At 73.1% G+C, this 99,180-nt stretch carries 96 protein-coding genes, 6 pseudogenes and 1 riboswitch; of the genes and pseudogenes, 58 read left to right on the top strand and 44 right to left on the bottom strand.

The window, feature by feature from the left end:
- The first annotated feature begins 200 nt into the window (after positions 1-200).
- From ACRWNP_RS21250 to ACRWNP_RS21240, 3 genes are all read left to right on the top strand, one after another.
- Positions 201-521, top strand: coding sequence for a DMT family transporter (locus ACRWNP_RS21250; protein WP_431963653.1), 321 nt, complete (start codon positions 201-203; stop codon positions 519-521).
- Positions 521-1,075 (top strand): TetR/AcrR family transcriptional regulator, encoded by a 555-nt coding sequence (locus ACRWNP_RS21245; RefSeq protein WP_431963651.1) that lies wholly within the window; start codon positions 521-523, stop codon positions 1,073-1,075. The genes ACRWNP_RS21250 and ACRWNP_RS21245 overlap by 1 nt, the downstream gene beginning before the upstream one ends.
- A 105-nt stretch (positions 1,076-1,180) precedes the next feature.
- A complete protein-coding gene (locus ACRWNP_RS21240; RefSeq protein ID WP_431963649.1) occupies positions 1,181-2,392 on the top strand; it encodes an MFS transporter in 1,212 nt (403 codons plus the stop codon).
- On the opposite strand, the gene ACRWNP_RS21235 is transcribed toward ACRWNP_RS21240, so the two are convergent.
- The gene (locus tag ACRWNP_RS21235) at positions 2,370-3,257 is read right to left on the bottom strand and encodes a winged helix-turn-helix transcriptional regulator (RefSeq protein WP_431963647.1); all 888 of its coding nucleotides are present in this window, start codon (positions 3,255-3,257) and stop codon (positions 2,370-2,372) included. The two genes, ACRWNP_RS21240 and ACRWNP_RS21235, sit on opposite strands and share 23 nt — an antisense overlap.
- 68 nt (positions 3,258-3,325) lie before the next feature.
- Between ACRWNP_RS21235 and ACRWNP_RS21230 the strand changes: the two genes are divergently transcribed.
- Together ACRWNP_RS21230 and dapD are read left to right on the top strand one after the other, a co-directional pair.
- Positions 3,326-4,579, top strand: a complete 1,254-nt coding sequence (locus ACRWNP_RS21230) for an MFS transporter (protein ID WP_431963645.1) — start codon at positions 3,326-3,328, stop codon at positions 4,577-4,579.
- Positions 4,580-4,589: 10 nt separating this feature from the next.
- The gene (gene dapD, locus ACRWNP_RS21225) at positions 4,590-5,582 is read left to right on the top strand and encodes a 2,3,4,5-tetrahydropyridine-2,6-dicarboxylate N-succinyltransferase (protein ID WP_431963643.1); all 993 of its coding nucleotides are present in this window, start codon (positions 4,590-4,592) and stop codon (positions 5,580-5,582) included.
- A 416-nt stretch (positions 5,583-5,998) separates the two neighbouring features.
- Here the strand turns inward: dapD and ACRWNP_RS21220 are convergent, their stop codons facing one another.
- Both ACRWNP_RS21220 and ACRWNP_RS21215 read right to left on the bottom strand, forming a co-directional pair.
- The gene (locus ACRWNP_RS21220) at positions 5,999-6,502 is read right to left on the bottom strand and encodes a GNAT family N-acetyltransferase (protein ID WP_431963641.1); all 504 of its coding nucleotides are present in this window, start codon (positions 6,500-6,502) and stop codon (positions 5,999-6,001) included.
- Between the two features lie 319 nt (positions 6,503-6,821).
- Entirely contained in the window at positions 6,822-8,549 is a 1,728-nt protein-coding gene (locus ACRWNP_RS21215) for a dolichyl-phosphate-mannose--protein mannosyltransferase (protein ID WP_431963639.1), read from the bottom strand.
- A 43-nt stretch (positions 8,550-8,592) separates the two neighbouring features.
- Here ACRWNP_RS21215 and ACRWNP_RS21210 point away from each other — a divergent pair, with 43 nt between their 5' ends.
- A complete protein-coding gene (locus ACRWNP_RS21210; protein ID WP_431963637.1) occupies positions 8,593-9,453 on the top strand; it encodes an alpha/beta fold hydrolase in 861 nt (286 codons plus the stop codon).
- Positions 9,454-9,476: 23 nt separating this feature from the next.
- On the opposite strand, the gene ACRWNP_RS21205 is transcribed toward ACRWNP_RS21210, so the two are convergent.
- Positions 9,477-10,064, bottom strand: coding sequence for a suppressor of fused domain protein (locus tag ACRWNP_RS21205; protein ID WP_431963635.1), 588 nt, complete (start codon positions 10,062-10,064; stop codon positions 9,477-9,479).
- Positions 10,065-10,407: 343 nt separating this feature from the next.
- Between ACRWNP_RS21205 and ACRWNP_RS21200 the strand changes: the two genes are divergently transcribed.
- Complete coding sequence (locus ACRWNP_RS21200; protein WP_431963633.1) at positions 10,408-11,937, top strand: hypothetical protein; 1,530 nt, start codon at positions 10,408-10,410, stop codon at positions 11,935-11,937.
- Positions 11,938-12,090: 153 nt separating this feature from the next.
- A complete protein-coding gene (locus ACRWNP_RS21195; protein WP_431963631.1) occupies positions 12,091-13,557 on the top strand; it encodes an alkaline phosphatase PhoX in 1,467 nt (488 codons plus the stop codon).
- Positions 13,558-13,625: 68 nt separating this feature from the next.
- Here ACRWNP_RS21195 and ACRWNP_RS21190 read toward each other — a convergent pair whose 3' ends face one another.
- Positions 13,626-14,837, bottom strand: a complete 1,212-nt coding sequence (locus ACRWNP_RS21190; protein WP_431963664.1) for a TerD family protein — start codon at positions 14,835-14,837, stop codon at positions 13,626-13,628.
- A 65-nt stretch (positions 14,838-14,902) separates the two neighbouring features.
- On the opposite strand from ACRWNP_RS21190, the gene ACRWNP_RS21185 reads away from it, so the two are divergent.
- The gene (locus ACRWNP_RS21185; protein ID WP_431963629.1) at positions 14,903-15,634 is read left to right on the top strand and encodes an SDR family NAD(P)-dependent oxidoreductase; all 732 of its coding nucleotides are present in this window, start codon (positions 14,903-14,905) and stop codon (positions 15,632-15,634) included.
- A gap of 12 nt (positions 15,635-15,646) precedes the next feature.
- Here the strand turns inward: ACRWNP_RS21185 and ACRWNP_RS21180 are convergent, their stop codons facing one another.
- A complete protein-coding gene (locus ACRWNP_RS21180) occupies positions 15,647-16,456 on the bottom strand; it encodes an NAD-dependent epimerase/dehydratase family protein (RefSeq protein WP_431963627.1) in 810 nt (269 codons plus the stop codon).
- Between the two features lie 209 nt (positions 16,457-16,665).
- On the opposite strand from ACRWNP_RS21180, the gene ACRWNP_RS21175 reads away from it, so the two are divergent.
- The 4 genes from ACRWNP_RS21175 (at position 16,666) to araD (ending at position 21,708) form a co-directional block, all read left to right on the top strand.
- A complete protein-coding gene (locus ACRWNP_RS21175) occupies positions 16,666-17,646 on the top strand; it encodes a 5-dehydro-4-deoxyglucarate dehydratase (protein WP_431963626.1) in 981 nt (326 codons plus the stop codon).
- Positions 17,643-18,818 carry a hypothetical protein gene (locus ACRWNP_RS21170; RefSeq protein ID WP_431963624.1) on the top strand — a complete coding sequence of 392 codons (1,176 nt, stop codon included), beginning with the start codon at positions 17,643-17,645 and terminating at the stop codon, positions 18,816-18,818. The genes ACRWNP_RS21175 and ACRWNP_RS21170 overlap by 4 nt, the downstream gene beginning before the upstream one ends.
- A 227-nt stretch (positions 18,819-19,045) precedes the next feature.
- A complete protein-coding gene (locus ACRWNP_RS21165) occupies positions 19,046-19,948 on the top strand; it encodes a dihydrodipicolinate synthase family protein (protein ID WP_431963622.1) in 903 nt (300 codons plus the stop codon).
- Positions 19,949-19,983: 35 nt separating this feature from the next.
- Positions 19,984-21,708 carry an L-arabinonate dehydratase gene (araD, locus tag ACRWNP_RS21160; RefSeq protein ID WP_431963620.1) on the top strand — a complete coding sequence of 575 codons (1,725 nt, stop codon included), beginning with the start codon at positions 19,984-19,986 and terminating at the stop codon, positions 21,706-21,708.
- 389 nt (positions 21,709-22,097) lie between these two features.
- On the opposite strand, the gene ACRWNP_RS21155 is transcribed toward araD, so the two are convergent.
- Positions 22,098-23,009 (bottom strand): AraC family transcriptional regulator, encoded by a 912-nt coding sequence (locus ACRWNP_RS21155; protein WP_431963619.1) that lies wholly within the window; start codon positions 23,007-23,009, stop codon positions 22,098-22,100.
- A 123-nt stretch (positions 23,010-23,132) separates the two neighbouring features.
- Between ACRWNP_RS21155 and ACRWNP_RS21150 the strand changes: the two genes are divergently transcribed.
- Both ACRWNP_RS21150 and ACRWNP_RS21145 read left to right on the top strand, forming a co-directional pair.
- Positions 23,133-24,098, top strand: a complete 966-nt coding sequence (locus ACRWNP_RS21150; protein ID WP_431963618.1) for an SDR family NAD(P)-dependent oxidoreductase — start codon at positions 23,133-23,135, stop codon at positions 24,096-24,098.
- A 99-nt stretch (positions 24,099-24,197) separates the two neighbouring features.
- Positions 24,198-24,755, top strand: coding sequence for a carboxymuconolactone decarboxylase family protein (locus ACRWNP_RS21145; protein ID WP_431963617.1), 558 nt, complete (start codon positions 24,198-24,200; stop codon positions 24,753-24,755).
- A 16-nt stretch (positions 24,756-24,771) separates the two neighbouring features.
- On the opposite strand, the gene ACRWNP_RS21140 is transcribed toward ACRWNP_RS21145, so the two are convergent.
- The 3 genes and pseudogenes from ACRWNP_RS21140 to ACRWNP_RS21130 all read right to left on the bottom strand — a co-directional run bounded on the left by ACRWNP_RS21140 (position 24,772) and on the right by ACRWNP_RS21130 (position 26,447).
- Positions 24,772-25,173, bottom strand: a complete 402-nt coding sequence (locus tag ACRWNP_RS21140; RefSeq protein WP_431963615.1) for a hypothetical protein — start codon at positions 25,171-25,173, stop codon at positions 24,772-24,774.
- A gap of 95 nt (positions 25,174-25,268) precedes the next feature.
- Positions 25,269-25,469 (bottom strand): annotated as a pseudogene (locus ACRWNP_RS21135) (substrate-binding domain-containing protein); the annotation flags it as partial.
- Between the two features lie 210 nt (positions 25,470-25,679).
- Positions 25,680-26,447, bottom strand: a complete 768-nt coding sequence (locus ACRWNP_RS21130) for an IclR family transcriptional regulator (protein WP_431963613.1) — start codon at positions 26,445-26,447, stop codon at positions 25,680-25,682.
- Between the two features lie 112 nt (positions 26,448-26,559).
- Between ACRWNP_RS21130 and ACRWNP_RS21125 the strand changes: the two genes are divergently transcribed.
- Positions 26,560-28,095, top strand: a complete 1,536-nt coding sequence (locus ACRWNP_RS21125) for an aldehyde dehydrogenase (NADP(+)) (protein WP_431963611.1) — start codon at positions 26,560-26,562, stop codon at positions 28,093-28,095.
- Between the two features lie 299 nt (positions 28,096-28,394).
- On the opposite strand, the pseudogene ACRWNP_RS21120 reads toward ACRWNP_RS21125, so the two are convergent.
- A pseudogene (locus ACRWNP_RS21120) lies at positions 28,395-28,799 on the bottom strand (alanine--glyoxylate aminotransferase family protein); the annotation flags it as partial.
- An 80-nt stretch (positions 28,800-28,879) separates the two neighbouring features.
- Here ACRWNP_RS21120 and ACRWNP_RS21115 point away from each other — a divergent pair.
- The 4 genes from ACRWNP_RS21115 (at position 28,880) to ACRWNP_RS21100 (ending at position 33,121) form a co-directional block, all read left to right on the top strand.
- Positions 28,880-29,980: an amidohydrolase family protein gene (locus ACRWNP_RS21115; RefSeq protein WP_431963609.1), complete on the top strand. Its 1,101-nt coding sequence runs from the start codon at positions 28,880-28,882 to the stop codon at positions 29,978-29,980.
- A gap of 168 nt (positions 29,981-30,148) precedes the next feature.
- A complete protein-coding gene (locus tag ACRWNP_RS21110; protein ID WP_431963607.1) occupies positions 30,149-31,267 on the top strand; it encodes a Hint domain-containing protein in 1,119 nt (372 codons plus the stop codon).
- A 213-nt stretch (positions 31,268-31,480) separates the two neighbouring features.
- Positions 31,481-32,521, top strand: a complete 1,041-nt coding sequence (locus ACRWNP_RS21105) for an SCO1860 family LAETG-anchored protein (protein WP_431963605.1) — start codon at positions 31,481-31,483, stop codon at positions 32,519-32,521.
- A gap of 120 nt (positions 32,522-32,641) precedes the next feature.
- Positions 32,642-33,121: a hypothetical protein gene (locus ACRWNP_RS21100; RefSeq protein ID WP_431963603.1), complete on the top strand. Its 480-nt coding sequence runs from the start codon at positions 32,642-32,644 to the stop codon at positions 33,119-33,121.
- Positions 33,122-33,362: 241 nt separating this feature from the next.
- On the opposite strand, the gene cobC is transcribed toward ACRWNP_RS21100, so the two are convergent.
- The 11 genes and pseudogenes from cobC to ACRWNP_RS21045 all read right to left on the bottom strand — a co-directional run bounded on the left by cobC (position 33,363) and on the right by ACRWNP_RS21045 (position 45,368).
- On the bottom strand, positions 33,363-34,388 hold the full coding sequence (gene cobC, locus ACRWNP_RS21095; protein ID WP_431963662.1) for an Rv2231c family pyridoxal phosphate-dependent protein CobC: 1,026 nt from the start codon (positions 34,386-34,388) through the stop codon (positions 33,363-33,365).
- 108 nt (positions 34,389-34,496) lie between these two features.
- Positions 34,497-34,730, bottom strand: a pseudogene (locus ACRWNP_RS21090) (CbiX/SirB N-terminal domain-containing protein); the annotation flags it as partial.
- Between the two features lie 89 nt (positions 34,731-34,819).
- Positions 34,820-35,272 carry a cobalamin biosynthesis protein gene (locus ACRWNP_RS21085; protein ID WP_431963601.1) on the bottom strand — a complete coding sequence of 151 codons (453 nt, stop codon included), beginning with the start codon at positions 35,270-35,272 and terminating at the stop codon, positions 34,820-34,822.
- A gap of 8 nt (positions 35,273-35,280) precedes the next feature.
- Positions 35,281-36,654 (bottom strand): cobyrinate a,c-diamide synthase, encoded by a 1,374-nt coding sequence (locus ACRWNP_RS21080; RefSeq protein ID WP_431963599.1) that lies wholly within the window; start codon positions 36,652-36,654, stop codon positions 35,281-35,283.
- A complete protein-coding gene (cobO, locus tag ACRWNP_RS21075; RefSeq protein ID WP_431963597.1) occupies positions 36,648-37,244 on the bottom strand; it encodes a cob(I)yrinic acid a,c-diamide adenosyltransferase in 597 nt (198 codons plus the stop codon). The genes ACRWNP_RS21080 and cobO overlap by 7 nt, the downstream gene beginning before the upstream one ends.
- Positions 37,244-39,250, bottom strand: a complete 2,007-nt coding sequence (locus tag ACRWNP_RS21070) for a putative cobaltochelatase (protein WP_431963595.1) — start codon at positions 39,248-39,250, stop codon at positions 37,244-37,246. The genes cobO and ACRWNP_RS21070 overlap by 1 nt, the downstream gene beginning before the upstream one ends.
- Positions 39,251-39,323: 73 nt before the next feature.
- Positions 39,324-40,835, bottom strand: a complete 1,512-nt coding sequence (locus ACRWNP_RS21065) for a cobyric acid synthase (protein WP_431963593.1) — start codon at positions 40,833-40,835, stop codon at positions 39,324-39,326.
- The gene (locus ACRWNP_RS21060; protein ID WP_431963591.1) at positions 40,832-41,824 is read right to left on the bottom strand and encodes a cobalamin biosynthesis protein; all 993 of its coding nucleotides are present in this window, start codon (positions 41,822-41,824) and stop codon (positions 40,832-40,834) included. Before ACRWNP_RS21060 ends, ACRWNP_RS21065 begins: the two co-directional genes overlap by 4 nt.
- 54 nt (positions 41,825-41,878) lie before the next feature.
- A riboswitch (cobalamin riboswitch) is annotated at positions 41,879-42,005 on the bottom strand.
- A 154-nt stretch (positions 42,006-42,159) separates the two neighbouring features.
- Positions 42,160-42,396 carry a hypothetical protein gene (locus ACRWNP_RS21055; RefSeq protein WP_431963589.1) on the bottom strand — a complete coding sequence of 79 codons (237 nt, stop codon included), beginning with the start codon at positions 42,394-42,396 and terminating at the stop codon, positions 42,160-42,162.
- Between the two features lie 37 nt (positions 42,397-42,433).
- On the bottom strand, positions 42,434-43,660 hold the full coding sequence (locus ACRWNP_RS21050) for an inorganic phosphate transporter (RefSeq protein ID WP_431963587.1): 1,227 nt from the start codon (positions 43,658-43,660) through the stop codon (positions 42,434-42,436).
- Positions 43,661-43,976: 316 nt separating this feature from the next.
- Positions 43,977-45,368: an NAD(P)/FAD-dependent oxidoreductase gene (locus ACRWNP_RS21045; RefSeq protein ID WP_431963585.1), complete on the bottom strand. Its 1,392-nt coding sequence runs from the start codon at positions 45,366-45,368 to the stop codon at positions 43,977-43,979.
- A gap of 117 nt (positions 45,369-45,485) precedes the next feature.
- Between ACRWNP_RS21045 and ACRWNP_RS21040 the strand changes: the two are divergent.
- From ACRWNP_RS21040 to ACRWNP_RS21030, 3 genes and pseudogenes are all read left to right on the top strand, one after another.
- Positions 45,486-46,136 (top strand): annotated as a pseudogene (locus ACRWNP_RS21040) (class II aldolase/adducin family protein); the annotation flags it as partial.
- 239 nt (positions 46,137-46,375) lie between these two features.
- Positions 46,376-47,488, top strand: a complete 1,113-nt coding sequence (locus ACRWNP_RS21035; protein WP_431963583.1) for an alpha/beta hydrolase family protein — start codon at positions 46,376-46,378, stop codon at positions 47,486-47,488.
- A 125-nt stretch (positions 47,489-47,613) separates the two neighbouring features.
- The gene (locus ACRWNP_RS21030; RefSeq protein WP_431963582.1) at positions 47,614-48,996 is read left to right on the top strand and encodes a hypothetical protein; all 1,383 of its coding nucleotides are present in this window, start codon (positions 47,614-47,616) and stop codon (positions 48,994-48,996) included.
- A gap of 15 nt (positions 48,997-49,011) precedes the next feature.
- On the opposite strand, the gene ACRWNP_RS21025 is transcribed toward ACRWNP_RS21030, so the two are convergent.
- Together ACRWNP_RS21025 and ypfJ are read right to left on the bottom strand one after the other, a co-directional pair.
- Positions 49,012-49,422 carry a VOC family protein gene (locus ACRWNP_RS21025; protein WP_431963580.1) on the bottom strand — a complete coding sequence of 137 codons (411 nt, stop codon included), beginning with the start codon at positions 49,420-49,422 and terminating at the stop codon, positions 49,012-49,014.
- Positions 49,423-49,525: 103 nt separating this feature from the next.
- The gene (gene ypfJ / locus ACRWNP_RS21020; protein WP_431963578.1) at positions 49,526-50,428 is read right to left on the bottom strand and encodes a KPN_02809 family neutral zinc metallopeptidase; all 903 of its coding nucleotides are present in this window, start codon (positions 50,426-50,428) and stop codon (positions 49,526-49,528) included.
- Positions 50,429-50,655: 227 nt separating this feature from the next.
- On the opposite strand from ypfJ, the gene ACRWNP_RS21015 reads away from it, so the two are divergent.
- From ACRWNP_RS21015 to ACRWNP_RS21005, 3 genes are all read left to right on the top strand, one after another.
- Positions 50,656-52,254: an ABC-F family ATP-binding cassette domain-containing protein gene (locus ACRWNP_RS21015; protein WP_431963576.1), complete on the top strand. Its 1,599-nt coding sequence runs from the start codon at positions 50,656-50,658 to the stop codon at positions 52,252-52,254.
- Positions 52,255-52,630: 376 nt separating this feature from the next.
- Complete coding sequence (locus ACRWNP_RS21010; protein WP_018560612.1) at positions 52,631-52,852, top strand: helix-turn-helix domain-containing protein; 222 nt, start codon at positions 52,631-52,633, stop codon at positions 52,850-52,852.
- A gap of 118 nt (positions 52,853-52,970) precedes the next feature.
- Positions 52,971-53,762 (top strand): enoyl-CoA hydratase/isomerase family protein, encoded by a 792-nt coding sequence (locus ACRWNP_RS21005; protein WP_431963574.1) that lies wholly within the window; start codon positions 52,971-52,973, stop codon positions 53,760-53,762.
- A gap of 32 nt (positions 53,763-53,794) precedes the next feature.
- Here ACRWNP_RS21005 and ACRWNP_RS21000 read toward each other — a convergent pair whose 3' ends face one another.
- Complete coding sequence (locus ACRWNP_RS21000) at positions 53,795-54,499, bottom strand: hypothetical protein (RefSeq protein WP_431963572.1); 705 nt, start codon at positions 54,497-54,499, stop codon at positions 53,795-53,797.
- A gap of 154 nt (positions 54,500-54,653) precedes the next feature.
- On the opposite strand from ACRWNP_RS21000, the gene ACRWNP_RS20995 reads away from it, so the two are divergent.
- From ACRWNP_RS20995 to amaP, 5 genes are all read left to right on the top strand, one after another.
- Positions 54,654-55,145, top strand: a complete 492-nt coding sequence (locus tag ACRWNP_RS20995; protein WP_431963570.1) for an Asp23/Gls24 family envelope stress response protein — start codon at positions 54,654-54,656, stop codon at positions 55,143-55,145.
- 31 nt (positions 55,146-55,176) lie between these two features.
- Positions 55,177-55,359, top strand: coding sequence for a hypothetical protein (locus ACRWNP_RS20990; protein ID WP_018560608.1), 183 nt, complete (start codon positions 55,177-55,179; stop codon positions 55,357-55,359).
- 63 nt (positions 55,360-55,422) lie between these two features.
- On the top strand, positions 55,423-55,758 hold the full coding sequence (locus ACRWNP_RS20985) for an Asp23/Gls24 family envelope stress response protein (RefSeq protein ID WP_431963568.1): 336 nt from the start codon (positions 55,423-55,425) through the stop codon (positions 55,756-55,758).
- A complete protein-coding gene (locus ACRWNP_RS20980) occupies positions 55,755-56,369 on the top strand; it encodes a DUF6286 domain-containing protein (RefSeq protein WP_431963566.1) in 615 nt (204 codons plus the stop codon). The genes ACRWNP_RS20985 and ACRWNP_RS20980 overlap by 4 nt, the downstream gene beginning before the upstream one ends.
- Positions 56,370-56,375: 6 nt before the next feature.
- Positions 56,376-56,945, top strand: coding sequence for an alkaline shock response membrane anchor protein AmaP (gene amaP / locus ACRWNP_RS20975; RefSeq protein ID WP_431963564.1), 570 nt, complete (start codon positions 56,376-56,378; stop codon positions 56,943-56,945).
- A gap of 4 nt (positions 56,946-56,949) precedes the next feature.
- On the opposite strand, the pseudogene ACRWNP_RS20970 reads toward amaP, so the two are convergent.
- The 5 genes and pseudogenes from ACRWNP_RS20970 to ACRWNP_RS20950 all read right to left on the bottom strand — a co-directional run.
- Positions 56,950-57,159 (bottom strand): annotated as a pseudogene (locus ACRWNP_RS20970) (SDR family NAD(P)-dependent oxidoreductase); the annotation flags it as partial.
- A 4-nt stretch (positions 57,160-57,163) separates the two neighbouring features.
- Positions 57,164-58,957, bottom strand: a complete 1,794-nt coding sequence (locus tag ACRWNP_RS20965) for a glycoside hydrolase family 15 protein (RefSeq protein WP_431963562.1) — start codon at positions 58,955-58,957, stop codon at positions 57,164-57,166.
- Positions 58,958-59,015: 58 nt separating this feature from the next.
- Positions 59,016-59,843, bottom strand: a complete 828-nt coding sequence (locus tag ACRWNP_RS20960) for an SURF1 family cytochrome oxidase biogenesis protein (RefSeq protein ID WP_431963560.1) — start codon at positions 59,841-59,843, stop codon at positions 59,016-59,018.
- Positions 59,844-59,916: 73 nt separating this feature from the next.
- The gene (locus ACRWNP_RS20955) at positions 59,917-60,171 is read right to left on the bottom strand and encodes a hypothetical protein (protein WP_431963558.1); all 255 of its coding nucleotides are present in this window, start codon (positions 60,169-60,171) and stop codon (positions 59,917-59,919) included.
- A gap of 80 nt (positions 60,172-60,251) precedes the next feature.
- Entirely contained in the window at positions 60,252-61,238 is a 987-nt protein-coding gene (locus tag ACRWNP_RS20950; RefSeq protein WP_431963556.1) for a DEDDh family exonuclease, read from the bottom strand.
- 277 nt (positions 61,239-61,515) lie between these two features.
- Between ACRWNP_RS20950 and ACRWNP_RS20945 the strand changes: the two genes are divergently transcribed.
- From ACRWNP_RS20945 to ACRWNP_RS20935, 3 genes are read left to right on the top strand one after another with little or no spacing between them, the layout of a single operon-like run.
- Positions 61,516-62,364, top strand: a complete 849-nt coding sequence (locus ACRWNP_RS20945) for a sterol desaturase family protein (RefSeq protein ID WP_431963554.1) — start codon at positions 61,516-61,518, stop codon at positions 62,362-62,364.
- Positions 62,361-63,044, top strand: a complete 684-nt coding sequence (locus ACRWNP_RS20940; protein ID WP_431963552.1) for a lysoplasmalogenase — start codon at positions 62,361-62,363, stop codon at positions 63,042-63,044. Before ACRWNP_RS20945 ends, ACRWNP_RS20940 begins: the two co-directional genes overlap by 4 nt.
- A complete protein-coding gene (locus tag ACRWNP_RS20935) occupies positions 63,029-64,072 on the top strand; it encodes a zinc-dependent alcohol dehydrogenase family protein (RefSeq protein WP_431963551.1) in 1,044 nt (347 codons plus the stop codon). Before ACRWNP_RS20940 ends, ACRWNP_RS20935 begins: the two co-directional genes overlap by 16 nt.
- Before the next feature lie 84 nt (positions 64,073-64,156).
- Here ACRWNP_RS20935 and ACRWNP_RS20930 read toward each other — a convergent pair whose 3' ends face one another.
- Positions 64,157-65,689, bottom strand: a complete 1,533-nt coding sequence (locus tag ACRWNP_RS20930; RefSeq protein ID WP_431963549.1) for a S8 family peptidase — start codon at positions 65,687-65,689, stop codon at positions 64,157-64,159.
- Positions 65,690-65,992: 303 nt separating this feature from the next.
- Here ACRWNP_RS20930 and ACRWNP_RS20925 point away from each other — a divergent pair, with 303 nt between their 5' ends.
- The 3 genes from ACRWNP_RS20925 (at position 65,993) to moaA (ending at position 69,108) form a co-directional block, all read left to right on the top strand.
- The gene (locus ACRWNP_RS20925) at positions 65,993-66,391 is read left to right on the top strand and encodes a DUF485 domain-containing protein (protein WP_431963547.1); all 399 of its coding nucleotides are present in this window, start codon (positions 65,993-65,995) and stop codon (positions 66,389-66,391) included.
- Positions 66,388-68,025: a solute symporter family protein gene (locus tag ACRWNP_RS20920; RefSeq protein ID WP_431963545.1), complete on the top strand. Its 1,638-nt coding sequence runs from the start codon at positions 66,388-66,390 to the stop codon at positions 68,023-68,025. The genes ACRWNP_RS20925 and ACRWNP_RS20920 overlap by 4 nt, the downstream gene beginning before the upstream one ends.
- 93 nt (positions 68,026-68,118) lie before the next feature.
- Positions 68,119-69,108 carry a GTP 3',8-cyclase MoaA gene (gene moaA, locus ACRWNP_RS20915; RefSeq protein ID WP_431963543.1) on the top strand — a complete coding sequence of 330 codons (990 nt, stop codon included), beginning with the start codon at positions 68,119-68,121 and terminating at the stop codon, positions 69,106-69,108.
- On the opposite strand, the gene ACRWNP_RS20910 is transcribed toward moaA, so the two are convergent.
- Together ACRWNP_RS20910 and ACRWNP_RS20905 are read right to left on the bottom strand one after the other, a co-directional pair.
- Positions 69,091-69,315 (bottom strand): hypothetical protein, encoded by a 225-nt coding sequence (locus ACRWNP_RS20910; protein ID WP_431963541.1) that lies wholly within the window; start codon positions 69,313-69,315, stop codon positions 69,091-69,093. The genes moaA and ACRWNP_RS20910 overlap by 18 nt on opposite strands.
- A gap of 180 nt (positions 69,316-69,495) precedes the next feature.
- Positions 69,496-69,858 carry a DUF3099 domain-containing protein gene (locus tag ACRWNP_RS20905; protein WP_431963539.1) on the bottom strand — a complete coding sequence of 121 codons (363 nt, stop codon included), beginning with the start codon at positions 69,856-69,858 and terminating at the stop codon, positions 69,496-69,498.
- Between the two features lie 178 nt (positions 69,859-70,036).
- Between ACRWNP_RS20905 and ACRWNP_RS20900 the strand changes: the two genes are divergently transcribed.
- Positions 70,037-70,315, top strand: a complete 279-nt coding sequence (locus ACRWNP_RS20900; RefSeq protein ID WP_431963537.1) for a GlsB/YeaQ/YmgE family stress response membrane protein — start codon at positions 70,037-70,039, stop codon at positions 70,313-70,315.
- A 14-nt stretch (positions 70,316-70,329) separates the two neighbouring features.
- Here the strand turns inward: ACRWNP_RS20900 and ACRWNP_RS20895 are convergent, their stop codons facing one another.
- Genes ACRWNP_RS20895 through ACRWNP_RS20885 form a run of 3 tightly spaced genes read right to left on the bottom strand, consistent with a single transcriptional unit; the run spans position 70,330 to position 73,813 of the window.
- The gene (locus ACRWNP_RS20895) at positions 70,330-70,881 is read right to left on the bottom strand and encodes an RNA 2'-phosphotransferase (protein WP_431963535.1); all 552 of its coding nucleotides are present in this window, start codon (positions 70,879-70,881) and stop codon (positions 70,330-70,332) included.
- 20 nt (positions 70,882-70,901) lie between these two features.
- Positions 70,902-72,293 carry a metallopeptidase TldD-related protein gene (locus ACRWNP_RS20890; RefSeq protein WP_431963533.1) on the bottom strand — a complete coding sequence of 464 codons (1,392 nt, stop codon included), beginning with the start codon at positions 72,291-72,293 and terminating at the stop codon, positions 70,902-70,904.
- Entirely contained in the window at positions 72,290-73,813 is a 1,524-nt protein-coding gene (locus tag ACRWNP_RS20885) for a TldD/PmbA family protein (RefSeq protein WP_431963531.1), read from the bottom strand. Before ACRWNP_RS20885 ends, ACRWNP_RS20890 begins: the two co-directional genes overlap by 4 nt.
- 194 nt (positions 73,814-74,007) lie before the next feature.
- Between ACRWNP_RS20885 and fabG the strand changes: the two genes are divergently transcribed.
- From fabG to ACRWNP_RS20870, 3 genes are all read left to right on the top strand, one after another.
- Positions 74,008-74,712 carry a 3-oxoacyl-[acyl-carrier-protein] reductase gene (gene fabG / locus ACRWNP_RS20880; protein ID WP_431963529.1) on the top strand — a complete coding sequence of 235 codons (705 nt, stop codon included), beginning with the start codon at positions 74,008-74,010 and terminating at the stop codon, positions 74,710-74,712.
- Between the two features lie 5 nt (positions 74,713-74,717).
- Positions 74,718-75,485: an enoyl-ACP reductase FabI gene (gene fabI, locus ACRWNP_RS20875; protein WP_431963527.1), complete on the top strand. Its 768-nt coding sequence runs from the start codon at positions 74,718-74,720 to the stop codon at positions 75,483-75,485.
- A 392-nt stretch (positions 75,486-75,877) separates the two neighbouring features.
- Entirely contained in the window at positions 75,878-76,201 is a 324-nt protein-coding gene (locus ACRWNP_RS20870; protein ID WP_431963525.1) for a hypothetical protein, read from the top strand.
- Here ACRWNP_RS20870 and ACRWNP_RS20865 read toward each other — a convergent pair.
- Positions 76,182-76,862 carry a FadR/GntR family transcriptional regulator gene (locus ACRWNP_RS20865; protein ID WP_431963524.1) on the bottom strand — a complete coding sequence of 227 codons (681 nt, stop codon included), beginning with the start codon at positions 76,860-76,862 and terminating at the stop codon, positions 76,182-76,184. The genes ACRWNP_RS20870 and ACRWNP_RS20865 overlap by 20 nt on opposite strands.
- A gap of 43 nt (positions 76,863-76,905) precedes the next feature.
- Here ACRWNP_RS20865 and ACRWNP_RS20860 point away from each other — a divergent pair, with 43 nt between their 5' ends.
- The 4 genes from ACRWNP_RS20860 to ACRWNP_RS20845 all read left to right on the top strand — a co-directional run bounded on the left by ACRWNP_RS20860 (position 76,906) and on the right by ACRWNP_RS20845 (position 79,357).
- The gene (locus ACRWNP_RS20860) at positions 76,906-78,183 is read left to right on the top strand and encodes a CynX/NimT family MFS transporter (RefSeq protein WP_431963522.1); all 1,278 of its coding nucleotides are present in this window, start codon (positions 76,906-76,908) and stop codon (positions 78,181-78,183) included.
- A 46-nt stretch (positions 78,184-78,229) separates the two neighbouring features.
- Complete coding sequence (locus ACRWNP_RS20855) at positions 78,230-78,352, top strand: SGM_5486 family transporter-associated protein (RefSeq protein ID WP_431963520.1); 123 nt, start codon at positions 78,230-78,232, stop codon at positions 78,350-78,352.
- Positions 78,353-78,526: 174 nt separating this feature from the next.
- Positions 78,527-78,763, top strand: coding sequence for a hypothetical protein (locus tag ACRWNP_RS20850; protein ID WP_431963660.1), 237 nt, complete (start codon positions 78,527-78,529; stop codon positions 78,761-78,763).
- Between the two features lie 72 nt (positions 78,764-78,835).
- Positions 78,836-79,357, top strand: a complete 522-nt coding sequence (locus tag ACRWNP_RS20845; RefSeq protein ID WP_431963518.1) for a SixA phosphatase family protein — start codon at positions 78,836-78,838, stop codon at positions 79,355-79,357.
- Between the two features lie 124 nt (positions 79,358-79,481).
- Here ACRWNP_RS20845 and serB read toward each other — a convergent pair whose 3' ends face one another.
- A complete protein-coding gene (serB, locus tag ACRWNP_RS20840) occupies positions 79,482-80,723 on the bottom strand; it encodes a phosphoserine phosphatase SerB (protein WP_431963516.1) in 1,242 nt (413 codons plus the stop codon).
- Positions 80,724-80,793: 70 nt separating this feature from the next.
- On the bottom strand, positions 80,794-82,530 hold the full coding sequence (locus tag ACRWNP_RS20835; RefSeq protein WP_431963514.1) for a streptophobe family protein: 1,737 nt from the start codon (positions 82,528-82,530) through the stop codon (positions 80,794-80,796).
- 180 nt (positions 82,531-82,710) lie between these two features.
- Here ACRWNP_RS20835 and ACRWNP_RS20830 point away from each other — a divergent pair, with 180 nt between their 5' ends.
- Complete coding sequence (locus tag ACRWNP_RS20830; protein ID WP_431963512.1) at positions 82,711-85,311, top strand: FHA domain-containing protein; 2,601 nt, start codon at positions 82,711-82,713, stop codon at positions 85,309-85,311.
- An 81-nt stretch (positions 85,312-85,392) separates the two neighbouring features.
- On the opposite strand, the gene ACRWNP_RS20825 is transcribed toward ACRWNP_RS20830, so the two are convergent.
- A complete protein-coding gene (locus tag ACRWNP_RS20825; RefSeq protein WP_431963510.1) occupies positions 85,393-86,136 on the bottom strand; it encodes a transglycosylase SLT domain-containing protein in 744 nt (247 codons plus the stop codon).
- Between the two features lie 621 nt (positions 86,137-86,757).
- On the opposite strand from ACRWNP_RS20825, the gene ACRWNP_RS20820 reads away from it, so the two are divergent.
- From ACRWNP_RS20820 to ACRWNP_RS20805, 4 genes are all read left to right on the top strand, one after another.
- Complete coding sequence (locus ACRWNP_RS20820) at positions 86,758-87,912, top strand: GAF domain-containing sensor histidine kinase (protein WP_431963508.1); 1,155 nt, start codon at positions 86,758-86,760, stop codon at positions 87,910-87,912.
- A complete protein-coding gene (locus ACRWNP_RS20815) occupies positions 87,905-88,549 on the top strand; it encodes a response regulator (protein WP_431963506.1) in 645 nt (214 codons plus the stop codon). Before ACRWNP_RS20820 ends, ACRWNP_RS20815 begins: the two co-directional genes overlap by 8 nt.
- A gap of 258 nt (positions 88,550-88,807) precedes the next feature.
- A complete protein-coding gene (locus tag ACRWNP_RS20810; RefSeq protein WP_361795778.1) occupies positions 88,808-89,056 on the top strand; it encodes a chaplin in 249 nt (82 codons plus the stop codon).
- Between the two features lie 246 nt (positions 89,057-89,302).
- Positions 89,303-89,542, top strand: a complete 240-nt coding sequence (locus tag ACRWNP_RS20805; RefSeq protein ID WP_431963504.1) for a chaplin — start codon at positions 89,303-89,305, stop codon at positions 89,540-89,542.
- A 66-nt stretch (positions 89,543-89,608) separates the two neighbouring features.
- On the opposite strand, the gene ACRWNP_RS20800 is transcribed toward ACRWNP_RS20805, so the two are convergent.
- Positions 89,609-90,406 carry a hypothetical protein gene (locus tag ACRWNP_RS20800; RefSeq protein WP_431963503.1) on the bottom strand — a complete coding sequence of 266 codons (798 nt, stop codon included), beginning with the start codon at positions 90,404-90,406 and terminating at the stop codon, positions 89,609-89,611.
- A 113-nt stretch (positions 90,407-90,519) separates the two neighbouring features.
- On the opposite strand from ACRWNP_RS20800, the gene ACRWNP_RS20795 reads away from it, so the two are divergent.
- The 4 genes from ACRWNP_RS20795 (at position 90,520) to ACRWNP_RS20780 (ending at position 93,784) form a co-directional block, all read left to right on the top strand.
- Complete coding sequence (locus ACRWNP_RS20795) at positions 90,520-91,311, top strand: ABC transporter ATP-binding protein (RefSeq protein WP_431963501.1); 792 nt, start codon at positions 90,520-90,522, stop codon at positions 91,309-91,311.
- A 124-nt stretch (positions 91,312-91,435) separates the two neighbouring features.
- Complete coding sequence (locus ACRWNP_RS20790; protein WP_431963657.1) at positions 91,436-91,846, top strand: NfeD family protein; 411 nt, start codon at positions 91,436-91,438, stop codon at positions 91,844-91,846.
- 126 nt (positions 91,847-91,972) lie between these two features.
- Positions 91,973-92,914 (top strand): SPFH domain-containing protein, encoded by a 942-nt coding sequence (locus ACRWNP_RS20785; protein ID WP_431963499.1) that lies wholly within the window; start codon positions 91,973-91,975, stop codon positions 92,912-92,914.
- 102 nt (positions 92,915-93,016) lie between these two features.
- Positions 93,017-93,784, top strand: a complete 768-nt coding sequence (locus tag ACRWNP_RS20780; RefSeq protein WP_431963497.1) for a sulfite exporter TauE/SafE family protein — start codon at positions 93,017-93,019, stop codon at positions 93,782-93,784.
- Between the two features lie 27 nt (positions 93,785-93,811).
- On the opposite strand, the gene ACRWNP_RS20775 is transcribed toward ACRWNP_RS20780, so the two are convergent.
- From ACRWNP_RS20775 to ACRWNP_RS20765, 3 genes are all read right to left on the bottom strand, one after another.
- Entirely contained in the window at positions 93,812-94,315 is a 504-nt protein-coding gene (locus ACRWNP_RS20775) for an HNH endonuclease (RefSeq protein WP_431963495.1), read from the bottom strand.
- A gap of 409 nt (positions 94,316-94,724) precedes the next feature.
- On the bottom strand, positions 94,725-95,258 hold the full coding sequence (locus ACRWNP_RS20770; RefSeq protein WP_431963493.1) for a YbhB/YbcL family Raf kinase inhibitor-like protein: 534 nt from the start codon (positions 95,256-95,258) through the stop codon (positions 94,725-94,727).
- A gap of 46 nt (positions 95,259-95,304) precedes the next feature.
- On the bottom strand, positions 95,305-96,087 hold the full coding sequence (locus ACRWNP_RS20765; protein ID WP_431963491.1) for a sporulation protein: 783 nt from the start codon (positions 96,085-96,087) through the stop codon (positions 95,305-95,307).
- 84 nt (positions 96,088-96,171) lie between these two features.
- Here ACRWNP_RS20765 and ACRWNP_RS20760 point away from each other — a divergent pair.
- From ACRWNP_RS20760 to tyrS, 4 genes and pseudogenes are all read left to right on the top strand, one after another.
- Positions 96,172-96,423 (top strand): annotated as a pseudogene (locus tag ACRWNP_RS20760) (DNA-3-methyladenine glycosylase); the annotation flags it as partial.
- A 20-nt stretch (positions 96,424-96,443) separates the two neighbouring features.
- Positions 96,444-97,055: a DNA-3-methyladenine glycosylase gene (locus ACRWNP_RS20755; protein WP_431963489.1), complete on the top strand. Its 612-nt coding sequence runs from the start codon at positions 96,444-96,446 to the stop codon at positions 97,053-97,055.
- A gap of 134 nt (positions 97,056-97,189) precedes the next feature.
- Positions 97,190-97,636, top strand: coding sequence for a DNA-3-methyladenine glycosylase (locus ACRWNP_RS20750; RefSeq protein WP_431963655.1), 447 nt, complete (start codon positions 97,190-97,192; stop codon positions 97,634-97,636).
- Positions 97,633-98,898, top strand: a complete 1,266-nt coding sequence (tyrS, locus tag ACRWNP_RS20745; RefSeq protein ID WP_431963487.1) for a tyrosine--tRNA ligase — start codon at positions 97,633-97,635, stop codon at positions 98,896-98,898. Before ACRWNP_RS20750 ends, tyrS begins: the two co-directional genes overlap by 4 nt.
- The last annotated feature ends 282 nt before the right edge of the window (positions 98,899-99,180 follow it).

Below are 99,180 nucleotides of genomic sequence, written 5' to 3'. Positions count from 1 at the left end.
GAGGTCGCCGTGGCCGACGAGGAGTTGACGGACACCCCGGCCCCGGGGCACTGGGTGGACGGGGAGTTCTTCCTGACCGGTTCGCTGGGCCTGACCCCGGTCGCGGTGCCCGACGCCGCCCGGAAGCGGTGGTGGCCGCGCCGGTCGTGAGGGAGCCGTCATGCGTACGGGCGTACACATCGATGTGTACGCTTGTACGCATGGCATACGCATTGCTGGGCGGGGCGATCCTCGCCGAAGTGCTCGGTACGACGTCCATGAAGTACAGCGACGGCTTCACCAGGCTGTGGCCCTCCCTCGGTACCACCGCCGGCTACCTGATCGCCTTCGCGCTGCTCGCGCAGACGCTCAAGTCGATGTCGGTGGGCACCGCCTACGCGATATGGGCCGGAGTCGGCACGGCCGCGATCGCCGCCATCGGCATGGTGTTCCTCGGCGAGGCCGCCACCGCCGCCAAACTGACGGGGATCGCCCTGGTCATCGCCGGGGTGGTCGTCCTCAACCTCGGCGGCGCCCACTGATGGCCCGCCGGTACGACCCCGAGCGGCGGCAGCGCATCATCGACGCCGCGATCCGCGTGGTCGGCGAGCGCGGCATCGCCGGGCTCGGTCACCGGGCGGTGGCCGCGGCAGCCGACGTCCCGCTCGGCTCGACGACGTACCACTTCGCCACCCTCGACGACCTGCTGGTGGCGGCCCTGCGGCAGTGCAACGAGGCCTTCTTCCGTGAGGTCGGGGAGCGCGCCCTGCTCGGCTCGCCGGGCGCCGACCTGGCCGCGGAACTGGCCCGGTTCGTCGAGGAGACGGTCTCCCGGGACCGCCCCCGTGCGCAGCTGGAGTACGAGCTCTATCTCGCCGCGCTCCGCCGCGAGGCCGTACGCCCGGTCGCCGCGGAGTGGGTGGACCACATGGCCGCCCTCCTGGCCCGGTGGACCGACCCGGTCACCGCCCGCGCGCTCGCCGCCCTCACCGACGGGATGTGCCTGCAGGCCCTGCTGACCGGCCGCGACATCGACCGGGAAGAGGCCCGCGAGGTCTTCGCGCGGATCATCGGCAAACCCGGACGAGACTGCTGACCTATACCGGCCGCGACCTGATCCGGCATCCTCACGCGCCGCATTCGCGCCTTCACGTGATCGATTCTTGTAGAGCGTCGATCGGAGGGCAGTATGAAACAGGCGATGAAGGACATACCGAGGGTGGTGTGGCTCCTTGCCACCGGCATGTTCTTCGTGGCGGCGGTGAGCTTCACCTTCGTCTACCTCTTCGTCTACCTGACCGGACCCCGTGGGCTCAGCACCTCCCAGGCAGGGCTCGTCGCAGGTGTGGGCGGCATCGGCATGGTCGCCGGCAATTTCACCGGCGGCTGGTTCGGTGACCGCTTCGGACACCGCCGCACCCTCATCACGGGCATGGTCGTGTCCGGTCTCGGCCTCGCGGCCCTGCCGGTGACGCCGACCGCCGCCCTCGCGGTGGTCTTCCCGGTCGCCCAGTACGCCACCGGCGTCACCCGGGCCTCCAACTCGGCACTCATCGCCTTCTCCGTACCCGAGGGCTCCCGCCGCCAGGGTTTCGCCCTGCTGCGCTTCATGGCGAACCTCGGTGTCACCGTCGGCCCGCCGCTCGGCGCGCTGATCGCCACCACGGTCTCGTACGACTGGCTGTTCGTCGCCGACGGCCTCGGCATGCTCTTCTTCGGCGTCTACGCGCATTTCATCCTGCCGGCGAACGGCAACCACCGGCCCAAGGGCGACGCCGCGCCGGACGCGCCCGGTCTGTGGACCGCGCTGCGCGCCCGGCCCGCCGTCCTGGTGCTGCTCGCCGCGATCCTGGTCGCCGACACCATCTACCGCCAGCAGTACTCCACCCTGCCCGTGTACCTGAAGGACCACGGCATCGGCACCGGCGTCTACGGAGCCCTGATCGCCATCAACGGCGCACTGGTCATCCTCCTGGAACTCCCGGTCACCGTCGCCCTGCGCCGGCGCGCCCCGCTGCCGATCATCGGGCTCGGCGTGATCCTGGTCGGGCTCGGCTTCGCCGCGCTGACCACCGGCCGCTGGTACGTCGCGACCGCCGTGGTGATGATGATCCTGCTGACCGTGGGCGACATCCTCTACAAGTCGCCGTCCACCGCGTACGTCGCCGACAGTGCCCCCGACCACCTCCAGGGCCGTTTCCAGAGCATGTACGCCGGCGCCTCCATCAGCGGCGTGGTGCTGGCCGCCCCGCTCGGCGGCGTGCTCTACGAGACCGCTCCGGGCGTGCTGTGGCCGCTGTGCGCGGTCCTCGGCGTCGTCGCCGGCGCGGCCGTGCTCGGTGCCCGGCGGCTGCCGGGCGTACGGGACGCGGCGGCCGAACCGGACGCGGTCAGGGCCGCGACACAGTCCTGACGGCATCGAGGGCCTCCGCCACGCTCGCCGTGATGTCCGTGACCGGGTAGAGCACCCGCCGGACCACCCGGTCCGCGCCGACCACCAGGGTCAGCCGCTTCAGGCGCACCGCTCCGCCCGCGCGGAAGGTCGGCAGCCGCAGTGCCGCGGACAGGGCCAGCTCCGCGTCCGACAGCAGCGGGAAGCGCAACCGCTCCCGCTCGGCGAACTCCGCCTGCTCGTCCGGGCGCTGGCCGCTCACCCCGTGCACGGCCGCGCCCGCCGCGGTGAACTCCGCCAGCCGGTCGCGGTAGGTGCAGGACTCCAGCGTGCAGCCTGCCGCGCCCGGGATGTCGCCCCAGCCCGGGGGATAGGACGCGGGCCGCGCGTAGGCGCCGGGGAAGCAGTAGAGGACCGTGAACGGGCGGTCCGCGGCCACCGGGTCGCGGAGTTCGCCGCCGGGTCCGGCGGGGAGCAGCAGCGGGGGCACGCGGGTCCCCGTCAGCGCGTGCACGCGCCCGGCCTCCCGTGAGCCGTCCGCCGCGGTGCCGGTGGTCGTGCCGTCGCCCAGGACCCACTGGTCACCCCAGTCCTGAAGGGCGATCAGCACCGGCAGCAGCGCCCGGCCGCGCGGGGTGAGCCGGTACGCGTACCGGACCGGGCGGTCCTGGTAGGGCTCGCGGGTCAGCACGTCCGCGTCGACCAGCAGGCGCAGCCGTTCGGCCAGCACCTTGCGGGACACGCCGAGTTCGCGCTGCAGGTCGTCGAAGCGTTCCACGCCGCGGGCGGTGTCCCGCACGATCAGCAGCGTCCACCAGTCGCCGACCACGTCGAGGGACTGGGCGATGGAGCAGTTCGCGTCACCGAGGTCTGTGCGGCGGGCCATACCGCTATCCTGCCAGCCGAGGGTGAGTTTCCAAAAGGAACTCACTGGCGGGAGAAGGGGGTAAGGGCATGCGCGAGGTGCCCAGGGTCGTCTGGTTGCTGGCCGCGGGGGTCTTCATGAACGCGGTCGTGAGCTTCACGTTCGTCTACCTCTTCGTCTGGCTGACCGCGGTGCGCGGTCTGCCCGTCCCGGAGGCCGGGCTGATCGCCGGGACGGGCGGAGTGGGCCTGGTCGCCGGCAACTTCACCGGCGGCTGGTTCGGCGATCACCTCGGACACCGCCGTGTCCTGCTCGCCGGGTCCGCCGTCTCCGGCGCCGGACTCGTCCTGCTGCCCGCCCTGCCCACCGTCGCGCTGCTGCCCGTCCTGCTGCTCGCGCAGTACGCGGCCGGCACCGTGCGGGCCGCCAACTCCGCGCTCGTCGCCGTCTCCGTGCCCGAGGGCGCGCGCCGCCAGGGCTTCGCCGTGCTGCGCTTCGCCTCCAACGCGGGCTTCACCGTGGGGCCGCCGCTCGGCGCCCTCCTGGCCACCCGCACCTCGTACACCTGGCTCTTCGTCGCCGACGGCGTCGGCACGCTGCTCTTCGCGGGCTACGCCGCCCGCGCGCTGCCCGCCCAGGGCGTCCGCCGGACGCGTGCCCTCCGCCCCGCCCGCGCCGACGGGTTGTGGGCGGCACTGCGCGCCAGGCCCTCCGTCGTGGTGCTGCTGGCGACGATTTTTGTCACCGACACCGTCTACCGGCAGCAGTACTCCACCCTGCCCGTCTGGCTCGCCGGCCACGGCATCGGCACCGGCGCGTACGGCTGGCTGATCGCCGTCAACGGCGGCGTCATCCTCTGCCTGGAGATCCCGGCCACGGTCGCCCTGCGCCGGCGCCCGCCGCTGCCGATCATCGGCACCGGGCTCGTCCTCGTCGGCGCCGGCTACGCGGCACTGGCCGGCGGCGCGCACATCGCCACGGCGGTGACGATGATGCTGCTCCTCACCGCGGGGGAGATCCTCTACAAGACCACCGCCACCGCCTACGTGGCCGACAGCGCCCCGGACCACCTGCAGGGCCGCTTCCAGTCCCTGTACGCGGGGGCCTCCGTCAGCGGCACCGTCCTCGCCCCGCCCCTCGGCGGCGCCCTGTACGACACCGCGCCGGGCGCCCTGTGGCCGGTCTGCGCGGTCCTGGCCGCGCTCAGCGGGGCGGTGCTGCTGGCGGCCGCCGCGAGGTGGCGGGGCGGCGCGGGGGAGGAGGCCGGCGAGGGCGTGGTGGGCCAGGCGCGGCGACGTTCCGGATGGCGGGCCGGTTGGGCAAGTGCGGGACGCAGCGACTAGCGTTCGACACATGACTGAAACGACCGCCACCTCTCGCGCCACCGGTGCCGTTGCCGCAGGCCTCGCCACGATCGCCGGCGACGGCACCGTCCTCGACACATGGTTCCCCGCGCCCGAGCTCGTGGCGGCGCCCGGCCCCGCCGGGACCGAACGGCTCACCGCCGGCCAGGCCGCCGAGTTGCTGGGCGACGCCGCCCCCAAGGCACTCGGGCCGGACCCGCGCCGCGGCGTCGAGGTCGTCGCCGTACGCACCGTCATCGCCTCGACCGACGACAAGCCGCTCGACGCCCACGACGCCTACCTGCGCCTGCACCTGCTGAGCCACCGCCTGGTGAAGCCCAACGGCCAGAACCTGGACGGCATCTTCGGCCTCCTGGCCAACGTCGCCTGGACCTCCCTCGGCCCCGTCCCCGCCGGCGACATCGAGCGCGTCCGCCTCGCCGCCCGCGCCGAGGGCCTGCACCTGTCGGTCTACGGCGTCGACAAGTTCCCGCGCATGACGGACTACGTCGTCCCCGCCGGCGTCCGCATCGCCGACGCCGACCGCGTCCGCCTCGGCGCCCACCTCGCCTCCGGCACGACCGTGATGCACGAGGGCTTCTGCAACTTCAACGCCGGCACGCTGGGCACCTCCATGGTCGAGGGCCGCATCAGCCAGGGCGTCATCGTCGGCGACGGCTCCGACATCGGCGGTGGCGCCTCGATCATGGGCACCCTCTCCGGCGGCGGCAAAGCCATCGTCTCCATCGGCGAGCGCTGCCTGCTCGGCGCCGAGGCCGGCATCGGCATCTCCCTGGGTGACGACTGCGTCGTCGAGGCCGGCCTCTACGTCACGGCGGGGACCCGGGTCTCCCTCCCCGACGAGACCATCGTCAAGGCCAAGGAGCTCTCCGGCGCCGACAACCTCCTCTTCCGCCGCAACTCCATCACCGGCGCGGTCGAGGTCATTCAGCGCACGGGCTCGTGGGGCGGGCTGAACGAGATCCTCCACAGCCACAACTGACCTGCGGGCGGCTGTGAGGCCGGCTACGTGACGAGCGTCCTTCCGTGACCGATGGAGGCACGGGAGGGCGTCCGGCCATCGGCCCTCGTCCGGGCCGGAGCTCATGTCGTGTGCGCCGACGCCGAGTTCGGCACCGACGGCGGCGTGGAAGTCCCTGACCTCGCGGTCCAGGTGCCGGCCGAGGCGGTTCGGGTTGTCCGGAACCCCGGCACGCTTTCCGGGTCGCGTATCGTCGAAGTGGCGCACCACCATGAGCACCGCTCCGCCGCCTTCAGCAGCCAGGCGGCGGCGAGTTCGGCTGTGCGGCCGGTGTGGGGCCGCAGCCTGTCGACAACGCGGGAGCAGCTTGCCGCGCCGCCCGCCGAGTCATCTCGGATCATGACGGGCCATCGGCACGGCGCCTCCTGGGCCCGGGCCTACGAGGACCTCTCGGGTGACGGGGGCGGGGCGTCGGTGGCGGGGAGGGGGAGGCGCAGGACGATCTCGCCGTCGTCGATCTCGCCGGTCGGCTCGAAGCCGAACTTACGGTAGAAGGGCCACGGCTCGCCGTCGCCGGGTTCGTAGCTGGTCAGCAGCTCGGTGGCGCCGTCCGCGCGGACCAGGTCGACGATCTGCGTGAGCACCTCTCGGCCGATGCCGTGCCCCTGGTGCCGCTTGTCGATCAGGAGGCGCCAGATGAAGTGCCGCCCCTGGTAGGGGCCGGACGGCGGTTTCCACGACAGCATCACGAAGCCGACCGGCTCGTCGCCGCGGTACACCGCGCGGTACCAGGGGTTGGCGTCCGGCGTCTTCGCCGCCTGCTTCAGCGACAGGGACACGGATGCGACGAACTGCTTCTGCTTGTGCCGGACGCGGAGGGCACGGACGGCCTTTCGGTTGTCGTCGGTGATCTCCCGGAGGTGCACGCCTGCGGACGTCATGCCACACCCTTTCCCACCTGGCACGTCGGACGTCCTCGCAGGGTATGCGGGCCGGGCGCGCCGGGGCGGGACTGGCGCGCCGGGCGCGGGCCCCGCCGGTGGACCGCGTCCTCGCCGGACCGGCTCGCGGGCGGTCCCGCCCTGCCGGTTCGTGCGGCGCGGGCACGACGTACGCCGTGTGGCCGCCCTCGAAGGGCGCCGGCCGTACCGGCCACGGCTGCCGGTGGCGACGAGGCGGGCCTCCATCGCGTGGAACCGGCAGCAGATGGGCGAGCCGGAAGACGGACGACGTGCTCGGGGATGTGCGGGGCGGTCCCGCTCAGATCCATGTGTTCAGCCACATCCGGGCGTGCCAGTCGTCGTAGGGGATCGTCCGCCCGGTGTAGATCGGGAAGAAGTAGATGAAGTTCCAGACGATCAGGAGGACGAGGACGCCCGCGGCCACCGCCCCGTAGGTGCGGCGGCGTTCGGCCGCGCCGGGACGGCCGAGGAGCGCGCCGAGCGCCATGGCCAGGGCGAGGCAGAGGTAGGGGAGGAAGACGACGGCGTAGAAGGAGAAGATGGTGCGGTTCTGGTAGTGGAACCACGGCAGGTAGCCCGCGGCGACCGCGCACAGGACGGCGCCGGCGCGCCAGTCTCGGCGCAGCGCCCAGCGGTACAGCAGGTAGGCGAGGGCGAAGCAGGCCGTCCACCACAGCAGGGGCGTGCCGAGGGCGAGGATCTCCCGCGAGCAGTTGGCCGTGCCGCAGCCGTCCTGCCCCGGCTTGGGGGACTCGTAGAAGAAGGACACGGGGCGGCCGAGGACCAGCCAGCTCCACGGGTTGGACTGGTACGGGTGCGGGTCCTCCAGGCCGACGTTGAACTGGTAGACCCCGTACTCGTAGTGCCACAGGCTGCGCAGCGGCGCCGGGATCCACGACCAGGTGCCGCCGCGGCCGTCGGCCCAGTGCCGGCCGTAGCCGTCGTCGGTGAGGAACCAGCCGGTCCAGGTCATCAGGTACGTCGCCACGGCGACCGGGACGAGGGAGAGGAAGGACCAGCCGAGGTCGCGGCGAAGCACCGCGCGGTAGGGGTGGCGGGCCCCGGCCAGGCGGCGGGCGCCGACGTCCCAGAGCAGGGTCAGGAGCACGAAGAACGCGAGGTAGTACAGGCCGTTCCACTTGACGGCGGAGGCGAGGCCCAGGAGCGCGCCGGCCGCGAGCCGCCAGGGCCGCGGGCCGGTGCCCGCGCGGGCGGCGGTGACCGCCTCGGGACCGGCGAAGCCGTCGCCGCCCACCGGGAGGGCCGCCGCGAGCCGCGCCCGCGCACGGTCACGATCGATCAGCAGGCAGCCGAACGCCGCGAGCACGAAGAACATCACGACCACGTCCAGGAGGGCGACGCGGCTCATCACGAAGTGCAGCCCGTCCACCGCCATCAGCCCGCCGGCCAGGCACCCCAGTGCCGTGGAGCGGAACAGGCGACGGCCGATGCGGCACAGCATCAGCACCGAAAGCGTGCCGAGCACGGCGGCCATGAAGCGCCAGCCGAACGGGTTCAGGCCGAACATCCACTCGCCGAGGGCGATCACCCACTTGCCCATCGGCGGGTGCGCCATGAAGTGCCCGGTCTCCGAAAGGGGGATGGCCTGGGGGTCCCCCAGGATCTGCGGGTCGGAGACCTTGCTGTCGGGCCAGCCGCCCTCGTAGCCGAGCCGGAGCAGGGACCAGGCGTCCTTGGCGTAGAACGTCTCGTCGAAGACGATGGCACGCGGGCTGCCGAGGCTCACGAAGCGCAGTACGCCGGCGAGGACGGCGACCAGGACGGGGCCGAGCCAGCCCATGGCCCGTGCGGCGCGGCGCGCCCGCCCCGGTGACAGGCCCAGGGCCCGCCATATCCGGGTGCCGGGTTCGGGGAAGGCCGGGACCAGCCGCTCGCGGGTGTCGGTCCGGGGGCGTGGGCTGTGGCCGAACCGGCTCAGTCGCAGCGGCCAGTCGGCGGCGGTTGCCGCCCGGGAGTCGCCGGCGTCGTCGTCGGTGCGGTCCGGCGTAGCGGTGTCCGTCGTCACCCGGACATCCTAGGGACGTTGTCGGATCGTCATACTGGCCCCTGTGCTCGAGGAGATCCTGGTTCCGGTCTCACGCGACCCGGCGGTGCGGTTGTTCGTCGCACAGGCCGGCCGGCCGTCCGGGGCGCCGCTGCTGGTGGTGCACGGCGGGCCCGACTGGGACCACACGCATCTGCGGCGGCCCCTGGACCGTCTCGCCGGGCACCGCCGGATCGTCCTGCCGGACCTGCGCGGCTGCGGTCGCTCCACCCGCGGGCTCGCCGACGGCCACTACACGCCGGACGCGGCCACCGCCGACCTCGTGCGGCTGCTGGACACGCTGGGGATCGGGCGGACGGACGTGCTCGGCTTCTCGTACGGAGGGCTGATCGCGCAGCGCCTCGCCATGGCCGCGCCCGGGCGCGTGCGGCGACTGGTGATCGCGTCGAGCAGCGTGCTGCCGGTGCCGCCGGACGCCTTCGACGGCTGGCGGGAACGCGACGAACGGCTGGCGGCGGAGGCCGAGGTGTGGTCCGACCCCTCGCTGTCCGGACCGGCCCTCACCCGGGCGGCCGCCCTGGCCTCCGCGCCGGCGAACGTGTGGCGCGCGGACGCCCTGCCCGGTTACCTCGACGTCCTGCGCGGCGTCCGCTTCACCGCCGAATGGCTGCGCCCCTTCGAGGCCGGGACGCTGCCGGGGCCGCGCCGCCCCGGTGACCCCGAGCGGCTCGCGGCGCTCGGTCTCCCCGTACTGCTGCTGCACGGACGGCAGGACATGACCTTCCCGGCCGGCCTGATCGGACCCACGCTGCGGCTTCTTCCGTCCGCGCGGGCCGCGATCATCGAGGAGGCCGGGCACATGGCCCACATCGACCGGCCCGACGCCTGGCTGGAGGCACTGGAGGACTTCCTCCGGGAGGACTGAGGCGGCCGGCTGAGCGACGCGCCTCAGGCGACCGGCGCCCGGTGCAGGTCCAGCGGAAGGATCCCCGCGTCGTCGAAGCGCTGCTCCAGTGCCTCGGTGCCGTGTTCGCGGCGGAAGGCGATCTCGGACGCGGTCACCGGCAGCAGCCACAGCAGACGGGCGTGGCCGCCCGGCAGGTGGCACACCTCCAGGCCGGGACCGTGGAGGTACGGGAGGCTGACCAGGATGTGGTCGCAGGCCGAACCGGGGACCCAGGGTTCCCCGACCGGCAGGCTGTGGCCCAGGTCGAGCAGACGGGGCCGCGGACCGCAGTGGTAGTGGGCGGTCATGGCGATCAGGTCGGCGAAGCGCGGGTCGGGGACCGGGGCGGTCAGGATGAACTCGAGGCCGTGGCCGTCGTGGTTGGCCCGCGACCAGCAACCGGCCGTGACATAGGTCCAGTGGTCGCCGCGCGGCCCCGGGCCCACCTCGACGACCCGCAGGCCGGGGACCGTGCCGCGCCGCCCGTCCCCCAGGTCGTACGGGGCCGTTCCCACCGGGTGGCCTGCGAAGAACCGCCGTATGTGCCGGTCGAGCGCCTCGTGCGCCGGGTCCGCCTCGCTCGTGGTCATGGCGGGGATCATGTCAGGCGCCCCTACGCCGCCGGCCTCGGGGGCGTGCGGGGGCCGGCCGTACGCCCGGTCGTGCACCGGTGCTTCCGTGCGGCGCGCGCCGCCGGGCGTGCGCACCGGTGCCCGGCACCGGAGGTGGGGCGGAAGTGACCCCGCTGACGGGTGGAACCGCCGCACACGTTCCCCGGGCTTGTCCACGCGCGCCAACGCCGACATCCCACGCGTCCGTTGCCGTAACGGCGGGTGACGGAAAGCCGAAGCGCGCCCGCCGGGCGCCCACACGTCTAGGCTGGTGCTGCGCCTTCGGGCGCCCCCCGGACACCGCTGCATTGGAGACCCCGCCATGGCCGCTGACCGCCTCGACCTGCCGCCGGTGAGGCTGCTGCCCGAGGAGGAGCTGGCGCGGCTCGCAGTCGCCGTACCGCTCCTCGACCGCGCGGTACGGCTGGCACGCTGGTGCGCGCCGCACGTGACCGTGGACGCGATGGGGGAGCTGACCGCCGAGGACGTCCCGCGCGCCGTCCGCGAGCTGGGCCTGGAGGGGGAAGCGGACGGCCCGGCGGAGGCGACGCAGGCCTGGGGCGTGGCCGTGGACGCCGGCCTCGTCGACCTGGAGATCGAGGACACCGCGGACGAGGACGCGGAGCCCGGCGCCGGGAGCGTGGCCCTGGACGAGCCCGCGGGGCGAGCCGTGCCCGGCGAGGCACTGCGGCGGCTGGAGGCGGGCGAGCCCCGCGAGGTGCTGGAGCTGTGGCTCGCCGCACTGGACACGGCGCTGGCCGAGGCCGCGACCCCCGACCTCGAAGGCCTGATGGAGGAGCTGGGGCCGGACGGCGAGATCGACCTGAACACCCTGGACTGGGACCCGGAGGAGGAAGGCGAGTTCCTCGACGGCGCGCTCGCCAACCTCTACCTCTTCACCGTCATGGAGGACTCCGGCGGCGACACCAAGGACGCCGTGCCGCTGCCGGTCCTGGCCGCCTCCCTCGTCGTCCCCGAGGACGTGGAGGAGCCGAGCGACGCCCTGCTGGAGGACGTCACCGAGGTGATGGTGCGCCTCGATGAGCACTTCCGGCTGCTCACGACCACCGGGCTGCTGGAGTACCAGCCGCTGGACGAGGCCCTGATCGAGGAGGCCGAGTCCGAGGACGCCGGCCCCGCCGAGGGCGCGGCGGTCCTCCCGGAGGAGATCGGGCCCGAGGAGGTCTCCCGTTACGGCCTGGTACGGCTGACCCCGCTCGGTGTGTACGGCGTGCGGTCCCGGATGATCGACGCCGGCCTGCACGCCCCGGCCGCCGGCGAGCTGGCCGGGGAGCCCGCCGCCGCCCTCCTGGAGGCGCTGTTCCGGTACCCGGACCAGATCGCCCGCCGGGAGGCCGACGCGTGGCTCGGCAACCGCAAGCCGTACGACGCGGCCCGCGAGCTGCTGGAAGCCGCGCGCGGCGAGGACCGCAACGCGCCCGGCCGCCGGCTGGTGGCCCAGCAGACGCTCAGCCTGCTCGGCGACGAGGCCGAGCCGGCCCTGCGCGAGGTCCTGGCCGACCGCCAGCTCGGCGGACTGGCCCGGGTCTGGCTGACGGAACGCGAGGCGGTGGACGTTCCCGCGCCCGACGAGGACATGATCTTCTGGCTCACCGTCGACACCATCGCTGCCCAGCTCGACGCCGACGACGACCCCGAGTTGCTGCGCGAGCTGGTCACCGACCTCGTCGCCCGGCACGACGGCTTCTTCAGCGCGGCCTGGCGGGTGGACCACCCGGCCACCGCCGACGTCCTGGAGGCCATGGGCCGCATCCACCCCGACAAGCGACTGGCCAAGGAGGCGCGCAAGGCCGCGTTCAAGGCCCGTTCGGCGGGACCCTCGGCGCCTTGAACCGCCCGCGGGGACGCGGAACGGGCCGGGGAGGAGGCCCGAACGCCTCAGGGAATGGGCGGCGGAACATCCCGCTCCGTTCAACTCCCGTTCGCCGTGGGGCGGGAGCGTGACTGCGGAAGAGCAGTGACCTTGTGGCCTCAGGAGCAAACGATGCCTCTCACCCGCAGAGACTTCGCCAAGCGCACGGCGATCACCGGCGCCGGAGTCGCGCTGGCCGGAACCGTCGACGTCCTCGCGACCGCGCCGGGCGCCCTAGCCGCCGAGGCCCCGGCCACCGCCGCGGAGGCCGGGGCGTCCCGGCACCACGGCCGGCTGGGCTACGGCGAGCTGATCCCGGACCCCAAGGGCATCCTCGCGCTGCCCAAGGGCTTCTCGTACCGCGTCATCACCCGGACCGGCGTCACCAAGCTGGAGTCCGGCGAGTCGACCCCCTCCAACCACGACGGCACGGCCACCTTCGAGGGCCTGCGCGGTGCCACGCTGATCGCCAACAACCACGAGCTGGCCGGCGCCCGTGCCGACTGGCCGCACCCGGTCCCGCTGACCGAGGGCCTGGTCTACGACTCCGGCGCGGCCGGCGGCGTGACCATCGTGGAGGTCGCCAAGCACGGCGGCCACGTCGTGGAGTGGGTCGGCGTGGCCGGCACCGCCACCAACTGCGCGGGCGGCCGTACCCCCTGGGGCACCTGGCTGACCTGCGAGGAGACCGAGGACAAGGCCGGCAAGAACGGCTTCCTCAAGGACCACGGCTACGTCTTCGAGGTCGACCCGTACGACCGCAGGGCCAACCGGGACCCCAAGCCGATCAAGGCCCTGGGCCGCTACGCGCACGAGGCGGTCGTGGTCGACCCCAAGCGCGGCCACCTCTTCCTGACCGAGGACGCCTCCAACCCCAACGGCCTGTTCTTCCGCTGGACCCCGCCGGCCGGCTTCCACCACGGCCGCGGCAAGCTGCGCGCGCTGTCCGACGACGCGGGTGTGCTGCAGGCCTTCAAGTGCTTCGACTCCGGCGGCGGGTTCGTCGACGACCTGTCCCGCGCCACGAAGATCGGCACGGTCTACGGTGTGGACTGGGTGGACGTCCCGGACCGCGACGCCAAGGCCGTCTCCGTCCGCAAGCAGTTCGCGGCCGGCGGGGTCACGCGGGCCCGCAAGCTGGAGGGCATGTGGTGGGCTGACGGCGGCGTCTACATCGTCTCCTCCTACGCCCGGGAGGAGAGCCCGGGCGCGGCCCACGACGGCGCCGTGTGGTTCTACGACCCCAAGCGCCGCACCCTGACCCTCAAGGTCCTCCTGGGCGTCAACCCCGACCCGTCCGCCGACGGCGCCTTCGACGGCCCGGACAACATCACCGTGTCGCCCTACGGCGGTCTGGTCATCGCCGAGGACGGCGAGGGCGTGCAGCACCTGTTCGGCGCGCTCGGCGACGGCCGCACCTACCCGATCGCCCGCAACGAGCTGAACATCGGCACCGCGGAGGAGCCGGAGTACAGCGAGTTCACCGGTGTGACCTTCTCGCCCGACGGCCAGACGCTGTTCGCCAACATCCAGGACCCGGGCATCATGCTGGCCATCACCGGCCCGTGGCGCCGCCAGGGCCACGGCGGCGCCTGCTGAGGCCCGACCGCGTCACCGGCGCCCGGTGGTCCGTGCCCCGCACGGACCACCGGGCGCGAGCGCGTCGCTCAGAGCGCCTGCGCGGCGGGCTTGACCATGCCCTTCACGGTGCGGGAGTCGACGAAGTCGCCCATCGCCGTCATCTCCCACTCGCCGGAGAACTGGCGGATGAACTTCGCCATCATCACGCCCGTGCGGGGCTCGGCGCCGGTGAGGTCGAAGCGCACCAGCTCCTCGCCCGTCGTGCCGTCCATCAGGCGGCAGTATGCCTTGGCGACCTGGTTGAACTTCTGGCCGGAGAAGGAGTTCACCGTGAAGACCAGCCCGGTGACCTCCGGCGGCAGCCCGCCGAGGTGGACGGTGATGACCTCGTCGTCGCCCGCGCCCTCGCCGGTGAGATTGTCGCCGGAGTGCTGGATCGCGCCGTTCAGGATGGTGAGCCGGCCGAAGTAGCAGGACTCGATGTGGTTGCGCTGCGGTCCGTACGCGATGACCGAGGCGTCCAGGTCGATGTCCTTGCCGCGGTAGGCGGGTTCCCAGCCGAGGCCCATGCGGACCGAGGTCATGAGCGGCTTGCCGCCCTTGACCAGGGAGACCGTCTGGTTCTTCTGGAGGTTGACCCGGCCCTTGTCCAAGTTGATCTTTCCGGTGCCGACCGGCGGGGCGGGCGGGGCCGGGGGCGCGGGGGGAGGGGCCATGGCGGCGGCCGGCGGAGCGGGCGGCGGGGGAGCCACGGGCGGTGCCTGGGGCGGTGCCTGGGGCGGTGCCTGCGGCGCGGCGGCCGCGGGCTCGTCGACGGACACCCCGAAGTCGGTGGCGATGCCCGCCAGCCCGTTCGCGTACCCCTGGCCGACGGCGCGGGCCTTCCAGGCGCCGGAGCGGCGGTAGATCTCGACCACGACGAGCGCGGTCTCGCTGCTCAGGGCGGGCGGGGTGAAGGTCGCCAGGACGGTGCCGCTGTCGGCGTCCCGCACCGTCGCCGTCGGCTCGGTGCCCGCGAAGGTCGCCCCGGGCGCGTCGGGACTCGCCGTCACGACGATCTTCTCGATGTCGGCGGGTACGGCTACGGTGTCCACCGTGATCGCGTCGGGGGAGCTGCCGCCACCGGACCGGTAGGTGACACCGGGCCCCGCGGGCTGGTTGTAGAAGACGAAGTCGTCGTCGGAGCGGACCTTGCCGTTGGCGGCGATCAGGAGGCCCGACACATCCAGCCGCACGGGCGCGGATACCTCCACTGTCACGCGCGCCGCGGAGAGCGGGATGTTCGAGCCGGGTGTCATTGCGGTCATGTTCCGCTTAACGATCGTTCCGGGTTTACGGTTCCATTACCGATTGGGGTTTTCAGGTGTCACGCATCGTGGTCGTCAGCGGTGGCGGTACGGGGATCGGCCTGGCTGTCGCGGAGGCCTTCGTCCGCGACGGGGACCGGGTCGTGCTGGTCGGACGGCGGGCGGACGTCCTGGACGAGGCGGTTGCCCGGCTGGGTTCCGGATCCGCCCTGGCGGTCCCGGCGGACCTGACCGACGAGAGGGAGGCGGCCGGGGTCCGTGAGCTGGTGGCCGAGCGCTTCGGTCGGGTGGACGTGCTGGTCAACAGCGCGGGCGGGAACGTCGCGCTCGGCGCCGGCGAACCGTCGCTCACCGAGCTGTGGACGGGCAACTTCCGGTCCAACGTGCTGACCGCCGTGCTGCTCACCGAGGCGCTGCGCGATCTGCTGGCCGACGGCGGCCGGGTGCTGCTGCTCAGCTCCATCGCCGCCGTGCGCGGCGGCGGGTCCGGCTCGTACGGCGCCGCCAAGGCGGCCCTGCACCCGTACGCCTACGACCTGGCGGCCGACCTGGGCGCGCGCGGGATCACGGTCAACGTCATCGCGCCCGGCTTCATCGACGACACCGAGTTCTTCGGCGGGCGCATGACGCGGGAGCGGCGCGCGTTCCTCGTCGGCCAGACCCTGAACGGCCGGGTCGGCGTCCCCGAGGACGTGGCCTCGCTCGCGCACTGGCTCGCCTCCCCGGCTGCCGCGCACATCACGGCGCAGATCCACCAGGTGAACGGCGGCGCCGAGCGCGGCCGCTGAGGGCCGCCCAGGTCAGCGGGGCCAGATGGGCGGGTGCGTGGTGAAGTGGCCGCCGAGGTGGGCGTGGTCCGGGTTCGCGGGGTCGAGTTCGCCCTGCTCGGCGATGAGCTTCCCGGCGAAGGGCTCGGAGTCGTCCTGCGGCTCGTAGCCCAGCGCCCGCGCGGAGGACAGGTCCCACCACAGGCGGGTGTTGGCCGAGCTGCCGTAGACGACGGTGTGCCCGACGCGCTCGGCGGTGAGGGCGGCGTGGAAGAGCCGGGCGCCGTCCCCGGGGCTCATCCAGACCGAGAGCATGCGCACCGACGTCGGTTCCCGGAAGCAGGAGCCGATGCGGACCGAGACCGTCTCCAGGCCGTGCAGGTCCCAGTAGAGCTGGGCGAGGTCCTCGCCGAAGCACTTGGACAGGCCGTAGAAGGTGTCGGGGCGGCGAGGGGTGTCGATCGGGATGAGCGGGTCGTCCCCGACCGGGCGCGGGGTGAAGCCGACGGCGTGGTTGCTGGAGGCGAAGACGATCCGCGGCACGCCCTCCTCGCGGGCGGCCTCGTAGAGGTGGTACGTGCCCTCGATGTTGGCGCGCAGGATCTTGTCGAAGGGGGCTTCCAGGGAGATGCCCGCCAGGTGGATGATCGCGTCGACCCCGCGCACGGCATCGCGCAGGGCGGCGCGGTCCGCCAGGTCCGCGGTGATCGCGTCGGGCGCGCCCTCGACGGGCAGCATGTCGAGGAGGCGCAGCTGGTAGCCGTATCCCGGCAGTAGCTCGCGCATCAGGGTGCCCAGGCCGCCTGCGGCGCCGGTGAGCAGGACGGTGCGGGGAGCGGGCATGCGCGGGTCTCCTCGAGTCGAGGTCCACGTTCATGGACGTAATTCATATGCGTGGACACGCTAAAGAGCGCTTGCCGAAGCGTCAAGACTCCACCACCTGCGGCTGTCTTCCTTGACCCTTCCTCCTGTGCTGCCTTAGCGTGAACGCGTTCATGAATATAGACATCGATCAGATGCGCGCACAGACGCCAGTCTCCAGGGAGAACCCGATGACCGATGCCGCCTCACTCTCCGCGCGCCTCGACGGCCTGCTGTTCTTCCCCGTGACGCCCTTCGGCCCGGACGGCGCCGTTGACCTGGAGGTCTTCCGCGCGCACGTGCGCCGCGGGATCGAGGCCGGGGCGGGGGCGGTCTTCGCGTGCTGCGGCACCGGTGAGTTCCACGCGCTGACGCCCGAGGAGTTCCGCGCCTGCGTCGCCGCGGCCGTCGAGGAGTCCGCGGGCCGGGTCCCGGTCGTCGCCGGCGCCGGCTACGGCACCGCCCTGGCCCTGCAGTTCGCGCGCCTGGCCGAGGAGGCGGGCGCCGACGGACTGCTCGCCATGCCGCCCTACCTGGTTGTCGCCGACCAGGCCGGACTGCTGCGGCACTACGCGGAACTCGCCGCGGGCACCTCGCTCGACGTCATCGTCTACCAGCGCGACAACGCCGTCCTCACCCCGGCGACCGTCGCCGAGCTCGCCCGCATCCCCCGCATCATCGGCCTCAAGGACGGCGTCGGCGACCTCGACCTGATGCAGCGCATCATCAGTGCCGTCCGCAGCACCGTCCCCGGCCGCGACTTCCGCTACTTCAACGGTCTTCCCACCGCCGAGCTCACCGGCCTCGCCTACCGCGGCATCGGCGTCACCCTCTACTCCTCCGCCGTCTTCTGCTTCGCGCCCGAGATCGCCCTCGCCTTCCACCGCGCCCTGACCGGCGGCGACGACGCCACCGTGAACGCCCTCCTCGACGGCTTCTACCGGCCCCTGGTGGAACTGCGCCAGCAGGGCCGTGGCTACGCCGTTTCCCTGGTCAAGGCCGGCGCCCGGCTGCGCGGGCTCGACGTCGGCGAGGTGCGCCCGCCGCTGTCCGAGCCCTCGCCCGCGCACATCAAGGAACTCGCCGAACTCATCGACCGCGGACTCGCCCTGCTCGGCGAGGACCGACGTACGGTGGCCCGCGTCACCCCCCATCCGCAGGAGTCGCGTTGAGAGCCTCCACCTTCGTCTACCCGTGGGACGTCATAGGCGACCCGGCGGCGGCGGACCGCATCGCCGGCCTCGGCGTCCACCAGGTCACCCTCGCCTCCGCCTACCACTCCACGCGGGCGCTGACTCCCCGCCACCCCGGGCACCGCGTCGTCACCGCCCGGCACGCCGCCGTGCTCTACCCGCCGGACGAGGGGCGCTGGGCGGGGCGCGTCCTGAGGCCGTACACCCAGGACTGGGCGGGCGCGGAGGACGCCTACGCCGAGGCCGCCGGGGCCCTGCGGGGGGCCGGACTGGACGTGCACTCCTGGGTCGTGCTCGCCCACAACTCCCGTCTCGGGGACGAACACCCCCGGGTGAGCGTGCGCAACGCCTACGGCGACCGCTACACGTGGGCGCCGTGCATCGCCCGGCCCGAGGTGCGCGAGTACCTGGTCACACTGGCGGCGGAGGCCGCGGTGCGGCCGGGGACGGGCACGGGGGGCACGGAACTGGAGTCGTGCGGCTGGTACGGCCTCGCGCACCTGCACGCGCACGACAAGACGGGCGGCGTGCCGCTGCCCGGGGCGGCGCAGTACCTGATGTCCCTGTGCTTCTGCTCCGCGTGCGAGGCGGGGTACGCCGGGCTGGGCGCGGACCCGGTGGAAGTGCGGGCGGCCGTGCGCGGCGCCCTCGCGCCGGTGTGGGCGGGGGAGTGGACCCCCGGGTCCGACGAGTGGGCCGACGTCGAGAAGCTGCTCGGGGCGGAACTCGCGGGGCTCACGATGGCGTGGCGGGGTTCCGTCGCGCGGGACGTGCAGCGGGCGGCGGTCGAGGCGGTACGGGCCGTAGCGGCACCGGGGTTCCAGGTGCTGCTGCACGCGGATCCGCACGCGCATCGCTGCGGGGCCAACGTCGGCGTCGACCCGGGGTACGTCCTGGGCCACGCGGACGGGCTCGTGCTCCCCGGGGCGGACCTGGTGGCGGCCTGCGTGCCGCACGCCCGGGCGGGGACCGTGCTGGCGGCCAACTTCCCCGTGGTCGCGGGGATGGGGGGCAGCCCCGGCACGCTGGCCGCGGACGCGGCCCGGGCGGTGGCGGCCGGGGCGACGGAGCTGCGGCTCTACCATGCGGGGCTCGCGTCCGCGGGGGACCTGGCGGCGGTGCGGTCGTTTTTGGCGGGGGCAGGGGGCTGAGGCTCGCGCTTCGTGCGCCGGGCGTGGGGCCGCGGCCCGGTTGTCGTGCGCGGGTCGTCTGCGCCTGCGGCGGGCAGTCCCGCCCGTCCGCTCGGAAGACTTCCGGCGCCTGCGCGCCGCCGGCGTCGAGCCGGGCGCCCGCCCCGGGCCGTCTCTTCGGTCCGTCCGCTCCGTGGCCACCATGTCCCCACCGGACCCCGCAGGAAACCGAGTTGAAGGGCTACCGAATGTCATTCGAAGAGCAGTCGTCGGCGCTCGCCGATGTCGTGGCGATCCCGGTGACCCCGTTCGACGCCGACGGGGGCGTGGAGCGCGCCGCGTACCGGTCGCTGCTGCGCAGGCTGTTCGACAGCGGGGTGCGAACGGTCACGCCGAACGGCAACACCGGGGAGTTCTACGCCCTCGACCCGGCCGAGCGGCGGCTGGTCGTCGAGCTGACGATGGCGGAGGCGGATCCGCACACCCAGGTCGTGGTGGGTGTCGGCCACGACGTGCCGACGGCGGTGGCCGCGGCGCGGCACGCGCGCGACGCCGGGGCGCAGATGGTGATGGTGCACCAGCCGGTCCACCCGTACATGTCGCCGGAGGGCTGGGTGGACTACCACCGCGCCATCGCGGAGGCCGTCCCCGGGACCGGGGTCGTTCCGTACGTCCGCAACCCGGTGCTGGGCGGTGAGCCGATCGCGCGCCTCGGCGAGCTGTGCCCGAACGTCATCGGGGTCAAGTACGCGGTGCCAGACGCCGCCCGCTTCGCGGCCGTGGCGCGGGACGCGGGACTGGACCGCTTCACCTGGGTCGCGGGCCTCGCCGAGCTATACGCCCCCGCCTACTGGGCGATGGGCGCGACCGGCTTCACCTCGGGCCTGGTCAACGTCGCGCCCCGGGTGTCCCTGGAGATGCTGCGGGCGCTGCGCGACGGCGACTACGCGGCGGCGACGAAGGTGTGGGAACGGATCAGGGAGTTCGAGGACCTGCGGGCGGAGCAGGGTTCCGCCGGCAATGTGTCGGTGGTGAAGGAGGCGCTGGCGGTGCTGGGACTGTGCCGCCGCGAGGTGCGCCCGCCCAGCCGCCCGCTGACCGGGGACCGGCGCGAGCGGGTGGCCGCTCTGCTCGCCGGCTGGGGCCTGTGAGCCCGCCGGATCGCGGGAGGGGACGGAGGGCCGCCATGAAGAAGCCGGAAGAGCTCCGCAGCCACCAGTGGTACGGGACCGACGGCCTGCGCTCGTTCAGCCATCGGGCCCGCACCCGGCAGCTCGGCTACCTGCCCGAGGAGCACCTGGGCAAGCCGGTGATCGCGGTCCTCAACACCTGGAGCGACATCAACCCCTGCCACGTCCACCTCCGCGACCGGGCCCAGGCGGTCAAGCGCGGGGTGTGGCAGGCGGGCGGCTTCCCCCTGGAGTTCCCCGTCGCGACGCTGTCGGAGACGTACCAGAAGCCGACGCCCATGCTCTACCGCAACCTGCTCGCGATGGAGACCGAGGAGCTGCTGCGCTCCTACCCCGTGGACGGGGCGGTCCTGATGGGTGGCTGCGACAAGTCCACGCCCGCGCTGCTCATGGGGGCAGCGAGCGCCGACCTGCCGGCGGTGTTCGTGCCGGCCGGGCCCATGCTGCCCGGGCACTGGCGCACCGAGGTGCTCGGCTCCGGCACCGACATGTGGAAGTACTGGGACGACAAGCGGGCCGGCCTGATCGGCGACTGCGAGATGGCGGAACTGGAGAGCGGGCTGGCCCGTTCGCCCGGCCACTGCATGACCATGGGCACCGCCTCCACGCTGACCGCCGCGGCGGAGGCGCTGGGGATGACCGTGCCGGGCGCGTCGTCGATCCCCGCCGTCGACTCCGGGCACGACCGCATGGCGGCGGCCTCCGGGAGGCGGATCGTCGACCTCGTGCGCGAGGACCTGCGCCCGTCGGCGATCCTGACCCGCGAGGCGTACGAGGACGCGGTGGCCACGGTGCTCGCCCTCGGCGGTTCGACCAACGCCGTGATCCACCTCATCGCGATGGCGGGGCGCAGCGGCGTCCCGCTGACGCTGGACGACTTCGACCGCATCGCCCGCACGGTGCCGGTGCTGGCGAACCTCCGGCCGGGCGGCCGTCACCTGATGGAGGACTTCCACTTCGCGGGCGGCCTCCCCGGGTTCCTGACCCGGCTGCGGGACGCCGGTGTCCTCCACCTCGACCGGCCCACCGTCGGGCACCCGACCCTGCGCGAGCAACTGACCGGGGCCCTCGTCCACGACGACGACGTGATCCGCCCGCTGGACGCACCGCTCGCGGCGGAGGGCGGCGTCGCGGTCCTGCGCGGCAACCTCTGCCCGGACGGTGCGGTCATCAAGCACATCGCGGCCGAGCCGCGCCTGCTCGAGCACACCGGCCCGGCCGTGGTGTTCGACGACTACCGGACCCTGCAGCGCACGATCAACGACCTGGGCCTCGGCATCACCGAGGACAGCGTCCTGGTGCTGCGCGGCTCGGGCCCGCTCGGCGGCCCCGGCATGCCCGAGTACGGGATGCTGCCGCTGCCCGACCACCTTCTGAGGAAGGGGGTGCGGGACATGGTGCGGATCTCCGACGCCCGGATGAGCGGCACGAGTTACGGCGCGTGCGTGCTGCACGTGGCGCCGGAGTCGCACGTGGGCGGACCGCTCGCGCTCGTCCGCACCGGGGATCTGATCACCCTGGACGTCCAGGCGCGCACCCTGCGCCTGGAGGTCGACGACGCGGAACTGGAACGCCGGCGCGCGCGATGGCAGGCACCGCCGCCCCGCTACGGACGCGGCTACGGCGCGCTGTACCAGGACCAGATCACCCAGGCCGACACCGGCTGCGACTTCCGCTTCCTGGCCCGGCCCGGAGAAGTGCCGGAGCCCTACGCGGGCTGACGCCCTGCCGCGCACCACCCCGCACCGGCCGGTGAACGCCGTTGCGCCCGGTGGCGGCCCGCACCACTCGGCGAGCGTTTCCCCGTACCCGTAGGACGTCGCGTAGGACGTCGACCGCGCCACCCTCATCAAGAAGTGAAAGGGCACGGCCTCACCGACGACGGCAACCTCGTCGACGGCCGCCCCGTCGACCTGCTCGCCGTGCAATCAGCCCGGGCCCCGGTGAGCGGCTCGGCGACAACGCGGGACGGATCCCGGCCCTGCGCACACGGGGCGACCAGGAAGGCTCTGACGGCGCGCCGCCCGCCGCCCCCCCGCCCGCCGCGTCGGCCGACCGTTTCCGGCCGGCGAATGCCGTATCCTCCGGTCCTCCGGTCCTCCGGCCGCCGTCAGGCCGCCGGGCCGCCGCGGTACGCACGGGGAGAGCTTCCCGTCACCTCCTTGAAAGCCGTGCTGAGCGCACTCTCCGAGCCGTAGCCCACCGCGCGGGCGATGACGGCGAGGGTCTCGGTGCCCTTGCGCAGGCGCTGCGAGGCGAGTTCGATGCGCCACCGCCTGAGGTAGTCGAGCGGCGGGCAGCCCACGGTCCGCTTGAACCGCGCGGCGAGCGTGGAGCGGGACACTCCGCTGGTCCGGGCGAGTTCGGCCACCGTCCAGCCGTGCGCCGGCGCGCCGTGCAGCGCGGCCAGTGCCTGCGCCACGACGGGGTCGGCCAGGCCGGCCGGCCAGCCCGACGCGCCCTGCGACTCGCGCGCGAGGTGCAGGCGCAGCACGTGGACCAGCATGACGACGGCCAGGTGCTCCGCCACGAGCGTGGCGGCCACGGGCCGTTGCAGCAGTTCCTGCCCGATCTGTTCCAGTGCCCACCGCACCGTCTCCGCGTGCGCGGTCCCCGCGGGCACGTGGATCACCGGCGGCAACGCGTCGAGCAGCAGGGCCCGCGCGCGGTCGCCGAAGGAGAAGCGGCCGCCGACGAGCAGGACGTCGTCCCCCCGGCCGACCCGGGCGAAACCGCCTTCCGCCGCGGCGAACACCGGCTCCGCGTCGACCGGTACCACGCCGGGAGCGCTGCGCAGCACGAACGGGCGGGCCTGGGTGAGCAGGAAGCAGTCGCCCGGGGCCAGCTCCACCGGCCGGTCCGTCCCCTCGACCTCCAGGAGGCACCCGCCGCGCCGGACCGCGTTGAACTTCACCCCGGACGGCGCCCCGAAGCGCACGGCCCACTCGCCGCCCGCCATGAGGCCCGTCGACACATGGGCCCTGGTCTCCAGCAGGGCCAGCACGTCCTCGAGCGGATCCACACGTGCCTCCCGGGTCGGTCTGGACGATGAGTGAAGTTTTCCGGAGTTTTCATTATGGAGAATACGCGACCTCCTTCATAGCCTGGTGCGAGTACCAGCCGTTCCCCTCCCGAGTAGGTCCCCGTGCCCGACCAGCCCCTTCTGCAGACCCCCTTCTCCTCCCACGCCACGGCCTCCGAGGTCATCACCGGTGTCGACCTGACCGGCCGCCGCGCCCTCGTCACCGGCGGTGCCTCCGGCATCGGGCTCGAAACGGTCCGGGCCCTGGCATCGGCCGGCGCGGACGTCACCGTCGCCACGCGCGACCCCGCCGCCGCGGCACCCGCCCTCCGCGCGTTCGCCGCCACGGCCCCGGCGGGCTCGGTCGACGTACGGGCCCTCGACCTGGCCGACCTCGCGTCCGTCGCCCGTTTCGCGCGTACTTGGAGCGGCCCGCTCGACATCCTCGTCGCCAACGCCGGGATCATGGCCCTCCCCACTCGCCAGGTCACCGGCCAGGGGTGGGAGTTGCAGCTCGCCACCAACCACCTCGGGCACTTCGCCCTCGCCACGGCACTCCACCCCGAGCTGCGGGCGGCCGGTTCGGCACGCCTGGTGGTCGTCAGCTCCGGAGCCCACAGGAACGCCGCGTTCGACTTCGACGACCCCCACTTCGAGCAGCGTCCCTACGACCCCTGGACGGCGTACGCGCAGTCCAAGACCGCCGACGTCCTGCTCGCGGTCGGCGCCCGCAGGTGGGCCGCCGACGGCATCACGGCCAACGCGCTCAACCCCGGATGGATCCTCACCACCAACCTCCAGCGCCACATCGACGCCGACACCATGCGGGCGATGGGCGTGACGGACGAGGACGGCACCGTCATCCCGCAGCCGTACCACAAGACCGCCGAGCAGGGTGCCGCCACATCGGTGCTGCTCGCGGCCTCACCCTTGCTGGACGGCGTGACCGGACGCTACTTCGAGGACAACCAGGAGGCGCCGGTCGTCCACGCGGACGAGGAGCACCCCGGCGGCGTCGCCCCCCACGCCGTCGACCCGCTCGCCGCCGACCGGCTCTGGGACCGCGCCATGTGCGCCCTGCGGATGTGACCCCGGGATTGCCCCCGGCCCCGATGTCACAGCGGGGATCCCGCCGTCCGGTCGTACTCCCGCAGCACGACGCGGACGACCCCAGAAGGCACGCACCACATGTCCCGCAGAGCCCCCGACCCGCGGCGGACCCCGTTCATCCGGCTCGCCGAGCGGTATGCGCGCCGCCGGTTCGGCAGGGTCCTCGACCCCGGCCGGGCGGTCGGCCGCAACCCGAAGGTACTGATGACCCGCGTCCGGTTCGAGCACGGCGTCCAGAAGTGGCACGCGCTCGAGCCGGCGCCGGCGCACCTCGCCGTCATGGCGTCCGCGGTCCGCGTCGGCTGCTCCTGGGGCGGGGACCTCGGCCACCGGAAGCCCGAGGGCCTGGGCCTGCCCATGGAGAAGGCCGGCAAGGTGCCCGTCCGGCGCGAGCACCGGGAGGACTTCACCGAGTTCGAACAGGGGGTGATGGAGTACGCCGAGGCCATGAGCGAGACCGAGCCGTTTGTCACCGACGAGATGGCCCGCGGGCTGTTCGACCGGCTCGGCGAGGCCGCCTCCGTCTGGCTCACCGCCTCGTCGCGGTGGAGGACCTGCGCTCCCGGGTCGACCCGCCCCCGGACCGGCCGGCCAGGGCTCCTCCGCGCAGTGCGCGGTGCCGCTCCTGCGTCCTGACCGCCCCGCGGTCCGGTCACGCCGCCGCGGCGCCAGCGGGGGCCGCGGCACGGGCCCGCCGGCCCTCGTACCACAGGGCCGTGCCCGTCACCAGCGCGCCGACGCCCTCCCACACACCGACCCCGAGGAAACCGGAGGGCGCCCGGCCGATCACCACGGCCGTGGTGAAGACGGTGAACGTCAGCAGCCGGAACGGGACCGTCCAGCGGAAGAAGGCGCGCCAGTCGGCGAGGGCCGCCAGAACGTAGTACACGCCCATGTTGAGCGCCGCCATCGAGGACGCGGTGAGGAAGACCAGGGTGTAGTCGCCGGCCGCGCGGTGGTCCGGCCGGTGGAAGCCGAGCAACGACAGCTGCACGGCCGGCGAGACGATGCCGACGATGCCGAGCGCCGCGGCGAGCACACCGAAGACAGCCATGGTCCAGCCGGAAAGGGAGCGGGGGAGACGCACCGGTCCTCCAAGTCCGGGGGCGGCGGCTTCGACGCCCCAACTCCCATGATCCTAGGGGATGTTCATGCCGAAGCCCGCCGCACCGGCTCCGTCTGGAGGATCACCCCGGAGGGCTCGCCGCCGGTGCTGCGGGCGAGCAGCAGCCGCACCATCTCGGCGCTGATCCGGTCCCACGGCCGGCGGAACGTGCTCAGCGGCGGCAGCGTGGCCGGCGCCGCCGGGGAGTCGTCGAAGCCGCCGGCCGCGACATCCTCCGGCACCCGCCCCGGCCGGGCCGGACTGCCGCGTGACGCCGGGGCCGTCCGCCGCGCCGGGCACATACCTCTTCGTGATCAACCGCGCCGGGGCCGAGGCGAAGGTGCCCCCGCGACGTGCCGGGCACGGAACCGCTCACCGCGGAGCGGGCCATCGGCCGGCCCGGTGTGCCGCCGGGTGCGGTCCGGGTGCTCCGGGAGGAGTCCTGACCGGGTCGGTCAGAGGCGGCGGGTCGCCAGCGTGAGGCGGTCGCGCGCGTCGAAGAGGGCGTCCTTGATCAGCTGTTCGTGGGCCGGGGTCAGCCGGGCCACCGGGACCGAGCAGCTGATGGCGTCGCGCGCGGGTGTGCGGTAGGGGACGGCCACGCCGAAGCAGCGCAGGCCCAGCGTGTTCTCCTCGCGGTCCACGGCGTAGCCCTGCTCGCGGATCTGGTGCAGCTCCGCGATCAGCTTCTCGCGGTCGGTGTGCGTGTGCTCGGTGAGCGGCTCCAGCATCTCCGGCAGCAGCTTGCGGACCTGCTCGTCGGTGTACGTGGCGAGCAGCGCCTTGCCGAGCGAGGTGGAGTGGGCCGGCAGCCGGCGTCCGACCCGGGTGAACGGCCGCAGGTAGTGCGAGGACTGACGGGTCGCCAGGTAGACGACGCTGGTGCCGTCGAGGCGGGCCAGGTGGATGGTCTCGCTGGTGTCGTCCGAGAGCCGGTCCAGAGTCGGGCGGGCCGCGGCGACGACCTCGTCGCCGTCGATGTACGAGGTGCCGACCAGCAGGGCGCGCACGCCGATGCCGTAGCGGGTGCCGGTGGCGTCGGTCTCGATCCAGCCCAGCTCCACCAGCGTGCGCAGCAGCATGTACAGGCTGGACTTGGGGTAGCCGACGGCCTCCTGCACGGCGGCCAGGCTGTGCATGCCGGGCTGCCCGGCGAAGAACTCCAGCAGCTCCACCGTCCGCACCGCGGATTTGACCTGCGCGCCGCCGTCACCTGCAGCCATCTGGAGTGGACCCCTCTTGTTCGGCCGGGACCCGCACAAGTAGGCTCCCGAGCAGATTCACAATTGCGGATGCTGTTCAGTATATCGAACGGAAGGCCTGGAGGTACCCGCTGTGCCCGTACCAGTGTGGAGCGTCGATCCCCGAACCGGGAAGCAGCGGGAGCAGGTCGCCGTCGAAGCCACCGCCGAGGAGGTCGACGCCGCGGTGCGCGCCGCCGCCGCGGCCTTCCCGGCACTGGCCGACCGTGTGGCGCGGGCCCGGCTGCTGCGCACCGCGGCCGACTTCCTCGAGGAGGCCGGCCCCCGCATCCTGGAGGCCGCCGACGCGGAGACCGCCCTCGGGCCCGCCCGCCTCACCGGCGAACTCGGGCGGACCACCTACCAGCTGCGGGCCTTCGCCGAGATCGTCGAGGAGGGCGCCTTCCTCGACGTCATCATCGACCACGCCGACGCCACGCTCGCCCCGCCCCGGCCGGACCTGCGGCGCTACAAGATCCCGCTCGGCGTCGTGGCCGTCTACTCCGCCAGCAACTTCCCGCTCGCGTTCTCCGTGCCGGGCGGCGACACCGCCAGCGCGCTCGCGGCGGGCTGCCCCGTCGTCGTCAAGGCCCACCCCGACCACCCGGCGACGAGCGAGCTGTGCGCGGACGCGCTGCGCCGTGCCGCCGTCGCGGTCGGCCTGCCCGCCGACGTCGTCTCGGTGGTCCACGGCTTCCAGGCCGGCATCGACCTGATCAAGCACCCGCTGGTCTCCGCCGCCGGGTTCACCGGATCCGTACGGGGCGGGCGCGCCCTCTTCGACGCGGCGGCGGCACGACCGGTGCCGATCCCGTTCCACGGCGAACTCGGCAGCCTCAACCCGGTCGTCATCACGCAGGCCGCGGCCGAGGAGCGCGCCGAGCAGATCGGCGCGGGGCTCGCCGGGTCGATGACGCTCGGCGTCGGCCAGTTCTGCGTCAAGCCCGGCCTCGTACTGGCCCCGGCGGGCGAGGCGGGCGACCGCCTCCTCAAGTCCCTGGCGGCCGCGGTGGGCGACGTCGCGCCCGGCACGCTGCTCGACGCCCGCATGCGGGACAACTTCATCGCGGGCGTGCGCGAACTCACAGCGCTGCCGCAGGTGGAGGCGCCGGTCGAGCCCGGCGATGGCGGCGAGCACCTGGTGCGCGCCGGCTTCGTCGCCGTCCCGGCCGCCCGGCTGGCGGAGGGCGGCGAGCACGACGCGCTGCTGGAGGAGCACTTCGGGCCGGTCACGGTCGTCGCGCGGTACGGCAGCGCGGAGGAGGTCGAGGGGGTGCTCGGACGGCTCCCCGGCAACCTCACGGCGACGGCGCACCTGAGCGAGGCCGAGGCGTCCGGCGCCGACGGCGACGGCTCCGGCGCGGAACTGCTGCGCCGGCTCACCCCGCTGGCGGGGCGCGTCGTGGTGAACGGCTGGCCCACGGGGGTCGCGGTGGCCCCGGCCATGCACCACGGGGGGCCGTACCCGGCCACGACCTCGACCTCGACGTCGGTCGGCGGCACGGCGATCGAGCGGTGGCTGCGGCCCGTCGTGTACCAGGACGCCCCGGAGGGGTTGCTCCCGGCGGAGCTGCGCGATGGCAACCCCCTGGGGTTGCCGCGCCGCTTCAACGGCCGCCGCGAGGCCTGACCGGTCTTCCCGGGGTCGGCTGTGCGGCCCGGTCGTCGTGCGCGGGTTGTCTGCGCCTGCGGCGGGCGGTTCTCCCGCCCGCCCTCCCCCCAGCCTTCGGCCGGGGCCCCGTCCGGCGCGGGTAGGTGCGGGCCTGCGCGGGGTGCGTTGGGTGGGCCGGGGTCGGGGCCTGCGGGGCCGGGCGTTCTGTACCGCATGTTCATGTGCATGGCGGGCACTCGCGCCTGGCCGCCCCGGCCGCACAAACACATACACGTCAGCGTCCAGAACGCCCACCCTCCCCCAGTCTTCGGCCGGGGGAACAGCGCGCCGTGCGCCCGGACCACCTCGCCGATCTCCGCGACCGGGTCGGTGTTGCCGGTCGTCGCCGCCTCCGCGCGCACCAGCGACACGAAGTCGATCTCCGGGCGGTCGGACAGCGCGCGACGTCCCGCGCCCTCACGGCGGCGTGGCAGGGCACCTCCAGGTCCGCCACGGTCGCGCCCGCGTCCCGCAGCCAGTCGCCGAAGGTCTGGCCGTACGGCCCGGTCACCGCGTTCAGCGGCGTGGAACCCGGCCGCGCCCCGCGGCGGATGCAGCCCTCCAGCGGCACCAGGGCCTCGCCCTGCGTGATCACGAAGGCCTGCTCCGTATGCGGCAGGCGCGGCGACTCTCCGCTCGATCGCGGCGAAGCGCTCGGCGGTCAGCGGGGGCAGGCCGAGCAGGGGTGGGACACGGCGGCGCTGATTCCTTCGTCGAGGGGGTGCAGGGCCCGAGGGTACCCACCGACTCGTAGAGTGCTGACATGGCTGTTCGCGAGGCGTCGCAGGCGCTCCACATCAAGGGCCGCATCCTGGCCGGGCCGCAGGACGTCCGGGACGAGCTCTGGGTGGTCGGCGGGCGCGTCACCTACGGGCGCCCCACCGGCCTGCGCGACCTCACCACCGTCGAGGGCTGGGTCCTGCCCGGCCTGGTCGACGCCCACTGCCACGTCGGCCTGGACCATCACGGCCCCGTCGACCCGGGCACCTCCGAGAAGCAGGCGCTCACCGACCGCGACGCGGGCACCCTGCTGCTGCGCGACGCCGGTTCGCCCTCCGACACCCGGTGGATCGACGACCGTGAGGACCTGCCGCGGATCATCCGGGCCGGCCGGCACATCGCCCGTACCCGCCGTTACATCCGCGACTACGCCTGGGAGATCGAGCCCGAGGACCTGGTCGCCTATGTCCGTCGGGAGGCCCGGCGCGGCGACGGCTGGGTCAAGCTGGTCGGCGACTGGATCGACCGCGACGCCGGCGACCTCACCGCCTGCTGGCCGCGCGGCGCCGTCGAGGCCGCCATCGCCGCCGCGCACGAGGAGGGCGCCCGCGTCACCGCCCACTGCTTCGCCGAGGACTCCCTGCGGGACCTGGTCGAGGCGGGGATCGACTGCGTCGAGCACGCCACCGGGCTGACCGAGGACACCATCCCGCTCTTCGCCGAGCACGGGGTCGCCATCGTCCCCACCCTGGTGAACATCGCGACCTTCCCGGAACTGGCGGACGGCGGCCAGGCCAAGTTCCCGCGCTGGGCCGACCACATGCGCCGGCTCCACGCCCGCCGCTACGACACCGTCCGCGCGGCCCACGACGCCGGCATCCGGATCTTCGCCGGCACCGACGCCGGCGGCTCGCTCGCCCACGGGCTCGTCGCCGGCGAGGTCGCCGAGCTCGTCACGGCCGGCCTGCCCGTCCTCGACGCGCTCTCCGCCGCCACCTGGTCCGCCCGCGAGTGGCTCGGCCGCGACGGCCTCACTGAGGGCGCCTCCGCCGACCTGGTCGTCTACCCGGACGATCCGCGCGCCGACGTCCGCGTCCTGGCCACGCCCCGGCGCATTGTGCTGCGCGGCCGCGTGGTGGGGTGACCCGGCGGTCACGGCGGAGCCACCGCAGCGGGGCGCGACCACCAGTGCGCCCGGAATGACGCTGGAGCACCGATTCGGGTGATCCTGTACGGGAACAGTCGATCCATCCCTTTCCTTCGTGCTGCGATCGGCCGTACCGGCCGACACCGCAACGGGACGGGGAGCACCATGACCAGGCAGGGACCGCAGAAGTACCCGGGGGCCTCGCGCAGGTACTGGTACCAGGACGACTACGGCGGCGACGCGATGGAGGTCAACGCCGTCGTGCTGCACACCACCGAGGGCCGCAGCGTGCCGACGTACGGGAGCGGCAGCAGCGCGCCCAACCTGACCGCGAAACCGGACTTCGAGGACGAGAAGCTGGTCTGGTACCAGCACTTCGACATCGACATCTCCTCGCGCGCCCTGGCCAACCGGCCCGGCGGGGTGGAGACCAACACCCTCAACGTGTGCCAGGTGGAGCTGGTGGGCACCTGCGACCCCGGGCGGCACGAGGACTGGGGCGCCGCCAACCGGCACGTCTACTGGCCCAAGGCCCCGCAGTGGGCACTGCGCGAACTCGCCGAGTTCCTCGCCTGGATGCACACCCATCACGGCGTGCCGCTGAAGGGGCCGAAGCTCTGGCTGCCCTACCCCCGTTCGTACGGGAACGCGGGCGGCCAGCGGATGACCGGACGGGAGTGGAACGCCTTCCGCGGGGTCTGCGGCCACCAGCACGTTCCGGAGAACTGCGTGCACCCGGACACCCCGGTGCTCCGCGCCGACCTGAGCTGGGCCCGGGCGGCCGAACTCACCGTCGGGGACGAGATCGCGTGCTTCGACGAGGAAGACGCCGAAGGCGCCGTGGACCTCGGGGGCGGGCCCGGGCGACGCCGGCTCCGCCGCGGGGTGGTGACTCGCAACGACCCGGCGCGTAAGGACGCGTACCGGGTGACCACGGCGCGGGGCGAGGTCGTCGCGACGGCCGACCATCCGTGGCTGGTGCGCCTGCCGCACGGCGACGCGTGGGTGACCAGTCGTGAACTCACCCCGCTCAAGCACCGGATCGTCGCCCTCGCCGACCGGCAGGGCACTCCCGCGGGCGGCTGGGAGGGTGCCGCGGTCGCCGACGCCACCGGTGAGGCGGAGGTGCTCGCGGTCGAGTCGCTGGGGGAGCAGCCGATCGCCTCGCTGTCGACCTCGGCCCGTACGTATGTGGCGCGTGGGCTGCTGTGCCACAACTCCCACGGGGACCCCGGCGCGCTGGACTTCGCCAAGCTGCTCGAATACGCGCGATCGCAGGTGTGACGCGCGGGAACGCCTGTGCCGCAGGTTTCGAATGCGGAGGCGAAAACCACCCTTTGGAGTGAACCGGGCCCAGGCGGGTGCCGGTTCACTCTCCGTACGTAAATCATTACGGGGTCGAGGTCGCCCGGCGGAGCGCGCTGTCCCCTTCAGCGGCGCCGTGGCGACTCCATGACCATTTGGGGGTTTTCCACTTTGTCCAGCTCTCCCTTCAGCATGCCCGCGCGCCGTCCCGCCGCCGCGCTGGGTGCCGCCGTCGCGCTGGCGGCGGGCACCCTCGCACTGGGGCCCGCCACCCCGGCCGCCGCGACCGGGGGGACCCACGGCTCGACCGGCAAGGCCGGTGCGGTCGTCCTGCGGACCGGCCTGGAGGTCTCGCTGCTCCGCGACTCCGTCGACGTGCCGCTGAATCTGACGCTCAACGAGGTGCGCGCACCCGCGAGCGCCGACGAGACCGCGCTCACGGCCACCCTCGACGGGGTCGACCACGGCAAACCGTTCAGCGTCCTGCGCGCCGAGGTCGCCACCGCCCGGGCCACCGCCGACCGCCACAAGGCGGAGGGCTACGCCAACCTCGTCAAGGCGCGCGTCAACCTGCCGGGACTGCCGTTCCTCGGGCTCATCAAGGCCGACACGCTCTCCGCGCGCGCCACGTGCGTGGCCGGCCGGAGGCCGGTCGCCGACGTCGAGCTGCCCGGCCACGTCGTCGTCCTCGGCAAGCGCGTCGCGGTCTCGGCCGACGGCACGACCCTGGTGAAGGTGCCCGGCGTGGGCGAGGTCCGCCTCGAACTCGCCAAGAAGACCGTCACCTCGCGCAGCGCCGCCGCCACCGCACTGGAACTGTCGGTGGAGGTGAACCCGCTCAAGCTCGGCGTCGCCGAGGTGAACGGCACCGTCACCCTCGCCGGGGCCACCTGCGAGACGCCCCGCCGCGGCGGACACGGCGGCGGTGGTGGGCACCAGGACGGCGGACACGGCGGCGACGACTCCGGCAGCGGCGAGGAGCCGCAGACCGGCGGTGAGTCCGAGCAGCCGTCGCAGTCCGCGCAGCCCTCACAGTCGGCCGCGCCCTCGGAGTCCGCGCGCGCCGACCAGTCCCCCCAGGCCGCGCCCGCGGCCACCGGTGACCTCGCCGAGACCGGCAGCAGCTCCATGACCCCGTATCTCGCGGGCGGTTCGGTCCTGCTGTTCGCCGCCGGGTTCCTCGTGATCCGCAGGACCCGCCGCAAGCCGGCGGCCGAGAGCGCCCGGGACTGACGAACCCGGGTGACCCCAGGGGGCGGACCAGGGGGTGAGGGGGGACGTGGAGGGCGGCGGAGTGACCGGAGCCGCCCTCCACGTGGTTCCCGCGTCGCTCCCGGCCCCTTTCGCTCGCTCATGCGCCGCCCACGCGGCCAGCAGCAGATCAAGGACAAGGGCTGGGGGATCGACATGACCACCTGGCAGTCCGACTGGCCCTCCCCGGCCGGGTTCCTGCGCCCGCTGCCGCTGCCGTCCAGCCCCAGCAACTACGCGCGGCTGGACGACCGCGAGATCAACTCCCTGAGGAACGAGGCCGACCCCGAGACCGACCGCAAGGCCGCGGACGACCGCTGGCGCACCGTCGACTCCACCGCCCAGGACCGCGGCACGCCCCTGCCCTTCCCTTACGACCGCCGCCTCAGCTATCGCTCCGACCGCCCGACCAACGCCTACGTCCACCGCCCTGGGCGGCCTCGACATCCAGGCCCTGGGCGTCAAGGGCTGAGCCGCTGGCCGGTTCCAGGTGCCGTGCGTCCTCGGCGGGGCGTCCGTGGCCGCCCGAACGGGCCGCGTGCGTGGCCATGGCGGCGTGGCATCGCAGCCGCGGCCAGGTGACCACTCGTCAGGGGCTCGGCAGCACGGGCGGGGGCGGCCTCCGGTTCGGTGACCGGGGCCCCCTGGTGCGACGTCGCGGTGAGCCCGTCGCCGGCGGCCAGCCCGCCGGGGTCGTCTCCTGGTGATCGCGCGGCAGCGCATCGTGGGCGAGCACCGTCCCGTACCCGGCGACGAGGGGAACAAGGCGCCGCGTCGCGGTGAGCCCGCAGGGCCTGCACATGGCTCGGGTGACGAATCGGCGTCAGCCGGTCAGGGCCTTGGACAGGGCGGCCGCGAAGCGGTCGGTCGTGGCGGGGTCGCGGACGGCGAGGCGGAGCCAGTCGGGGGACAGACCCGGGAAGGTGTCGGCGCGGCGGACGGCGAAGCCGAGGTCGCGCAGGCGTTCGCGGACGGCAACCGCTCCGGGGAGGCGAAGCAGGATGAAGGGGCCGCGGGCCGGGCCGGCGACCTCGACGTCGTCGAACTCGGCGAGCCGGCGCAGCAGGTGGTCGCGGTCGGCGGCGATCCGGCGGGCCGCCTCCTCGGCCTCCGCGAGGGCCGCGGGGGCGCTGCAGGCCTCGGCGGCGGTGAGGCCGGGCGCGGAGACCGCCCACAGGGGCTGGGCGCGGCGCAGCGCCGCCACACGCTCGCGGTCGCCGAGGACGTAGCCGACCCGCAGGCCCGCCAGACCCCAGGTCTTGGTGAGGCTGCGCAGCACCACCAGGCCGGGCAGGTCGCGGCGGGCGGCGAGGCTCCCGGGCTCGCCGGGCACCGCGTCCATGAACGCCTCGTCGACGACGAGGGTGCGGCCCGGCCGGGCCAGGCGGGCGAGACGGGTCGCGGGGTGCAGCACGGAGGTGGGGTTGGTCGGGTTGCCGACGACCACCAGGTCGGCGGCTTCCGGCACCGCCCACGGGTCGAGTCGGAAGCTGTCCTCCGCGCGCAGCACGACGCGGTGGACCCGGTGCCCGGCGTCCCGCAGCGCGGCCTCCGGCTCCGTGAACTGCGGGTGCACGACCACCGCGTGGCGGGCCCGCGTGGTGCGGGCCAGCAGGACGAACGCCTCCGCGGCGCCCGCCGTGAGCAGCACCTCCTCCACCGGGCGGCCGTGGCGGGCGGCGACCGCCCGGTGCGCGGCGCGGTCGTCGGGGTAGCCGGCCAGCCCGTCGAGGGTGGCCGCGAGGCGTTCCCTCAGCCACCGCGGGGGTGTGCCGGCGCGCACGTTGACGGCGAGGTCGGTGAGGTCCCCGCCGCCGTCGCGGACCTCGGCGTCGCCATGGTGCCGCAGGTCGTGGTCACCGTCGTCGGGTCCCTGCTGCGCGGCCGCGGCGTCACCTGGCGGCGCGCGCCGCACGTCGACCCCGGGACGCGCCTCGGCCCAGCCCTGCGCCTGCCGCCCGACCCGCTCCTCCAGGGCCGCGTCCGCGGGGAAGCAGGTCAGTACGACGATCCGCCGCGCGCCGAGCCGTGCGCAGCGCTCCAGTCCGGCGGGGACGTCCGGCGCCGCCGTCGTCAGGAATGCGGTCTCCACGCCCGCGTAGCCCCGGCCCTCCCACAGCAGCCGTGCGGTACGGGCCACTTCGGCGTTGTCGGCGGCTTCGGGGGAGCCCGCGCCGACCAGCAGCACCATGGTCGCCGCCCGGTCCGGCGGCGTACGGCGGCCGCCGCCCAGCGCGGCGTCGACGCGCCGCTCGAGTACGTCCTCGGGCGAGGGGTTGATCACGGTGCCGTCTCCTCCGTCGTGCCGTGCGTGCCGGGTGTGCCGGGTGTGCCGTCATCGGGCGTACGGTGCCGCGCCACGGCCGCCGTCGCCCTCGCCGTACCGTCCCCGGGGGCGGACTTCCGCTTCGGCACCAGCAGTACGCCGCCGGCGGACGCGGCGAGCGCCGCCGCCTCCGCCACGGAGGGCGTGCCGACCGCGGTCAGCGCAGCGCCCGAGGGGGTCGGCACCTCGACCGCGGCCAGCGTTCGCGCGTCGCAGGTCACCAGGGGGACGCCCAGCCGCGCCGCGGCCGTGACGAGGCCCGGCTCACCGGCCTTGGCGTCCACGGTGGCCAGCGCCGCGACGGACGCCTCGGACACCCCGGCCTCGGCGAGCACGGACCGTACGAGCGCGAGCACTTCGGCCGCCGCCACACCCCGGCCCGCCCCGACGCCGACAACGACGCTCACGGGGGCGCTCACGGGGGCGGCCACGGGGGCACGCCCGCCCCGCCCGCGCAGGAGGCGACGAACCGCCGCGCCAGGGACGGCTCGGCGGCCCAGTGGACGTGCAGATACGACGCGTGGACGCCGCCTCGCACGAAGCCCTCGACGCGCCGCTCCGGCCGGATCACGCCCCAGGCGGGTGTGTCCCCGGCGGCGGGCTCCACCACGGTGCGGTGGAACTCGTGGCCGCGCACCCGGGTCCCGGCGGCCGCCAGCGCGTTGTCGGCGATCGCGACCGCCTCGCGGTAGCCCAGCGTGAGCCGGTCCGACATGCGGGCCGTGGTGTCCAGCACCCCGCACATGGGACGTCCGTCCAGCTCCCGCCCGAGGTAGAGCAGGCCCGCGCACTCGGCCGTCACGGGCCCGGTGAAGGCGGCGACGGCCTCGCGCAGCGGCTCGTTGGCGGACAGTTCGGGGGAGTACATCTCGGGGAACCCGCCGCCTATGACGAGGCCCGCGGCGCCGGCCGGCAGGTGCTCGTCGCGCAGCGGGTCGAAGGTGACGACCTGTGCCCCCGCCGCGGTGAGCAGTTCGACGTGCTCGGCGTAGGAGAAGGTGAAAGCGGCACCGCCCGCCACCGCGACCACCGGGCGGGCGGGCGGTGCCGCCGGGCCGGCTGCCGCCTCCAGCGGGTCCCAGGGCTCGTCCGCGAGCGGGGGAGCGCTGCGCGCCAGCGCCAGCAGCGCGTCCAGGTCACAGCCCGCCCGCGCCCGGGCGGCCAGGGCCCGCACGGAGTCGACGGCGTCCGCCCGTCGCTCCGCGACCGGGACCAGACCCAGGTGCCGGGAGGGCGTGCCGACCGCCGTGTCACGCCGCAGCGCTCCCAGCACCGGCACACCCGCGCCGTCCAGGGCGTCGCGCAGCAGCTCCTCGTGCCGGTCGGAGCCGACCTTGTTGAGGATGACGCCGGCGACCCGCACCTCCGGGTCCCACGAGGCGAAGCCGTGCACCAGCGCCGCCACCGAACGGGACTGCGACGAGGCGTCCACCACCAGCACCACCGGCGCCCGCAGCAGCTTCGCCACATGGGCGGTCGAGGCCAGCTCGCCCATCCCGGAGGCGCCGTCGAAGAGCCCCATCACACCCTCCACGACGGCCAGGTCGGCCCCGCGCGCGCCGTGCAGGAACAGCGGCGCGATCCGCTCCGGGCCGCACATGTACGCGTCCAGGTTGCGGCCCGGGCGGCCGGTGGCCAGCGCGTGGTAGCCGGGGTCGATGTAGTCGGGGCCCACCTTGTGCGGGGAGACCGCGAGCCCGGCCTCGGCGAAGGCGGCCATCAGTCCCGTGGCGACGGTGGTCTTGCCGCTGCCCGAGGCCGGGGCCGCGACGACGAGCCTGGCTACCACTCGATGCCCTTCTGGCCCTTCTGGCCGGCGTCCATCGGGTGCTTCACCTTGCCCATCTCGGTGACCAGGTCCGCGAAGTCCAGCAGCGGCTGCGGGGCGTTGCGCCCGGTGATGACGACGTGCTGGGTGCCGGGGCGGTCGCGCAGCACCGAGACCACCTCGCCGGCGTCGATCCAGCCCCAGTGCAGCGGGTAGGCGAACTCGTCCAGCACGTAAAGCCGGTAGGTCTCGGCGGCCAGGTCGCGCTTGACCTGCTCCCAGCCCTCGCGGGCGGCGTCCTCGCTCTCGGAGATGTCGCGCTGCACCCAGGACCAGCCCTCGCCCATCTTGTGCCAGGCGACGGTGCCACCCTCGCCGGACGCGCCGAGCACGCGCAGCGCCCGCTCCTCGCCGACCTTCCACTTGGCGGACTTGACGAACTGGAACACCCCGACCGGCCAGCCCTGGTTCCAGGCCCGCAGCGCCAGCCCGAAGGCGGCCGTCGACTTCCCCTTGCCGGTGCCGGTGTGCACCATCACCAGCGGCCGGTTGCGGCGCTGACGGGTCGTGAGGCCGTCCTGCGGCACGACGCCCGGCTGTCCCTGCGGCATTACGCGGCCCTCCGTACATCCCGTACCAGTGCCGCGACGCGGTCCGCGCGCAGCTCGTCCAATGTCACCGCGGCACCCCGCAGTTCGCGGGCCAGCTCGCCCGCGAGCCCCAGCCGTACCGGCCCGGACTCGCAGTCGACGACCACCGAGGCGGTGCCCCCCGCCGCCAGCAGCCGTGCGGCCCGCGCGGCGGTGCGCACCGGCTCGGTGCCGCCGGTCGCCCGTCCGTCGGTGACCACGACCAGCAGCGGGCGGCGCGAGGCGTCCCGCAGCCGCTCCACGCGCAGCACGTCGTGCGCCTTCAGCAGCCCGGCGGCCAGCGGGGTGCGGCCGCCGGTCGGCAGCCTCTCCAGGCGTGCCGCGCCCGCGTCGACCGAGGAGGTCGGCGGCAGCGCCAGCTCCGCGGCCGCGCCGCGGAAGGTGATGAGCCCGACCTTGTCGCGCCGCTGGTAGGCGTCGAGCAGCAGCGACAGCACCGCGCCCTTGACCGCCCTCATGCGCTGACGGGCGGCCATCGAACCCGAGGCGTCGACGAGGAAGAGCACGAGGTTGCCCTCGCGGCCCTCGCGGACCGCCTCGCGCAGGTCGTCCCGGCGGATCACCAGGCCCGGGCCGCCGCGTCCGCGCGCCCGCTGGTGCGGCGCGGCGGCGTGCACGGTGGCGGCCAGGTGCAGCTTGGACAGGGTGCCGTGGGGCCGCCGGGCGCCGGTCGTCCTGCCGTGCGCGGTACGGGCCCGGGAGCGGCGGCCGGCGGCGCCCTCGCCGAGTCCGGGAACGGTCAGGGCGCGGGCCTTGAACGGCTCGGCAGCGGGCACCGCGGCCCGTTCCCCGGCGTCCGGCGCGGCGTCCGCGCCCTCCGCCTGGGGTCCGGACTCCGCCGGCTCCCTGGGCGGGGCGATGTCCGGGGTGCCGTCGTCGCCCCCAGGCGGGCGGCCGCCGCCGTCGGGACCGTCGCCGTCGGGGCCGGGATCCGGGTCCGGGTCGTCGTCCTGGCCGCGGTTGCGCTCCAGGGTCTCGTCGAGCTTGTCCTGGTCCAGGCCCGGCGCGTCGAAGGGGTTGCGGCGGCGCCGGTGCGGCAGCGCGAGCAGCGCGGCCTGCCGCACGTCGGCGTCGGTCACGTCGCCGCGCCCGGCCCAGGCCGCGAGCGCGGTCGCCGCGCGCGCCATGACGATGTCCGCGCGCATCCCGTCCACCTCGAAGGCCGCGCAGGTCGCCGCGATCTGCCGGAGCACGCCGTCCCCGAGCCGCACCGAGGGCAGCAGCGCCCGCGCGGCCGCGATCCGCTCCCGCAGCTCCCGCTCTTCCGCCTGCCAGGCGGCGGCGAAGCCCGCCGGGTCCGCGTCGTAGGCCAGGCGCCGCCGTACGACCTCCACCCGCTCGTCCGTCTCCCGCGACGCCGCGACCTCCACCGTGAGGCCGAAGCGGTCGAGCAACTGCGGCCGCAGCTCGCCCTCTTCGGGGTTCATCGTGCCGACGAGGAGGAAACGCGCGGCGTGGCGCACCGAGACGCCCTCCCGCTCGACGTAGGACGCGCCCATGGCGGCCGCGTCCAGCAGCAGGTCCACCAGATGGTCGTGGAGGAGGTTGACCTCGTCCACGTAGAGCACGCCGCGGTGCGCGTCGGCCAGCAGCCCCGGCTCGAAGGCCTTCACGCCCTCCGCCAGGGCCCGTTCGATGTCCAGGGCGCCGACGAGCCGGTCCTCGGACGCGCCGACCGGCAGCTCCACCATGCGCGCCGGCCGGCTCTCCGCGCCGGCGTCCGGCCCGTGCGGCCCGTCGGGGCACGCGGGATCCGGCGCCGCCGGGTCGCAGCCGAAGCGGCAGCCGGGCACGACGTCCACGGGTGGCAGCAGCGCCGACAACGCCCGTACGGCGGTCGACTTGGCGGTGCCCTTCTCGCCGCGCACCAGCACACCGCCCACCGCCGGGCTGACCGCGTTCAGCAGCAGCGCCAGCCGCAGGTCCGCCATCCCGACGATCGCGGTGAAGGGGTAAGGGGTGCTCACGCGGCCTCCTGGGGCGAACGGTCGTTGCGGCGGTCATTGCGGACGGCCCGGCTCCGGTCCGTCGACGGGGTGCTCACGGCGCTCCCGGTGGAACGAAGGGCAGCCCCGCAGGGGGGCCCTGCTCGATCAGGCGGAGCAGGGCACCGGTGTCGGCGTGCTCCTCGATCAGATCGCCCAGCCGGTCCAGTTGCTCCTCGCGGAGCGCGCCGAAGGAGGTGCCGGGGGCGGGCACGAAGCGGCGTCCCGCGGCTCGCGCGACGCGGCGCAGGAAGGCGCGGCGGAAGCCGTCGCTCTCCAGCGAGCCGTGCCAGTGGGTGCCCCAGACCGCCCCGGTGCGGCAGCCGTCGAGGAAGGGCTCGTCGCCGCCGTGGACGTCGGCGACGCCGTGGTGGATCTCGTACCCCTCGACCGGTTCGCCATAAGCCTTTCCGGCAGGCCGGGCCAGGGTCTTCCCGACGGCGAAGCGGACCCGCACCGGCAGCAGCCCGAGTCCGCGGACCGTGCCCGCCCGCGACTCCACGTCGTCCTCGATCGTCTCGGCGAGCATCTGGAAGCCACCGCAGACGCCCAGCACCGGGCGGCCCTCGGCGGCCCTGCGGACGACCGCGTCGGCCAGGCCCCGCCGCCGCAGCCACTCCAGGGCCTTGACCGTGCCGCGGGTGCCGGGCAGCACGACGAGGTCGGCGTCGGCGAGTTCCTCCGGCCGGTCGACGAAGCGGACGACGACGCCGGGCTCAGCGGCGAGCGCGTCCACGTCGGTGAAGTTCGACATCAGCGGGACCGCCGCCACGGCCACCCGCAGGACGTCCTCCCCGTGCGGCGGCGCCGTGCCCGACTCCCGGATGGTGCCGCGCAGCGACATGCGCAGCCCGTCCTCCTCGTCGATGCCGAGGCCGTGCCGGAACGGCAGCACCCCGTAGAAGCGGCGCCCGGTCAGGCCGTGCAGCATCTCCAGTCCAGGCTCCAGCAGGGACACGTCGCCGCGGAACTTGTTGACCAGGTAGCCGCAGACCAGCTCCTGGTCCTCGGGGGCGAGCAGTGCCGTCGTGCCGAAGAACGAGGCGAAGACCCCGCCCCGGTCGATGTCGCCGACCACGACCACCGGGAGCCGGGCGGCCCGCGCCAGGCCCATGTTGACGATGTCGCCCCGCCGCAGGTTGATCTCGGCCGGGCTGCCGGCGCCCTCGCAGATCACCGCGTCGTACCGGCCGCGCAGCTGCTCCAGGCAGTCCGTGACGGTCCGCAGCAGCTCCGCGCGGCTCCCGTCGTGGTAGCCGCGCGCGCTCATCTCGCCCACCGGGCGCCCCAACAGTACGACCTGGCTCGTGCGGTCGCCGCCGGGCTTGAGCAGCACCGGGTTCATCAGGGCCGACGGCTCCACGCGCGCCGCCTGGGCCTGCATCGCCTGGGCGCGGCCGATCTCGGCGCCCTCGCGCGTCACGTACGAGTTCAGCGACATGTTCTGCGCCTTGAACGGCGCCACGGACACACCCTGCCGCGCCAGCCACCGGCAGATCCCCGCCGTGACGACGCTCTTGCCGGCGTCCGACGTCGTCCCGGCGACCAGCAGGCCCCCGCCCCTCATGCGTCCCTCCTCCGACTCCGGGCGACCGCGCCCCACGCCAGGCGTCCGCCCACCGCGACGGCCAGCGCCAGTGCGCCGACCCGCCGCGACAACCGCGCCGCCCGTTCGATGTCCCGTACCTCCACCGGCCGGTTCCCCGCCCCCAGCACGGGCCGGTGCTCCACCCGCCCGCCATAGGCAAGCGTCCCCCCGAGGCGTACGCCCAACGCCCCCGCGAACGTGGCCTCCACCGGCCCCGCGTTCGGGCTGGGATGCCGGGAGCCGTCCCCGCGCCAGGTACGCCACGCCCCTCGGGGGTCGGGGCCGGCCAGCACGGCGAGGATGGCGGTCAACCGGGCGCCGGGGTAGCCGGCCACGTCGTCCAGCCGGGCCGCCGCCCAGCCGAACCGCCGGTGCCGCGGCGACTTGTGACCGACCATCGCGTCGAGGGTGTTGACGGCCCGGAAGCCCACCAGCCCAGGCACGCCGCCCAGCGCGCCCCACACCAGTGCGCCCACGACGGCGTCCGAGGTGTTCTCCGCGACGGACTCCACGACCGCCCGTGCCAGCTGGTCCTCGTCCAGAGCCTGCGGGTCGCGGCCGCACAGATGGGGCAGCCGCTCGCGCGCCGCCCGGATGTCCCCGGCGGACAGGGCGGCGCCGATCGCGCGCGCCTCCCGTACCAGGGAGGTCCCGCCGAGCACGGCCCAGGTCGCCGCCGCCGTCAGGGCGACGGAGGCGGGGCCGGAAGGGCGTGCCACGCGCTGCAGCCCGGCCGCGGCCGCCATCGCGCCGCCCGCACACAGCGCCGTGTGGAGGGCGCCCCGGCCGCGGTGGTCGCGCCACAACGCGCGCTCCAGCCCGGCGGCGGCGCTGCCGAACAGCGCCACGGGGTGACCGCGGCGCGGGTCGGCGAGGGCGAGGTCGGCGAGCCAGCCGAGGGTGGTACCGGTGGCGAACGCGCACGCCGCGGCGGCGCCGGTGTCGGGTGAACGGCCGGGGCCGCGCATCACAGGAGTCCTCACTCAGGGTCCGCGCCCTGGTTCGACGTGACCGGCGACGAGAGTCTCCTGGCTCCCGGATCGGCGGCACCCCCGGCCTTCCAGCCCTGCGTTCGGGCCGTGGCCATGGGCGGGGGTCCGCTCCCCGGTGACAGTGGCGGGACCGCGCCGGATTCGCACCGGACTTCCTCTCCTGCCGCCGTTGGCGGTTCCGATACCACCACGCGCCGCTCCGGCCCGTCAACTCACCGCGACGGTCTGTGGAAAAGAGGAAACCCCAGCTCACGGCCGGAAAGCCGGGAGCTGAGGTCAACTTCACACCGCGGTGCGCGCGGAGGTGCGGGTCAGGCGACGATCAGGTAGATCCCGTACGCGACCGCCGCCGCGCACAGCGCGAAGCACAGGTAAGCGCCGGTGCGGGCCACGGCCGGGCCGCCGGCGGAGGTACCCGCCTCGCCGCCGTCCGCGGTGGCCTGCTTGGACAGGCCCACGATGCCGAGGGTGAACAGGCCGACGAGTCCGACGGTCACGGCGAGGCTGACGCCGAAGACGGAGCCGAGGGCAGCCCAGTCGATGTGCATGATGCTGGTTCCTTCCGGTGCCGGTGCGGCGCCGCCGTCAGGCGGAGGCCTGGGCGGGGTCGGCGTCGACGGTGGCGGCGGCCGTGAGACCGGGGGGCGGCGGGATCACCGCGGCGATGGCCGTGGTGATGACGCCCGGCTCCGCGGCGGTGCCGTGGGCCTCGGCCTCGTTGACGTTGGTGTGGTCGACGGGCTTGCGGCGCGAGGCGATCCAGATCGCGGTGCAGGCCGCGAGCGCCAGGACGGCGACCGCGGTGACGCCCAGGTCTCCCTGGTCGGCCAGGAGCGCGGCGGCCGCCGCGACCAGGCCGGCGGCCGGAAGGGTGAGCGCCCATGCGGCGGACATGCGACCCGCGGTGCTCCAGCGGACGACGCCGCCCTTGCGGCCGACACCGGCGCCCATGACGGAACCGGAGCAGACCTGTGTGGTGGACAGCGAGAAGCCGAGGTGCGAGGAGGCCAGGATGACGGTGGCGGCGCCGGTCTGGGCGGCGAAGCCCTGCGGCGGCTGGATGTCGGTGATGCCCTTGCCCATGGTGCGGATGATCCGCCAGCCGCCGATGAAGGTGCCGAGGGCGATGGCCATGCCCGCCGACACGATGACCCACAGCGGCGGGTCGGAGTCGGGGGCGACGACATTGCCCGCGATCAGGGCGAGGGTGATGACACCCATGGTCTTCTGTGCGTCGTTGGTGCCGTGCGCGAGGGAGACCAGACCGGCCGAGGCGATCTGTCCGGCCCGGTAGCCCTTGGCGGTGGCGGCGGGGTCGGCGTTGCGGCCGATGCGGTACGTCAGCCGGGTCGCCAGCATGGCGGCGATGCCGGCGACCACCGGGGCGCAGACGGCCGGGATCAGGACCTTCATGACGACCGCGTCACCGTTGATCGAGCCCCAGCCCGACGAGGCGACGGAGGCGCCGATGAGGCCGCCGAACAGGGCGTGGGAGGAACTGGAGGGAAGGCCCGCCAGCCAGGTCAGCAGGTTCCAGACGATCGCGCCGACGAGCCCCGCGAAGATCACCTCGGGCCTGATGCCCGCGGTCTCGTCGAGGATGCCGCCGGAGATCGTCTTCGCCACCTCCACGGAGAGGAAGGCGCCGACGAGATTGAGCACGGCGGACATGGCCACCGCCGTCTTGGGCTTGAGCGCGCCAGTGGAGATGGTGGTCGCCATCGCATTGGCGGTGTCGTGGAAACCGTTCGTGAAGTCGAACACGAGTGCGGTAATGATCACGATTCCGATCAGGAGCGTGATGTGTTCCATTGACCCAGGCATTCGTTCGATCGGACAGTGGCGGTGGCGACCGTACGGAGTCCGGATGAACGGAAGGTGAACGAGGGGAGGCGCGGCGGTGCCAGTGCGCGCGGGGGGTGCGGGGCGGGCTGCACTTCGCCCGGTATTCAACGCTTCTGTGCCTTTTACCGCGCCTTTCTGGTGCGGCGGAAGAGATCCTGGTCACGGGGGTCGGACGCGGTGGATCCCACGCTGGTGCGTCTCGCGCCCGAAGGGCGCGAGACGGCGGGACAGCCGAACACCCGGCGCGGCACCCACCGGCGCTCCACGTACCGGCCGCATCCCCTCAGCGGCGGCCCGAGATGCGGTCCGCGATGCGGGCGACGCGGTCGGTCTCCGTGCTGCGGCCGGTCTGCTCGCGGCGGTCGGCGGCGCGGTAGGCCGCGTACAGCCCGTGCACCCCGATCCACCGGAACGGCTCCGGCTCCCAGCGCCGCACGCGGTGGTGCACCCACGGCAGGGCCGTCAGCTCCGTGCCGTGCGCCTGGCCGGAGTCCAGCTGGACGAGGTCCCGCAGCGTCCGCGCCGCCAGGTTCGCCGTCGCGACACCGCTGCCGACGTAGCCGCCCGCCCAGCCGAGGCCGGTGGAGCGGTCCAGCTCCACCGTCGCGCACCAGTCGCGCGGTACGCCGAGCACCCCGGACCAGGCGTGGTCGACCGCCACCCGCCCCGTCGCCGGGAAGAAGCGCACCAGGAGCTCGCGCAGCGCCTCGATGGTCGCCGCCTGCGTGCGGCCGTCGTCGTCCGTGCGCGAGCCGAAGCGGTACGGCACCCCGCGGCCGCCGATGGCGACCCGGTCGTCGGCGGTGCGCTGCGCGTACATGTACGCGTGTGCCATGTCGCCGAGCGCCTCGCGGCCCTCCCAGCCGATGGTGTCCCAGACCTCCTTCGGCAGCGGCTCCGTCACGATCATCGAGGAGTTCATCGGCAGCCACGACCGCTTCTGGCCCTTGAGCGAGGCGGTGAACCCCTCCGTGCAGCGCAGGACGTAGGGGGCGCGCACGCTGCCGAACGGCGTGAGCGCGTGCTTGGGCCGGATCTCGGTCACCGGGGTCGACTCGTGGACGACGACGCCGAGCGCCTCCACCGCCCGGGCCAGCCCCTGCACCAGCTTCACCGGGTGGACGCGTGCACCGTGCGGCGTCCAGGTACCGCCGGCCGTCCCGGCGACCCTGATCCGCGCGGCGGACTCGGCCGCGCCCAGCAGCAGGCGGTCCTTCTCGCCGAAGGCGACCTCGGTCTCGTGGAACGCCCTGAGCCGGGCCAGCTGCGCGGGGGAGTGCGCGACCTCGAGCACGCCGCCCTTGTGGATGTCCGCGTCGATGCCCTCTTCGGCGGCGACCCGGATCACCTCGTCCACCGTCCCGTTCATCGCGCGTTGCAGGGCCACGGCGGCGTCACGGCCGTGCAGCGCGGCGTAGCGGTCGCGGCCGGCGATGCCGTTGTACAGCCAGCCGCCGTTGCGGCCGGAGGCGCCGTAGCCGCAGAAGCGCTGCTCCAGGACGACGATCCGCAGGAAGGGCACGGCCTTCTTGAGGTAGTAGGCGGTCCACAGTCCCGTGTAGCCGCCCCCGACGATGCACACGTCGGCGGTGGTGTCCCCGGGCAGCGGCTCACGCGGCGCGGGCAGCCCCGACTTCGCGTACCAGAAGGAGATGCCGCCGTTGACGGTGGTCATGGTGCCCCTGCAATTCGTATGCGCGATCGGTCCGGAAGGTGTGCCGGGACGTTACTGTGCCCCGGGAGCGGGCGGCAACGGTCAACCTGTCAGGATCAGCGCTCGGAGGTGGCACGGATGTCGGTGCGGAACGCGGTGGCGCGGGCCTGGTCGGAGCTGGTGGACACGGCCCGCCGTTCGGTCGACGACGGCCTCGTGGTCGGTACGTCCGGCAATGTGTCGGTGCGTGTGGGTGACGACCTCGTGCTCGTCACCCCCAGCGGAGTGCCCTACCACCGCCTCGGCCCGGACGACACGGTCGGGGTCGGCCTGGACGGCAAGCAGGTGCTCGGCAAGCTGCGCCCGACGAGCGAGCTGGCGATGCACCTGGCGATCTACCGGCACACCGACGCGGGCGCCGTCGTCCACACCCACGCCGTGCACGCCACCGCCGTCTCCACGCTCCTCTACGAACTCCCCGCCATCCACTACATGGCCGCGGCCCTGGGCGGCCGGATACGCGTCGCGGACTACGCCACGTACGGCAGCGAGGAACTGGCGGCCAACGTCCTGCGCGCGCTCCGCGACCGCACGGGCTGCCTGCTGCGCAACCACGGCACCATCGTCTACGGCGACGACCTCGAGCAGGCCTACGACCGCACCGCCCAGCTGGAATGGATGTGCCAGGTCTGGCTCGCGGCCCGCTCGGTGGCCGGTTTCTCGCCCTCGCTGCTGTCCAAGCGCGAACTCGCCCGCGTCGCCGAGAGGCTGCGCCAGTACGGCCAGCCCGGTGACGATGCGGAGGAGGAGCACGAGGTGAACGAGGTGCTTGGGGGGCAGGAGGGCCACGAGGGCCACGAGCCCGCCGACACCTACGACGCCGACGGGGAGGACGACGCCCACGGGGAGCACGGGGCCGTCCGCGCCGGCGTCCCCCGGCCCCGCGAGTCCCACGAGGACGAGCGCGACTGAGCCCGGACGGCTCCGCCCACTGGCCACCGCGGGTGTGCGCGCGGAGACTGGAGGCGATGCGCCTCACCACCGCGGCGGCCCTCGCCGCCACGACAGCGTTCGGTGCCGGGGCGGCCGCGGTGGCGGCCGGGCGGCATGTGTCCGAGCTTGCCCTGAGGCCGACCGCGGACGGCATCGACCCGGACCCGCTCACCGTCCACGCCGTGACCGGGCAGGACATCACCCTCAGCCGGACCCTGGGCACCGCCCGGCGCGGTGTGCACGGCCTGATGTCCGCCAGGGTGCACGTCACCGTCGGCGAGGTGCTCTCGACGGCCCCGGACTCCGTGACCCGCCGACTGGTGCGGATCAACCGCGGCGGCGTCGCGCCGGGCGACCAGGTGCGGCTCACCCCGCAGGTGCACGTCGGCACCCCGGGATCGGCCCTCGGCCTGGAGTACCGGGACGCCGAGATCCCCGCCGAACTCGGACTGCTGCCCGCCTGGTTCGTGCCCGGTGCCCGTGACACCTGGATCGTCCTCGCGCACGGCCTCGGCACCTCCCGCGAGCTCGGCATGAACGTCATGGCGTTCCTGGCCGACCTGCGGCTGCCCCTCCTGGCGTTCTCCTACCGCAACGACGCCGGCGCGCCCCCCTCGTGGGACGGCATCGGCCACCTCGGCGACTCCGAATGGCGCGACCTCGACGCGGCGATGCGCTACGCGGTACGGCACGGCGCGCGCCGGCTGGTGCTGCACGGCTGGTCCACCGGCGGCACGATGGCGCTGCGGGCCGCCTGCCACTCCCCGTTGCGCTCCCTGGTGTCCGGGATGGTCCTGGACTCGCCGGTGCTCGACTGGCAGAGCACGGTCCGTGCCGCCGCTGCCTCCCGGGGCGCCCCCCGCGCTCTGCTGCCCCTCGGCGTGCGCGCCACCGAGGGCCGCACCGGCCTGCACGCGGAGCGGATCGCGGAGGCGGCCCACCCGGAACGACTGGACGTCCCCACGCTCGTCTTCCACGGGCCCGGCGACACGCTCTCCCCGTGGGGGCCGTCCCGCCAACTCGCCCGTCAGCGGCCGGATCTCGTCACGCTGCACGCCGTCAGCGGCGCCTCGCACGCGGCGATGTGGAACGCCAACCCCTCAACATACGAGGAGGCCCTCCGGCGCTTCCTCACCCCCCTCCTCTGACGCCCTCCCTACGTGGTCTTTATGTCCTAATAAAGGTCTATCTCTCCCGGCAATTCGGGCGGCGTCAATCCCGGTACGGGGACGCTCGTTTGGGTTTCCGGGTGCTCACCCGCAAGACTGCTCCCGTGACGTCCCGTATCCCGCGAGACACTCCGCTGCGTCTTGTCCCGCGCAGGCCACTCGCCACCGCGCGCCGTGCCGCCACGGTGCGGCGAAGCCGCCCGCCGCGGCCGCCGGAGGGAATCCCGGCGCTGCCCGAGCTCGCCCGCAGGGCGCGCACCGAACTCTCGGACGCCGTGCGGCTGGCCCGCTGGGCCGACGTGGAGACCGGCGCCGCCGCCCCCGGGACCGCCGGGATACTGCGGGACTCCGACGTGCTGCGGGCCGCCGCCGCCCTGGCCCTGACGGAGCGGCAGGTACGCGCCGCCTGGGACCGGGCCCGGCTGACCGGCCTGATCGAGCTGCACAAAGGAGGTGCCGCCCGACCCGGCTGGCGCCTGCGCGCCTGGGACCGCGACGACACCGCCGTGCTGCGCGGCTGGGTCGCGCTCTTCGACGCCTGGTCGCTGGCGCACCCGGCGGCGCTCGAGCCGGAGTGCGCCGACGCCGACCCCTCGCTCGTCGCCGAGGTCGTCGAGGCCGCACCGCAACTGCTCTCCCTGCTCCACCTCTCCTCCGGTCCGGTCGCCGTGGCCGTGCTGCTGGACCTGTTGCGGCAGCGTGTGGCCGAGCTACGCGCGGAGCGCCACGAGCCCCCGGCCGGCGGCGGCCGCGACGAACTGCCCGCACTGCTGGACTGGACGCTGGACGCGCTCGCCCGCGTCGGCGCCCTCAAGCCCCGTGATCCGGCCCGCCCCGGCGAGGTCACCATCACCGCGCTCGGCAGCTGGGCGGTGTGGGTGAAGCTGGAACAGATCTGCGTGGCCGCGCAGGGCCCCGCCGGGCACTTCGAGCACTCCGCCGAGGAGATGCTCAAGGCCTGCATCGGAATGGCGCCCGGCGCCGCCCGCGACGAGTACAAGGCCTGGCTGGCGGCCCGCCCGGTGGCCCAGGCGGTGGGCGAGTTCCTGGAGGTGGCGCGCGGCGACGACGCCCTGCTGCGCGCCCTGGCCTTCGAGGCGCTGCGCGTCGTCGGCGGCCCGGCGGAGCCCGCCGTGCGCGACGTGGTGGACGAGGCCGGGCTGCGGCCCTACGCGCTGCTCTGGCTCGCCGAGCACGAGGGCGCGGACCCGGAGGACGTCGCTGCGCTGCTCACCCGCGAGGAGTCCACCTGGCTGTGGGTGGACACCGCCGCGGCCGTCGCCGACCACGGCGAGAGCCACCTGCTGGTGAGTCATCTCGAGACGGCCGTCCAGGGCTCGGTCACCCGCCTCCTGGAGGAGCTGCGCCACGCGGGCCACCCCCGCACCGTCCAGGTGCTCGTCGCCCTGGCCGCCGCGCACCCCGACCCGGCCCTGTCCAAGATGATCCGCCGGGCCGCCTTCCAGGTGCACACCGGCGGAGAGTGACGACAGGTCCCGTCCCTACTCCGGTATCCGCGGCACATAGGTGCCGAAGGACCAGAGGTTGCCCTCCGGGTCGCGGGCCGTGTAGTCCCGCGACCCGTAGTCCTGGTCGCTGAGCGGCAGCACGACCTCGGCCCCGGCGGCGACGGCGCGCTCGTGGTGGGCGTCGGTGTCCTCCACGGCCACGTACGCCGACGCGGCGCCCAGGTCCGCGGCGATCCGGCTGAACGCGGTGCCCGAGCGCTCGCTGCCGAGCATCACCACTCCGTTGCCGTAGGCCAGTTCCGCGTGCGCCACGATGCCGTCCTCGTCCTCGTACACCGCGACCTCGGTGAACCCGAAGGCCTCCTTGAGGAAGACGATGGCAGCCTTCGCGTCCTTGTAGCGCAGCGTCGGGCAGACGGTGGGCGCGGTTGCCTTCCCGGCCATGACGATCACTCTCCCCTTCCGGGACCGGACGTCCTGTCTCGACGTGGATCTCAGTCTGGCAGGGGGGTCTGACAATGACCCCGGGAACGGACATTCCGGCCGGTCAACGCCGGAAGGTGTCGCAGTCGCCGGGGGCGCCGGAGTCCAGTCCGGTGGTGAACCACTGCTGACGCTGCGCGGACGAGCCGTGCGTCCAGGACTCCGGGGTCACCCGGCCCTGCACCCGTGACTGGATCGCGTCGTCGCCGACCGCCGCGGCCGCGTCCAGCCCCCGGCGGATGTCCTCCTCGTCGAGCGCGCTGATCATCGGGCTGCCCGTGTCCTCGTCCATGGTCCGGGTGGCGTTGCGCGCCCACACGCCCGCGTAGCAGTCGGCCTGCAGTTCCACGCGCACCGAGTTGCTGCCCGGGCCGGTGAGCCGGTCCTGCGCCTTGCCCAGCGTCCCCACCAGGCCCTGCACATGGTGCCCGTACTCGTGGGCGACGACGTAGCTCTCGGCGAACGGCCCGCCCTGCGCCCCGAAACGGCTGGTCAGGGTCGAGAAGAAGTCCAGGTCGAGGTAGACCTTGCGGTCCACGGGGCAGTAGAAGGGCCCCGACGACGGGTCGGCGACCCCGCACCCGGTGCTGATGGGCCGGTCGAAGAAGACGGTCGGTGCGGGCTCATAGGTCATGCCGCGCTTGCGGAACTCCGACGCCCAGTACGCCTGCACGTTGTTGATCACCCCGACCATGCGGCACTCCTGGCGGGCGTTGGCGTCGGCGCCGGTGCGGCAGCCGGCGGCGAGGTCGGAGCCCGAGTTCGTGCCCGGGGCCCGGCCCGGCGGATCGGAGGAGAGCCCCAGCTGGTCGGGACTGATGCCGAAGATCAGTCCGATCACCACGACGATCAGCCCCGCGAGACCACCCCCCACCAGCTTGCCCCGCGGTCTGCCGCCGGGAGGTCCGCCGCCTCGCCGGTCCTCCACCTGGGACGTGTCGAGCGATGCGTCGTCGTCGAACTGCATACCTCCGATTATCTGCCGCTCTATCCCCCGAGGCCCGTCGCGGCCGCCGGGACGGGGACCGCCCCGCCCTGCCCCGGCCCCGGCCGAAAACCGCTTGCCGGGTACCCGTGCCGCCCCCGGTAGACTGGAGTCATGGCAGTGATCCTCACGCATTAGACGGCGTCCGACCGCGACCACCGCGACCACATCGTCCGACTGCCGTCCGATACGCCCTGGAGCTTCTTCCCGTGATTACTGCCACCGGCATCGAGCTGCGCGCCGGAGCTCGCGTCCTCATCGAGTCCGCCTCCTTCCGCATCGCCCGCGGCGACCGCGTCGGCCTGGTCGGCCGCAACGGCGCCGGCAAGACGACCCTCACCAAGGTGCTCGCGGGCGAGGGCCTGCCCGCCGGCGGCAGCGTGACGCGTTCCGGTGAGGTCGGTTATCTGCCCCAGGACCCGCGCACCGGCGACCTCGACGTGCTGGCCCGTGACCGCATCCTGTCCGCCCGCGGCCTGGACACCGTGCTCCGCAAGATGCGCGAGAACGAGGAGCGGATGGCCAACGGCAAGGGTGCCACTCGCGACAACGCGATGAAGAAGTACGCGCGCCTGGAGACCGAGTTCCTCACCAAGGGCGGTTACGCCGCCGAGGCCGAGGCCGCCACCATCGCTGCCGCCCTGGGTCTGCCCGACCGGGTCCTCGCCCAGCCGCTGCACACGCTCTCCGGCGGTCAGCGCCGCCGTGTCGAGCTGGCCCGCATCCTGTTCTCCGACGCCGACACCCTGCTGCTCGACGAGCCGACCAACCACCTCGACGCCGACTCCATCCTGTGGCTGCGGGACTTCCTCAAGACCTACCGCGGCGGCTTCATCGTCATCTCCCACGACATCAACCTGGTGGAGACGGTCGTCAACAAGGTCTTCTACCTGGACGCCAACCGTTCCCAGATCGACGTCTACAACATGGGCTGGAAGCAGTACCTCACCCAGCGGGAGGCCGACGAGAAGCGCCGCAAGCGCGAGCGCGCCAACGCCGAGAAGAAGGCCGCGACCCTCAACGCCCAGGCCGACAAGATGCGCGCCAAGGCCACCAAGACCGTCGCCGCCCAGAACATGGCGCGCCGCGCGGACAAGCTGCTGTCGGGGCTGGAGGCGGTGCGGCAGTCCGACAAGGTCGCCAAGCTGCGCTTCCCGGATCCCGCGCCCTGCGGCAAGACCCCGCTGACGGCCGAGGGGCTGTCCAAGTCGTACGGCTCGCTGGAGATCTTCACCGACGTCGACCTGGCCATCGACAAGGGCTCCCGGGTCGTCATCCTCGGCCTCAACGGTGCCGGCAAGACGACGCTTCTGCGGCTGCTGGCGGGCGTCGAGCAGCCCGACACCGGCGAGGTCGTCCCCGGCCACGGCCTGAAGCTGGGCTACTACGCCCAGGAGCACGAGACCCTCGACCCCGACCGGACCGTGCTGGAGAACATGCGCTCGGCGGCGCCCGACATGGACCTGGTCGCCGTCCGCAAGATCCTGGGCTCGTTCCTCTTCTCCGGCGACGATGTCGACAAGCCCGCCGGCGTGCTGTCCGGCGGTGAGAAGACCCGGCTCGCGCTCGCCACCCTCGTCGTCTCCAGCGCCAACGTGCTGCTGCTCGACGAGCCCACCAACAACCTCGACCCGGCCAGTCGCGAGGAGATCCTCGGCGCGCTGCGCACGTTCACGGGCGCGGTGGTCCTCGTCACCCACGACGAGGGCGCGGTGGAGGCGCTGCAGCCCGAGCGGATCATCCTCCTGCCCGACGGCGTCGAGGACCTGTGGGGCCAGGACTACGCCGACCTCGTCGCGCTCGCCTGATCTTCCGGGGCCCGCCGCCGATCATCCGTGTGGATCACTCCACCGGATCATTCGGCCGACGGGCGGTCCTTCATCTGTGTGAGACGGACTCGTACTCCGGCGCGGGAACGTGCGAAATACCGGACGTAGGGATGTATCAGCCACGTCACACGGGGAAACTCCTTACCGGCTCGGGTGACCTGCCTTTTCTCCGCCGCGCTCCGGGAGGGGTCCGGGAACGCCCGGCGGAATGCCGGATTCCACTTGTTCGGCACGAGGTGTCCGTGTCAACTGCGCGCCAAATGTTGTCGCACGGACCTTGCCGAATGGGTGGCCAGGAAGTCTCCTAGGGGTGATCATGAGAGTCACAGAGCGCACTTCCCTAGAGGAGGCACGGGTGGCCGAGACTCTGAAGAAGGGCAGCCGGGTGACCGGCGCCGCGCGCGAGAAGCTCGCGGCAGACCTCAAGAAGAAGTACGACGGTGGAGCAAGCATCCGGGCGCTGGCCGAGGAGACCGGCCGCTCGTACGGCTTCGTCCACCGGATGCTCAGTGAGTCCGGCGTGACCCTGCGCGGTCGCGGCGGAGCGACACGAGGCAAGAAGGTTTCCACGGCCTGACACAGCCGGGCGCCTCGCGTGGCGGCTCGGAGTCGTGGTGGACCACCCGGTCGCGGAAACGGCCGACCGGGTGGTTACTCTTCGGTAATCCAGACTGCGGATCGCCAGGAGGTGCCCGATGTCCGACCCCACCGTGCTGCTGGAACGTGATGGCGTACGGCTCGCGACGGAGGATTCCGTCGCCACCGTGACGCTGTGCAACGCGGCCAAGCGCAACGCCCAGTCGCCCGCCATGTGGCGGGCGCTGGTCGAGGCCGGCCGCCTGCTGCCGGGCAGCGTACGGGTCGTCGTGCTCCGCGCGGAGGGTGTGTCCTTCTCCGCCGGGCTGGACCGGCAGGCCTTCACGCCCGAGGGATTCGACGGCGAGCCGTCTTTCGTCGACCTCGCGCGCGCTCCCGAGGGTGAACTCGACGCCACGATCGCCGAGTACCAGTCGGCGTTCACCTGGTGGCGGCGGAACGACGTCGTCACCGTCGCCGCCGTACAGGGGCACGCCATCGGGGCGGGCTTCCAGCTGGCCCTCGCCTGCGACCTGCGCGTCGTCGCCGACGACGTGCAGTTCGCCATGCGCGAGACCAGCCTGGGCCTGGTCCCCGACCTCGCCGGCACCAAGCCGCTGACCGAACTGGTCGGCTACGCCCGGGCGCTGGAGATCTGCGCCACGGGCCGCTTCGTCGGCGCCGAGGAGGCCTGTGCCACCGGCCTCGCCAACGTCGCCGTCCCGGCGGCCGAGCTGGACGGCACCGTCAAGGACCTGGTGGGCGCCCTGCTGGCCGCGCCGCGCGACGCGGTCATCGAGACCAAGGCCCTCCTCCGCGAGGCCTCCGGGCGAACGTACGACGAGCAGCGCGTGGCCGAGCGCGCCGCGCAGGGCCGCCGGTTGCGGGACCTGGCGGGCGTGGGGGAGTAGCGGCCCTCCGCCGGGGGCCGCGGTCCGGGGCCTCAGCCCCCGGCGATGTCGGTGACCACGACGGTCGTGGCGTCCTGCGTCACGGCCGTCACCGCCGCGGCCACTGCCCGTCCGACGTCCAGGGCGCGATGGCCCGTGCCCACCGCGATCTGCACCTGGGAGGGATGGCGCTGCCCGCCCAGCCGCGAGGTCAGCCCGGCGACCCCGGGCACCGCCGCGGCGGCGCGGCCCGCGGTGGTGGTCCTCCGCCCCTCCTCCGGCGGGTCGGCGTCCTCCTCGGGGCATGCCGGCCGGGGGCCGCCCTCCTCCAGCAGTCCGGTGACCGTCAGGTCGATCGCCTCCGGCTCCAGCCCGACACTCTCGACGGCCGCTTCCCACAGTGCGTCGCGCAGCCGTCCGGCCGACTCGGGCAGCGGATGGTCCGCAGTGGCCTCGAAGCCGGCCTCCACCCGCAGCGGCCGTCTCGGCAGCGCCCCGGCCGGCGCCGACCCCGGCGCCGACCCCGGCGGCGCCCCGGCCGCGCCGGCGGACTCGCCCTCCGCTCCGTCCGGCCCCTTCGCCGCGCCGATGCGCAGCGCGCCCAGGCGGATCCCCGGCACCGCTTCGGCGGCCGCGCGCAGCACCCCGGCCGCCGCCCGTTCGGTGACCCACACCGTGTCCCCGGGGCCGCCGAGCGGGAGCACCCGGCCGAGCCCGAGTTGCCGGCGCACCGAACGAGCCAGCCGGTCCGCGGTCATCGGCCGTCACCTCCTCCGCTGCGCGTCCGCGCGGGCCGCCGTCCTGGCCCTGATCGCTGCATCCTCACAGCGCGACGGGGCATGCCCACATAGTGTGGTGCAAGGAGCAGCCCGTACCGCTCCCGCCATCGGAAACCCGAAGGGAAGAGGTGCGATGACCGACACCGCGCAACAGGCGGAGGGGCGGGGCCGGACCCTGGAGAAGGGGACCAGCCCGGCCGGCAACGGCACGTCAGGGCGGCGGGCACCCCTGGGCGATCCCGCGACACGCGGGCGGACCACCATCGCGGACGGCGTGGTCGAGAAGATCGCCGGGCTCGCGGCGCGCGACGTGGAGGGCGTGCACGCCCTCGGCTCCGGCGTCTCCCGGGGCTTCGGCGCGGTCCGCGACCGGGTGCCCGGCGGCAGGTCCGTGACCCGGGGCGTGCGGGCCGAGGTGGGCGAGGTGCAGGCCGCCCTCGACCTGGACATCGTCGTGGACTACGGGGTCTCGATCGTGGCGGTCGCGCACGGGGTGCGCGAGAACGTCATCGCGGCCGTGGAGCGGATGACCGGTCTCGAGGTCATCGAGGTCAACATCGCGGTGGGCGACGTCAAGCTCCCTGAGGACACGGACGACGACGACCAGGAGCAGCGGGTCCAGTGACGGGCCCCGGGAGGGAAACAGGGAGCGGACGATGAGCATGGCCGTGCTCGGCTTGATCGTCGGGATGGCGCTCGGATTCGCCGGTTACTTCGGCGGGTTCGCGGCCTTCCTGCTGGTGGCGGCGCTCGGCGCCGTCGGTTTCGTCGTCGGCCGGTTCCTCGACGGCGACCTGGAACCCGGGGAGTTCTTCCGCAGCCGTGACCGGAGGCGGTGAGCCACGCAGATGACGGCCGCGGCGCCGACACCCACGTCACCCGCCCCGCCCCCCGTCCCCGGCGTGCGCGGTTCGCTCCGCCTCGCCGACCGCGTGCTGGCGAAGATCGCCTCCCAGGCGGCCCGTGAGGCGCTTGTCGACGCCCCCGGCCGGGAGTACGTGCCGCGCGACGCGCGTCCCCAGGCCGGCGTCTCCGTCCACCGCGAGGAGGTGTACGTACGGCTCTCCGTCGAACTCGGCTACCCAGTGGACATCGCCGCGGTGTGCCGCTCGGTGCGCCGACATGTCGCCTACCGAGTCGAGGAGTTGACCGGCGTCGCGGTCGTCGGGGTGACCGTGGAGGTCGAGCGGCTGCACTCGCGGGCCAGCCACGTCCTGGAGGAGGCGAGGGTCCGGTGAGCGATCTCGGCCCGGCCCCGCTCGCGCCACCCCCGGGACCGCCGTCCGGACCGCCGCCGGCCGGTTCCCGCCCGCGGCGGCGCTTCTGGTCCCCGCGCCGCCTCCCGGCCGCGATCACCGCCGCCCTCCTGGCCGTCGCGGCCGGGCTGCTGCTCTACGACGTCGCGGCGGTCCGCGCCGGACGGCCCGGGATGGCCTGGCGCCGGACCCTCGCCGGCGAACTGGCCACCCGCCCGCTGGACGATCCGTGGATCCTGGCCGCGGCCTGCGTGGCGGTCGTGCTCGGGCTCTGGCTGCTCGTGCTGGCCGTCACCCCGGGGCTCCGCGACGTGCTCGCCATGCGCGCCGGAACGGCGCCCGTACGGGCCGGACTCGACCGTCACGCCGCCGAACTCACCCTGCGCGACCGCGCGGTGGAGGTCTCCGGGGTGCGCTCGGCACGCGTCACGGTCACCCGCCGCACCGCCACCGTGCGCGCGGTGGTCGCCTTCCGGGAGACGGAGGCGGTACGCGCCGATCTGGCGGCCACCCTGGCCGAGGCCATGGAACAACTGGGCCTGGCCCGGCCGCTCGGCCTGGCGCTGCACGTCCGCCGCATGGAAGAGGGGTGAGGCGCGGTGCGCGCCATCGTCAATCGTGCCGTCCTCGCCCTCGTGGGGCTGGCCCTGGTGCTCCTCGGCGCCCTTGTGCTGTGTTCGGCGACGGGCCTGCTGCACCGTCCGTACACCGGGCGGGACGACGTACTGCTCAGCGAAGGCGACCGGACCCGCTACGAGGACGCCTCCTGGTGGTGGCCCACCGTGATCGGCGTGCTGGCCCTGATCGTGCTGTGCGCCGTGTGGTGGCTGCTCGCCCAGGTGCGCGACCGCAGGCTGCGCCGGCTGGCGGTGGACGCCGCCGACGACGGCGTGGCCCTGCTGCGCGGCCGGGCCCTGGAGGAGATGATCGCCGCCGACGCCGAGCAGCTCCACGGCGTCGACCACGCCACCACCGCCATCATGGGCACGCCCACCGCGCCCCGCGCCCGGCTGCAGCTCGCCCTGTCCCCGCACGCCGTCCCCGGCGACGTCCTGGACGGACTCGACTCCGCCGTCCTGGACCGCGCCCGGGTCAGTGCCGGCGTCCCCCGGCTCCCCGCGGAGGTCCGCCTGCGTGCCGTCAGCCACCGGGCGGCCCGCGTCAGCTGACCCGCGCGGACGGGGGTGCGGCGTTGTCCGCGACGACGCCGGTCGCCCGCTCGGGGCCGCCCAGCGCCGCGACGGCGGCGGCCACCGAGTCCTCGTGGCGGCCGCCGACGACCACCCGCGCGCCGTCGGCGACCAGTTCCCGCGCGGCGGCGAAGCCCAGCCCGCGGGTCCCGCCCGTGACGACGTGCGCCCTGTCCCTCGGCCCGCGATCCATGGCGTCATCGTGCCGCGTCGCGGCCGGAGAGCGTGAGTGCCGTGTTGACCAGGCCGATGTGGCTGAACGCCTGCGGGAAGTTGCCCAGCTGACGCCGATCGACCGGGTCCCACTCCTCCGCCAGCAGGCCGACGTCGTTGCACAGGCCCAGCAGCCGTTGGAACAGCTCGCGAGCCTCGTCGGTGCGGCCGATGCGGTGCAGCGCGTCGGCGAGCCAGAACGAGCAGGCCAGGAAGGCGCCTTCGCCGCCGGGCAGCCCGTCCACACTGCTGTCCTCCAGGGTGTAGCGGCGGACGAAGCCGCCGTGGTCCAGTTCGCGACGCACCGCCTCCACCGTGCCGACCACCCGGCTGTCGGTGACGGGCAGGAAGCCCACCTGTGGGATGAGCAGGGTCGCCGCGTCCAGTTCCTTGGAGCCGTAGTACTGCGTGAAGGTGTTGCGCTCCCGGTCGAAACCCCTGCGGCACACCTCACGGTGCACCGCGCTGCGCATCGCCCGCCAGGAGTCCGCGTCGCCGGACAGGTGCGGATGGCTCTCCAGGGTGCGCACCGCGCGGTCGGCGGCCACCCAGGCCATCACCTTGGAGTGCACGAAGTGCTGCCGGTCGCCGCGCACCTCCCACAGGCCCTCGTCGGGCTCTTGCCACTTGGACTCCAGGAAGTCCATCAGCGTGCGCTGCACCGCCCAGGCGTGGGGTTCGTCGCGCAGCCCGAAGCTGCGGGCGAGGAAGAGCGAGTCGAGGACCTCGCCGTAGACGTCGAGCTGAAGTTGCTTGGCCGCGGCGTTGCCGGTCCGCACCGGCAAGGACGCCTCGTACCCCGGGAGCCAGTCCAGCTCCTCCTCGGGCAGCCGGCGCTCGCCCGTCAGCCCGTACATGATCTGCAGGTCGGCGGGGTCGCCGGCGACGGCGCGCAGCAGCCAGTCGCGCCAGTGGTAGGCCTCCTTGAGGTAGCCGGTCTCCACCAGCACGTTCAGGGTGAGCGTCGCGTCGCGCAGCCAGCAGAAGCGGTAGTCCCAGTTCCGCACCCCGCGGATCTCCTCCGGCAGCGAGGAGGTCGCCGCGGCGACGATCCCGCCGCTGGGCGCGTACGTCAGCGCCTTGAGGGTGATCAGCGAGCGCAGCACCGCGTCCCGCCAGGGACCGTCGTAGCGGCACGTGGCAGACCAGGACTCCCAGTCCTCGCAGCTCTGCTCCAGCGCCCGGAAGGGGTCGACCAGGCGCGGCCGGCTCTCGTGGGAGGGGTGCCAGGTCAGGGCGAAGGCGATCCGCTCGCCCTCGGCGACGGTGAAGTCGGCGTGCGTGGCGAAGCCCTTGCCGTACATGGGTACCTGGGGCTCGGTGCGCAGCCACACCGAGTCCGGCCCGGCGATCGCGACGCGGTGGCCGTCGGTGCGGCGCATCCAGGGGACGACCCTCCCGTAGTCGAAGCGCAGCCGCAGCTCGCTGGTCATGGCGACGTGCCCGCGCACCCCCTCGACGATGCGCATGACGTCCGGTGCGCGATCGCGCTGGGGCATGAAGTCGATCACTTTGGCGGTGCCGTCGCGGGTCTCCCAGACGCTCTCCAGCACCAGGGTGCCCTCGCGGTACGAGCGGCGTGTGCACGGTTCCTCGCGCCAGGCCGAGGCCGGGGCGATCCGCCAGTTGCCGTTGTCCTCGTCGCCCAGCAGCGCGGCGAAGCAGGCGGGGGAGTCGAAGCGGGGCAGGCACAGCCAGTCGATGGAGCCGCTCCTGGAGACCAGCACGGCGGTCTGCAGGTCGCCGATGATCGCGTAGTCCTCGATCAGTGCCGCCACGGCCGGCCTCCGCCTCTCCCGCTACGAGGGTCCCCGCTCTACGAGGGTGCCCCGGGCGTCAGGGCGACGCGACCGCAGCGGAGGCCGGCTCGGCCGTACCGCCCTCCTGCGCCGCCGCGTCGCGGGCGGCGAGCCGCTCCCGCCGCTCGCGGCGGACGAGGATGATCCAGCCGACCGGCACCATGGCGGTGAACAGCCACCACTGGATCGCGTACCCCATGTGCATGCCGATGCTGCCGTGGTCGGGGTCCGGGATCAGTTCCGGCTGCCGCCCGGAGGGCTTGGGGGAGGTCGTCGCCAGCTCGATGTAGCCGCCGACCGGCCGCTCCGCCGCGGGCAGGTCACGCGCCACCATCCCGCTGTTGATCAGCATGATCATGCGGTCGGGCAGTCCGCCCTTGTTCCGGATGCCGGTCGCCGCGGTGGTCTCGTCCGGGCGCAGCCGGCCGGTGACGGTGACCTCGCCGGACGGCGCCGCGGGAACCTTCGGGAACTTCGTCAGGTCGGTGCCGGCGGGGATCCAGCCCCGGTTCACCAGCACCGACCGGCCGTCGGCCAGGACCAGCGGGGTGATCACGTGGTAGCCGATGCTGTCCCCGTCGGCGGCGGTGCGCTGGCGGGCGACGACCTCATGGGCGGTGTCGTAGTGCCCGGTCGCGGTGACCGTGCGGTAGATCTGCCGCTTGGGCACGGCCGTGCCGGGGGCGGTCAGCGACTCCACAGGGACGGGCTTCGCCTCCAGGTTGTCCGCGATCAGGTGGTTGCTGGCCACCCGGCGCTCGTGCCGATGCAGCTGCCAGTAGCCCAGCTTGACCATGACGGGCATCAGGAGCAGTGCGATGAGGGTGAGGATCACCCACTGCCGGGACAACAGGAAGCGGTACACCCCACGACCGTACAACTCGGTCGCGGGGCGCTTTCCGGAGGGGTCGGGCGGTGTCGCGGCGCGGTCGACGGGATCAGCCGCCGCCCGGCAGCGAGCCGACCCGGTCCACGATGCCGCTGCGGCCCTCCGCCTTCGAACAGTGACCGCCGCAATACCAGTGGCCGTCGACCTCGACTCCGTGGCCGACGATGCGCACCCGGCAGTGCTCGCAGATCGGCGCCATCCGGTGGATGGCGCACTCGAAGCTGTCGAAGACGTGCACGGCCCCCTGGGCGTGCACTTCGAAGCTCATCACGTAGTCGTTTCCGCATACTTCGCATCGGGCCATGAGGCCCAGGGTGCTGGCCGGTCCCCGGCGCGGCAATCGGTGACCGGGTGCGTCGCGGGCGCACCACTCGAACGGCGGCGTCAGCCGTGCACGTCCGGCGCGGGGGCGACGTCCCTCAGCAGCTCGGCGAAGCGGCGCTCGTCGACGACCGGGGTGCCGAGCTGCCGGGCTCGCACCGTCTTCGTGGTGAGCGAGTCCGGGTCGTTGGTCACCAGGAGACTGGTCAGCCGGCTCACCGAGGACGACACGTGCAGACCCGCCTCGGTGGCGCGGTCCTCCAGCAGCTCGCGGTCGATGCTCGTGTCGCCCGAAAAGGCGACCCGCATCCCCTGCACCAGCGGTCCCCCGGCCTCCAGCCGCCCCGGGTTGGGGTAGGGGCAGGCGGGCCGCTTGCGCGAGGGCCGCCAGCTCATCGGCCGGTACGTGGTGCGGTAGCCCGCGGCGACCGACTGCGCGGGGACGGCCGTGTCGATCCACTCCGTCAGCGGGCGGCAGGCGTGCAGCGGCAACCGCAGTCCGCCCGCCGCGGCCTGCCGCAGGCTGGGGCGGAACACCTCCGCCAGCACGCGCGCGTCGTCCAGGGCGTGGTGGGCGCGCTGCTGGACGACACCGAAATGCGCCGCCAGGGACTCCAGCTTGTGGTTGGTCAGCGGCAGCCCCAGTGCCTTGGAGAGCACGATGGTGCACAGCCGGTGCTCCACGGGGGCCACGGTGCCCGCCCGCGCGAATTCCCGGGCGAGCATGGACCAGTCGAAGACCGCGTTGTGGGCGACGAACACCCGGCCCGACAGTCGTTCCGCCAGCTCCGCGGCGACCTCGCGGAAGAGCGGGGCGTCCGCCAGCATGTCCGAGGTGAGGCCGTGGATCCACACCGGGCCCGGGTCTCGCTGCGGGTTGACCGGGGTGTACCAGTGGTCCTGCACCTCGCCGCGCGCGTCCAGCCGGTAGACGGCCGCGGACACTATCCGGTCGTCGCGGCCGAGGCCGGTGGTCTCGACGTCCACGACGGCGTATCCGTCGGGGTAGGCCTCTGGCCACGACGGTTGCGGAAGCTGGGGCGCGTGCATGGAGGAACACAATACGGGCGGCCACCGACAGTGCCCGCCGCCACCCGCCCCTGGCGCACCGTCGGATCCCGCGGCGGACGGGTCGGCGGTGGCGTGCGGCCCTCGCCGGGCGCCGCCCTCGTGCGTCAACCGCCCCTTGTGCGACCCCGTTTGGCCTCCACCCGCGCCGCGGCGGCCGGCCCGGCGGAAGTCCCGCGCAATCCCGCCCGTACCGCCGGGTAGAACCGATCGGTAACGACCTCTAGCCGGGGCCGCCGCGCGCCCTTAAAGTGCGCGCATGCCGCAACTGCCCGATGCCGTGATGTGGTCCATACCCGCGTTCGTGCTGCTCACCGTCCTGGAGCTGGTCAGCTACCGGATCCATCCGGACGAGGACGCCGCCGGGTACGCCGCCAAGGACACCGCGACGAGCCTGTCGATGGGACTCGGCAGCCTCTTCTTCGACTTCCTCTGGAAGATCCCGATCGTCGCGGTCTACACCGCTGTGTACGCGTTCACCCCGCTGAGGGTGCCCGTGGTGTGGTGGACGATCCCGCTGATGCTGCTCGCGCAGGACTTCTTCTACTACTGGCAGCACCGCGGCCACCACGTGATCCGCGTCCTGTGGGCGAGCCATGTGGTGCACCACTCCAGCCGGAAGTTCAACCTCTCCACCGCGCTGCGCCAGCCCTGGACCGGCATGACCTCGTGGGTGTTCTACCTGCCGGTGATCGTCTGCGGGGTCCACCCGGCGGCACTGGCGTTCTGCTCCTCGCTCAGCCTCGTCTACCAGTTCTGGATCCACACCGAGCGGATCGGCAAGCTGCCCCGCCCGGTCGAGTTCGTGCTCAACACGCCCTCGCACCACCGCGTGCACCACGCCTCGCAGGGCGGTTACCTGGACCGCAACTTCGGCGGCATCCTCATCGTCTGGGACCGGCTGTTCGGTTCGTTCGCGGCGGAGGGCGAGCGTCCGGTCTTCGGACTCACCAAGAACATCACCACCTTCAACCCGCTGCGCGTGGCCACCCACGAGTACGCCGCCATCGCCCGCGACGTCGTCGCCGCCCGCACCTGGCGCGACCGCGCGGGCCACGTCCTGCGCGGTCCCGGCTGGCGTCCGCGGGGCGAGGAGTCGGCGGCGTGAGGCGGGAGCGCGCGGCCCGTGCGGCGCTCGCCGCCTTCGCGGTGGTGGCCGTCGTCCACCTGGCCTCGCAGCTCGCGGGGTTCGTGGTGGCCGGCCACCTCACCAAGCCGGTCCTGGTGCCGCTGCTCGCGGCCTGCGCGGCGCTGCGGGGCGGCCCCCGGCGGCTGGTCGGCGCGCTGCTGTGCGGCTGGGCCGGGGATGTGCTGCTGCAGCTCGACGGGGACGTGCCCTTCCTCGCCGGGATGGGCGCGTTCGCGGCCGGGCACGTCTGTTACCTGACTCTCTTCACCGCCCGCGGGGCCTTCACCGACCGGCGGCGGGCGGCCCTCACGGCGGCCGGCTACGCGGCCGTGTGGCTCGCCGTGCTCGTCGTGGTGTGGCCGGGCCTGCCCTCCGGGCTGCGGCTCCCGGTCGCCGCGTACAGCCTGTTGCTGACGGCGATGGCGGCCGGTGCAGCCGCACTCGGCCCGTGGCCGACGGCGGTGGGCGGGGGGCTCTTCCTGCTCTCCGACACCCTGCTCGCGACCCGGCTCGCGGGCCTGCCGCAGCTCGCGGCGGCCGACTTCTGGATCATGCTCACCTATCTCGGCGCGCAGTTCCTGCTCGCCACGGGCCGGTACCGTTGTACGACTCCATTCGTACAGCCAGCAAGGACGACCTCCGTATGCGCGCCACCGTGATCCACGCCCCCCACGACATCCGGGTGGAGGAGGTGCCGGACCCGGCGGTCCGGCAGCCCACCGACGCGGTGGTGCGCGTGGTCCTGGCCTGCATCTGCGGCAGCGATCTGTGGGCCTACCGCGGCGAGTCGGCCCGGCAGCCGGGACAGCGCATCGGGCACGAGTTCCTCGGTGTGGTCGAGGAGACCGGCTCAGAGGTGTCCGGGCTGAAGCCCGGCGATCTGGTCGTCTCGCCCTTCGTGTGGTCCGACGGTACGTGCGCCTACTGCGCGGAGGGCCTGACGACCTCCTGCGCGGCCGGCGGCTTCTGGGGCCAGGTCGGCTCCGACGGCGGCCAGGGCGAGGCCGTACGCGTGCCGTTCGCGGACGCCACCCTCGTACGGCTGCCTGCCGAGGCGCTCTCCGACGACCGCCTGCTGGCCGGTCTGCTCACCCTCTCCGACGTGCTGGGCACCGGCCACCACGCCGCCGTCGGGGCGGGCGTGCGGCCGGGCGCCACGGTCGCGGTCGTCGGGGACGGCGCGGTCGGGCTGTGCGGCGTGCTCGCCGCCAGGCGGCTCGGCGCGGAGCGGATCATCGCGCTCGGCCGGCACGGGGCCCGCACCGCCGTCGCCCGCACCTTCGGCGCCACCGACGTCGTCGCCGAGCGCGGCGAGGCCGCCGTCACGGCGGTCCGCGAACTGACCGGCGGCCACGGCGCCCACGCGGTCATCGAGGCCGTCGGCACCGAGCAGTCGATGCGCACCGCGGTCGCCATCACCCGTGACGGCGGCGCCGTCGGCTACGTCGGCGTCCCGCATGGCAGCGGCACCGGCCTCGACCTCAGCGACATGTTCGACCGCAACGTCTCCCTGCGCGGCGGCGTCGCCCCGGTCCGCACCTACATCCCCGAGCTGCTGCCGGACGTCCTGGACGGGACCGTCGACCCGTCCCCGGTCTTCGACCTCACCGTCGGCCTGGACGATGTCCCGGGCGGCTACAAGGCGATGGACGAGCGGGTCGCGCTGAAGGTCCTGGTCAAGGCCTGACCCCGGCCCGGGCAGCCGAACGCCCGGACGACGGAGCGCCCGGCGGGGATCCTGCCGGGCGCTCCTGGCATCACGCGGGGCGCGTCACTTCGTGACGGCGTCCAGGGCGTCGACGAGGCCGTGGCCGTAGAAGCTGGTCACGTGTCGGCCGGTGGTGCAGGTGGCGTCCTGCACACCGTTGCCGTCCGGGTCGTACAGACCCGTCGGGCAACCCGGGTCGTCCGCCTGCGCCTTGAGCATCCACTGCAGCTGCTCCGGGGAGGCGTGCGGGTGGCGGCTCTTGATGAGCGCGGCGACGGCGGCCACGTGCGGACTGGCCATCGACGTGCCCTGCAGGTAGCCGTAGGTGTTGCCGGGCAGCGTGGACAGGATGCGCCCGTTGGCCGAGGGGGTGGCGGGGATCTGGTAGCGGTCGCCGCCGGGGCCCGCGACGTCGACGACGCCCAGACCGTAGCTGGAGTAGTACGACTTCAGGTTCTGCACGCCGGTCGCGGAGACGGTGACCACGCCCGGCAGCTGGGTCGGGAGGTCCCAGCAGACATGCGGGTCGATGGTCCGGGTGACCGCGGTGGTGTCGTCGGGGCTCGTCGCGTCCACGATCGCGTCGGAGTCGAGGTCGTGGTTGGAGTTGCCCGCCGAGGCGACGTTCAGCACGCCCTTCTTGTGGGAGTACTGCGCGGCCCGGTTGACGGCGTCGACGATGGCCCGCTGGTCGGGGTCGCCGAAGCAGTTGTAGAGCCACGGGTCGATGTAGTAGCTGTTGTTGGTGATCTCGACGCCGTGGTCGGCGGCGAAGACGAAGGCGCAGACCACACTCTCCGGGAAGAACAACTGCGTGCCGGGGTCGGCCACCTTGATGGAGGCGACCTTCACACCCGGGGCGACACCGGCCACGCCGATCCCGTTGCGCGCCGCGGCGATCTCACCCGCGACGTGCGTGCCGTGGTAGGCGTCCGGGGTGTACGGACGCCATGCGCCCGGGCTGGTGTCGGCCTTGCCGCCCACGCAGTTGGCGGACTGCGACGCCGAGAAGTTGGCGGTGAGGTCCGGGTGCGTGTCGTCGACACCGGTGTCGATGACGGCGACGGTGACCTTGCCGCTGCCCGGGTTGATCCGGGCGGCCTTGTCGGCCCGGATCGCCGGCAGGTCCCACTGGTCCGCCTCCATCGGCTCCTGCCCGGCGGTGGCCGCGGCCTTCGCCCGGGCGGCGTCGGCCGCGGTGATCGCCTGCACCGCGCCCAGATCGGTCGTCGACGCCGTGGACAGCGCGGCCGTGCGGGTGGCACCGGCCGTCTGTACGCCGCGGACCTTGCGCATCTGGGAGGCGAACGCGGGGTTCGCCGAGTGGACGACGATCACGCCGATCCGGTCGTAGGTGGTGACGACGTCACCACCGTTGCGGGACACGGCCCGCTCCACGGACTTGAGGGTTCCCCGGTCGGTGCTGGTGTTGACCACGTACGACAGCGCCGGGCCGTCGTACGCGGAACTGCCGCCGCCCGAGGCGGATCCGGCGGTGGCGGCCGAGGCGGCGTTCGGCAGGAAGGCGAGAGCACTCGCCACCGCGACACCGATGGGTATCGAGAAGGCGCGGCGCCGTCTTGGCAGTGGAGCCATGGGATCTCCAATCGTCCAGACACCCGTCCTGGCGGCAGGGTTGCCCTTGGACGGGTACATGACGCTGGAAGCTATCGCCGCCGTCGGCGCCCTATCAATGGATCGGTAAAGAAAGCTCAGGTTCCGGTTTCCGAAGAAGAATCAGTTTTCAACTACCGCCCCCTGTCGAAGGCCGTGGTCGCGCCTTTACCATGCGCGGGTCCGATCATTGCGTGACGTAGCTCACGTCGGCGCCGCGTGCGCCCGCGTGGGACGCGTCGCGTGCTCGCGCCCTCTCAAAGTCCGCCCCCCACAGGAGGCATCGTGGACCCCGCACGACCGTCGGCAACCTCCGGTCCCCCGTCCGCCGACTCCTACGCCGAGGTGCAGGCGAGCGCGGAGTTCGCCCAACTGCGCCGTTCCTACCGTTCCTTCGCGTTCCCGCTCACGGTCGCGTTCATCACCTGGTACCTGCTGTACGTCCTGCTGTCGAACTACGCCGGCGGCTTCATGGACACCAAGGTCGTGGGCCAGATCAACATCGCCCTGGTCTTCGGGCTCGCGCAGTTCGCCACCACCTTCGGCATCGCCGTCTGGTACTCCCGGCACGCGAACGCCAAACTCGACTCCCGTGCCGCCGACATCAAGGCGCGTCTGGAAGGCCCCGGCCCCCGGGGCGCCGACGACACCGACGACACCGAGAGCACGGAGGCCACCGCATGACCGCGCTGCACACCACGGGAGTCCAGGTGGTCGCGGTCGGCGCGAGCGAACACCGGCCGCTGATCATCACCCTGTTCTCGGTCTTCGTCATCGCGACGCTCGGCATCACCGTCTGGGCCGGCCGCCAGACCAAGGACGCCACCGACTTCTATGCCGGCGGCCGCTCCTTCAGCGGCTTCCAGAACGGGCTGGCGATCTCCGGCGACTACATGTCGGCCGCGTCCTTCCTGGGCATCGCGGGATCCATCGCCCTCGTCGGCTACGACGGCTTCCTCTACTCGATCGGATTCCTCGTCGCCTGGCTGGTGGCGCTGCTGCTGGTCGCCGAACCGCTGCGCAACTCCGGCCGGTTCACCATGGCCGACGCCCTCGCCTTCCGGCTGCGGCAACGCCCCGTGCGCACGGCCGCGGGCATCTCGACCATCGTTGTCAGCATCTTCTATCTGCTGGCCCAGATGGTCGGCGCGGGCGCCCTGGTGGCGCTGCTGCTCGGCATCACCGGTGAGGGGCCGCGCCGCCTGATCGTCATCCTGGTCGGCGTCGTCATGGTGCTGTACGTGACCATCGGCGGCATGAAGGGCACCACCTGGGTGCAGATGGTCAAGGCGGTGCTGCTGATCGGCGGCACGCTGCTGATCACCTTCCTGGTCTTCGCCAAGTTCAACTGGAACCTGTCCTCGCTGCTCGGCGCGGCCGCGGAGAAGAGCGGCAAGGGAGCGGCCTTCCTGGAGCCGGGCCTGAAGTACGGCGTCACCTCGACCTCGAAGATCGACTTCATCTCGCTGGGTCTGGCCCTCGTCCTGGGTACGGCCGGCCTGCCGCACATCCTGATCCGCTTCTACACCGTGCCCACCGCCCGGGCCGCCCGTACCTCGGTGAACTGGGCGATCGGCATCATCGGCTGCTTCTACCTGATGACGATCGCGCTGGGCTTCGGGGCCGCCGCCCTGCTCACCCCGGAGACGATCACCACCTCCAACGCCGCCGGCAACACCGCGGCCCCGCTGCTCGCCCAGGAGGTCGGCGGCGGCGCGGGCTCCACCGGCGGCGCGATCCTGCTCGCCGTGATCTCCGCGGTCGCCTTCGCCACCATCCTGGCGGTGGTCGCGGGTCTCACCCTCGCCTCCTCGTCGTCCTTCGCGCACGACCTGTACGCCAACGTCATCCGCAAGGGCACGGCGAGCGAGAAGGAGGAGGTCGCGGCGGCGAAGATCGCGGCGATCGCCATCGGGGCCGTGGCGATCCTGCTGGGCATCTTCGCCGGCAAGCTCAACATCGCCTTCCTGGTCGCCCTGGCCTTCGCCGTCGCGGCCTCCGCGAACCTGCCCACGCTCCTCTACAGCCTGTTCTGGAAGCGCTTCAACACCACCGGGGCGCTGTGGAGCATCTACGGCGGCCTGATCACCTCCGTGTTCCTCGTGGTCTTCTCGCCCGTGGTCTCGGGCAAGGAGACCGCGATGTTCCCCGGTGTGGACTTCCACTGGTTCCCGTTGGAGAACCCCGGGATCGTCTCCATCCCCGTCGGTTTCCTGCTCGGTCTGGTGGGCACGCTCCTGTCCAGGCCCGAGGAGGACGCCGACCGCAAGTACGCGGAGCTGGAGGTCCGCTCCCTCACCGGAGCCGGAGCGCATTAAACAGACTGTGGAAGGTCAGTGCCGTCCCGTAGGCTGCGAAGTAACGGGACGGCACTGCCGTCCCACCGACCCAGCCCCAGAGGGAGGCGCGCCGTGCTGATCGACACCTACGGCCGGATCGCGACCGACCTGAGGGTCTCGCTGACCGACCGGTGCAATCTGCGCTGCACCTACTGCATGCCCGAGGAGGGGCTGCAGTGGCTCGGCAAGCCGGAACTCCTCACCGACGACGAGATCGTCCGGCTGGTGCGGATCGCCGTCACCCTGCTCGGGGTCAGGGACGTCCGCTTCACCGGCGGCGAGCCCCTGCTGCGCCCCGGCCTCGTCGGTATCGTCGAGCGCTGCGCGGAGCTGGAGCCCCGCCCTAAACTCTCCCTCACCACCAACGGCATAGGCCTGGCCCGTACCGCGGCCGCGCTGCGCGGGGCCGGCCTGGACCGGGTCAACGTCTCCCTGGACACCCTGCGTCCCGATGTCTTCCAGACCCTCACCCGCCGCAAGCGCCACGAGGACGTCGTCCGCGGCCTGGAGGCCGCCCACGCCGCGGGCCTGACCCCGGTCAAGGTCAACACCGTGCTGATGCGCGGCATCAACGACGACGAGGCCCCCGAGCTGCTGGCCTGGGCGCTGGAGCGCGACTACGAACTGCGCTTCATCGAGCAGATGCCGCTCGACGCCCAGCACGGCTGGCAGCGCAGCGACATGGTCACCGCACAGGAGATCCTGGAGAGCCTGCGGACCCGGTTCGCGCTGACCGCCGAGCCCGACGAGGCCCGTGGGCACGCCCCCGCCGAACGCTGGCTGGTGGACGGCGGCCCCGCCCGGGTCGGTGTGATCGCCTCCGTCACCCGGCCCTTCTGCCGGGCCTGCGACCGCACCCGGCTCACCGCCGACGGTCAGGTGCGCAACTGCCTGTTCGCGCGGGAGGAGACCGATCTGCGCGCCGCGCTGCGCTCCGACGGCTCCGACGAGGAGATCGCCGAGCTCTGGCGCACCGCGATGTGGGGCAAGAAGGCCGGCTCCGGCCTGGACGACCCCACCTTCCTGCAGCCCGAGCGGCCCATGTCAGCCATCGGCGGCTGAGCTCGTCTGCCACTCCTCGAAGGGCACCACGTCCTTCAGGAAGCCGCGAACGCCCAGGAACGACGACAGGTGCTCGCGGTGCTCCTCGCACGCCAGCCAGGTCTTGCGGCGTTCGGGCGTGTGGATCTTCGGGTTGTTCCAGGCGAGCACCCAGACGGCGGGGGTGCGGCAGCCCTTGGCGGAGCAGATCGGCGATTCGTCGTTCACGAACCCCATCCAAACATGGCGACGCCGGGCAGCCACGGGGGGAGCCGCCCGGCGTCGGTCCGTCGCTCCGACGGGGGATGCGGAGCGCGTACGCAGTATGTCACGCGGAAAGGCCCGCAGTGGAGTGGATACCCATGATTGATCTGAGGTTTTCTTGAGCTTCGGAGCGGTGGAAAAGGTTCAGTCCTGGCCGGAGTGGGACCGTTCGTCTCGTTCCGTGGTCCGCTCCGCCGGAAGCAGGGGTTCGCCGGGGCCGAGCGCCGGCCGAGCGGGCGGCGCGATACGGGCCGAGGGCAGCCCGGGCGCGTTCTCCCGGCCGGCGTTGGCGATGACGACCGCGACGTAGGGCAGCACCAGACCGAGGACCAGCGCGATCCAGGCCAGAGGCGTTGAGACGTGCCACAGCACGACCGCCAGGATGAACGACACGGTGCGGACCGACATCGAGATCATGTAGCGACGCTGCCGTCCGCGGACGTCCTCGGTGAGCCCTGCCGCAGTCCCGGTGATCCGGAAGACCTCGGTACCGCTACGCTTCCGCATCACGTTCCACCACCTGCTCGAAACGCCGGAAGCCACCCGGTTCCGGCATGGTCCACGTTACGCCGTGGGTCCGCCGCAGTGGAGACCGGGGAGGCCCTCCGGGTACGACAACACCCGCCGTACGGCGTATGGCCGCCCTCCGCATGCGGCGTACCCGGCCTGTGCTCAGACTGGCCGCATGAACTGGATCTGGGCGATCATCGTCGGCATCGTTCTCGGCTTCCTGGCGAAGCTGCTTCTGCCGGGGAAGCAGGACATCCCCTGGTGGCTCACCATCATCTGCGGCATCCTCGGCGCCTTGCTGGGCAACGCGGTCGCCGGGTGGGTCGGTGTCCGGCACACCAGCGGCATCGACTGGATCCGCCACGTACTGCAGATCCTGGGCGCGATCCTCGTGGTCGCCGTGATCACCCCGCTGTGGGCCTCGATCCGCGGCAGGCGGCGGACCGCCGCCTGACGGGAGCGCCCCGCTCAGAGGAGGTGCTGCCGCAGATGTGTCGGCGGCACCAGGTCGGTGAGCCACACGCCGTTGGCGCTCACCCGGAACAGATGGCCCGCGGCGGCCAGCCCCGCCGCGTCCACCGCCAGCACCACCGGACGGCCGTGCCGCGCACCGACGCGCACGGCCGTCTCCACATCCGCGGACAGGTGGACGTCCTGCCGGGACATCGGCTTGAGCCCCTCGCGCAGCACGATCGGCAGGGTGGTGCTCGCCGTGCCGTGGAAGAGGACGGCCGGCGGCTCCGCCGGGGAGAGGCCGAGGTCGACCTCGACCGAATGCCCCTGGCTGGCCCGGATCCGCCGTCCGTCCTCCGAGAAGGCGTACCGCTTCTTGTTGTTGGTGGCCACGACGTGGTCGAGGTCGGCGCGCGAGAAACTCCGGCCCGACCGGCGGGACGCGGCGATCAGCTCGTCCACGTCCACCCAGCCGGCCTCGTCGAGGCTGATCCCGATCGAGGCCGGGTCGTGCCGCAGCACCCGCGCCAGGAACTTCGAGACCTTGACCGTCTGCCTCTCGTCCATCGCCCCACCCATCGTCCTGGTCAGACCCCCTGGCTGACCGAGCTCATGTTGAAGTCCGGGACCCGCATCGCCGGGAACGCGGCCCTGGTGAACCAGTCGCCCCACTCGCGCGGCAGCGTCCGCTCCGTGCGGCCCACCTCGGTGGCCCGGCCCAGCAGGTCCACCGGCGACTCGTTGAACCGGAAGTTGTTCACCACACCGGTCACCTCGCCGCCCTCCACCAGGTAGACACCGTCCCGGGTCAGCCCGGTCAGCAGCAGGGTGGCCGGATCCACCTCGCGGATGTACCACAGGCAGGTCAGCAGCAGGCCGCGCTCGGTGTCCGCCACCATCTCCTCCAGCGAGCGCTTGCCGCCGCCGTCCAGGATCAGGTTGCCCCCGGACGGCGCGAACGGCAGCCCGGTCAGGGCTGCGCTGTACCGGGTGGTGGACAGCCGGTTGAGCACGCCCTCGCGCATCCAGTCGGTCGCCTCGACGGGCAGCCCGTTGTCGAAGACCGACGCGACGTCGCCCGAGGCGTGCGCGATGACGAAAGGCGCCGACTCCAGCCCCGGTTCGGCCGGGTCGCTGCGCAGCGTCAGCGGCAGTTCCGACAGCCTCTCGCCGACCCTGGTGCCCCCGCCCGGTCGGCTGAAGACCGTACGGCCCTCCGCCGCGTCCCGGGCCGCCGCGCTCCACTGCTGGTAGATCACCAGATCCGCCACGGCGGACGGCGGCAGCAGCGTCTCGTACCGCCCGGCGGGCAGGTCGATCCGGCGCTCGGCCCAGGCCAGGCGCTGCGCCAGGTCGGCGTCGAGGGCCGCCGGGTCGACGTCGGTGAAGTCGCGGGTGGCGGTACCGGCCCACGCCGAGCGCGACATGTCCTCGGACTTGGCGTTGAGTTCCAGGGTGCCGCTGGGCTGGTCGTGCCGGAGCCGCAGCCCCGAGGACGTGCCCAGGTAGGTGGAGGTGACGGAGTGATACGCGAAGCCGTACAGCCGCCGGCCGCCGGCCCGCGCCGAGGCGAAGGACTCGCCGAGGGCAGGCGCGAAGGCGGAGAACACCTCGGAGGAGGTCGCGGCCGGCGGCTCGGTGAAGGAGGCGCTCGCCGGCACCCCCTCGACCAGCGGCTGGGCGTCCTCGGCAGGACCCGCCGCGCGCGCGGCCGCCTCCGCGGCCCGCACCAGCGGCTCCAGTTCGTCGGCGGTGACCGCGGCGCGGGACACCACGCCCGAGGCGGTGCCCTGGGAGCCGTTCACCGTGGCGACCACGGTGAGGGCGCGGCCCCGCGTCACGCCGTTGGTGGTCAGGGCGTTGCCCGCCCAGCGCAGGTTCGCCGAGGACTCCTCGTCGGCGATGACGACACAGCCGTCCGCCCGGGACAGCTCCAGGGCGCGCTCGACGATCTCGTGGGGCTTCGAAACGGCGCTCATCGACCGGCCTCCTGCGTGGTGTTGAGGATGTTGACGCCGCGGAAGAGCGCGGAGGGGCAGCCGTGCGAGACGGCGGCGACCTGGCCCGGCTGGGCCTTGCCGCAGTTGAAGGCACCGCCCAGGACGTAGGTCTGCGGCCCGCCGACGGCCTCCATGGAGCCCCAGAAGTCTGTGGTGGTGGCCTGGTAGGCGACGTCGCGCAGCTGTCCGGCCAGCCGGCCGTTCTCGATCCTGAAGAAGCGCTGACCGGTGAACTGGAAGTTGTAGCGCTGCATGTCGATCGACCAGGAGCGGTCGCCCACGACGTAGATGCCGCGTTCGACGCCGCCGATCAGCTCCTGCGTGGACGGCCCGTCCGACGCGGGCTGCAGCGACACGTTCGCCATCCGCTGCACCGGCACGTGGCCGGGGGAGTCCGCATAGGCGCAGCCGTTGGAGCGCTCGAACCCGGTCAGCCGGGCGATCCTGCGGTCGAGCTGGTAGCCGACCAGGACGCCGTCCTTGACCAGGTCCCAGGACTGCCCGGCGACGCCCTCGTCGTCGTAACCGATGGTCGCCAGGCCGTGCTCCGCGGTGCGGTCACCGGTGACGTTCATATGCCGGGAGCCGTAGCGCAGCTTGCCCAACTGGTCGAAAGTGGCGAAGGACGTGCCCGCGTAAGCGGCCTCGTAGCCCAGCGCGCGGTCGAGCTCGGTGGCGTGGCCGATGGACTCGTGGATGGTCAGCCACAGGTTCGACGGGTCGACCACGAGGTCGTACGAGCCCGCCTCCACCGAGGGCGCGGCCATCTTCTCGGCGAGCAGCCCGGGGATCTCCGAGAGCTCCGCGTCCCAGTCCCAGCCGGTGCCGGTCAGGTACTCCCAGCCACGGCCGGCCGGCGGCGCGAGGGTCCGCATCGAGTCGAACTCGCCGGACCGCGGGTCCACCGTGACGGCGGTCAGCTCCGGGTGCACCCGCACCCGCTGCTGGGTCGTGGTCGTCCCCGCCGTGTCGGCGTAGAACTTGTTCTCGTGGACGGTCATGAGGGAGGCGTCGACGTGCGACACGCCGTCGGCGGCCAGCAACCGGCCGCTCCACTCGGACAGCAGACCCGTCTTGTCGGCATCGGGCACCTCGAAGGGGTCGATCTCGTACGAGGAGACCCACACCCTGTCGGAGTGGACCGGCTCGGCGGCCAGCTCCACATGCTCGCCGGAGCCCGCCGCGGCGATCACCTTGGCCGACAGCTTCGCCATCGCCACCGCCTGCCCGGCCACGCGCGCCGCGGCGTCCATCGTCAGGTCGACCCCGGAGGCGAAGCCCCACGCGCCGCCGTGCACCACGCGCACCGCGTAGCCCACATCCGTGGTGTCCGACGAGCCGGACGCCCTGCCGTCACGCAGGCGCCACGAGGCGCTGCGCACCCGCTCGAAGCGGAAGTCGGCGTGCTCGGCCCCCAGGGCGCGGGCGCGCGCAAGTGCCGCGTCGGCGAGCGCCCGCAGCGGCAGCGCCAGGAATGACTGATCGACCTCATGGGGCACGACGGCCTCCCCTTCTGCCCGATGGCCAATGTCTCCGCAGTGAATCATGCCGCTCCGACAATCCGCCCGCCTGCGGTTTTCTGTAGGGACTCGACAGCGACTCGCACATGCCCCTGTCGGGGGTCGATTCTCCGTACCGCGAGGTAGGCAGATAGTTTTCTGGAGTACCAGACCTCTAGGGAAAGGGTGATCCGTTGAGCCGCTCGGTTCTCGTCACCGGAGGAAACCGGGGTATCGGCCTCGCCATCGCCAGGGCGTTCGCCGACGCGGGCGACAAGGTCGCCGTCACCTACCGCTCGGGCGAGCCCCCGGAGGGTTTCTTCGCCGTCAAGTGCGACATCACCGACGGCGAGCAGGTCGAGCAGGCCTTCAAGGAGATCGAGGCCCAGCAGGGCGCGGTGGAGGTGCTGGTGGCCAACGCCGGCGTCACCCGCGACCAGCTGCTGCTGCGGATGTCCGACGACGACTTCACGACCGTCCTGGACACCAACCTCACCGGCACCTTCCGCGTGGTCAAGGCCGCGTCGCGGAAGATGCTGCGGGCCCGCAAGGGCCGCATCGTGCTGATCTCCTCCGTGGTGGGGCTGCTCGGCTCGGCGGGCCAGGCCAACTACGCCGCGTCCAAGGCCGGCCTGGTGGGCTTCGCGCGCTCCCTGGCCCGGGAGCTCGGCTCACGCAACATCACCGTCAACGTGGTCGCTCCCGGCTTCGTCGACACCGACATGACCCGGGTACTCACCGACGAGCAGCGGAAGAACATCGTCGGCCAGGTCCCGCTGGCCCGTTACGCGCAGCCCGAGGAGATCGCCTCCTCGGTCCGCTTCCTCGCCTCCGACGAGGCCGCATACATCACCGGAGCCGTCATTCCCGTCGACGGCGGATTGGGCATGGGTCACTGAGCATCATGAGCGGAATCCTCGCTGGAAAGCGCGTCCTCATCACCGGTGTGCTGATGGAGTCCTCCATCGCCTTCCACACCGCGAAGCTCGCCCAGGAGCAGGGCGCCGAGATCATCCTCACGGCGTTCCCGCGGCCCACGCTCACCGAGCGCATCGCCAAGAAGCTGCCCAAGCCGGTGAAGGTCATCGAGCTGGACGTCACCAACGACGAGCAGTTGGCCTCGCTCGCCGACGTGGTCCGCGAGGAGCTGGGCGGCCTCGACGGGGTCGTGCACTCCATCGGCTTCGCGCCGCAGGACGCCCTCGGCGGCAACTTCCTCAACACGCCGTTCGAGTCCGTCGCCACCGCGATGCACGTCTCCGCGTACTCGCTGAAGTCGCTCACCATGGCCTGCCTGCCCCTGATGCAGGAGGGCGGCTCGGTGGTCGGCCTGACCTTCGACGCGCAGTACGCCTGGCCCCAGTACGACTGGATGGGCCCGGCCAAGGCGGCGCTGGAGGCCACCTCCCGCTACATGGCCCGCGACCTCGGCAAGCAGAACATCCGCTGCAACCTGATCTCGGCCGGCCCGATCGGCTCCATGGCCGCCAAGTCCATCCCGGGTTTCAGCGAGCTGGCCGACGTCTGGAACCACCGCTCCCCGCTCGAGTGGAACCTCGCCGACCCCGAGCCGGCCGGCCGCGGTGTCGTCGCACTGCTGAGCGACTGGTTCCCCAAGACCACGGGCGAGATCATCCACGTCGACGGCGGTCTGCACGCGGTGGGTGCGTAGCGGCTTGCGCCGTGTGGACCGGTGGGTGCCTTGCGGGGGTGCCTGCCGGTGGGCCGCCGGCGGGCGGTGTCCGGCGCAGCCGTGCCGTAGCCGTGGAGGCCCTCCAGGGCCGAGCTGTGAGGGCGGCGGGTAGGGCCGGGTCCCGGGCGAGATCATCCACGTCGGCGGCGGCCCGCGCGCGGGGGGTGCGTAGCGGCTCGCGCCGCGTGGTGCCTGACCGTACGGGGCGTTCCGGCCCCTTCGCGTACGGCCCCGGTGCCGCCTTCGGGTGGCGCCGGGGCCGTACGCGTGTTCGGGGCGTTGTCCCCCGTTCGGCCCAGCAGACCGGGTGGCCGGGCGCTCCGGGCCGCGAGGATGGCTGTGTGGGGGTGAGCGGAGGGAGGGCGTCAATCGTGCGTGCCTACGTGTGCGTCGCTGCGGCGCTCGCGGCGCTCGCCGCGGGCGTGGGCCCGGCGGCCGCGGCGGCGGGGGCCGCGGCACGGCTGCCGGACGTCGCGCAGTGCCGGACCTCGGTGCAGGGCAGCGAGGGCGTCGCCGTGTGCTTCAACCCCGACCCTGACCTGGACAGCGTGCAACTGCACATCGAGTGCCGCCAGTGGTGGGACCCGGACGTCGACGGAGCCCCCGTCCCTGTCGGCCCCGCGGAGACCGTCACGCTCAGCGACCGCTGCTGGAAGGAGATCCAGGAGGTCTGGGTCACCGGGATGCTGGACTGAAGCGGCAGCTGAAGGCGTGCGCCGAGGCCTCGGCGGAGGCTGCCTCCGGATCACCGGCCCGGATCGCCTCGACCAGCCGGGCGTGGTCCACGTACTGCTCGGGGCGCAGCTCCTCGCCGACGTCCGCGCGCAGGAAGGCCCGCAGCACCTCGCCGAGGTCGGCGTAGAGCTCTGCGACCACGTCATTGTGCGAGGCCGCCACGACGGACAGGTGCAGTGCCGCGTCGGCGTCGACGAAGGCCTCGGTGCGGCCCGACTCCCAGGCGCGTTCGCGCCGGGCCAGGGCCGCGTCCAGCTGCTTCAGGTCGCGGTCCGTGCGCCGCCGCGCGGCGAGCGCCGCGGCGGACGCCTCCAGGGCGCTGCGCAGCTCGGCGACGTGCCGGGGGTCGGCGTCGGTGAAGCGGCGGTGCATCACCCCGGCCAGCTCGCTGGTGGCCAGCACATAGGTGCCGGAGCCCTGCCGGATGTCGAGCAGTCCGTTGTGCGCGAGCGCCCGGACCGCTTCGCGGACGGTGTTGCGGGCCACCCCGAGCTGCTCGACCAGCTGGGCCTCGGTGGGGATCCGCGACCCGACCGGCCACTCACCGGAGGTGATCTGGGCGCGCAGCTGCGCGATCACCTGGTCGGCCAGGGCGGAGCGCCGGGGTGAGGTCAGGGGCATGGGCTCTCCTCAACATTCATCCCATCATTCTATGATAGTCGGCATGCGTGACGACGAAGCGACGCTCGACCCTGCCACGGAACGGGCCACCATGCCCGCACACCTCCCCCCGGCTACGCAAGGCGTACGGCGCACCCGGATCCTTGTGGCGGTCGCGCTGGTGCCGGCCGCACTCAATCTGCGGCCCGCCATCACCAGCCTCGGCGCGCTCCTGGAGGAGGTCCGCGACGGCCTCGGCATGAGCGGCACCATCGCGGGCCTGCTCACCTCCGTCCCCGCGCTGTGCTTCGCCGTCTTCGGGGTCACCGCGCCCCGGCTGGCCCGCCGTCGGGGTCCCGGCGCCGTGGTCTGCGCGGGCCTGGTCGCGATCACCCTGGGGCTCTTCCTGCGTCCGTTCGCCGGCGGCACGGCGCTCTTCCTCGCCGCCAGCGCCCTCGCGCTCGGCGGCATAGCCGTCGGCAACGTCCTGATGCCCGTCGTCGTCAAGCGCTGGTTCCCGGACCGCGTGGGCACCATGACGGGGCTCTACTCGATGGCCCTCTCCCTGGGCACCGCCCTCGCCGCCGCGGTGACGGTACCGGCGACCCGCGCCCTCGGCGGCGACTGGCGGCTCGGTCTCGGCGCCTGGGGCGTGATCGCCGCAGTCGCCGTACTGCCCTGGCTCGCGCTCGTCCGCGACCGGGGCCACGTCCCCGCGGCCGCTCGCCCGGCCCGCGCCGCGGACGCGGAGCAGGCGCCGGCCGGCAGCATCGCCCGCAGTCGCACCGCCTGGGCGCTGGCCGTCTATTTCGGGCTCCAGGCCACGGGCGCGTACATCACCATGGGGTGGCTGCCGCAGATCTTCCGTGATGCCGGAGTCTCCGCCTCCACCGCGGGCGTGCTGCTCGCCGTCACCATGGTGATGGGCGTACCGCTCTCCTTCGTGCTGCCCGCGCTCGCCGGCCGGATGCGGCACCAGGGCGGGCTCGCCGTCGGCCTCGGCCTGTTCGGGATCGTCGGCTACGGCGGTCTGTGGGCGGCACCGGCCGCGGCGCCGTGGGTGTGGGCCCTGCTGCTGGGCATCTCCAACTGCTCGTTCCCGCTCGCCCTCACCATGATCGGGATGCGCTCGCGCACCGGCGGCGGGGTGGTGCGGCTGTCGGCCTTCGCGCAGTGCACCGGCTACCTGCTCTCCATCCCCGGTCCGATCCTGGTCGGGACCCTCTACCAGCACACCGGCGGCTGGGACCTGCCGGTGGCCTTCATGCTCGCCCTGCTCGTGCCGCAGATCGCCGCCGGCGTGGTCGCCGGACGTGACCGCGCGGTCGAGGACGAGCTCTGACCACCCGCGTGCGCGGGTACCGCCGCCGGATGCGAGACTGGGCGGCATGCCCGTGCTCGAGCCCAACCCTCCGCAGCCGCAGAAGAAGCTCCTGATCATCTTCGGCCTCATGATGGCCGTGCCCGCCCTCGTGGCGGTGATCGCCGTCATCGGCGCCAAGCTCGGCTGACCCGCCACCCCGAGAGCCGGGGTAGGGACAACCCCACCTCCCCTAGGGGGCCAGGGTCAGGGTCAAGTGGGTGGGCCACCCGATGGGACCGGCGGCCGCCTTTCCGTAGCGTCGTGGTGCAAGGTCGGACAACGCTCCGGCACCCCGGCTGACCAACGGAGGCGACCCGTGTCCATGCAGGCTGTTCCCTCGCGTACCCCGCTCACCCGCGCCGCCCGCCCGGCGGCTGGGGGCGGCACGCAGACGCGCCTGCCGTGGTGGGCGCTCGCCCTGCCCGCGCTCGCCTTCGCGGCGCTGCTCGCCCTGGTCGCGGGCCCGGGGGCCGCGGAGGCCTCGGCCGCGGAGCCTGTCGGACAGCTCCTGCACGCGGTCGGCGAAGGCCTCCCGGGGCTCCTGCAGCGCCTGCTGTGACCCTCCCGCGGCGAACCGTGATCCGTCCCGCAGCCCGCGCCTGGCGGCCGGATTTCTGGAAAGCTGAGGGTCATGAGCGCAGCTGCATCGCCCCGCCGGATCGTCCTGCTCCGGCACGCCAAAGCCGACTGGCCTGACGTCCCCGACCACGAGCGACCGCTGGCGGAGCGGGGACGCAAGGAGGCTCCCGTCGCCGGCCGCAGGCTCGCCGAGCTGGGCATCCCGATCGACCTGACCCTCTGCTCCTCTGCCACGCGCACCCGCGAGACGTGGAAGCTGGCCGCCCACGAACTCCCGCACCGCCCCCGCACCGTCTACGAGGAGCGCCTCTACGACGCCACCCTCGGTGACCTGATCGCCCTGCTCAACGAGACCTCTGAGGACGTCGACCAGGTACTGCTGGTGGGCCACAATCCGGCCATCCACGCGCTCGCCGACGCCCTCGCGGGGGAGAGCGACGGCGACGCCCGCGCGCGGATGAACCGCACCGGCTTCCCGACGGCGGCCATCGCGGTCATCACCTTCACCGGTCCGTGGAAGACGGTCGAGCACGGGCTCGGCCGCCTCGTCGACTTCTGGTCGCCGCACGACTGAGCCGCGCCCGGCTGCGGCAGGGCGCGCCCCGGGGACCGTACGGAAGGGGCCCCGGAGCAGGTGGGTGAGGTGGGTGCTCCGGGGCCCCTCGCCGTGCCCGTGGTCCGCGCTGGTCGGACGCCGGTCAGACCGCGGCTGCCGCCCCGTCCCCGGCGTCGGCCGCCTCGACCTCCTCGCGGGTGATGCCCAGCAGGTAGAGCACGGTGTCCAGGAACGGCACGTTGACCGCGGCGTCCGCGGCCCGCCGCACCACCGGCTTGGCGTTGAAGGCGACCCCGAGGCCCGCGGCATTGAGCATGTCGAGGTCGTTGGCGCCGTCACCGATGGCGACGGTCTGACTCAGCGGCACCCCGGCCTCCGCCGCGAAGCGCCTGAGCAGCCGGGCCTTGCCCGCCCGGTCCACGACCTCGCCGGTCACCCGGCCGGTGAGCTTGCCGTCCACGATCTCCAGGGTGTTGGCGGCGGCGAAGTCCAGCCCCAGGCGCTCCTTGAGGTCGTCGGTGACCTGCGTGAAGCCCCCGGAGACCACGCCCACCTGGTAGCCCATCCGCTTGAGCGTGCGGATCAGCGTGCGGGCCCCGGCCGTCAGCCGCACCTCCTGGCGGACCTTGTCCACCACGGACTCGTCCAGCCCCTTGAGCAGGGCGACCCGGGCGTGCAGGGACTGCTCGAAGTCCAGTTCGCCGCGCATCGCCGCGGCCGTCACCTCGGCGACCTGGTCCTCGCAGCCCGCGTGCGCCGCGAAGAGCTCGATCACCTCGTCCTGGATGACGGTGGAGTCCACGTCCATGACCACCAGGCGCCGCGCCCGGCGGTGCAGGCCCGCCGACACCACGGCCACGTCCACCCCGCGTTCGTGGGCCTCCAGGGCCAGCGCGGGGCGCAGCGTGTCGGTGGCGACACCGGACACGGCGAACTCCACCGCCGTGACCGGGTACTTCGCGAGCCGGAAGATGCGGTCGATGTTGCCGCCCGTGCCGGTGATCCGGGCGGCTATGGCCGCCGTGGACTCCGCGGTCAGCGGGTGCCCCAGCACCGTCACATGGGAGCGGCCCTCGCCGCGCGGCCGGTTGTCACCGATGCCGGAGATGATCTCGGCCTGCAGGCGCATCGTCTCCGCCCACGCGTGCACCGTCGCGCGCAGCTCCCCCTCCACGGAACGGTCCGTGGGCGCGGGCACCAGGGCGCAGAGCACGATGCGCCCCCGGGTGACGACCTGCTCGATGTCGATGACGTTCACCTGGAAGCGGGCCAGCGTCTCGAAGAGCCCGGCGGTGATCCCCGGCCGGTCCTTCCCGAAGATCTTGACCAGCAGTGTCGGCACATTGGCGGCGGTGGCAGCGGTCGCCTGCGATGCGTCGTTCATGGTCTCTCCACCGTATCGGGCAGCGTGCCCGGGACGGACATGTGTTCCGCCTGGCGGACACCGTCCGTGGTCAGCGGCGGCCCCCGGGCGCGCCGGGCGGTGGCGGGCCCTCGCGCCACGGGCCGCGTGACGGGCCGGGCGGAGGCCCCGGGGGAGGACCGGGCGGCGGGGGCAGTGGCGCCCCGGTGACGGTCCGCGCGGAATGCGGCGACTGGCCCTGGGGCGGTGGGCCCTGCGGTGCCTGACCCTGCGGGGGCTGCCGGTAGGGGTTGGACCCGGCGTCCGGGGGGCCGTAGCCGGGGCTCGGGAGGTACGGCCCGGGCTGGTAGGCGATGCCCGGATACGTGCGGGAGCTGCTCTCCCCGGCCGCAGCCTCGGCCGCCCGGCGCAGCGCGTACGGCGACACCCGGCGCCCGGCCGTGCCCGTCAGCAGTGTCAGCAGCGCCCCCGCGCCGCCCGCCACCGCCCCCCACGCGGCGCCCAGCAGGAAGGCCAGGGGAAGGCTGCCATGCAGGTCGACGCCGGCGCCCACGGCGTCGAAGCCGAAGACCGAGACGCCCGCGTTCACCGAGACGCCCGTCACCCACACCAGCAGCGGGAAGGCGAGCGCCGTGGCGAGGCCGAGCCGCACCGCGCAGCGCCCCGCGTACCCGGCCCGTGTCGACCCCCACAGCGGGGTGCGGGCGGCCGCCAGCGCCCCCGCTGCCAGCATCATCAGCGCCGCGGCGACGGTCAGCAGCCACACCCGCTGGTCGTACTCGGCCAGCCTGGCGGGGGTCACCGGCTCCCGCACGCTGGTCGACAGCAGCCGGTCCAGCGGATCCGGGAGCACCTTGGCCAGCTCGCCGGTGGCCGTGCCCCGCCAGGACACGAACAGCCCGAGCGGCACCGCCAGCCACACCCCGTTGGGCGCCCCCAGCAGGGCGGCCCCGGCGATCCGGCCCGGCTCGTCACCCGTCACCGCCGCGTACCCGGCCGCGGCGCAGCCCGCGACGACGGCCAGCAGCAGGACCCAGCGCAGCGCCGACGCTGCGGGCCGGACGCCGCGGTGCAGCCCCTCCAGGGCGGGCGGCAGCGGCGTACGGCGCGAGGTGAGCAGCGCCAGCAGCAGGACGACCAGCACCCACAGCAAGCCGCCCAGCAGGGTGCGGCCGGTGGCGACGTGGAAACTCACCGACGCCTTGGCGTCGATCAGGTCCTGCAGCCCGTCCCCGAGGCCGCCGCCGAGGTCACCGATGCCCGGCAGCCGGTCCGTCAGGCCGCCGCCCCTGTCCCCGCCCAGCGCGGCGCCGTCGAGCGCGATGGTGTCCTCCCCCGCCCACGCCAACGCGCCCAGCAGCGCCACGAAGAGCACCACCACCGTCCCGGCCCGTGCGGCGAGTTCACCCCCTGGGACGGTCAGCCCGGCCCCGCGCAGGGACCGCAGGAACACCCAGGCGAGCAGCAGGGCCCCCACGAGGCCGACGCCCAGCGGCATGAGGTCCAGCCGGCCCTCGCCGCCCGCGCCGTCCAGCCCGAACACCGCGACGTCACCGGAGGGGACGACCTTGCCGCCCACCGCCATCGCGACCACGGCCGCCGTCATCGGCCCGAGCGAGCCCGCTGTGTCCGCGCCGAGCAGGTGCAGGCCCAGCGCGGCGGCCCCCACCATCCCCAGGTACGCCCAGCTCACCGCGGCGACCGCGGAGAGCAGCACACCGCCCCAGGGGGCCGGGCGCCCCGGGCGCGCGGGCGCGTTCGAAGGTGTGGAGGTGTACGCGGTCATGCCCGCCCCCGAGGTCTCGCGTCCGAACCGCCTGCGATGCATGGTGCCCTGATCCGTCGTGATCCGCACGGTTCATGGGCGGTTACCACTCTCCGGTGGTGTTTCGGTGGCGTCAACGGCTTCTCGGAAGAGGGTTCATATCACTCCTTCGGCGTGACTTCCTGACGAGTGGGCGTGCCTGGAATAGTTCCTCCCGATGTTCGCAATCCCTAGACTCCCCTCATGGGGAACTCGGGGGACAACTTTGTGGGGCTTGGGGTGCCTGGACTCGTACTCGAACTGAACGGACGGACCTGGGCGCTCGATCCGGCCAGGTCGTACAGCCTCGGCCGGGATCCGCAGTCGGACGTCGTCCTCGACGACGCGCGGGTCTCCTGGCGGCATGCCACCATCCGCCGCGGCGAGCGTGGTTGGGTCATCGAGGACCTCGGCAGTACCAACGGCACCTATGTGCAGGGCCAGCGCGTCCACGCCTACGACGTCGCCGCAGGGGCCGCCGTCAACCTCGGCAACGCCACCGACGGCCCGCGTCTGAACTTCAGCGGCGGTGCCGCGGCCGGCGGCGACATCTACAGCGCCGAGACCGCGCTGGCGAACCCGCAACAGGCCCGCCAGTCCGGACCGGCGGCGCAGGCGGCGCCTCACAACTCGGTGGCCCCGCCGCGACAGGGCGGCTGGGGGAAGGGGTCGTCCGCCGCCCACGTGCCGCAGCCCTCGTCGGGCCCGCGGCCGGACCAGCGGGGGCCTCAGGCGTACATCCCGTCCCCGCACGGGCCGTCGGGCGCCGGCGGCGCGCCGCCCGTCTACGGTGACCGCAGCCCGACCACCTTCCACCACCTCGTGCTCGGCCGCGTCATGAAGATCGGCCGTGCCCTGGAGAACGACCTGGTCGTCTCCGACCTGCAGGTCTCCCGTTTCCACGCGGAGTTCCGGGCACACCCCGACGGCCGCTACGAGATCGTCGACCTGGGCAGCCACAACGGCACATATGTCAACGGCCAGCCGATACAGCGTCATCTGCTGGGGCCCAACGACATCGTGGGCGTCGGCCACTCCACCTTCCGGCTCGTCGGCGACCAGCTCGAGGAATTCGTCGACACCGGTGAGATCTCCTTCTCCGCCCGCCGGCTCACCGTCCGCGTGCCCCAGGGCAGTACCACCAAGACCATCCTCAACGATGTCTCCTTCGGCGTCCCCGAGAAGTCGCTGATCGCCGTCATCGGCCCGTCCGGCTCCGGCAAGTCGACGCTGCTGCGCGCCCTGACCGGCTACCGCCCGGCCGAAGAGGGCGAGGTGCTGTACGACAGCCGCAACCTCTACAAGCAGTTCGCCGAGCTGCGGCAGCGCATCGGTCTCGTCCCGCAGGACGACATCCTGCACAAGGAGCTGACGATCCGCAGAGCCCTGCGCTACGCGGCCAAGCTCCGCTTCCCCGGCGACACCAAGGCCGCCGAGCGCGAGGCCCGCATCGACGAGGTGCTGCGCGAGCTCAAGCTCGACGTGCACGCCGACAAGCGCGTCACCTCGCTCTCCGGCGGCCAGCGCAAGCGCGTCTCCGTCGCCCTGGAACTGCTCACCAAGCCCTCTCTGATCTTCCTGGACGAGCCCACCTCCGGCCTCGACCCGGGCATGGACCGCGACGTGATGAAGCTGCTGCGCGGCCTCGCGGACGACGGCCGCACCGTGCTCGTCGTGACCCACTCGGTGGCCGAACTCGCCCTGTGCGACAAGCTGCTGGTGATGGCGCCGGGTGGCGCCGTGGCCTACTTCGGCCCGCCCGAGGAGGCGCTGAACTTCTTCGGCTACGAAACCTGGGCCGACGTCTTCTCCGCCTTCGAGAACTACCGCGACTACGACTGGTCCGGTCGCTGGCGCGGCTCCCAGCACTACCAGATCTACGCCGCGGACCTGGACGCGGTCGCCCCGCAGTCCGTAGGCGCCGCACCGCAGCGGGCCAAGCCGCCCAAGCCGCAGAGCTGGCCGGCCCAGTTCGTCACCCTCGTCCGCCGCTATCTGTCGGTGATCGCGTCCGACAGGGGCTTCATGGCGCTGATGGTGATCCTCCCGGCCGTCCTCGGCCTGGTGAGCGTGGTCATCCCGGCGAAGTCCGGTCTGGCGCCGCCCGACGAGGCCGGCAAGTTCAACGCCGACGCGGGCACCATCATGCTGATCATCGCGGTGGGCGCCTGCTTCTCGGGCGCCGCCAACTCGGTGCGCGAGCTGATCAAGGAGCGGGTGATCTACGAACGGGAACGCGCCACCGGCCTGTCCCGCTCCGCGTACCTGCTGTCCAAGGTCTTCGTACTCGGCCTGATCAGCGCCCTGCAGGGCGTCATCATCTGCGCGATCGGGCTGTCGGTGCGCAGGCTCCCCGACGAGGGCCTGATCGTCAAGAGCTTCCCGGCCGCGGAGATCACCCTGGTGGTCATCGCGCTGGGCTTCACCTCGATGATGTTCGGCCTGGTCATCTCCTCGCTGGTGAAGACCGCCGAGAAGACCATGCCCCTGCTGGTGATGTTCGCGATCGTCCAGGTCGTCTTCACCGGCGTCCTGTTCCAGATCTTCGGCACCGCCGGCCTGGAACAGGTCGCCTGGCTGATGCCCTCCCGCTGGGCCGTCGGCGCCGCCGGCGCCACCCTCGACCTCGGCCGGCTCATGCCGCCGTGGGACCAGGCCAAGCCCGACAACCTGGACCCGCTGTGGGAGCACTCGGCGAGCCAGTGGGGGTTCGACATGGCGATCCTGCTCGGCATCGCCCTCTTCTGCGGCATCCTCGTCCTGAGGCTGCTGCGCCGCCACGAGCCCGAGGTCATGCGCAAGTAGCGGCCCCGCGTACGCCAACGGAAGGCGGCGGCCCCCCCGAGGAGGGGAACCGCCGCCTTCCGCATGTCCGCGCCGGCCGGCTCAGTACCAGTGGTTGGCCTGCCAGAACGACCAGGCGCCGCAGGGGCTGCCGTAGCGCCCGTTCATGTAGTCCAGACCCCACTTGATCTGCGTGGCCGGATTGGTGCGCCAGTCGGCGCCCGCGGAGGCCATCTTGGCGCCCGGCAGCGCCTGGACCAGGCCGTACGCGCCGGAGGAGGGGTTGACCGCGTAGGGGTTCCAGGTGCTCTCGTGCATCACGATGTTGGAGAAGCACTGGAACTGCGCCGCGTCACCGATGATCTGCTGCGCCATCTGCTGCGGGGTGCCGGACGGCGCGGCGGGCGCCTGCGGCGCGGCCGCGCGCGGTGCCGGTGCCGAGGCCGCGTGCCGCTGCTGCGGGACGAGGGCCCTGCGCTCGTGGCTGCGGTTGGCGGCCTGCTGCTCCTGCCGGCTCGCGTGGGCCCGGTGCGCCAGGTGGGCGGCGTGGCGCGCGTGCTCCGCGGCCTGGCGCTTGCGCGTCGCGGCCTGGTGCGCGACGTGGGCGGCGTGCTGCTTCGCAAGGACCTTGCGGTGCGCGACGTGCGCGGCGTGCTGCTGGGCCGCGGCGGACCGCGCCTGTCCGGTGGCCGCTTCCGCCGCCCTGCCGGAGGCCTGTGCCGTCCCGCTGGTCCCGGTCACACCGGTGATGGCCAGGACGCCCACACCGGCCGCGGCGATGCCGGCGGCGGAGTACTTGTGGGTCTTGGTCAGACGGTCGAACTTCGGGATCGTCGGGAGCTGCATGGGGGAGTGACCTCTTCCATTCGGCTGCGCGCGCCCCATTCCGCCCTCGGGCAAGGAGAAGCGCCGCGTGTCGAACGCGGCGCGGAGCGACCCGAGCATTCTTAGCCCCGGCGAATTCTCCGACCAAACCAACCCATTACTACCCGAAGTCGTAGTGGCCGGACCGGCCGGATACGGCACACGCGTACCTCCGGCCGTTCGCGCCGCCCGCTTCCTACTACGCGCCTTCGTACGTGACGTACGTCCTGTGCCCCGCCTCACAGGCGCGTCGCGCACCGCGACCGCGACGCGACGCCACGTGCCCCGGACGGGCCGGTCGGGGCAGCAGCAGGTTGACGTCCCCGAACCCGTGCCAGAGGCAACCCGCCCCCGCGGCCTCGTGGCCCCGTTCCAGCAGCTCCCGCCCGGCCACCGCCTCCTCGACCGCCACCGGCATGACGTGTCATAGCCCCGCCGCCAGGCCGGCGCCCGGCGCTGCCCCCACCGCAGGAACGGGCCCGTCCCGGGCACCTCGGTCGCCCACAGCGCCGGGGGAAGGAACTTCGGCCTAGGTCCACGGACCGGCGACGCTCGGCCACCCGGCCGATCCTGCCGGCCGCACCCCGCCGGTACGGTGATGTCATGTCCAGCCGATCGTCCCGACGCGGCATCGAGGCGGTGAGCGCGGCCGTCCTCGCCATGAGCCGGCACCTGGAAGTGCGCGAGGTCCTGCAGACGATCGTCTCGTCCGCCCGCGAACTGCTCGAGGCCGAGTACGCGGCGCTCGGCGTGCCGGACGACCACGGCGGCTTCGCCCAGTTCGTCGTCGACGGCGTCAGCGACGAGCAGTGGAAGGCGATCGGCCCGCTGCCCCGGCAGCACGGCATCCTCGCGGCGATGCTGCACGAGGCCACCCCGCAGCGCCTGCCCGACGTGAAGCGCGACCCCCGCTTCGGCGGCTGGCCGTCCGCGCACCCCGACATGGCCGACTTCCTCGGCATGCCCGTGGTGGACGGCGATGAGATCCTGGGCGCCCTCTTCCTGGCCAACAAGCGCTGCGCCACCCGCCCGGGGGAGGACGGCCGGGGCTTCACCGAGGAGGACGAGGAACTGCTGCGCACCCTGGCCGCGCACGCCGCCATTGCCCTCAGCAACGCCCGCCTGTACGAGCGCAGTCGTGAGCTGACCCTGGCCGGGGAACGGGCCCGCATCGCCCACGAACTGCACGACGCCGTCTCGCAGAAGCTGTTCTCGCTGCGGCTGACCGCCCAGGCCGCGTCCGCCCTGGTGGCCCGCGATCCGGCACGCGCCCGCGAGGAGTTGAAGCAGGTCGCCACGCTCGCCGCCGAGGCCGCCGACGAACTGCGCGCGGTCGTGGTGGAGTTGCGGCCCGCCGCGCTGGACGAGGACGGCCTGCTGGCCACCCTGCGCACCCAGGTCGACGTCCTGGACCGGGCGCACTCGGCCCGCGTCTCCTTCGCCCACCGCCAGGTCCGCGCCCTGCCCGCCGCCCAGGAGGAGGCGCTGCTGCGGGTCGCCCAGGAAGCCCTGCACAACGCGCTGCGCCACGCGGACGCCGCCTCGGTGACGGTGCGCCTGGAGGGCCGGGGCAGGGGAGCGGTGCTCACGGTGCGCGACGACGGGCGGGGCTTCGATCCGTCCGCGGTGCGCCGCGCCGGCCGTCACCTGGGACTGGTCTCCATGCGGGACCGGGCCGACGGGGTCGGCGGCGGACTGACGGTGGACTCGGCGCCCGGCAAGGGCACCGTGATCGAGATGGAGGTGCCCGGTGGCTGACGGCCCCATTCGCGTCCTGGTGGTCGACGACCACCAGGTGGTCCGCCGCGGCCTGCGGACCTTCCTCGAGGTGCAGCCCGACATCGAGGTGGTCGGCGAGGCGGGGGACGGCGAGGAGGGCGTGCAGCGCGCCGGGGAACTCGCCCCCGACGTGATCCTGATGGACGTCCGGATGCCGGGCGTCGACGGCATCGAGGCTTTGCGCCGGCTGCGCGACAACGGCACCAAGGCCCGCGTCCTGGTTGTGACCAGCTTCACCGAGCAGCGCACCGTCGTCCCGGCGCTGCGCGCGGGCGCGGCCGGGTACGTCTACAAGGACGTGGACCCGGACGCGCTGGCCGGCGCCATCCGCTCGGTGCACGCCGGTCATGTGCTGTTGCAGCCGGAGGTCGCCGACGCCTTGCTCTCCCCGGAGGACAACGGCCCGGGGCAGGGTCGCGGGAGCACCCTCACCGACCGGGAGCGCGAGGTGCTGTCATTGATCGCGGAGGGCCGCTCCAACCGGGAGATCGCCCGCGCCCTGGTGCTGTCGGAGAAGACGGTCAAGACCCACGTGTCGAACATCCTGATGAAGCTGGACCTCTCCGACCGCACCCAGGCCGCCCTGTGGGCGGTGCGGCACGGCATCGGCAGCTGACCCGGCGGCACCAGCCGGCCCAGCGGAACCGGACGGAATACCGGACGAACCGGACGGAACCGGACGGCCCATCCGGGCACGCGCCGCCGCGAAAGCCGGGGCGCTTAGCGGTAGGACAAGCGGATCGTCGCGGTCCGGAGTGAGATTCATACCGTCGGGTGTATGTCGCCCGGATGGCGCAACCTGGCCGGGCGTGGGCCGTTCTCCATGGCGTGCTGCGGCGACTGCCGCGGCACCCATGCAAGGAGGGTCAAGAACGTGAAGAACCTGCACAAGGCCGCCGCCGTCGCCATGGTCGCCGGAAGCCTCGCCATGGTCGGCGCGGGTGCCGCCTCCGCCCACACCGGTGGCGCCCAGGCCCACGGTGGCGCGAAGAACAGCCCCGGTGTGGTCTCGGGCAACGTCATCCAGGTGCCGGTGCACGTCCCGGTGAACGTCTGCGGCAACACCATCAGCGTCATCGGTCTGCTGAACCCGGCCATCGGGAACGTCTGCGTCAACCGCTGACCCAGGACGCCACCCCACGGCGCGGCCGTGACCACCGGCCCCGGAGCGCTCCGCCGCCCCGGGGCCGGTCCGTTCGCGCAGCTCGGGGACCTTCGGCGGTACGGCGCGCGGCGCGCCGCGGTGCGACACGCGGATTCCGCCGTACGGAGGTTTCCGGCGCCCTCCCCGTGTCACCGCCCCGGGCTCCGCGTTCCTCACAGTGCGGCTCCTCGAACCGGGCCGCGCCATCACAGGAGGAACAGTTTCATGAACAGCGCCAAGAAGGCCGCCCTGATCATCGCCGCTGCCGGTGCGGCCGCTGCCGGTTCGGCCGGTACCGCGCTCGCCGACTCCCACGCGGGTGCCGTGGCCGCCGGCTCGCCCGGTGTGCTCTCCGGCAACGTGATCCAGGTTCCGGTGAACATCCCGATCAACCTGTGCGGCAACACCATCAACGGTCTTGCCCTTCTGAACCCCGCGATCGGCAACGTCTGCTTCAACCGCTGACGTGCGCGGACGGAAGGCCCCGTGGACAGCGTCGTCCGCGGGGCCTTCGCCCGTTGACGGCCGGCCTCAGCCGCGGCGCCGCTCGGCCTCCTCGACGTACGCGTTGTACGCCGCCACCTGCGCCCGCCGCGCCGTACGCTCCACGGGCCGCAGCAGCTCCGCCCGGGCGGCGATCTCCGAGGCGCTGACCGCCGCCCCGTGCCCGGCCCGCGCGCCCGTCGCGATCCCGACCAGAGCACCCACCCGCTGGGCCAGTTCCAGCACCCGCACCGCCCGCGGGGGATACCCCGGCGCCAGCACCTCGCGGCCGCGCGCCGCCCGCGCCCGGTACGCCTCCAGAGCCTCCTGCGCCGCCGGGCCCGCGCCGGCCACGTCCAGCCGCGCCAGCGCCTGTGTGGCGTCCCGCAGTGCCTCCGCGAGCTCCCGTTCCGCCTCGCCCAGCGACGGCACGTCCGCCGGCGGAGCGTCCCGCACCTCCAGGCACCGCCACTCGACCGACACGTGCACGTCCCCACGCGGCCCGGCCTCCGTGACCTCCGGCACCAGGCCGATGGCCGGTCCGCCGACGGCGATGACCGCCTCGCCCGCCGCGAGTGCCCGCGCGTTGAACTCCGGCGGCCCGCTGAGCCCGAGCGGGTGTCCGGGCACCGGGAGCGCGATCCGCAGCCCGGACACGCCGAGCGCGCGCAACCGTCCCAGCCCCAGCGTCAGCCCCACCGGGCCGTCCTCCCCGGGGAGTCCGGAGATCCGGTGGGCCGAATCGTCGGCGATCACTTCCTGAGCTGCGTCATCCGGCGCGGCAAGTCCGGCAATCAGGGCATTTCCCCAAGCCGCCAGCCGTCCTGAGCGAGGTTCGTCGAGCATCCCCCCAGCCTAAGGACTGGGGTGCCCCGGGGGTGGCGTAGATTTCCTGGGGCAGCGCCTACAGGTGCTCACGACGGCAGACATGCGATCGGGAAGTGGGAGACAACACGCTCATGAGCGATGTTCTGGAGCTGGTGGACGTATCCGTGGTCCGAGACGGCCGGGCTCTGCTGGACCAGGTCTCCTGGTCGGTCGCCGAGGGCGAGCGATGGGTCATCCTCGGTCCCAACGGCGCCGGCAAGACGACTCTGCTGAACATCGCCTCGAGCTACCTCTTCCCGACCTCCGGCACCGTCCAGATCCTCGGCGAGAAGATGGGCGGCGTCGACGTCTTCGAACTGCGCCCCCGCATCGGCATCGCGGGCGTCGCCCTGGCCGAGAAGCTGCCGCGCAGGCAGACCGTCCTGGAGACCGTGCTCACCGCCGCGTACGGCATGACCGCGCACTGGCAGGAGAGCTACGAGCAGGTCGACGAGGACCGCGCCCGCGCCTTCCTCGACCGGCTCGGCATGAGCGACTACCTCGACCGCAAGTTCGGCACCCTCTCCGAGGGCGAGCGCAAGCGCACCCTCATCGCGCGCGCCATGATGACCGACCCCGAGCTCCTCCTGCTGGACGAGCCCGCCGCCGGCCTCGACCTCGGCGGCCGCGAGGACCTCGTCCGCCGCCTCGGCCGGCTCGCCCGCGACCCGATCGCCCCCTCCATGGTGATGGTCACCCACCACGTCGAGGAGATCGCCCCCGGCTTCACCCACGTCCTGATGATCCGCCAGGGCAAGGTCGTCGCCGCCGGCCCCATGGAGACCGAGCTCAGCTCCCGCAACCTCTCCCTGTGCTTCGGCCTCCCGCTCGTCGTCGAGCGCCGGGGCGACCGCTGGACCGCCAGCGGGCTGCCCCTGAAGTGACCCCTGAAGTGACCCGCTGAGGGCCACCCGCGCACGAAGCCCCGCGCCAAAAGCGTCGGGGAGAGCCGTCGCACCCTGTCACAGATCCACTGCGGACCCCTACGATGGGCCCGTGGACGACTGGTTGTGGTGGCTGATCGCCGCCGTGGGGCTGGGTATTCCGCTTGTGGTGACCGCGATGCCCGAGTTCGGGATGTTCGCGGTCGGAGCCGTCGCCGCCGCGATCGCGGCCGGCCTCGGCCTCGGCATCACTCCGCAGGTGCTGATCTTCGTCATTGTCTCGGTCGCGGGCATCGCCGTCGTACGCCCGCTGGCCAACCGGAGCCGCGCGCAGCGACCGGAGTTGCGCAGCGGCATTGACGCGCTCAAGGGCCGCCAGGCCGTCGTCCTGGAACGGGTCGACGTGCACGGCGGCCGGATCAAGCTCAACGGCGAGGTCTGGTCGGCCCGCGCCCTCGACGCGGGACGGGCCTTCGACCCCGGCGAGAGCGTGGACGTCGTCGAGATCGAGGGCGCGACGGCCGTCGTGGTGTGATCGCGTGCGCCCCGCACCGGAGACGGCACGGGAATTCGCCGAACCCGGCCCGCCTCCGCGCGGGTTCTGCCAGACTTGATCATGTCTTCGTACGGATAGTCACCGGCAAACGGCGTGGGAGTGGACGTGCAGCCGATCATCATCGTCCTGATCATCCTGGTGGTGCTCGTCTTCATCGCGCTCATCAAGACGGTCCAGGTCATCCCGCAGGCCAGCGCGGCGATCGTCGAGCGCTTCGGCCGCTACACCAGGACCCTGAGCGCGGGCCTCAACATCGTGGTGCCGTTCATCGACACCATCCGCAACCGCATCGACCTGCGTGAGCAGGTCGTGCCGTTCCCGCCGCAACCGGTGATCACCCAGGACAACCTGGTCGTCAACATCGACACGGTCATCTACTACCAGGTCACCGACGCGCGGGCCGCCACCTACGAGGTCGCCAGCTACATCCAGGCGATCGAGCAGCTCACCGTCACCACCCTCCGCAACATCATCGGCGGCATGGACCTGGAACGGACCCTGACCTCCCGTGAGGAGATCAACGCGGCCCTGCGCGGCGTCCTCGACGAGGCCACCGGCAAGTGGGGCATCCGCGTCAACCGCGTCGAGCTCAAGGCCATCGAGCCGCCGACCTCCATCCAGGACTCGATGGAGAAGCAGATGCGCGCCGACCGCGACAAGCGCGCCGCCATCCTCACCGCCGAGGGCATCCGGCAGTCCCAGATCCTCACCGCCGAGGGCGAGAAGCAGTCCGCGATCCTGCGCGCCGAGGGTGAGGCCAAGGCCGCCGCCCTCAAGGCGGAGGGCGAGGCCCAGGCCATCCGCACGGTCTTCGAGTCCATCCACGCGGGTGACCCCGACCAGAAGCTGCTCGCCTACCAGTACCTGCAGATGCTGCCCAAGATCGCCGAGGGCGAGTCCAACAAGCTCTGGATCATCCCGAGCGAGCTCAACGACGCCCTCAAGGGCCTCGGCGGCATCGTCAACCTCCCCGGAGCCCCGGGCAGCGGCCCCAACAACGGCGAGGGCGGCACCCGCCGCGAGACCCCCCGGCTCGACAAGGACTGAGCAGCGCGGCGGCCGCCGCAAACGCGTATGACATGATCCGTGCGCTCGGGCTCCCCCGGTCCCGCCGGGGGGAGGGGAGCCGCACCGACCATGGAGACGCCTATGACCTACTGGGAAGCCCTGGCCGTGTTCGCGGCCGGAATCGGGGCCGGCACCATCAACACCGTCGTCGGCTCCGGCACGCTCATCACCTTCCCCGTCCTGCTGGCCGTCGGCCTGCCGCCCGTCATGGCCAACGTCTCCAACACCCTCGGCCTCGTGCCCGGCTCCGTCAGCGGCGCCATCGGCTACCGGCGTGAACTCGCCGGACAGCGCACCCGCCTGCTGCGCCTGGGCGCCGCCGCACTCGTCGGCGGACTCACCGGGGCCGTCCTGCTGCTGACGCTCCCCTCCCAGGCCTTCGACACGATCGTGCCGGTCCTCATCGGACTCGCCCTCGTCCTCGTCGTCGTCCAGCCCCGGCTCACCCGCGCCCTGCAGGCCCGCCGGTCCGGCAACGGCACCCACGTCCCCGAGCACGGCGGCCCGGTCCTGCTCGGGGGACTCCTCCTCGCCGGCATGTACGGCGGCTACTTCGGCGCCGCCCAGGGGGTCATCTACCTCTCCCTGATGGGCGTCCTCCTCGAGGAGTCCTGGCAGCGGATCAACGCGGTGAAGAACGTCCTCGCGCTGATGGTCAACGGGGTCGCCGCGGTGTTCTTCGTCTTCGTCGCCGACTTCGACTGGACCGCCGTCGCGCTCATCGCCGTCGGGGCCGCGCTCGGCGGTGTCCTCGGCGCCCGCATCGGCCGCCGCCTGCCGCCCGTCGCCCTGCGCGGCGTCATCGTCGTCGTGGGCCTCGTGGCGATCACCCAGCTCCTGCTGAAGTAGCCGGGCGACCGCCTCGGGGCTCAGGGCTCAGGCCGGCAGCGCGAGCCAGTGCGGAACGCCCTCACGGTCCTTCAGCCCCAGGTGCAGCAGCAGCGCGTCCGCCGGCGTCGGCTCGAACGGCTGCGTCAGCAGCCGCATCCCCGCCTGCTCCGGCGTACGGTCCGCCTTGCGGTGGTTGTCCTCCGCGCACGACGCCACCGTGTTCAGCCAGGTGTCCCCGCCACCGTGCGAACGCGGCAGCACGTGGTCCACGGTCGTCGCCCGCCGGCCGCAGTACGCGCACCTGTGCCGGTCCCTGACCAGCACACCCCGCCGCGACCACGCCGCCCGTTGTCGGAAGGGCACCCTCACGTACCTGCAGAGCCTGATCACCTGCGGCACCGGTACCTCCACCGCCGCCGCGCGGATCCGCAGCCCGGGATGAGCCTGCTCGACCACGGCCTTGTCCTGCATGACCAGCACCACCGCACGCCGCAGCGACACAGTCGACAGCGGCTCGAAGGTCGCGTTCAGCACCAGCGTCTCACGCACGTCGCCCACCCCTCGGGTCCATCCCCGCCCCGGCGGCGAGGTGGCTCCACTGTGACCGGGCGATACCCGTGCGGACAACGCAATTTCCGCACGTCAAAGCGAACAGGAAGAAACAGGAAACAAAACAGCGGACCCTGGGGCCGGCCACCCCGGGCGCCCACCCCCGTAGGGTCAGGGGCGCCCGGAGCGCGGCGATCGGCGTGGACGCCCGGGCGCATGACCGGGCTCCGGCGGACGGCAGGCAGGTCGCGCGGCGAGAACCGCACAGCGCAACGCCCCGCCGCCCCCGCCACTGCGGTGCCGACCCCCGGTGACGGTCAGGTCACCAGGCAGACACCACAGTGCGATGCGGGAGCGCCGGGGCGCAACGGGATTTCGGGACGCCCGGCCCGCGGCCGGGGCGACACGACTACTGCGGATTCTCGTACTCGCCGATCAAGTTGGCCCGCGCGATCGCGTGGAACCGCAGGTTGAAGCCGACGACGGCGGGCGACACGTCCCCGTCCGGCCCCAGCTTCTCCTGGTCCACCGCGTACACGGTGAACACGTACCGGTGCGGCCCGTCGCCGGGCGGCGGTGCGGCACCGCCGAAGTCCCTGCTGCCGTAGTCGTTGCGCACGTGCACCGCACCCTCGGGCAGCCCCTTGAAGCCGTCGCTGCCGGCGCCCGCCGGCAGCTCCGTCACCGACACCGGGATGTCGAAGAGCACCCAGTGCCAGAAACCGCTTCCCGTGGGCGCGTCGGGGTCGTAACACGTGACGGCGAAGCTCCTGGTCCCCTCGGGGAAGCCCTCCCACCGCAGGTGAGGCGAGACGTTGCCCTTGGCGTAGACCTGGGAGTCCTTCAGCGTGCCACCCGGCTCGATGTCATCGCTCACCACCGCGAACGACGCCACCGGCGGATGGAAATCGTGGGGGAGCGGCCGCCGCTGCTGTTCGGTCACCTCGGTACCTCCTGCTGATCGCGAAACGCGCTTCCGCCCGCCGATCCTAGAACCAGTTGCGCTTCCCGCCGACCTCGGCCAGCCATTGGTTGAGGTACCCCGCCCAATCGGTCGTGTGGAAGTTGTTCAGGTCCACCGTGAACGAGCGGAAGGCGTCGCTGCCCTCGCTGAACAGCCCCGGCTTCTTGTCCATCTCCAGGACGACGTCCATCTCGTGACCGTCGGCGACGAAGCTCAGCTCGACCTGGTTCAGCCCGCGGTACTGCTGCGGCGCGAAGAACTCGATCTCCTGGTAGAACGGCAGCCGTTGCCGCGTGTTGCGGATGTGCCCGCGCTCCAGGTCCGCGTTCTTGAAGCCGAAGCCCAGCTGGCCGAACGCGTCGAGGATCGCCTGCTGCGCCGGCACCGGATGCACGTTGATCGGGTCGAGGTCACCGGAGTCCACCGCTCGGGCGATCGCCAGCTCCGTGGTCACCCCGACGCTCATCCCCGTCAGGTGACGCCCCAGGAAGGTCGTGATCGGGGTCTCCCACGGGATCTCCAGCCCGAACGGCACCACGTGCACCGCACCCGGCTGCACCTCGAACGCCCCGCCCAGCCGCTGCCGGTGGAACTCGACGTCCTGCTTGTACTCCGTGTCCTGGCCCTCGACCTCGACGCGGGCCTGCAGGCCCACCGACAGCCCCTCGATCTGCTGCGGCACCGAGCCGCCCTGGATGCGGACCTCGCCTTGGACGACCCCGCCCGGGACGACGTTCGGCTCGTTGAGTACCGTCTCGACCGACGCGCCACCGGCGCCCAAGCTCGCAAGCAGCTTCTTGAAGCCCACGATGTCCCTCTCCCTTTACTGGCGGTTGCCTCGGTCCATACGAACGTGGCCCCACCCCGAACGGTTCCATTACTCTCGTACCGCATGATCCCCCCTCCTGAAAGCACCCCTCTCCCCAGGTCCTTCTTCGACCGGCCGGTGCTGGAGGTGGCTCCCGACCTCCTGGGGCGAACGCTCGTACGCAGGACGGACGACGGCCCCGTCGCGCTCAGGCCGACCGAGGTCGAGACCTACGCCGGCCCACTCGACCCCGGCTCCCACACCCACCGCGGACGCGCCGACCGCAACGCGGTCATGTTCGGCCCGCCCGGCCACGCGTACGTCTACTTCACCTATCGCGTGTCGAGGCGGTCAGCATGAACGTCGACCTCCTCGCCCACCCTGCCGAAGAGGTCGCTCCCAAGCTGCTCGGGAGTCTCCTCACCTGCAAGACCCCCGAGGGGACCGTGAGCATCGCCATCACGGAGACCGAGGCGTACTCCGGTACGGCTGATCCAGCTTCCCACGCCTACCGGGGCCGGACACCCCGCAACGCCGTCATGTTCGGACCCGCAGGACACCTGTACGTCTACCGCTCCCACGGTCTTCACTGGTGCGCCAACGTCGTCACCGGGACGGACGGCATCGCCTCGGCTGTCCTCATCCGGGCAGGCAGGGTCGTCGAGGGGGAGGACCTGGCACGCGAGCGGCGAGGGGAGAGGGTCGAAAGCCCACGGCTTGCCCGAGGTCCGGGGAACTTCTGCCAGGCACTCGGCATCACGGCGGAACACAACGGCGCAGACCTCCTGACAGGCACGTCGGTCATGTTGTCCGAGGGCGAGCCGGTACCTGCCGCGCTCATCCAGGTTGGTCCTCGGGTCGGCGTGAGCAAGGCCCACGACTGGCAACACCGCTTCTACCTCGCCGGTGATCCAACAGTCTCGGCGTACCGGCTGAGCCCCAGAGCCAAGCCGCCCGGCGGAGCCTGAGCCGTCACCTACGACGGACCAGCCGTTCCGGTCGCACAGCGACCGACTCAGCTCGACCCGTTGTGTCAGGTTCCCGCCCTTGGACTCCTCGCCCCTCGGGGTGGGGCCGAGCCTGGCGCAGATGATCGCTCGCCCTGCACGTCGCCTGCGCTCCGCAGGGCGACCCCGGCGGAATCCTGCCGGGGCGGAGACCTCATCGAGGGCGTCGATCCCGCGAGCGCCGGGTCACCTCACGACGCCCCCACGACCTCACCCAGGGGCCCGCCCGCCTCGCCACCGCACTCGACATCGACCGCGCCCTCAACGGCGCCGACGTATGCCTGGCGACCCCGCCGGTTCCGCCTTCCGCGTCCTCACCGGCACGCCGCCCGACCCCGCGGCGGTCCGCACCGGACCGCGCACCGGCGTCAGCGGCGGCGCCGCCCACCCCTGGCGTATCCGGACTGGCGGCGACCCCACCGTCAGCCGCTACCGCGCACCGGGGGGCGCAAAAGGAGTCGAGCGGAACGCGTAGTCTCGGAAAGACTCCGTACGAACGAGTACGAGGCACCGAACGACACCAGGAGGCACGAGAACCGTGACGGACATCGTCGACGAGCTGCGGTGGCGAGGGCTGATCGCCGTTTCCACCGACGAGGACGCACTGCGCAAGGCGTTCGCGGACGGCCCGGTCACGGTCTATTGCGGCTTCGACCCCACCGCTCCCAGCCTCCACCTCGGCAACCTGGTGCAGATCCTCACCATCCGCCGGCTCCAGCTGGCCGGCCACCGGCCGCTCGCCCTGGTCGGCGGCGCCACCGGTCTGATCGGCGACCCCAAGCCGACCGCCGAGCGGACGCTGAACGACGCCGGTGTCGTCGCCGGCTGGGTCGAGCGGATCCGCGCCCAGATCGAGCCCTTCCTCTCCTTCGAGGGCCCGAACGCCGCGGTGATGGTCAACAACCTCGACTGGACCTCGGGCCTGTCGGCCATCGAGTTCCTGCGCGACATGGGCAAGTACTTCCGGGTCAACAAGATGATCGCCAAGGAGGCCGTCGCCCGCCGGCTCAACTCCGAGGCAGGCATCAGCTACACGGAGTTCAGCTACCAGATCCTCCAGGGCATGGACTTCCTGGAGCTCTACCGCCGGTACGGCTGCACCATGCAGACCGGCGGCAGCGACCAGTGGGGCAATCTGACGGCCGGCATCGACCTCATCGGGCGCGTCGAAGGCACCTCCGTGCACGCCCTCGCCACCCCGCTCATCACCAAGGCCGACGGCACGAAGTTCGGCAAGACGGAGTCCGGCACGGTCTGGCTCGACCCCGAGATGACCACGCCGTACGGCTTCTACCAGTTCTGGCTGAACGCCGACGACCGCGACGTGTCCAAGTTCCTGCGCATCTTCAGCTTCAAGTCGCAGGCGGAGATCGAGGAACTGGAGCGGCTCACCGAGGAGCGGCCGCAGGTTCGCGCCGCACAGCGTGCCCTCGCCGAGGAGCTCACCACCCTTGTCCACGGTGCCCAGCAGTGCGCCGCGGTGATCGCCGCGTCCAAGGCACTTTTCGGCCAGGGCGAACTCGCCGAGCTCGACGAGCGGACCCTCGCCGCGGCGCTCGGCGAACTGCCGCACGCCAAGGTCGCCGAGCTGGCCTCCGTCGCCGACCTCTTCGCCGAGGTCGGGCTCGTGGCCAGCAAGTCAGCGGCCCGCCGCACCATCAAGGAGGGCGGCGCGTACGTGAACAATGTCAAGATCGGTGACGAGGACGCGACGCCCGGGGCCGCCGACCTGCTGCACGGCCGCTGGCTCGTGCTGCGGCGCGGCAAGAAGAGCCTGGCGGCCGTCGAGGTCGCCGGCGGCTGACGTCGGCCGGTTTTCCACGTTTGAGCGGCGGCGGAGCTTGACTCCGCCGCCGCACTTGCGTAACGTAGCCCGAGCCGCTTGAGACGGTGCGCCCGGTTCGTCCGGATCCTCCGATCGGCGGTCACTCACCACGACGACATCACCCCGAAGATTTCGGGCGCACTTTCGTGCTCTCGAATTTCATTGGCGTGGAATCGAACGGCGAGTGCGGGATGAATTCGCATGACGCGAAGGAATCCGCTAACGTAGTGAATGTCGCCGAGGCGGAAACGCCGAAAGCGA

The organism is Actinacidiphila sp. bgisy160 (assembly GCF_965342435.1).
Lineage (GTDB): Bacteria > Actinomycetota > Actinomycetes > Streptomycetales > Streptomycetaceae > Actinacidiphila.
Note: the sequence above shows the minus strand (reverse complement) of the source record. Positions and strands in the feature narration are given on the sequence as shown.

Bases quoted from the DNA above. Each gene is read 5' to 3' on its own strand.
- ACRWNP_RS20820 (WP_431963508.1), top strand. From the start codon at position 86,758: ATGTCCAGCCGATCGTCCCGACGCGGCATCGAGGCGGTGAGCGCGGCC.
- ACRWNP_RS21165 (WP_431963622.1), top strand. From the start codon at position 19,046: ATGTCATTCGAAGAGCAGTCGTCGGCGCTCGCCGATGTCGTGGCGATC.
- ACRWNP_RS21240 (WP_431963649.1), top strand. From the start codon at position 1,181: ATGAAGGACATACCGAGGGTGGTGTGGCTCCTTGCCACCGGCATGTTC.
- ACRWNP_RS21065 (WP_431963593.1), bottom strand. From the start codon at position 40,835: ATGAGGGGCGGGGGCCTGCTGGTCGCCGGGACGACGTCGGACGCCGGC.
- ACRWNP_RS20860 (WP_431963522.1), top strand. From the start codon at position 76,906: ATGCGTGACGACGAAGCGACGCTCGACCCTGCCACGGAACGGGCCACC.
- ACRWNP_RS20900 (WP_431963537.1), top strand. From the start codon at position 70,037: ATGAACTGGATCTGGGCGATCATCGTCGGCATCGTTCTCGGCTTCCTG.
- dapD (WP_431963643.1), top strand. From the start codon at position 4,590: ATGACTGAAACGACCGCCACCTCTCGCGCCACCGGTGCCGTTGCCGCA.
- ACRWNP_RS21105 (WP_431963605.1), top strand. From the start codon at position 31,481: ATGCCCGCGCGCCGTCCCGCCGCCGCGCTGGGTGCCGCCGTCGCGCTG.
- ACRWNP_RS21055 (WP_431963589.1), bottom strand. From the start codon at position 42,396: ATGCACATCGACTGGGCTGCCCTCGGCTCCGTCTTCGGCGTCAGCCTC.
- ACRWNP_RS20935 (WP_431963551.1), top strand. From the start codon at position 63,029: ATGCGCGCCACCGTGATCCACGCCCCCCACGACATCCGGGTGGAGGAG.
- ACRWNP_RS20950 (WP_431963556.1), bottom strand. From the start codon at position 61,238: ATGCACGCGCCCCAGCTTCCGCAACCGTCGTGGCCAGAGGCCTACCCC.
- ACRWNP_RS20930 (WP_431963549.1), bottom strand. From the start codon at position 65,689: ATGGCTCCACTGCCAAGACGGCGCCGCGCCTTCTCGATACCCATCGGT.
- ACRWNP_RS21000 (WP_431963572.1), bottom strand. From the start codon at position 54,499: ATGACCGCGGACCGGCTGGCTCGTTCGGTGCGCCGGCAACTCGGGCTC.
- ACRWNP_RS20795 (WP_431963501.1), top strand. From the start codon at position 90,520: ATGAGCGATGTTCTGGAGCTGGTGGACGTATCCGTGGTCCGAGACGGC.
- ACRWNP_RS21195 (WP_431963631.1), top strand. From the start codon at position 12,091: ATGCCTCTCACCCGCAGAGACTTCGCCAAGCGCACGGCGATCACCGGC.
- ACRWNP_RS20865 (WP_431963524.1), bottom strand. From the start codon at position 76,862: ATGCCCCTGACCTCACCCCGGCGCTCCGCCCTGGCCGACCAGGTGATC.
- ACRWNP_RS21025 (WP_431963580.1), bottom strand. From the start codon at position 49,422: ATGGCCGGGAAGGCAACCGCGCCCACCGTCTGCCCGACGCTGCGCTAC.
- ACRWNP_RS20990 (WP_018560608.1), top strand. From the start codon at position 55,177: ATGAGCATGGCCGTGCTCGGCTTGATCGTCGGGATGGCGCTCGGATTC.
- ACRWNP_RS21230 (WP_431963645.1), top strand. From the start codon at position 3,326: ATGCGCGAGGTGCCCAGGGTCGTCTGGTTGCTGGCCGCGGGGGTCTTC.
- ACRWNP_RS20830 (WP_431963512.1), top strand. From the start codon at position 82,711: ATGGGGAACTCGGGGGACAACTTTGTGGGGCTTGGGGTGCCTGGACTC.
- ACRWNP_RS21140 (WP_431963615.1), bottom strand. From the start codon at position 25,173: ATGGCTGTCTTCGGTGTGCTCGCCGCGGCGCTCGGCATCGTCGGCATC.
- ACRWNP_RS21250 (WP_431963653.1), top strand. From the start codon at position 201: ATGGCATACGCATTGCTGGGCGGGGCGATCCTCGCCGAAGTGCTCGGT.
- ACRWNP_RS21045 (WP_431963585.1), bottom strand. From the start codon at position 45,368: ATGACCACCGTCAACGGCGGCATCTCCTTCTGGTACGCGAAGTCGGGG.
- ACRWNP_RS21060 (WP_431963591.1), bottom strand. From the start codon at position 41,824: ATGCGCGGCCCCGGCCGTTCACCCGACACCGGCGCCGCCGCGGCGTGC.
- araD (WP_431963620.1), top strand. From the start codon at position 19,984: ATGAAGAAGCCGGAAGAGCTCCGCAGCCACCAGTGGTACGGGACCGAC.
- ACRWNP_RS21130 (WP_431963613.1), bottom strand. From the start codon at position 26,447: ATGGCTGCAGGTGACGGCGGCGCGCAGGTCAAATCCGCGGTGCGGACG.
- ACRWNP_RS21110 (WP_431963607.1), top strand. From the start codon at position 30,149: ATGACCAGGCAGGGACCGCAGAAGTACCCGGGGGCCTCGCGCAGGTAC.
- serB (WP_431963516.1), bottom strand. From the start codon at position 80,723: ATGAACGACGCATCGCAGGCGACCGCTGCCACCGCCGCCAATGTGCCG.
- ACRWNP_RS21190 (WP_431963664.1), bottom strand. From the start codon at position 14,837: ATGACACCCGGCTCGAACATCCCGCTCTCCGCGGCGCGCGTGACAGTG.
- ACRWNP_RS21200 (WP_431963633.1), top strand. From the start codon at position 10,408: ATGGCCGCTGACCGCCTCGACCTGCCGCCGGTGAGGCTGCTGCCCGAG.
- ACRWNP_RS21235 (WP_431963647.1), bottom strand. From the start codon at position 3,257: ATGGCCCGCCGCACAGACCTCGGTGACGCGAACTGCTCCATCGCCCAG.
- ACRWNP_RS20905 (WP_431963539.1), bottom strand. From the start codon at position 69,858: ATGCGGAAGCGTAGCGGTACCGAGGTCTTCCGGATCACCGGGACTGCG.
- ACRWNP_RS20845 (WP_431963518.1), top strand. From the start codon at position 78,836: ATGAGCGCAGCTGCATCGCCCCGCCGGATCGTCCTGCTCCGGCACGCC.
- cobO (WP_431963597.1), bottom strand. From the start codon at position 37,244: ATGCCGCAGGGACAGCCGGGCGTCGTGCCGCAGGACGGCCTCACGACC.
- ACRWNP_RS21035 (WP_431963583.1), top strand. From the start codon at position 46,376: ATGCGCCTCACCACCGCGGCGGCCCTCGCCGCCACGACAGCGTTCGGT.
- ACRWNP_RS21220 (WP_431963641.1), bottom strand. From the start codon at position 6,502: ATGACGTCCGCAGGCGTGCACCTCCGGGAGATCACCGACGACAACCGA.
- ACRWNP_RS21175 (WP_431963626.1), top strand. From the start codon at position 16,666: ATGACCGATGCCGCCTCACTCTCCGCGCGCCTCGACGGCCTGCTGTTC.
- ACRWNP_RS21180 (WP_431963627.1), bottom strand. From the start codon at position 16,456: ATGCCCGCTCCCCGCACCGTCCTGCTCACCGGCGCCGCAGGCGGCCTG.
- ACRWNP_RS21245 (WP_431963651.1), top strand. From the start codon at position 521: ATGGCCCGCCGGTACGACCCCGAGCGGCGGCAGCGCATCATCGACGCC.
- ypfJ (WP_431963578.1), bottom strand. From the start codon at position 50,428: ATGCAGTTCGACGACGACGCATCGCTCGACACGTCCCAGGTGGAGGAC.
- ACRWNP_RS21145 (WP_431963617.1), top strand. From the start codon at position 24,198: ATGTCCCGCAGAGCCCCCGACCCGCGGCGGACCCCGTTCATCCGGCTC.
- ACRWNP_RS20805 (WP_431963504.1), top strand. From the start codon at position 89,303: ATGAACAGCGCCAAGAAGGCCGCCCTGATCATCGCCGCTGCCGGTGCG.
- ACRWNP_RS20835 (WP_431963514.1), bottom strand. From the start codon at position 82,530: ATGCATCGCAGGCGGTTCGGACGCGAGACCTCGGGGGCGGGCATGACC.
- ACRWNP_RS20800 (WP_431963503.1), bottom strand. From the start codon at position 90,406: ATGCTCGACGAACCTCGCTCAGGACGGCTGGCGGCTTGGGGAAATGCC.
- fabI (WP_431963527.1), top strand. From the start codon at position 74,718: ATGAGCGGAATCCTCGCTGGAAAGCGCGTCCTCATCACCGGTGTGCTG.
- ACRWNP_RS20955 (WP_431963558.1), bottom strand. From the start codon at position 60,171: ATGGCCCGATGCGAAGTATGCGGAAACGACTACGTGATGAGCTTCGAA.
- ACRWNP_RS21205 (WP_431963635.1), bottom strand. From the start codon at position 10,064: ATGACCACGAGCGAGGCGGACCCGGCGCACGAGGCGCTCGACCGGCAC.
- ACRWNP_RS21050 (WP_431963587.1), bottom strand. From the start codon at position 43,660: ATGGAACACATCACGCTCCTGATCGGAATCGTGATCATTACCGCACTC.
- ACRWNP_RS20825 (WP_431963510.1), bottom strand. From the start codon at position 86,136: ATGCAGCTCCCGACGATCCCGAAGTTCGACCGTCTGACCAAGACCCAC.
- ACRWNP_RS20945 (WP_431963554.1), top strand. From the start codon at position 61,516: ATGCCGCAACTGCCCGATGCCGTGATGTGGTCCATACCCGCGTTCGTG.
- ACRWNP_RS21100 (WP_431963603.1), top strand. From the start codon at position 32,642: ATGCGCCGCCCACGCGGCCAGCAGCAGATCAAGGACAAGGGCTGGGGG.
- ACRWNP_RS20995 (WP_431963570.1), top strand. From the start codon at position 54,654: ATGACCGACACCGCGCAACAGGCGGAGGGGCGGGGCCGGACCCTGGAG.
- ACRWNP_RS20920 (WP_431963545.1), top strand. From the start codon at position 66,388: ATGACCGCGCTGCACACCACGGGAGTCCAGGTGGTCGCGGTCGGCGCG.
- ACRWNP_RS20895 (WP_431963535.1), bottom strand. From the start codon at position 70,881: ATGGACGAGAGGCAGACGGTCAAGGTCTCGAAGTTCCTGGCGCGGGTG.
- ACRWNP_RS21115 (WP_431963609.1), top strand. From the start codon at position 28,880: ATGGCTGTTCGCGAGGCGTCGCAGGCGCTCCACATCAAGGGCCGCATC.
- ACRWNP_RS20780 (WP_431963497.1), top strand. From the start codon at position 93,017: ATGACCTACTGGGAAGCCCTGGCCGTGTTCGCGGCCGGAATCGGGGCC.
- ACRWNP_RS20855 (WP_431963520.1), top strand. From the start codon at position 78,230: ATGCCCGTGCTCGAGCCCAACCCTCCGCAGCCGCAGAAGAAGCTCCTG.
- ACRWNP_RS20850 (WP_431963660.1), top strand. From the start codon at position 78,527: ATGCAGGCTGTTCCCTCGCGTACCCCGCTCACCCGCGCCGCCCGCCCG.
- ACRWNP_RS20890 (WP_431963533.1), bottom strand. From the start codon at position 72,293: ATGAGCGCCGTTTCGAAGCCCCACGAGATCGTCGAGCGCGCCCTGGAG.
- ACRWNP_RS21005 (WP_431963574.1), top strand. From the start codon at position 52,971: ATGTCCGACCCCACCGTGCTGCTGGAACGTGATGGCGTACGGCTCGCG.
- ACRWNP_RS20755 (WP_431963489.1), top strand. From the start codon at position 96,444: ATGAACGTCGACCTCCTCGCCCACCCTGCCGAAGAGGTCGCTCCCAAG.